We start from the raw sequence: 115,343 nt of genomic DNA on the forward strand, positions 1-115,343 counted from the left end.
CATCGCGGATCTGCGGGCCAGCCGTATGGCCAAAGCTGCTGATCTCGTCGAGCAGGCGGTTCACGAGACGCTCGCCTGCTATGCCTTTCGAACAATCCGCTCGAGCGCATCATGAAGGAGATCCGGCGGCGAACCGTGTCGTCGGCGCCTTCCCCGACGGTCAATCCTATCTCAACTTGGCGGCGGTCCGGCTGCGGCACATTGCCGGAACGGCGTGGTCGACCAAATGCTACATGAACATGCGACCGCTCTATCAGCCACAACTCTCTGAAACCGGAGCCGTCGCCTGATCAAAAGTGTGAAAGATTTCTGGACAGTACCCGCGGCTCTGGTGAGGACCCGATCATTTGCCCCGCAGCTATGTGCCTGACCGAATGCCGTCAGCCCTCTGGTTTCGCAAGGACAGCGTCGCCCACTCCTGCTTCACCGACGAACTACCCACACGTGGAGCCCATGAAGAAGCAGTTTGATTTCCACCGTCGAAATCGTTAGGTGGGCTCGAGAATCGAGTAGTATTCTCGATCCTAATACCACGCAGCCTGGCCAAGGCGACTTTCCATCATGAGAAATTCGCGTCGAAGGATTGGGTCCCTACTGGTCATACTTTCGATTTTTGGTGCAGTAGGCGGGATATGGGGCTGTAGACGATGGCATGCGGCACAAGAGCCACCGGATGCGCGGCTTGCGCTCGATGCGCACTACCCAGGCATGCCGCCGGATGCGCATCATCGATATCTTAATCTTCCAGTGGATTATACCGATGGAAGCAGCGGACGCTTTCGCGCGTTCTATGTGCTCAGCCCTAACTTCAATCCCAAAGGTCCTGTTGTTTTTTTTCTGACGGACGGGCAAATGGAATTGGTAGGCCCGGAGATGGATTTGTCCTTCTTTGATGAGCAGCTTCCCGGGGTGTCCTATGTGCTGATCGGCCACCGCGGCCATACCCCCACGCTTTTCCCCGAGGTCTATCCAAACGGGAAGCTGGATCTGCGCCGCGCAATGAACCTTTATGGCTCCTGGCAGCGCGTCGAGGATATCGAATGCGTAAGGCAGGACATGGTGGCAGCGAAACTGCTGCCCTCAGACGGGCGCATCATGGTTTTCGGAGCCTCAGGCGCGGGCGTGCTTGCGCAGCAGTATCTACACCGATATGGAGAACACGTGACCCGGACGTTGCTGGCCGCCACGGGGGCGCCGGACTTGGCCCGTCAGCACGGATGGACCTACGCCCGCAATTTCGTTGAGCTCGATCCGGAAGCCGCAGCCTCCCTGTCGGAGATTGCACGGCTTGAGAATGGCACGCGAGCAACCTTGGCTTATATGGTTTTTCAACTCGGGCGACAAGGACAGTCGGGCTTGGCAACGCTTCATAAGATCATTCACGGAGAGCTGAGCCACAACCCGTTGCCGTATGCTTGGTATCAGCTGCGCCCGAGCCTGAGCTGGGCGCTCCGCCGCACTCTGCTAAGCCTGCCCGCCGCTGATGCCGCGAAAGTGCGGATGTACGAGCTACTTGGAAGCGATCTACAGCGTGCGGCGTCCTTATATGGCTATGACATCCCGCTCTACCTCTGGTCCAGGGAAGTCCTGAGGAATTTTCTGCATCAGCATGCGCCCTTGCCGAATCTGCAGTTGGACCGGAGTCGTTATGGGGGGGAGGTTTTGGTCATCGCGGGAAAGGACGATGTCGTCTTCTCTCCGGCGATAGGTAAAGCCATCGCGCTGGCCTATTCTAGGGCTTTTTTCCTATTGGTTCGAGGTGGCCATCGACTGGAACTAGATCACGAGTACCAGCGTGCCGTTCGCCGAGCCTTCTTTCTGCATGGGCTACAGGCACGCGACACGGCGTCGCTTCTGGACTCTCCTCCCCCCGCCCCCGCAGAGGAGCGCGGGCAGCCACAATAAGGAAGCGATTTCGTGCGCTTGTTCCAGCCGAACGGATATCTTCAAGCATGTGACGCACTGACGACTCCGCCGCTTCCGATAATTCGCTCCAAACGCACCACCGTAGTTCCGCCGAGCTCCACAGCTAGTCCGCTCGCGCCCGCGGCAGCACTCGCGCGGCTGTAAGCAGAGATGGTTGGAAGACAGGTTGATCTGCATCAAAGACTCTCAATCTAAGGGTGAGTAAAGTTATTGCACGGAGTGGAATATTCTGATGGAGAGTAGAAATGAAGACGATCGAAGAGCGCGGGGGTATCAAGGGTGGAGACGCCGATCTCGGGACGCTGCTTAAGCAGTACGAGTCTGAGAAGTTGATCCAGGAGATGCAGACCCTGATCAAGAAGAAAGGTCTCAAAGTTGATCTCGTCCCTGGTCAAGGGGCGCGGGCGTTTGGCGAGCCCGTACTCGCGGCAGGCTGCGATAGCTGCACCGTCTGTCCCTGCATGATCTGCTGGTAGGCCGAGCCAATGGGGTGGGGCCATCCGGGTGCAATCGCATCCAGATGGTGCCCCGCCAGACTCCGGTCAGCTCCCCCGAGGGTGCGAGAGAGGAGTGATATGACAAAGCTATCCATTGAGCCAGATCAATTTGTCGCAGTGCGCCGGGACTTCATCTTCACACGAGATGGGAATCGGCCGATTCTCTACCCTCTCGACTACATCAATACGCACATCCATTTCCTAACTCCGGTCCAGGGGTTCGCCCTGTCACTACTGGACGGAGTCTCGCGATTTTGTGAGATTGAGTTCTTCTTCTATCGCCTATTCCCAAAGGCCGCGGCTGGGATCCTCGTCGAGACGCTCTCCAGTATCGACGCTTTGGTGCGCGCAAGCGTATCCCCCGTGGGCATCGGTGCTAACGGCATTCTGGAGATTGCCCATGCCCCGATTACCGAGGCGATCCGCTTCGACCCGCGCTGCTTCGTCATCGATCCGCAGGCATATTCGCGGGTGATGCATGGGGTGAAGACTCGATTTCGTCTAAAGGCGCCGATCAACCTCTACACGGTCTTCACCCACCGCTGTCAAACCGACTGCCTTTATTGCTACGCCGACCGACGCATTAAAGCGGGTAAGGAAATGCGTCTTGAACGTTGGCGCGAGCTGATCGAGGAGGCTGCCGCTATGGGGGTGCGCATGTGCTCACCTGACAATGGTGACACCTTCGTGCGGCGGGACGGGATCGACTTTCTCAATCTCCTGGTCGAGCACAAGATGCTGTTCCTCCTGTCGACGAAAGCGTTTCTGGACCGCAACGCGGTCGCGCGGTTAGTCGACGCCGGTTTCAAGGAGAAGATAAACGGTATAATCGAGCGGCCCGTGCAGCTTAGCTTCGATGCTGCCGACGAGGATGTGAATATGCGCGTGCTGAACGTCAAGAAACCCCGCACGCAACTAACGGCTCGAACCTTCGAGAGCTTCATGGCTTTCGGCATACAGCCCATCATCAAGGCAGTGATTACTGGATTAAATGTAAATCAACCAAAGAAAATCGTTGATTTCTTCTACCCTTGTGGCGCTCGAACTTTCAGTTTCGTGCGCTATGCGCGCTCGTTCCACCGCCACAGGGACGATCTGTTCGTTACCGGGGCACATCACGCAACGCTTGCTCGCGAGTTTGAGGCAATCCGAGCCAAGTATCCGGACATTAGGATAAACGAAAATCTATCGAGGGCCCCAACGTCTGCCGGAGAGCTGACGCCGCAGCGCAAGCGGCAGATCTGGAGCCAGCGGATCGGCTGTGGCGGAGGGTGGCACGCGCTCGGCATCGGTCCCGACGGCGGCGCCTTCCTCTGCGAGCAGATGGCCTACGAGGAGCCGTTCCTGGTCGGCGACGCCCGTCACCAATCGTTGCGCGAAATCTGGACGGGCTCCCGATTGCTCAACTTTATCCATCCTAGCCGCGAGCGGTTCGCCGGGTCCAGTTGCGAGACCTGTCCTTCCTTCGAGACCTGCATGTGGGAGAAGGGCCGCTGTTACCGGGACGCCTATTTCTCTTATGGATCCGTTCACACCACGCCGCCGTTGTGTCCTTTCAACGACAAGCCAGGCGTGCGGCTCAGCTAAGGGGAGCGCCACGAGCATGACTGCTACGCGGAAGTGGAAACCGTCGAGCTTCAACATCCCCCTCCGTGAGTCTGGTGACACGACTCTCCTGTTCAACGCGAGGAACGGCCAGACGCTTGAATTGGATAAGACCGGCTGGACCATTTTCCAAAGGTGTCTCGACAGCCTGGAGCACGAGGACGCCACCCCGGATCGCGAGCTTGTGAGATGTCTCACGACCCTTGGCTTCGTGGTGCCGGCCGAACTGGACGAGTTTGGAGAAGAGGAGGAGCGGCTGCGTCAAAGCAAGGCCGACGAATCACGCCTGTTTGTGACCATCGCGCCGACGATGTCTTGCAACCAGCACTGCAGCTACTGCTTTCAACGCAATACGCCCAAGACGAAGGTCATGTCGGAAGAGATGCAGCAGGCGACTGTCGAGTTCGTCCGTCGCAAGCTGGCCAACAGCCGTCAACTGGTGGTCCAGTGGTTCGGCGGCGAGCCACTGATCGCCTATGCCGCGATCACCTCGATGACACGCGCATTCAAGGCGATCTGCGCCGACGTCGGGATCGACTACTATGCGGAGATGCTGACCAATGGCGTCCTGTTGACGCCGGAAAGGGTGGTCGCCCTGCCCGAGCTCAGTATCAAGGCGCTGCAGATTTCCCTCGATGGCATGCCCGAGACCTATTCTGCGCGGCGCCAAGTCCCGATGGCGGCGGCGGCGGCCCATTACCGGTTCTTGGCCGAGCACTTGCCGGACATCGTCGAGGCCACCGGGTCCCTCACGATCCGCATCAACGTGGATCGGGAAAACATCAAAGAGGCCGAATATGTCGTCCGCTTCTTCAAAAGCCACGGCGTGGTCGATCACCGCATCGATTTCCGTCTCGGTTTCATCAACACCAGCCGAGGTCTGCTGGATTGCGTCCCGCACGACTGTTTCACCAACGCAGAGTTCGCCAAGGAGGAGCTGACGTTCCGTCGCTTCCTAGAGTCGGAGGGCTACATGGTGTTCGGCATGCCGCGGCCCAAGCGCTACCCTTGCACCGCAGTTGTGCGCAATTCGTTCACGATTGATCCACACGGCAACCTCGGCAAGTGCATTCCCGCTGTGGGCACTTCCCACTCGACATTCGCGCGCATTCTGACGGACGATATAGATAGAACAATGCGGGACGTGACAACCGCCGAGATGCCATATTGGCGCTTTAATCCCTTTCACAGCGAAGGGTGCAGTGGCTGCGGCATGATGCCAGCGTGCTTGGGCTCGTGCCCCAAGCACCATGCCGGGGGCCGCCGTGTGGTGGCCTGCAGCATGCGCGAGGCACTCGCCGATAAGATCACGTTTTATCACCGGTTTCATGAGCGGCGGCTCAAGACCCACGCGCAGGCCTAGATGTTTGAACGCTGGTTTTTCAGGCAGCGACTTTTTCTGGCTGAGCTCACTGCAGCCGTTTGTGTCGAGAACTGCCGCGAGCTCGCCGTGAACAAGCAGATTCAGCGGAAGTCTGTGCCCGAATGGCATGTCGCACCCTCTCGTATACTCGAGCCAACTTGGCACGATCTGTGGACATCTGATTCGCGTAAGATCGATTTCGATTCTAGAATCGCGAGTCGGTGCCGCATATGAAATACCCTATTTACTGTCAGAGATCATCGGAAGCTGAAGATCGGCAAGTCGCGTCAATTGAATCTCAGTTGGCAACGTTGCAGCGAACGTTCGTCGATAGATCTGACATCGAAATCGTCGGAATATACGAGGAGTCGTTCAGCGCCAAAGCCCCTGGTCACCCGCAATTCGGTGAAACGTAATCTCTTCTCTGTCATTTCTTTGTATATGCGACGAAACTCTTCGAGTCGTTTGGGTGAGACTTGGTGGCCGGTGTGTGGCATGCCGGTATCGTATCGAGGCCGCTCTTGATTCATAGACGCGTAAACTTGCCAGGCAAGCGCATTAAACACATTGCGCATTTTCCGCCAGCGCCGGCCGCGATGTTACTTGCAGAGGCCAGTAACCAAATAGCCACGGACTTCCTTGAGATCGCTCCGCAAAAAATGTTGGCAGTGCATTAGATCGCCAGCAGCCGGGTGCCAATGGAATTGGTTTGGATGCCAACCAATCCTGGTAGCTGCGTCGCGACTAGGAATTCCACGCCGCTGAAGTAGTCGCGATCGGCAACGGCCTCGACCACCACAATTAGCTCGCCGGCTTCCTCACTAAATCCTTTTCCTGCGCTGCAGCCTGCAAAAAACGCTCACTACGGACCATTCGCTGCAGTACTCGAGCTCGATAGTTGCGTGCTAGACAAGCGATCTCTCTCTCAGATCATGGGCCAGTTGGCTCAGCTGCCCGACTATCCTGGAAAATGCTAACGCTGCGGCCAGACTACTGCCGGATTTGGACGAAGGCATGGTCTTGAGGCAATGCGTAAACTTGTACTCGCGAAAAGGTTGCTAAGCAGGCAAGCGGCACGTAGGATGTAGAAATCGGCAATCCGAGGTAGTGCAGTTATCGCGATGAGCGGGAGTTCTGATAGCTTTCGTCTTCAAATTTGTTCGGCTGGCGCTGATGGCCGAATTGGGGGGCACGCCAAACCGCAGGCGGTGATTGAGGCGATTAATCTGTCGCGTCTGGTGTCGAGCCGCCTGACCTGGATGGACACTGAGGTGCTTTCGGTCGTCGGTCACGACGGGGTCTTCGCGGGGCAAATAGCCGCGCGCGCCGGTGATCTTATCCGCTTGCGCGTTCGCTGGCATCGTTCTCGCCTCGGTCCATCGCGGACTTTACGCCTGCCTTGTGATGGCCGTGCGCCGCATCCAGCTGTTGCGCTGTTTCGAATCGGTTTCAGGGCGATTGGGACATGCCGATATCAGCTGGTCAATATCGGCCGACCTCGCCCGATTTCAGAACCGGGCGTGTTGCTCTATTTCAGAAATGAGCGAACCGGCTTGGTTCAGCGGTCGGCAATTGGTGAGCATGGTGGGTTTGCCAAACCTCTGTTCATTGCGGCCCGGCCGGACGACCGAATCGTCGTAACACTGTTTAAGCGGTTCGAAGAGGCGCTTGGGACACTAGTTGTTCCGAGTTCCACCGGTGACCATCGCACCCGAAGGCGATTGTCGCAGGCTGTCTCAGGACACTCGGGCACCTTGTTCGACATCGGCTCGATCACTGGTCGGCTCTTTCAGGGAAAGCCTAAGGCAAGCGACGTTATACAAGGCGAAGTCCCGAACTGTCATCTAGCCGGCGCGGCCACGGCCGTCGCGGCAACCTGCGGCGATCGTCTTGCTAGGCTATTTCATCCGGTCGACACGCGCAGTTACTCCGTTTCGCTCTACTGCCACAATCAGATGTTCGGGCGGTTCGTGCGCAAGGAGATCGTTGTCAGCAAGGAATTTTACGTGCGACCTTCCGGGGAGCTCCTCTTTGGCGCCGCAACGCTTCTTAGTGCCGATCCGGCGCGAGCTGCGCTCTGGTGGCCGTTGTTGGAAAAGGCCGTCGCACTTCTTAATAAGGGGTATGGGCATTTCGCGACGGGGGGGACCGCCCACCACGCGTTATCGCTGCTGCTGGGTCTGCCGCCGTGCCATCGCAAGATTCGCGCTGCCGAGGCAGACAGGCTGTGGCGAGAAACAGTGGCGCATATCGCTGCCAGACGGCCGGTCGTGCTGAGTACGTTTCCCGCGACTTCGGCTCGCCTCTATCGCTATACCCAAGTGATCCCGGATCACTGCTATGCGATTGTCGGCCTCTGGGAAAGAAAGAGAAGCCAGCGGATGATACGTCTCCGCAATCCATGGGGCGAGGTAACACCGGTCCGCTACGCGGACGAGGGCCATGGTGTCTTTACAATGCCTTGGAATGAGGCCGTGAGTCTTTTCTCCATCTGGAGTTCAGTCTCAGATCCGCGATAAAGGCCATTGGATCTGGTCGAGAACGGATGTTGCGCGACGGAACGCGGTGTGCCAGTTGACCGAGAGCCAATGCTCGTAAGCTGGCCCCGACGCGTCCTCCAATACGGCGCAAACCGGGCGGAGCAACCGACTTGGGCCGCCATTCAGTGCGCCGTGCATCAGCATGATGTTGTGGCCAATCACGAAGTCGAGTTCCTTTGCTTGCAAGCACTGTTCGGTCAGCCCACGCACCACCTTCCAAGGGAATCCTGTTGTCTCTAGGATCATTTCCTCGAACAGCGCCTGTGCGGGACACAGCGCGCTGTTTTGGATCTCGGGGAATGCCGCAACCTCGGCGTCGCTAAAAGGAGTGTCGATGTTGTGCAGGTTGACGAGGATATGTTTGGGATTACGCGCGCCCAACGGGGCGCTAAGCTGCAGGTAGCCCCCTCCCTGAGATTGGAGGAGGGCGATGCAATGCCGCAGGTCCTTGGCGCACTTGTCTTGCAGCTCCAACACTGAAGTGCTCGTGACGCCTATCTGATGCCGGTAGGCCAGCATCAATATCGTTACGAGGTCGTAGTAAGGAGTGACGCTTTCGCCTTCGCCGACCTGCAGCACCAGGAACCCTTGGTAGAGCTTGTGTGTGCGGGTCGTCGAAGCCTGTGGTGAAAAGGTTCTCCTTAACTCCGCGGTCCAACTCGCAACATCGAACCGACTTGGCGTGAGGTAGGAACTATTTCCACCATCGTGGTGCGGAAGCAAGCTACGCGTTCGTCTGCCTAAAGCGACTTCAGTTATCTGATCTTCACCTATTTCCGTAGTCAAATTATCGAGGAACCATCGTTTTCGCCATGAAGACACGAGGTGGTCTGCGACTGCGCGCGCAGCATGGGTTGCGGCCGGTCGATCCGCGCACACTTGACCGAGCGGAATGATCACACCGTGTGGTGCGCGATCAATTACAGATGTAACGTACTCCGTCCACGTCACACACTCGTCGTCCGCTCGCCCCCCAACAAGCTTCTCCACCAGTGCGCTGGAAATCGGTATTCTGGCGCCTTCAGCGAGCCGCATCGCCGTCGCATTCCTCATGTCTCGCCCTCGACTATTCAAACGACGGCCCCGCCCAGTCGATTAAAAGCATTTCGTAAAGGAGTCTCGCTATGATAGCGCTGGTCCGGCCGATGTCGTCGCGGTGTGGGTTGACCTCGACGATGTCGACCGCGCGTACTGGATACTCCTGCAGGACCATCGCGGTCATCAGCAATTCATCTGCGGTAATACCGCCGATTGTCACATGACCAGTCCCCGGCGCTGCGGAGTTGTCGCAGACATCAATGTCAATGGAGACGTAGACGCCATCCGACGCTGTCGCGCACACCGCATCGAGGGTTTGACGGAGCGCTGTAGCGTAGCCAACCTCGCGGATGTGGCGTCGATGGCGAATCGTGCACCCGCTCTTGTTTAGCATGGCGAGCTGACGCGAGCCGGTGATGTCTCCTTGGCCAATGAACCCGATCTGATCCAGCCGCATGTCTGGCAGCTCGGAGATGCGGCGCGCGTTGGAGCCGTGGTAGTAGGCACCATGCAGAATCGAGTGCTCTCCAAAGTCAAAATGATGATCAATCTGGACATAGCCGAGGGACTTTCCGGCCTGTCGCATCGCTTCCCGCACTGCTGCAAAGCACGGAAAGCTAATCGTATGCTCCCCGCCCAGGATTATCAGGAGGCGGCCGCGATGAGCCATTTCGAACACCTCCGCCGCGGTGGCTTCCACCTGGCGCTGCGGACTGCTCGGAAACACGCGAAGATCGCCGAAGTCTGCCATGGATCGCGAGTGAGCTGCGCCAAGTCGTCCAGTCCGCAGGTTCGTCAATTCTGTGAGCTCGCGCGAACTTAGCTGAGTACTGAAGCCGAGGCTCGCTCTCCGTATCGACAGTGGCCCATCCCGCGCGCCTATGTGTGTCGACGCCGTACTATCGAAACAGACCGAGCATACGGCAACATCGAAATCCTCGTCATCGTCGGCCAAGGTGAGTGACTTGGCACCAAACAACCCTGGTCCGCTCGTGCACCAAGGTGGCGGCGCATAATTATGCCAACAGCGCCAGCTGTTCCGATTGAGGCTATAGAGCCAGTTCGTTCGCATGGTGCGTTCGTCTCTCATCTTTCGCTCTCGATACGGCGCGTCACCAGACGATCGCAATACTTTACGAGCTCGATAAACAGCGTCCAGAGTTCACCAGCTGTCTGATGAAATGGCAAAAATACTACCGGCCGATCCTCGCGCCAATTCGCGAAATTCCAATCCACGATCCGCGGCCGTAGCGACGGAAAGATCGGTGTCTTCGGATAGGGCACGAAATTGTACAGGTTGTAGAGCTTCACATGACGGGCGGTGTCCTCAAGGAATGAGATCGTCTGACGATGTGCTGCCATCGTCGCGTGAGGCAAGCCGCCGAGAAGATTGAGAACGACATGAATCCCGCGGACACTCAGCCGCTCGATCCATGTATAATAGCGCTCCGGATCATTTCTCTTCCTCACACTGCGAAGCACCTTCGAGTCGGCTGTCTCAAAGCCCATCTCGACCACCACCACGCCGAGCTCTTCCATGCGATCGATCAGCCACTCGGACATCGCCTGAACATGGGTTTGGACGACGAAGCGATAGCCGTCGGGTTTGGCGGCGATAAGATTGTTTACCGCATCTCTCGATTGACCAAATGTCTTGTCTCCGATGTAGGCCAAACGCACGTTGGGAAAATGGCGGCCGATGTCGTCAAATTCGTCCACCAGGCTCTGCAGCGGCACAAGATGTAGTTGACGGCTCCACGCGTCGCCGCAGAACGAGCAGTCGTAGAGGCAACCATGGCTTGCATTGATACGTACAAGCGGAACCCGGTTGGCGAAGCGCGCTAAATGTCGATAGTTGGGGCGATAACCAAAGTCTGCTGGCTGGTGCCCAAGACGTACATCGCTAGTCAGATCGCCGGAGGAGAGTTTCTTTAGAAGACCGTGCTGCGCGTGCCCTGCATAGACCATAGAGAAGGAACCGTGCGGCTCCACACCCACCATATTCCCTCCCATTACGGTTCGGTGTCCGCGGCGCATCAGCCGCATCGATACATCTGTCGCAAGGTCGAGGTTCTGGGCCAATGGCGAGAACAGAAAAAGCGCCGGCTCTTTAGCGCTGCGCGCGAGGTGCTCGCTCAAGGCTTCGCCATCGCTCTGCATTAAGCTGAGATCCTGAAATTCGGTATCTTCTTCTCCAATTGCCGCGTCCAGATGTGCGACCCAAAGCGGCGCCTCCCAGAGGTCTCCTGCACGTAAGCGAAAGTCGGGTACTATCGACGCGAAATACTCAGCGTAGGAGTGATAGTATCGATCGAGGACTGGATCCGGGGTCACCTGCGACGGAAACGGCAGTTGGACAATCACGCTTTTCATGGCCGGACCGTTGAGCCTCATCGTCGCGCCACATCGCCCCCGAAATCAGCTGTGGCCCGAGCGAACATAGTTTTAGTGGTGCGACAATACAATCTTAGGTGGGATCTGGTTTGATTGCAAGCGAAGTCTTACTTGATACGATGTTCTTCGAAATCATGCCGTATCGCGAATGGCCATGAACACGCTTTCGAACCTCCGATCCTTGCATTGCGGCAATATTGACCGTGCGGTTCGCCCGCCGATCGAAGTCGTGCTGGTGGATTTTGGCGGCGTACTGTGCAACTTTAAGGAGACGCCGGAGATCAACATATTGGCCGACCGGCATCCCCGCCTTCGAGGAGATCTCGCGGCGCTCTTGTTCGAGAACGAGGCATCGTATGCGGGTATCCTTGGACGAATTTCCGCAGACGAGGTTCTCGGCCAGATCGGCAAAAAGCTTGGGCTCTCTGAGGAGGCGATGCAGGAAATCTGGACGGCCTTCCTCGCAGCCAATGTCGCCGATCAATCGCTATTGGAGGCCCTAGATCGCGTTCGCGGGCGCAAGAAGATTGTCATCTTGAGCAATTACTGGTCTAACGGCCGCGAGGTCATCTTCAGTAAGGTGCCGGAGACCGCATTCGACGGCCTCTATCTGTCGGCGGAACTCGGTATTCGAAAACCGCAGAACGCGATGTGGGATTATCTGATCCGTACGTTCTCAGTGCCACCATATATGATCGCGCTGCTTGACGACGACGCGGCAAATGTGCGGGCAGCTTGGGAAGCTGGTCTAGACGCTTATCTCTGGATAGGTCGCTAGGTGTCGGGCAGTCTGGCGGACGAGCCAGGCATCTACGGTGTTCGGATTTGTTGCAGTCAGTGGATGAATTGCGCAAATGATGGGAATAGCGCCAAACCCATAAGCAAGCTTGATCGCGTAGGGAGACCGGCCCGCCTGGACTTCTTGAAGTCCGAGATTAGCAGCTCGCATGATCGCGTGCTGATAGAGAAAATCCGATGGATAGAACGGCTTTGCAAGATCTTTCCGGTTGCCGCCGAGCCAGAGGTAATAGGTATCGCGCCAGATGAAGTTCAGCGAAATGGCGGCGACCGTGTCATTCGGCGCGACCGCAAGCAGCACCTCCATGCCCGGCAAATCGGCCTTGAGCAAACCGCGAAGAAACGCGAGCGGCAGGATATCGTTTTGGCCGTCGAGCCGAGGAACCCCTGATCTGACAAGTTCGGCAAGCGGGAGAGCTTGCGATGGTTTGATGATCTGGAGCGTTAGGCCGGTTTCGCTGGCGCGCCGCATGATCCGCCTTCGTTCCGCTCGCTCCTTCCTCTTGAGGCTCGCGGTTGGATCAACGGCATGATGGGGAGCAAGCCGCAACACCATGTTGGTCTGCAGCCGGCCGAGACGATAGCCGGCGCCGGCAAGATCCTCGAGTAGAACACGGTCGCGCCCGTCAATCCCGAACAAGAATGACATTGCGCCGCTATCCCGGCACAGTCCGAGATGGACTTCGAGGACTTCGATCATCGCGGACCTCGTGCGCGCAAAAGGCCCGCCAAGCCAGCAAACGAGGGCGTGCGCGCCGATGATTGGACCGGTCAAGGGGGGGCTGACGTTATTGCGATAATAATCAAGGCGCGGACAGGCCTTGTAGAGAAAACCGGGAATTGCCGCTCGGCAAACCTCACCACTGTGCAGAGCTATGTGCTTTGGTTGATCTGCGCCGGGCCAATAACGCTGGACGACAGAGCAGAAAGCCATCGTGTGGAATGGGGACCCGAACTGCCGGCAAAGAGCGTCCCAGCTCCGGCGGCGCGCGGCAATACGTTCATCCATCATCACTAACAGCGCGTAGCTGCTCTAGCAGGTCCCTCAATCGCTTAACCTTGATCGTTGCTAAACTACGATCAGGCGCTTCTGATAGAAACACGATGGCGAGCATTGCAGCGGTATAGAGGCGACAGCAGAGTCCCAGCGGCCGCTGCAGTTCGGCTTGTAGCTCGGTCGAGCCATAACCTAAAGCGAAGCGATCAGTCAGCCCGCCATATTCCTCGACCCGCGCAAGCTCGAGCAAGGCATTGGCGGTCAAGGCATTGGACCAGTCGATCAATCCCAGGAGACGACCGCGACGGCTGAGAAAGTTCGCCGGCCGAAGATCCATGTGCAACAAAGAGGGGGAGCGATCAATTGGTCGAAGATAACGTGCGAGAAATTCTTCTGTTGGAAGCGTGCCCGGCAATTCGACAAATCTCGCGACCACGGCCATTCGGGCCGCAGTGAGCCGGGCCACGATTGTTGACGCCGACTGGCCCCGCTGCGCGACCGGATGTATTCCGCTCGACGGCAGTTCGTGCAGGCGCTTCACAATGCGCCCCAATTGAAAATCATCCACCGGTACCGCATCTGTTTCGATACCTTCGATCATCAATACATGGGGCCCTTCGTCAGGACAAAGATATCCCATGATATTCGGCGCTGGTATGCCGTACTTATGCGACCGCGAGAGCAACGCATATTCCTGATGAAGGATTTGGAAGCTATCGAGTCCCTGATCGTTGTCGTTGGAAATCCAGCGCTCTCTCGGAAATTTCAGGACGAATGGAGCTCGTCTCCTGATCCGAAGCACAAATACCTCAAACTCTATGCCGCCACCAAGCCTTTCCGCGCTGTCGATGCGGAGATCGGGATCCATCGCGCGAAGCTGACCCAGCGCGTCATCAAGAGACCATATATTTTGAGGTGGTTGTGAAATCATCTTGTCACAGAGACGAGGTTACATCTGCTCTATATTTGCACATCATCAGTCTGACCTCAATCTGACGTTAGAGGTGATAGGGTCCCGTGCGGATGAAAGGATTTTGGTTTGGCCGCGTCCGGGCCGCCCGAAAATCAGAGGGTTCTCGGAACTCCGTTTTGAGTTGGACCCGGCCCACGGCCTTGCGGCGAGCCCGCCGCTTGCGGACGTTGAGCCCTTCCTCGCGATAAAGCCGGTAGATCCGGTTGATGGCTCGCCCTCCCGCCGCAGCAAGACGAACAGCCGGCGGTAGCCGAAACGCCGCCGCTCGTTGGCGAGATCGCGCAACCGGCCGCGCAGAACTGCGTCCGGCGGGCGGCTGGAGCAATAGCGGATCATCTTCCGATCCGCGCCCACGATCGAGCAGGCCCGCCCGTTCCGACAGGCTCATGACGGCCTGAAGATGCGCGACCGCAGCGCGCTTGGCGGCGGGCCCTACCATTTTTTTGAAAGGAGCTCGCGAAGTGCGGCCGCATCGAGTGATAACGTACAGAGTCTTTCGCACTTTCGATGAGTGGATCGCTGCTTACAATGAGGCGCGCCCGCATCAGGGCGCTGGTGGTAGACGCCGATGCAAACCTTGCTTGACGCAAGTGCTCTGTCGAGAGAGGAATTGTTGCCGGCTGCGTGAGGTCGGACATGAAATCTTTGTCGGACACCTGCCGCGACAAAGCACCCAGTGTCAGCTCAAGTCCCTTCTTTTACAGTCAGCGAGGCACGCAACTCGATCGGCCGATATTTCGACTTCTGCAACGCAGCGAATAGACGTTCGCCCCCCGCTGATGCTGCTTCTAATCAAGGGCCAGCTGCCAGCGCCAGCATGTGTTCGAGGACACCAGTCGCAACAGCGTTCCGAAGAAAAGTGCTTCGTTAGCCAAATGAGCGGATGCTCAGTCGTGAGCACCGTCGTATCGTGGTCGGATCGAAATCGCGAGGTGTCCATTCCTCTCCGGGCTCTAGGTCAGCTAGGTCAACTACATGACCCGTGCCTTCAACCGGCCACCCTCCCATCTTGGCTGCGCCCTCGTAGGTTGCCATGCGTCGAGAGATAACCACTTCATCCGTCGCGATGTTGTAGAGCTTCACTTTGTAAACGGTGGTCCTGGCCATCTCTATTTCCATTTGCTCTTGATCTGCGTCGTGGGCATCTCCGGCCAGATGGATCAGCACTAAGTTGCCCCGCCTGGGCAGTCCCGCAAGGCGGTCGGGGATGTGCTGCGGGGCTCCTTCTTTGATTTCTACGCCGTATGCGTAAACCAGCCCATCGTCGTTGGCGATCTCATTTATCGTATACTCGATTTCGTTTAGTTCGTCGGGCGTGAGGTCAAGGGCCGCGGCAATCGCCTCGGCTTCCTCGCGGTCGTACTCATCGTCAAGCTGCCCGCTACTCATTGCGCACCCCTGATCCAAATGCCGTTTCCTAAAGATCAACTTCGTCTGCATCGACTGACAGCATATGCTTCAACGCCTTTACGTAATGAGGGAGCGGTGAGATTCGATCGAGTATCCTGGGCGGCGCTCGCGACTTGGGCATTTGGCAAAGCTCGGTATTCTCAGCGAGTGGGAATCAGTTCACGTCTCGAAGGTAATTCAGCATACTGTTGCACGCATTCTCGGCCTCAGCGAAGCTTTGGAGCGGCCAGCCGAGAATCCTGATCGAGCCACGGCTCTGGTCAAGCGGACGCCACGAGGCGACGTAGCCCGACCTTCCGCGGAAGCCACGACCGGTCGGGCTCTGGAAGCTGATCACGAACGAATAGCCGCCGCTGCTCGCACTCCATATTTCCAGGTCTTCGGAAGCGCGATGGAATTGCAGAGGCATCAGGCTCCGTTCGCCTGGTCAACCCAGGACGAAATGCTTCGGTCGAACGAAATGACGGGTCAATACACGGCAGCTCTCGTCGGAAAATTGCCTTTCCTCGTCAAGCCATGGCATAGATCTGGAATTCCTAGCAGCTCGGCTTATCCGGTCTAGCCAAGGTTTGTAGCGCCAAGAGGGGCATGCGGCGCCTACTAGGATTGGCGGCTGCCCAAACAATTAGCTGCGCCAGGGACACGGCCTCGTGCGAAGCAAATTGAGCTTCGAAAATGCACTTAACTTCGCGAGTTGTAACAGCAAGCGCGTGCTCACCTACCAGGACTAGTTGTTGATTACGGCGAAGGAGGCATGCCAACGTTGCTAACGAAGCTGACGCTGGTCAAAGCGCCGGCTTGCCAAAGGCAGGGGGCGTTCGCAAATAGTAGAGGAGAGATATCATGGATCGCTCTGTCGCCGCTATCGCACTAACGTGTTTGGGAATCGCCCTTTCCAGTGTTGCCGTCGCACAGACGGCTAGACAGGATAACAACACCCTTCCAGGGCAGGAGCGCGCTCTCAGTGTTGCGCCCGGCTCAGTGCAGCCGACCAGAGGAGTCGTGTTTTTAACAGCGGCAATCAACTCAGACGGCAGCATAGCGGGCTGCTTCGGTTGCAACACCGCGAACACCAAAAGGTTAGGGGCTGGCATATATCAGATCGATTTCGGGCACAACGTACAAGCAATCAAGGGTTGGAGTCGGTGGGTTCAGGCGGACACCTTGACGATCGGTGCGGAAAACGCTTGGTGTAACACTGCTGATCGGGCCGGCAACGACAATGCAGTTTGGGTGAACTGCCAGACTAGCAGTGCGCCGGTTGATGCATCCTTTTTCTTGTTCGTCGCAAGGTAAAGCGACCGAGCCGCACGACGTTTCATCTCGCGCCGGATGGAAGCCGTGACGCGGCGGACCAGCCCCGAGATCCAGACCCTGAACCGATGCGGGTGGTTGTGGCCGCGGTACCCTTTGTCGACATGGATGCGGTGAGCCTCCACGCCAGTGAGCTTCTCCATGTCGGCGACCACGGGGCCGAGCGTGTGCCCGTCGAAGGGATTGCCGTGCAGTGCCTTGGCATGGAGCACGAACTGTCCACCCTTCGGGAAGGTCACGGGGGTGGCGATACTTGCCTTGCATCCGAACTCGTAAGGCGCGCGGGCTTTGGCCTTGCCGATGCACTCGACCTCCGGGGCATGTGACGCATAAACCTTTGGACCGCGCTGATGCTGATACTGGCTGCGCACCCGCTGCGCCAGATCGAGCAGCGGGCCGAAGCGAGCTCCCAGCACCGCATCGCCACCAATCTTGCGGTGGATCATCATGATGGGTCAGTTAGGCGCCGGCCGCCTTGTGAGACGGCCGGCCTCTTGTGCATTCCGTATCAGGCCGCGAGTGGATCGCTCAGGAGAACGCCGCCCAGGGATGCCCAGCCGGACCACGGTCCGGAGTGCGGCTTATCCTGCCAGATGTGCCACAGCGCGTTGTCGGTCCCGCGCGCAAACGCTTCCAGCCGGCCGTCGCTGTTGGCGATCGCGGCGGGGTCGCTGGTGATCTGGCCGCCAAGCGAGGTCCAGGCTGACCACGGACCGGCGTGCGGCTTGTCCTGCCAGATGTGCCAGAGCGCGTTGTCGGTCCCGCGCGCAAAAACCTCGAGCCGACCGTCGGAATTGATCACGCCCGCCGGATCGCTGGTGATCTTGCCGCCAAGCGAGGCCCAACCGGACCACGGACCGGCATGCGGCTCCTCCTGCCAGATGTGCCACAGCGCATTGTCGGTACCACGGGCGAACACTTCGAGACGACCATCAGAATTGTCGACCACGGCCGGATCGCTGGTGACGGTGCCGCCGAGCGAGGCCCAGCCTGACCACGGTCCGGCATGCGGCTTGTCCTGCCAAATGTGCCAGAGCGCGTTATCGGTTCCGCGCGCAAAGACCTCCAGCCGACCATCGGAGTTATCGACGCTGGAGGGCGAGCTGGTGAGAACGCCACCAAGCGAGGCCCAACTCGACCATGGACCTGAATTCGGCTTTTCCTGCCAGATGTGCCAGAGCGCCCTGTCGATTCCGAGACTGAACACCTCCAATCGTCCATCGGAATTCTCTGTCACTGATACCGAGTGGGTAAGCGCCGCTGCTGCATTTGTCACGACAACCTCCAATTGTATGTTTGCAATGAGGAAGAGATCTACCGCACGCAATTTAAAGTAGCATTCTTGTTCTGTTGCCCACAAGACGGTCTCGCGCGAAAGTGATCTGCGGGCTCAACTTCCCCGCATTCTCATTCGCGTTTACTGCAGTGAACGAAGCAACACTTTGGTTGCGCTCACCCCACAGGTCCCTCCGCGGCGCGAGACCGCGTAGTGATTCCTCGGCCGGTTTTGATTGCCGGAGATCCGCCGCAAGGTCTGCTGCCAGAGATCGAAGTGATCTGCGAGGAATGCCGCGGAGGCTAGCTGGCGTGCCGTGACGCGTGCGTCGGGGCTTTGGCCAGCCAGTTCTCCTGCGCCGCCGTCCCCTGATCAAAAGTGCGAAAGATTCTGGACATTACCCGATCGAGCGCTACCAGATAAGGCAGGTATGACATGTTGAAGGTGGTGGTACCCTCTGAAGCTTGCTGATTGAAACTGAGCGGCGAGCCACTCAGCACGTAGAAATCCTTTCCGGGAGATATCGGATGACCGCGACTATACACGAAGACGAGAAACGCGAACGGCGAACACGTGGGCCCGAACTGGCTGAGGCGTCACCCCCTGGAGCAGGCGGCGCGACTGATCATCTTGGAGAAAAGGCCGCAGCTGCATCGCGCGTTTCATTTACGTTTCCGGAATGGCAAAAATCAATCGAAGCGACAAGGAACTTGTTCGCCGCGTCACTGAATGACACGTTAAAATTGGCTGCTTCCTCTCTGCACGACCAGGCTGCTTTTCTGAGAGCTCTTGCCGACTCGAAAACCCCGTCTGAGCTACTGAAGTGCCACCTGAATTTTGCGGAGCAATCTTGGTCGAAATCGTTCAGCGAAGGCTCAAAGATATTGGATCGTTTGAAACACGTCCATCGGCCTGCGGTAAGTTAAGTAATCGGCCACGCGTGAAATAGGGCCGACGGCGCGCTATTCCCTCCGGACCCCAATCCCGAACTGAAATCCCGACCCGGTCTCGTGGAAATTGTCGCCTTGCTCCATAAGTATCGCCGCCGACCCCCAACAACAACGGTATAGGAACCACCTGCTCGGGGAAGCGAAAATGATCGAACGGCGCGTGCTTTGGTTTTGTCTCGGTCTTGGCCTCTGTGTCGGCCTTGGCGTATGGTTCATTCTGCCAGGCGGGCTGGCCAGTAAGAGCGATGGTGTTCGTACGAGCGACAATCCGCTTGTCGACAAGGTCAAATCAACTTGGCGAGCGCAGGATGATGAGACAGCGGAGCAAATCTTCACTAAGGTCTCAAAGGTAGCACACTTCATCCCCAGGGGATGGGAGGTTGGTCAAAAGACCCACTCGGGCGAGCGAGTTATCTTTTCGTGGGCCAAACACCGGGCCGATAAAACAAACGAAGAATATACTGTGACCTGGGAGGTGGCGCCCGATGGCACCGTGAAAATTGTGGCGCCGTATGCAAAGCCGATGGAACTAGGCTGGCAGGCGTTCGCACTCTCGCTCATTGCGGACGAAGTGACAAACGGCGAAAGCGGCGTGAACCGTCACTTTCTGCATAATCCCGCCAACTTCAACTTCGTAACCACCGCGCAGGGCAAGTTGGGCGATCTTCTGCGGCGTGGCCGCTGTTCTATCGACGAGCCGGTCGGAGTGCATTATTCGCCGATGATAGATGAGCAGCAAACCGTGAAGGGCGGGCTGTGGCGCGTCGGGCTTTCGGTCGACTGCAATGTTCCCGGACCTAGTTATTTCACCCGCGACGGAGTCATCATTTTCGAGAAGCGCGAAGGGCAAGATTGGGAGCCACAATCGTTCTTTGCCAAGGTTATCGCCACGTCTGCACCCGGCTCTTGGTTTGAGCTTGCCGACCCGAAAGATCAGGAAGCGTTCGAGGCGGACAGGAAGGTGTTGTCAAAATGACGTTCGCTGTTGATCCGTCGAGCGGACGATGATAAAGGCAGCATCGCTGTTCAAAGTGTCTGCGCTTCGTGCCGCACGTCTCGATCTCGGCAACCAAGCGCAAGTGGAGTTTGTCGGTCGGTTGGGCGAGGCAAGGTTGCAGACCGACGCGGTTGCCGCGCTTTGACGTTCCGGACTGTTGTCATGTACGACGCATCGATTATCCAAGCCCGCTAGGCGATCGTCGCGCCGAGCCGCGATCGCTCCGTCTCCGTACCCCCGACCAGCTCCGACGGAGCAATCGCCACTGGCGTGCCACTTCAGAGAAAGAATGGCAGCTTGAAAACAGCCCGCAGTTAAAGGGCCGATTGACATCCATCGATCCTTTCGACCTTTCGCCGCTGGCATTGGTCAATCAGGGCTCACTTGCTCGGTCGCCAGTTCGGTCTCTTCAACGCAAAGGCCGCCATATGGCGGCTTTTACGTTATGCTTCATCACCTTTGCCGTATCGCCTTTGCTAATAATAACTGCGTGGTTGCCCACGGGTTGCCCAAAAAGTGATAAAGTCTGACTAATCCCGGCTAACTTGAGTACGATTGAACGCCTCCGATTCTTGGCTCTACTTCTAGTCTTTCCTTCTTTTTGGTCCATTTCCAAGCTCAAATCCAAGCTCGCAGATCAGGGTTCGATTCCCCGTAGGGTCACAAGACAGATGGTCTACGTTTCTCGCGCGATGTCATGATTTCGTCGCTAGAATCAAGCGTATTCTGTCGTAGAGGCTTTTTGACGTGCCTCGCTCCTTTGGACCTCTTGCCACCGGTTGCCCACGGGTTGCCCAGAATCGGTCGCCATCATTGTCTTTGGGTTCAGCATTTCGATGGCTGTCCGGAGCGTGGACGGCGCCACATGGGCGTATCTCATGGTTGTTGTTATGGTGGAATGTCCCATCAATTCCTTGATAGCCGGCAGTGGCACTCCGCGCATTGCTAGGTGAGAAGCAAACGTGTGGCGAAGCGTGTGCCAGCCGATGGTTCTAAACCCAGCCTTCCTACAGAGTTTGCGGATCGCGTAGTGCATTCGGTAATTGGTGAACGGGCGGCCCTCCCAGCTTCGGAACACGTACCCGGTGTCCTTCTTACGCCGGTAAAGCATCGTGTACACATCAATGTCGAGCGGGATATGCCGCGTGCGGTTATTCTTTGGCGCGACGAGCATCTTCCCACGATCATCGTATGAATGTCTCACCGCAACGGTGCCCGTGAGCCAATCGAGAGATGACCACTGAAGGCCCCTGAGCTCTCCTTGCCGCATACCTGTCCGTAGCGCCGTCAGAACCAATTCGTGCACTAGGCCATTCGCCTCGGAAAGGAGCAGCTCACACTCTTCGGGCGAAAGATAATCAATTTCCGGCAACGCTCTTTTTGGCCATTTGATCTTCGGCGGCGCCCCCTCAAGCTCAAGCCACTCATATGCGGTGAGCAAGCACTTGTTGAGCACCGTCAGGCGATTCGTGATCGTCTTGTTTGTGTACCCTTGCTGGACCTGCTGAGCTTTATAACGTTCGATGTCATACCCCTTAATTTGTCCCATCGGCTTGCGACCAAAGAACGGGAGCAGAGATGAAGACAGAATGTACTTCTTCGACAGTTGCTCAGAATACTTGTTGTTCGGTCTTACATAGTCCTCAAACCATTTCACCGCGAACTCGGCAAAGGTCAGGTCCTTCGGCCGCAGCGCTCCGATATCTATCGAATCGCCACGTGCTAGCTTTTGTCGCAAGGTAGCTTCGTACGCCTGCGCACCGGCCTTTGTGTTCTCAGGACTACGTTTTCTATATCGTGTGGAGTTGGCCGTGAAATCGACCCACCACGAGTTTTTTATGATTCGTACTGTCATATCCGTTATTTATCGACTGTGTCGGTCCGCTGCCTCGCCAAATACGAAAGGAGGTCGTGTTTGGCGAAGCGAATGCTGCCGCCCACTTTAAGGAAGGAGATGCGTCGCCGCTGTTGCAGGCGTCGCACGCTAGAAGTGGAAATTCTCAGTAGGTCGGCCACTTCAGCGGTGGTCAATAACTCAGCATCGGCTCCGAAACAGTCGGGAATTTTCAAAGAACCATACGGCGTCGGCGAATTATCATCGCCGGCTGGCATCTCGACTCTACCATTGTTGGGAGGTTTGTGCATGTGCACATGTTGCGCGCCGACTCGAACGAGGGCCAGGCGCGGAGCCGTGACCACAGGGGCCGTCCGTGAATTGGGCGGGCTTCCACTGGAAGCTGTCCAATTGATCCGCTTTCGTTCGTAAACGACTGTCTGGCCTGGGCCAGAGACATTCAATAAGCCAGAGGTGCCCGGAAAGGTTCGATTCCTGCATCGCGCCCAAAATGAAAATTCTGCACGTGTTCAGGCATATCGCTCAGTGGCACAGAGCGAGCCAATTCTTCGCTCGCGTGGACAATTCGACAATCTGTGCGATTTGTACTCGCAAAGAATCAGTGTCAATCGTGTTTCATCGTCATTCTAGGCAACCCGTGGGCAACCACGCAACATTGCTAGATGCGGTAATGGGGCCGGCTCCGAGCAAGGGGTCACAATGGTGGCTGTCCCCCGATAGATGATCAAACGGGTCACGACTTGGGTCGGCCCCAAGCATCTGGAGACGGAGACAGCCACCGCCATCACCCCTTGCTCGGAGCCGGCCCCATTACGGCATCTAGAGACGGTCCAGGAACCTTCTCATCGCACAGGTCGGCGCACCGCGGGTTCGCAAGGGACCTCAGCCTAGCTGATCCAGAGTTGCCGAAGCAGGACTTTGCGGGGGTATGCCGCAGTGCCCCTCGGGCGTTCTGCGACCTTTTGGCGATGCCACTGGTTTGCTGCGTATACCGCTGCCTCGTGGTCATCCGTTGGAGAGCATGCATCGGCCGTCGCATCGCGCGACGCACTTGTCACCGGCAGGCGCACTTGGCGCTTGCTCGTAAACGCCGACGCAAGTTGAACATGTTCGAGCAGCTGAAGAACGCATCGATGGAGCAGGCGTTTGAGCGGATCTGACCGAGCCCCCCGGGCGAAAAAGGGTGCCAGCCGGCGGTGACGTTTTCGGACGAGCGCGATAAGGCTCCCGCATGTGCGCAGATGACGCAGATCGTAGATAATGAGGCCGCGGGGCAAAGACCTTGCAACAGGGCCTTGTGAGGCGTATCGTATGCTAGTTAAGATTGCTTGGGGCCGACCGCGCAAATTGCGAGAGCCATTGAGATGCAGCGATGGTTTGTCCTAGCCGCTCTTGTAGCCGCATCGGCATCGCTAGCCGATCCGCGGAGTAATGCAATGGCAACACAACCCTCTAGTCTTACTGCCGTCTGGAGCGAGGTAGATAGCGCCGTGCAATCGCTTCGGCGCGAGGTCGTGCAACAGTCCCGAAACACGGATGTCATCACCGTGGCAGTCCAGCAGCTGGACCGTGCGCTGGCGACCATATGTACGTCTCAGCGTAATGCCAGCGAGGCAACCGCCGTAGCACCGTCCGGTCCCGTCACCGGATCGAACCACCGCCCCGATCAGAGCGAAAGGGTGCTGCGGGAGCGCTTGACCGCGCAGACTCATCGCCCGGCCGGTCCGATCGGTACCTCACAAGGCTCTCGTGACACGCCTGCCCAGCGCGGAGCGAAGGATGCTTGTGTGGAGGCCTTATCGGCCGCGGCTGCTGTCCGGGCCGCGGTAGATCGCGGGGATGCGTCGGGCGAGCAGGCCCTGACGCGGCTCGAAGCTATCCTTGGCAGCTTGCGGCAGGATCGACCTTGAGAGCCGCCGGTCGTAGGCGAGGAGAGCTCAACCAGGTTCTTGTTAGCCTCTGAGGCGCCCAGTTGCCAAAGAGGTGTTGCTTGGTGTTCCAGGACGATGGCACGCTTCGCGTGCCATCCTTGGTTATTTTGATCATAGGGAGGTTAGTCATGCAGATGCTACGCTCCTTTTTTTTCGCGTTAGCCGTATGGATTCTACTCGCCAACGTCGCTGGGGCACAGGTGGTCGAGACAACCCAAGCGGTCGCCTCGCCCCCAGCCGAAACCCGCATCAGCCCGCAAGCCGTCCTTCAGCCGTCGGCCGCTATGCGGCAAATCTTTCAGCAGCGCTCGCAAAACATTAGGCTGCATCATCGGCCGATTCCGCTCGAAGCAATATCCCCCCGGGCTTTGAGCCGGGCCATGGAGGAAGCGCCGCCTCCTCCCCCCCAGACTAACATTACTGGGACTCCGGATACGAAAGCAGCCGCGGCTCCGGCAGTTCAGCTAGTGACCAATCGAGAGTTGAGCGATGTCGAGACCAATAACTTCACCGCGCTCATCAGCGAGCCGTCGGTCGCCGTGCGCGGCAACGAGATCCTGTACACGGCCAACTGGTTCTCCTCTTTCTCAACCGATGGCGGTCAGACGTTCACATATGTCGATCCTGCTGCCTCCTTCCCCGAGCCGGTGGATGAGAACTTCTGCTGCGACCAGCTCGCCTACTATGACCGCGGCCGCGACCTCATGGTCTGGGTGCTGCAGTACATCCATCCGACGACCCAGGGCACGAACCGCCTTCGCGTAGCAGTCGCCCGCGGGAATGACATCACGGCGCGGAGCTGGCGCTTCTATGATTTCACTCCCCAAAACGTAGGCAACTGGACCGCGGAGTGGTTCGACTTCCCTGCAATGGCGGCAAGCCAGAACCATCTTTACCTGACAACCAACAGCTTTGGCTTCGGTGCGAGCGGCGGCTTCACCCGAGCTGTGCTCTTACGGCTGCCGCTCGATGCGCTGGCGAACTACCAGGGATTCAACTATCGGTTCCTGGCCACCAGCGACGTAGGCTCACTCCGGCCCGTGCATGGCGCCGATACGACCATGTACGTAGCCGCGCATACCAGCAGCGCCCAAATTAGAGTCTATGAATGGGGGGAGGCGCAGAATTCTCTGACCGTTCACAGCGTGAGCGTTGCGCCGTGGAATTCCGATGAGTACGCGAGCCGGCCGGGAACCGAATGGCTTGGGCGCGCCGACGGTCGGATCACGGCCGGCTGGTTTGCCGGCAATCGGATCGGGTTGGCCTGGACGGCTGGAAAGGACAGCACCTTCCCGTTTGCACACGTCAGGGTTGCGAGGATTGACCCCGCCAGTTGGAATACAGTCGACCAGCCGCACATCTGGAACTCGACCTTCCCGTTCGCCTACCCAGCCGCTGCGCCGAACATGGCAGGCGAAGTCGGTGTTGGGCTCGCCTATGGCACAGTCGCCGGGCTGTTCCCGAGCCATATCGTGGGCGCGCGCGACGATGCCGCAAACGTTTGGCGGCTGGTAATTACCGCGCAGGGGAACGCCGCACCGGGACGGCCTGTCTGGGGGGATTACTCCACCATTGGTCTGCACGGGCAAAATCCTAATGACTGGGTGACAGCAGGGTTCGCCCTAGATGGCGGCACCACGAACAGCGATGTAGTGCCGCGTTACGTGCGATTCCGACGGGGCATCGCCCTCGCCGGGATCACGCCTATCCCATCATCTGAGCCGCCCACGGCATTAACCGCGCAAGCGGCTACCCAGCGCCTCGACCGGGCGGCCGTTCTGCGCCGATTTGAGGAGCTCGAAGCGCAGGTCCGCGAGCTTAAGGCGATCTTGGGCCGTTGAGTTCGCCGGCTATCGAAAATGTGTTGGTTGTCTGATGTGACAGAGCTCTTCTGAAGATCTTTAGCCACAGGTCAGTGATAGCTGCCGGTCGAGCTGAGGCTCGTTGCGATGAGGGCCGACGCTAGAAAGGTCAAAGCAATGTCTTATCGCGCTGCATACCCGCTTGTTGTCGCGGCCGCTGCGATCAGCGCCGACCCGTCAGCCAACAAGGCTTGGAGCCAAGAACTAAGGGTCACGCATCGCATCATGGAGTCCATCCCGACGCAAATTGAAGAGAAAAGAAAGGCGAAGCGTAACAAGCTCCTTGACGCTATGAAGACCCTGCCCGGCAATGCGGCCGTTCACCCATACATGGTGATCGTCGAGGCCGCGAAATGGAAGCCAGGGCGCATCGTGACGGTCGCCTTCTTCGGCGGCGACAATGCCTTGCACTCCAATATCGAAAAGGTCGCGTTGGAATGGGGTGAATTCGCCAACATCAAGTTTGACTTCGGAAAGGACGCGGGCGGCAAATACCGTACTTGGTCCACATCGGACGCAAACTACAAGGCGGATATCAGAATATCATTCAACCAAGTCGGCTATTGGTCGACTGTTGGAATTGAAAGCCGCGATCCGGACATTGTGCGACCGAACCAAGCCTCAATGAACTATCAAGGTTTCAGCGAAAGCCTGCCGCAGGACTGGGAATCCGTCGTAAGGCACGAGTTTGGTCATGCACTGGGCCTTGAGCATGAGCATCAGCATCCAACCGGCGGCTGCGACTGGCGATGGGCGGACGAGGCCGGATACAAACCGACAACGGATCAGTTCGGTCAGGTTATCGTGGATAGCACGGGCAAGTTTCCCGGCATCTATCGCGTCCTTGGTGGACCTCCGAACAATTGGTCAAAGCAGGTCGTCGATAGAAACATCAAGCAACTCGCGAACTCGGCAGCCTATCGTTTCGGCGCGTTCGATCAGCAATCTATTATGAAGTATCAATTCGATGCGTGGATGTTTCTGAAAGGAACGCAAAGCGTCTGTTACTCCACGGAATCGAACGAAAAGCTCTCGCTGGAAGACAAAACGCGCATTGCGGAGTACTACCCCAAGGACCCGGCGGTCGCGGGCGTCCTGACCCAAAACAAGATTGATCAGGTCGCAACCATCACGCCTTATGTTGCCTCCTTGCCCATTCTTCGTAATCAACTTCTGCGCATTCAAACCGAGTTCTCACAATAACGGCGTCGAGCGCGCCGCGGCCCGGTGAGAGACCGCACAAGAGGAATGAGCGAATGAACGGCGCTTTGCGTTGGTGCGTAGCAATGTTGTCTATCGCTAGCATGCAGCTAGCGTCGGCGAATGCGCAGCCGACGTAGTTTCCGGAGCAAGCGACGGTCTTTATAGAGGTGCATGTGGAGACGCTCGACCCAGCCACGAATGAAGCTAGGCAGACCAAGGTTGGCGAGGGAACAGGCTTTCTTATCCATAAAAGCGGCTGGGTGATTACTGCGGCTCACGTTACAAAAGTCGAATTGCCAGCAAATGCAAAGCTAATCGTTCGCGGCTCGATGCGATCCAGGCATGCGACGAAGTTTCCGCTCGAAAGCCCACCTCGCGGCGTGGTGGCGTCGGACGCCGCACTGCTTCGTTTCCCACCAGACATCGGCATTGAATTCCCATACCTCTGCGTTGTGAAACATCCAAGCATCGAAACCGGACACAAGCTGATGGCGCTGGGATTTCCGTTGGGCTTTGATCTTTCCATTCGCCCCGGCGTCGTGACCTCCATCTCGGCGCCCAATGGTCTGATACAGACTAACCTTGGATTGGCCCGCGGCATGAGTGGCGGCCCGGTTCTTGACGATAAGCTCAATGTCGTGGGGATCGTGCATGGCGGGATTGAAAATCAAAGCAGCTTTGACTTTTTCACGCGCGTGAACCTTGCGCTGCCGCTCTTCGAGGTGCCTCCCGCAGCCTATGCTGGAGATTCCTGCTCAGCCGCGCAGAGAACATCGGCTCGCCCAACGACGATCGAGCGATCCTACCAAATTAGTGAAACTCTTGACGAACACCCCAATGTCGCGCCGACTTCGAGAGCGTATGTAATCAGGAAAAATGCCGACCCTGGACATATTATCGTGGAGGCAAGGCTTGTTCCGCAGTCTGACAGCCGCGTTAGCGATCTCACGACCACAATCTCAGAAGATCGGCGCAGCGTGGAGCTCAAGTTCAGGCTGACCGCGGGTCCGGTCTTCGACCGCTATCGCGGGTGGCTGCTTGGACAATTGATCCTGACGATGCAACCGCAAAACTAGTGTCCCGAGTCACAAGTTCGCAATCATAGATTGCGCAGTAGATTCGCGTCGCTGTGCCAAGGATGGAGGCAAGCCGCGACGGAGTCTCCAATGGCTGTCCAGCAACTTGCCTCCCTGGCATTGAGCGCTGATGAGCGTGCCGAACTGACGTCGCTGACGATGCGGCGGAAGACGGCGCAGGCGCTAGCTCTGAGAGCCCGGATCGTGCTGACCTGTGCGGAAGGCGGGCAGAACACGGAAGTGGCGGCCAAGCTGGGGCTGGACCGGCAGACCGTAGGCAAGTGGCGGCGGCGTTTTATTGAGCAGCGCGTTGCCGGGCTGCACGACGAGCCGCGCTCCGGGGCGCCGCGCACGATTGACGATGCCCGCTGGCAGATGCGGGTGCGATGTCGTCCGGGATCGAGCACCGGCATCGGCGTCTCGTCGCAAAACACGCGCTGCGCAGCCTGGATCATCCGCAGCTGCAGTTCGTAGAGGCTCTTGAGCCACCAGGCGGCACGCTTGACCCAACCGACGAGTGTCGCACGGTCACGCTCCAATCCTCCTCTTACCCAACAACGGCCCGCTGCTTCACAGGCTTGGGCGAGACGGGCGTCCACTCCAACCCGTCAAGCAGCATCGCAAGCTGCGTCGCACTTAGATGCACCACGCCGTCGCGGATCGGCGGCCAGGTGAAACGTCCTTGGTGCAACCACTTCGTTACTGGCGCCATGCCGCTGCCGTCCCACGCCAGAAGCTTCACTCGGTCCATGCGCTTGCCGCGGAACACGAAGACGTCGCCGCCATACGGGTTCGCGCGCAGGGCTTCGCTCACCAGCGCCGACAGCGTGTGCACCGATTTGCGAAAGTCGACCGGGTGTGCCGCCAGCACCACTTTGAGGTCGGACCTCACCGCAATCACCGGATACCCCGAGCGCCGACAGCACCATCGAAAGCGTCGCCAGTTCCACACCCGGCGCGATCCGGACGCGCGCCCCACTCAGCTCGATCTCGATCACCCCGCAGGCCCTGGTCGGCGGCGCGCTGAGCTCCTGTGCCGGCGAAATACGCTCGTCGGCTGTGCCGCTGCTCTCGGACCCAACTTGGATTGGCACAAAGCTCGGCGCCGTGCCCGCTACCGCCGCCGCAACCTGGCGTCGCCACACCGTGAGCAGCCCGCGGGCAACGCCATTGCGCCGCGCTACGTCGGAGATGTTCACGCCCTCCCCAAAGCTCTCCGCCACGATCCGGGCCTTCTCCTCGCCCGTCCATCGTCGCCACCGACGTTCCCCCGTGATCACATCGACACGACGATCGGAATCACCTTCCTGGCATGAAGTATGGCAATTGCCATCGTTCCACCTCCACCGATCCGCTCAGGCTGTATCGCGCTAGCCGAGGGACAACTAGGTGGGGCCTCACGCCGGTTACCATCAATCCTCTGTACCTGTCATCCGACGGCAAACTTTGGATTCAGTTTGACTCACTGGAGAACCACCGGCGTTCGGAACGCTGGAGAGGCGTCGGGAGTTGATGCAGAAGTACATGAGTATCATTGCAAGCGACCGATATGGCTTTCAGAAACTCGTCACTGCACTAACGTGGATGGAGGCAGCAGATCGAGCAATCCGGGTGACAAGTGAGGCGCCTGAACCTCCCCGAGCTGTCACGGCTTTCAGTAGCTTCCACTCGCGCAGGTCGGCGTTTTGTCGCTCGTGGCCCCGTCCCCGACGTCACCCTTCTGCCACCCCGGCTATTCGCATGCCCTCATAAACGCGTTCGCGTTTGATCAAGTAGGTTGGATTATCACTCGATGCGCCGTCACGAAAGCGGCGGATCGTAAAGCTTGGATCAAGCGAAAGTCCAGCCTTCGCGGCGGCCCTTGCATCATCGAGCGAACCGAGCAGCGCCATTACCGTGGCAAGCCCAAAGTGCGCTATCGGGTAATTCCGATTGGCTTCGATGCTGCGGTGGAACCAGTTGACTGCTTCGACCGGTGCGTCGATCTGCAGCTTGGCGAACGCGATCATCGTCAGCCAGCGGAAGGCCAACATATCGCAGGGAGAGAGGCGCAGGGCTTCGTTCATATGGGCTTCAGTCTCCGCCCCGCGACCCAGAAAGACTTTGGCGTCTCCGATGATCGCGTGCGCCTCTGCCGAGTTACGATCTAAGGCCAACGCTCGCTCACACTCCGATATGCCTTGAGCCACGTGGTTTGTGGCAACCAAAACGCCACCCAGCGCAACGTGGGCCGCGGCATAGTTCGGCGCGAGGGACAGCGCTTTCTCCAATCTCATCTGGGCCATCCCCAGATGGGCGGCCCTGTCGTCGGTCAAATAAGACGCTGCCATCGCTGTGTTGGCACCTGCGAGAGAGACCATCGCAGCGACATTCGCGGGGTCGAGTTCTAACGCCCGCTCAAAGCATCCGCGCGCCTCTGCCATATTTTCTGGCGTCCATCCCTTATTCCAGAAAGCTCTACCTTGGAAAAACAAGTCCATTGAATTGGGATGTGGCGATCGTTTCGCTCGGTTCGCCTCTGCCTCAGTGAGTTGAGCACTTAGGGCGTTAGCAAGCTGTGTTACGATCTCATCCTGCATCTCGAACAGATCGGTGACAGGTTTGTAAAAGCGATCGACCCATAAAAGCGCGCCGGTTTCGGCGTCTACGAGCTGAACGTTCACGCGAAATCGATCACTGCCACGCTGAACCGACCCCTCCAGCACATAGTTGACGTCTAACTCACGGCCGAGTTGCTTGAGATCGATCGCTTTGCCTTTGTATGTAAATGCGGTGTGTCGACCGATGACGAACGATCCGCTGATCCGTGACAAGTCCATGGTCAGGCTTTCGGTCACTGCGTCAGCGAAGTACTCTTGTTCCGGATCACGGCTGAGGTTAGCGAAGGGAAGCACAACGATAGAACGGCGAGACGCTGACAGGGCGCCCGGGCTCGCGTGCTCAGCATATGTGGCTGTGCTCGCTTTTTCTTGCACCACAGCATAGGCCCGGACTGGGCGGGCAATGTTTTTAAGGTTCTGTTCGCCCAAGTCGGCGAACTCAGCCCGGATCTTGCCCCGCACGTGATCGTAGGCAGAAGACGAGATGCAAATCCCGCCGGGTTCTGCGATGCTCTCAAGCCTTGCCGCAATATTCACGCCGTCTCCAAAAATGTCGTCCGTCTCGACAATCACGTCGTCTATATTGACGCCCACGCGGAAGGCAATGCGGCTCTCCTCCACCTCTCCTAGTGTAAGTTCCTTGATGCGGGCCTGGAATAACATCGCGGCGCGAACCGCCTCGACGGCGCTCGGAAACTCCGCCAAGAATCCGTCCCCCGTGTTCTTCACGATCCGGCCGCGGTGTTCAGAGATTGCCGGATTAACCGCGCCCCTCAGAAGCGCTGCCAGCCTAGAATGCGTAGCCTCTTCATCATTGTGCATGAGCCGCGAGTAGCCGAAAACGTCGGCAGCCAATATTGCCGACAATCTGCGCTCGACCCGGCTTGGAGGCTCTTGCGGCATGGCACGCAAATCCCGTCCACAAAATTAATGTACGACGGATCAGGGGACATCGCCAGCCGCGTTTCGGTGGATGCGGCTGGTAAATGCCGGCTATTGGCTTAAGTCTCGATAACGTCCCGGCCCGATGCTCCGACTGCCTTTCATTACTGAACTCAATCAAGGAAACGCCCGCGGGTGATCGCTCACCGAACGGAGTGATGCAGTGGATTCGAATGGAAGTCTGCGGTGATAGGGACGTTGGATTACGCCCAGGCCATGCCTGCTGCCCATTGACTAGGCTAGGCGCCCTTACGGATTTGCGTGTTCGCCGTCAGGGCCTGTGAGACAAACAGGGGGATTTTGCGGAGGGAGGATTTCTGGTTCATCGTAGCCACCAGGAGCGAAGATGAAGCAGAAATCCGGACCGGGCAAAGCGCCGGCAGACCAAGTGCTAAAGGACATTAGGCGCCAGACCCGCCGGCAGTATTCGGCGGAAGAGAAGATCCGCATAGTGCTGGAGGGATTGCGCGGCGAGGAGAACATCTCCGAGCTTTGCCGCCGAGAAGGCATTGCCGCCTCGATGTATTACGGCTGGTCCAAGGAGTTTCTCGAGGCCGGCAAGCGCCGCCTGGCCGGCGACACGGCGCGAGCTGCGACCACGGGCGAGGTGAAGGACCTCCGTCGGGAGGCCGCCGCCTTGAAGGAGGCCGTCGCCGATCCGACCCTGGAGAACCGTCTGCTCAAAAAAAGTATGAACGGAGATGGGGAGGACGAGGCATGAGGTATCCCGCCTCCGAGAAGGCCGAGATCATCCATTTGGTCGAGCAATCGCATCTTCCGGCCAAACGCACGCTGGACAAGCTCGGGATCCCGCGCGCCACATTCTATCGCTGGTATGATCGCTACCGCGAGGGAGGCGTTGAGGCGCTGGCCGATCATCGGTCTCGACCAGACCGGGTCTGGAACCGCATCCCGGACGATGTGCGGGGCCAGATCATCGACCTGGCGCTGGAGTTACCTGAGCTGTCGCCACGCGAGCTGGCCGTGCGGTTCACCGACGAACGAAAGTACTTTGTATCCGAGGCGTCGGTCTATCGGCTGCTGAAGGCGCATGACCTCATCACCAGCCCGGCCTATGTGGTGATCAAGGCCGCGAACGAGTTCAAGGACAAGACGACGGCCGTCAACCAACTCTGGCAGACCGACTTCACCTACCTCAAAATCACCGGATGGGGGTGGTACTATCTCTCGACCGTGCTTGACGACTTCTCGCGCTACATCGTGGCCTGGAGGCTTGGTCCCACCATGTGCGCTTCCGATGTCACAGCCACCCTCGACCAGGCACTCGCCGCCTCCGGTCTTGACCACATCGCCGTCGCGCACCGGCCAAGGCTTCTCAGCGACAATGGCTCGAGTTACGTGGCAGACGATCTGGCCAAGTGGCTCGACCAGAAGGGCATGCAGTATGTGCGCGGCGCTCCGTACCATCCTCAGACTCAGGGAAAGATCGAGCGCTGGCATCAGACGCTGAAGAACCGCATTCTGCTCGAAAATTACTACCCACCCGGTGATCTCGAACGTCAAGTACGGGCCTTCGTCGAACACTATAATCACCTCCGCTATCATGAGAGCATCGACAACCTCACGCCGGCCGATGTCTACTTCGGCAGGGCTGAGGCGATGCTCGCAGAGCGAAACCGCATCAAGCGCGACACCATCGCAAACCGCCGCTTGCAGCATCAACTGCAGGCTGCTTAAACTCTAACCCAGATGAGCCAGAGCCTCTCTTCGCGAAAAGCCTGATCAGTCTCAAATTATCTGACGACGGACAACGACAGCCGATCCCAAGAAGGGACTGGCCGGAGAGCCAAACAACAGGCGGAAAAGCCTTAATGAGAACGACACCCGTCTCGTAAAACGACAATCGAGCGCACAAAATAGAACTTCTTGGGCTCGATCTTCCCTTTCTACGACCCGAAGATCAGGTTCTTGAACTCCCGGACGCCCTTGAAAACCTCAAGATCGTTATCCTCCGCCGGCGTACTCTCGCGCGACGGGTCAAGCATCCTTTCGGTAATCGCTGGTAGCGGCCCGGCAGGGCCTGAGTTCAACCGGGTGAATAGCCAAAACCAAAAAAAGAACTCAGTTGCGATGCGTGACATGGCTCACTCCCGGCGGGCAGCTCTCTTCAGCAACCTGAAAGTCATTTCGAACGCCTCGAACGCAAGCTCCCACTGTTTAGTCGGCGCAAGTTCTGAGAACTCTGACTGGCGCTCGGGTCGATACCATCCGATAACCGTATCATGCACATTCTCAGGCATAACGTCCTTTACTACCGCAAGCGCAATCGGATCCGAATACATATCGGAAAGTCGGAGAATGGCGTTGTTATTGTAGTAACCTGCCATCCATTGCAACGTCGCTTTGTCCTGCGGAAAGCCAACAGCATTTGTTTCTAGTAATATCCTCAGAATATCGTGTCCGTGCTTCTGTATTTCCGATAGCTTCCGTTCAAGGCAATCCCAATGAGATATCCAAGGACCGGCCAGAGCATTTTGCGCTCCTGGTCGGTGAGCCTGCTGCTGAAGTTGTAGACGTCGAGTGTCAGTTGTTGGATTTTGCTCCTCATGGAGACGAGCCAGTCTAAATCTGACCTTGGCGCTGATCTTTCCTTGGGCATTGTCGCCTCTCTAAAAAAATCGCCCCGCGCGAGCGGGGCTTAAAGATCTGCTTAACTTGAGTGCCGATGAATCCATCGAGACCAGCTGTATGTTGACGTTTCCCGTCCACAGCCCGGGCATTCAGAAAGCTCACCCGGCACTGCATCTTCGGAGCTCCAGCACGTCTCGCAGAAGGCACACTGATACAAATTCCGAAAGCTTGCTTCTGTTTCCAAGGAGTCACCGTCAGAGACCGCGCTCGCATGTTGAAGCGCGCAACCTGCAGTTGGATCAATGTTCATGCCATCCTCCTTAAAATCGACACCCAGCGAGGTGCCGAAGCTCAAGGAGGATGGACGTCGCCTCCTAGCGCTTCACGTGGAAGGATATAATGGATTGATCGGCGTCGCAACTACAACGTTCAAACTCTGCTCAAGCATATCCTGAAGATTTCGCTCGTGGATACAAATAGCCCATCGGTCCCGCGCAACGTCACTGGCGGTATTATCTTAGCAACCAAGATGGCAATCGTCATAAATCTGCAATCAAAGCGCGCTACGTAGTTTGGTCCAACAAATTGCAGCTGCTCGGAGTGAAGCGCAATATTTTTTGCTTAGTGATTTGTCGAGATGGATATTCGCGCATGGCCTACGACACTGCTACGGTGCAGATGCTCCGCAACGTTCTTGACGAAGTACTTGCTAGCTCCACGTTCATCGAGCAGAGGCAACGCTCTGCGGCTGGAGATCGCGGAACGCATCCTTTGGCTTGCCTCACAGGGGGAGCGTGAGGCCGCAAGGATCAAACAGCACTTGCCGAACGAGTTTTTGGCGAGAGGTAGCTATAGCGTAAGAGCCGAGAAGGCCATCGATGATAAGCAAGGCTCCGCGTTTGTGTTCGGACATGCGATACCGGGGATACTAGGGTTCAGACTCAATTGATCCAATAGGCGACGATGGCGGCGAGGTGGACGGCGGCTATTGCGAACTTCTGGTTCAGGACACTAGGTGCGTTCTCATGGGACGAGCTTACCACGTCCCTGCGGGACGCGTGTACATAGGGATTCCATCCCCCCACTCGTTCGTCGCCAACGCCCTGAGCGCCGTGCGGCTCGCTCGCTGGTATAGAAAAAGGCGCCGGTTGTTCATCCGGCGCCCTTTGAAGAGCTCACTGCTTTCCCACAACAAGAAGTGCGTGAAAGGTCAACCGACAACAGGCAGCTCCCATCACCCCAAGGATTACCGCGGGAAACGGGTCATACCCGGACGTCGATGCACACAGAACCCCAAATGCGATAGAAAGCGCATTACTCGTAAGAGCACTTTTGGTCATTAATACCTCCTCGACCGGACTGCTGGCCACGACAATTCGTTTCCAGCACGCGGTCGACGAGAGAAACGACGTGTTGCATACTACCACTCAATGCAAAAAATGCAAATGATACCAACCACTCCCCCGTGATTCGGAAGATGAGGTATTTCAATGGCCGTGCTGTACTCGAGGTTGCCGCGAGTCGAATCGAGCTTGTCCTAGGGCAAAGGGAGACGACGCCCGATCATACGCCTGCGCATCGTCGGCCCGGATGAATGGCGACTATCTTGCTAGCCTGATTGCCCCGATGTCGAGCGAAACCACAGCGATTCGTGTGTCGTCTCTATTTCGCGGAGCCTGGAGCAAGCAATTTCAGATTCTGCACTTCCGTGGGAGTCGGCGCGCGGGGGGGCATATTTGCTTCCGTGATCGTCACGATCACGGAAAGAGCGTCGTCGTGGATCACATCCGGAGGAACGGGCAGCGAATAAGTGCCGGGGCTCTGGCGCTCGGCTCTGCCGAATGGCGAGATAGCGCCGAGCAGCTCGCCGGTTCGCGTGGTCACGCGGACGCGTTGCCCTGGCGCGAGAGGCCCGATCTGCACCTCAAGCCATGCGATCGCGCCTGGACCGATGGAATGCGGCAGCGTGAGTGTGCGCTTCATTCCCTCTTGCTCTGCGCCATGTGCAAGCGACGCTGCGAGCGTCAGAGCGATCGCCCAGCGGCGCACAGCCTACAACGCTCCGATCGAAACGGCCTTGAGCACGGGAGCGGTCTCCTCTCCGTTTATGGGCGTGACGCTGACAGCCAGATTTGCACTCGTCGCGTTGGTGGCAAGGGATGGGGCGAGAGAGCGCAGGGTGGTGGGAAATGGCACTGCAAAGGTTGCCTGGTCAGACATGTGCATGCCCGCCATTTGCGGCCCGAAGAACCCGACCGTTCCCGCATAGTGGGGGCTGTCGACCCCGAGATTGGTTGCATTCACCGGTGCCCCGACAAAGACGCGGAACTGGCGGACACCGGACGCGCCGTGGGGGCGCGCCAGCGTGACCTGCGCCATCAGCGGGCGCGGGTTACCGGTATTGCCACGCCCCAGCAGCGTGGTGACTGGAACCGCAACGGAGGCGGTGTTTGCGGACACGTGCGCTGCGACGACGGGCGCCTTTGCCGTGGTGAGCTTTGCGACCTCCTGCCTGATAAGGACTTCGCCAAACCCCTTGTCGTCGTAGTCGTAGTCGAAGCGGTCCGTGTCGAGATAGTCTCCGGCCTTGCCATTCAAAACATAGTTTCCGGCGCCATCCACAAAGAACAGGAACCGCTCGTCCGAGAAGCTCTTCAAGTCATTGCCCTTCGGCAAATAGGGCTGCCCCAGCAACTTCTGCTTGCGAGTCCACACGTCCCACAGCCGGTCCATATTGGCATGGTGAAGAAAGAAGACCGGATCGACCGGAGACAGGAAATTGGTCATGTTTCCATAGGGCCCCGGATCGAGGGGGCCCGCGCCGCCGATGCAGTTGTGGACGAGGTTGTGCGGCTGGCCCTCGAGCACGGAGAAGGCTGTCGGGGAGTTGGGCGGCGCGGTATTGTGCGAAGGGGTTTTGATGCTTGTGAAGCTAAGATAATTGATCGAATTGTTGAACTCGGGTGGCAGCAACCCTGACATCACGGTGAACCTGGATACGGCGTTCGCGGTGTCGGCGTCGAGGCGTGGATTGCTCTTCGACAGATAGCGAGCGCTGCATGTCGGCGCGAAGCCTTCATTGCCCGAAACGCCGTTGCCCGTCACGTCATTCCAGAGGTCCTTTACCTGCTTGTAACCGCGAGTATCCAGTTGGCTCTTCTGCGGGGAGGACAGGCTTTCCCAATATTGCGTCAGCGCCGGCTTGATGAACGAAGTGAAGACGGCGAGATTGTCGGTGTAGGGCTTGTATGCGCTGTCCGTCGGCGACAACACGCCGTCGAACATGGCGTTCGGTATCTGCGGCAGCTCGGTCCAGTCCCAGTAGGGAAGGGCGAAATCGGCGTCGCCGCTCAGCGCGCGGATCGTCTGCTCGAAATAGCCGAGATAGCCGCGATGCCACACGTAGAACCACCAATTGCCATGAGGGCAGTCCATCAGGTGGATGAAGGCATTGCGGAACCAATTGTGGGGATTCGCAGGAGGCAGATTCAGCATCGCTTCGACGCCCTTGGCGTAGCTTGCCAGCGCCTTCTGGCCTTCAGCGCTGGTGACGTTGCACCTTTTGTACTTCGCGGCCGCAAGGGCCGGCTTGATCGGAAGGGTCACAGCGGTGGCCGCCATTGCTCCCAAAAGCTCGCGGCGTGTGATCTGATCGATGCGCATCAGCTCCCTATGTTTCATCACTCGATGTCTCCTCCGTCGAACATTCAGGCCTCAGCGTGCGGGGGGTAGAAAATCGGCGCCTGTGGATCCCGATGCCAATCGTACTCCGCCGCCTTAGCAGCATTCTCGGCGACGGCGCGGCCGGCTAGCCTGGACACGAGGTAGAAGCCCAGGTCTGTACCGGCAGATACGCCCGCCCACGTCACGTAGCGGCCCGCGTCGATCCAGCGGGAGACGCTGTCCCAGAGCACCTTCGATCCCTGCTGTGTCACCCAGGCGAAGGCGCCATGGTTCGTCGCGGCCGGCAGGCCGTTCAGCAATCCGGCACGCGCGAGCACCGCCGCACCAGTGCAGACGGAGGTCATGAGCTTCACCTTGCCGTCCATCTGGCGGATCCAGTCGAGCAACGCGGCGACGCCGGCCGGATCCCCCTTGTCATCCAGCAGCGGCCAAGTCCCGCCGCCGCCGGGGATCATCAGGACATCCGGAGGATCGACCAGCGCCTGCTTCATATCCTGATCCGGCAGGACCGCAGGACCGTTGGTGCTCCTCACGCTTTCGACCTGACGCCCGACTAGCGTCACCGCGAAAGGATAGGGTGGCGGGTCCGCGTAGTCCTGGCCGAGAAAATGAGAGATAGTGAATGCCTCGGCGAAGCCCGATCGGCTCGAAGCCTTCAAAGACAAAGATGCTGATCTTCAGCGTAGGCGGAAGGGCCGTGCTGGGAGTGGCCGTGCTCATGATAGCTGCTTGAACGAGCCGTGGAACTGATCGAAGGTGAGATCAGGCTCTGTGATGTTGGTGACGATGGTCTGTCGGTTGTAGTTCTCGATGTGGACGACCGTCGTCTTGTCGGACTCCTGCCAACTCACCAGAAAGATTCCGTCGGTGATCGGCTCGACCTTGATGGTCACGGTTTCCGATCCGACCTTATTGCCATCTTTATCCAGATTGTAATAGGTCAGCGATGTTTCCGACACGAAATCGAGCTCGACCTGAAAGGCGATGAAATCGACGAAATACCGATGACCAACTCCGGGAAATCCGCTTGCCATGGTGCTCACCCTATCTCTGGCGTTTCCCGGCCCTTGAATGTCGTCTCTGCAATCGCAAGCTCGTGAAAGATCTGAAAGCGCATCCAGTCCAGAGAACATCGCGCCGGTCAACTGCAGGACTTTGTAGGTGACGGATCAATTTGATCCTGAAACGATCAAGGTGTTCGCCTACCCGATTTCAGCGAATAGACTTCGGTCCCCGCTGATGCTGCTTCTGAGTCCTCCGTGAAGAACGCGGGCGACTGCCGGTTTAAGCGATCTTTTGAGCCGGGACGGTTTCGGCGAGCGGCCGGATGAGGGCACGCAAGAGTGCTGCGAGCCATCGCACGAGGAGGCGGGCGCGAGCCAAAGGTTCTGGGGAGGCGCGTGGTGGGCATGATCCGGCGATTTGTGTGTGCCGGCGCACCAATGTCCGCCGCGTTCGCCACATTGAGCGCATCGCACTCCTTCAGCCCTATCTTCACTCACAGAATGGCCTCGCGCGGTCGACATTTCGGTCCCCCGCGATGAGGGGCGGAATGGGCGTATTGCAAGAAGCGTTCCGAATTTCCGGCGAGTTCCTAGTGCAACGGATCGAGGAAGGCGTTGCCCAATCCGATAAACCAATCCTGGATGTCGACCGCAGGGCCATCGCTTAGGCAAGTAATCGCCGAGAGAAACATCTTATCACCAATGTGCTCCCCCAAGGCCCGGTAAGCCTCGAATTGAACCTCAGTAAAGAACTGGTTGGCAGTCGAATGATGAGGAAAGGCCGGCTCATCCAACTTGTATCGTCTGATGAACTCGCCCTCATTGCCAGTCAGTGAAAGCTTCAGATAGGCGAGATAGCCAATCTCCTCTTGTTGGTCCAACTGACCCAAAGGATACTTGATGCGGCAGAAACGAAAATGAGATCGACTGAGACCTTCATTTCCTAGCCTTAGATCTTCGAGATTAGCTTCGATTGTGATGCCGAAATCGATGTAGGCTAGACGCTGCAGATTGGTTAGGCCATGAAATGTCATTTTTTCATCGTGCTCGCCGTCAACAGCGACGATAAACCGACATCTACGACGCAACAGTTCGTATATTCCGAGATTCTCTATGTGTCCTCCGTCCGAAATTTGGATATAGGTACCTTTCTCATCGGCCGTCGCCAGCATCTCCTGGAGCAGATTCTTAATCGTTGGTCGGGGAGCTTTTTGGCCAGTGGCTTTCGGATTTCTAAGCCAGGCACCCAGTCGCAGATTCAGAACGGTCAACCAAAAGCTATTGTACCGTTTGGTCTGTAAGCCCATTTGCGGTGACATCGCTGCTCCAGACAGCGCCATTGCGGTTGCGAGATCGAGAGAAGGATTAGCGTTCTCCCAATCCATGATGGGTGAATAGTCTATGAGAGAGGCGCCTGCGGCCACAGGGGTGAATGACATCACGTCAGCATGGCGACCGCGCATCCTCGGATCAAATGAACCAGGAACGTTCAAGGCGCAGTTCAAGATCGGGAACAGAGATCGGGAGCTGTCTACATCGCTCAGCTTGATGGGCCTTGCCGGGTGGCATTGTCCATCAATCAAAAATGACCTCGCCAACTTTGTACGGTAAAAGTTGTGCAACGAAGTCGTGTTAATATCGAGGACAAACCATAGCGCAGTCGAAATCAAGAGGGCTCCTGCTGTGAACAATGCGGCTGATCCAAAGCCGACTATCTGGAACGCCCTGTACGCTGACGCTTCCGCGACAGCGAGCGCCACCATACTGGTGGCGGACAGAATGATCGGCCGAGAGAGACTAATGCGCGCAAATGCGGCACCGATGATAATGAACGTTGAGCCGACGACGGTCCAAATGATGATCAATTGCTCAACGCCTGACCGCTCAAACAGGAGGAGATCAATCAGGCGGTGAATGCCACCTAGCCCGACCCATACTGGTGGCACCAAGAACAGCGCACCGAGAAGGGCCATCCAACTCGTTTCACCAGCCAGAGATTGCCCTGACCATCCGCGCAGCAGTGGTACGGCCAGGAAGAGCCCAATGAGTCCGATGGAGGAGTACAGCGCGATTTCGTTCCAAGTTCCATCCGAAATCTCCGAGCGAAGCAGATAATCACCGAAGGCGACGACGGAGATCAGAGACAAGACAATGATTAAGGTCAAGAAGATGCCTTGAGCCTGCGCCATTGCCAGCGTGAAACGTTCCCAGACTGAGCCAGAAAGATAGCTCGCACCCTGCCGGATTCGCCGCAGAAGCTCAGATTCCCCTTCCCTCCTTTTGAATGGCAGGTCGGTTTCTCGAAGACTCAAATTGATTTCAGGTGCAGCCGTCCCCAGCAACTGCGTCAAGAAAGATCCGGCATAGCCTCCGCCAGAAACGGTGGAAAGGTAATCAAATTGCGGAAGCAAACCTCGTTTTGAGAGAGCTACCATGATCCCTATCGCGAAGGTTGCGCTCCTTATTCCCCCGCCTGAAAGCGCCAAACCCGCGGCCCAGTCTCGTTCGGCAATTTTATAGAACTTTCGTCTCTCGCAAACCTTCTGTTCCTCCGCCTTGCTTAAGTTCGAGCGATTGCAGGTTGCGATTTCTCCCAAAGGACGCCAGCCGACTGGTCGTTCCATCTCAATCTTGACGGCCTGGTTGATTGATCGGTCCGCAATCGATGCTGACAACCCCTCGCGATCAGGGATTGAGTTCAACACGTCATCGAGTGCGACGAGACACCTTTGGATGATTTGAAGCTCGGCACGAAAAATGTCGCTACTGTCCAGCGCATTGAGCTCCCCCGACTCACTTCTTTCGTGCCATTTTGCGGTGAACGGCCTGACGTAAGTATTCAAGACGTGCCACACGATGGTCTCGAACGTCTGGCAGTTCGGTTCTTGCTGTGTGATGGCCCTTGCGCGACCAAAAAGCTCAAAAATGCTCGCTAGCGCTCGCTGCTCAACTCCGCTTGAATATCCAAGAGGTTGAGTTGCCACCCGTGAGATGAGTTCGACATGGAATGTGTGCGCGGCGACCTTGTCCGCATCACACGGATTCCACATGCGTTTGCCGAAGCGGTCGAGAAAGTCAGCATCAAAAATACTAGAAGGTCCAGGGTTTAGGGCGGCGAGATGCTGCCTCCAAGTGGTGCTCGAATTTGACGCGCTCAATCAAAACCCCCTGTCCAGCGTGCTGCACGTGCGCATGAGTGAACGACGGGGCGCCCCCAAAACTGCGGTCGCCGCGTTTGTCCAAAGCGCCTATGCTCGACTCAACTTCCCCTTGTGTAAATAAGAATCTGTGCCACACTCGAGCAATTGAACAGTGGAATTACTTGAGGAGGAAGCACGTATTGCCATGGCAAAGCTTACGAAAAACGTTTTCATAAGTCACATCCACGAAGACGATGCGGGCCTCGGTCAGCTAAAGGACTTGTTGGCCAAGAACGGCATGGATATTCGCGACTCGTCGATAAACTCCAGCAATCCGAACAACGCGAAGAGCGAGGATTACATTAAGAATCAGATCCTTGCGCCGCAGATCGAATGGGCCGGGACGTTGGTAGTTTATGTCTCTCCCCAGACCAAGAACAGCGAGTGGGTTAACTGGGAAATCGAATATGCGGCACAGCAAGGAAAGCATATCGTCGGTGTTTGGGAGCAAGGCGCTCAGGAATGCGAATTACCTGAGGCGTTGATCGAATACGGTGACGCCGTGGTCGGCTGGCACGGCAATTCAATTGTCGACGCCATCGTCTCCCGAAAGGATGGGTGGGAAAAGCCGGACGGTAGTCCGACGGCCGCTGTTTCACTAAAGCGGCATCCTTGTTGAGCGGAATCGATGTCTCTCTACACTTATGTAGTCCGGTATGACAGCGGTTTTGCGCCGAATCCATTTTATGGATTTTGTACGCTTGCAACCTGCAAGCCGAAAATTCGCAGATACGCAAAGGTCGGTGACTGGCTGCTTGGGAGCGGCAGCGGCGACAAGAAAATCGGAAGAGCTGGATATCTCGTTTACGCCATGCGAGTATCCGAAGCCTTGTCATTCGACGACTATGATGTCGATCCACGATTCCGTCAGAAGAAGCCCTACCGAACAGGTAGCCGCAAGCAGAGCTGTGGAGACAGCATATATTTTCGCGAGATCTCGCCAGGGTCATGGAGCCAGCGTGACTCTTTTCACAGCTTGCCTGACGGCAGCGCCAACCTCAAACACATCGGTCGTGACACAAGCGTAAATCGAGTTCTGGTTAGCGACCACTTTATCTATTTCGGGGGCACAGGTCCAAGCGTGCCGACTAGTCTTAAGGATGAGCTTGGCAGGCGTATCGTGCATTCGAGCTTGGGGCAGTCTCGCTTCGACGATGCTCACCTTCTGGAAGAATTTGAGTGTTGGGTCCGGTCTCTCGGCGATATGGGGTATCGCGGCCCTCCATATGAGTGGCTTCATCTTAGAAGAAGTAACGTCACCACTTAGGGAGCGGCTGGGATATGGGAACGACCGGCCCAATGGGTCTCAACGAGTACCAGCTTCGTGCCGCGGAGACTGACAGATTTGCGGGGAAAGGATTGACGTTACCCACGCTCGGACTTGTCGGGGAGATCGGCAGCTTGCTCAGCGAGGTTAAGAAGAAGCAGCGCGACACGGCTGCATACGTCAACTACGAAAGTGCGGTTTTAGAGGAATTCGGAGACACGCTCTGGTACCTTGCGACAGTTGCTCGAATTGCTGACGTGCCGTTAGCCTCCCTATTCGAAGAGGCTCGGGTCGGAAGTCAGGCCGGCGATGATGTCACATTCTCAGCATTGCAGCCTCAGCATGTGCTGAAGTTGAATACCCCTGTCGCGCAGTTTGAAAGAACATTGCTCAGTCTTGCAGCGGCTGGCGGAACCCTAGCTAGTGGGATTGTAGGCCGTTCGTATGACAGCGATAGGCAGTCGATTGCGGCTCAACTCCGCAAAATTTTCGATCTGCTGATTCTTGCATCGAACGAAGCAAGTGTAACGCTTGAGTCGGCCGCGCGGATGAGTTTAGAAAAGGCCGCTGATCGATGGCCGCGAGAACGGAAGTATCCAGCACTCTTTGATGATGCGTTCCCAGAGGAGGAGCGGCTTCCGCGGTCGCTTTCCATCGAAATTTATGAGCGAGAGGCGGCGAACGGCAAACGATACGTGCTTCAGCGCTGCAATGACCTATTCATCGGAGACAGATTGACCGACAACATTATGTTGGCCGATGATTATCGGTTCCACGATGTATTTCATTACGCTTATGCCGCCGTCCTGGGTTGGTCGCCGGTAACGCGCGCTTTGTTGCGGCGAAAGCGAAAGAGCGAGGCACGTATCGACGAAGGTCAGGATGGTGCGCGAGCCGTTCTCATTGAGGAAGGAGTAGCTACGTATGTTTTTGGCGTTGCAAAAGATCTTGATTTTTTCGATGGTCAGAAGCCCGGCGATTTGAGCCTCACTTTCTTGAAGAACGTCCGACAGTTCGTGTGCGGCTATGAAGTCGATCGGTCGCCCCTCTGGCTATGGGAGGAGGCTATCCTCCAAGGGAATCAAGCGTTTAGATTCCTGCGTATGCACCGTCGCGGAACATTAAAAGTTGATTTGGTAAAGCGTTCTATGACCATCGATGGTGTATCTGCATGAATTCCTCGGTGTTTGTGAAAAAGCTCGCCAGCTTGCATTTCAAAGATGCGTTCAACCCCTATTCCGATGGCTGCAAGGAATTTGACCGCCATGATGCGCCGCGGATTAGACGAGAAAACCTTCAGCTTGTTATCGATGCAGCCCTTAAGATCTCCGTTGATTCGTTGTGGATTGCTCGGGATCTCGGATATCGTGGAGGGCGCCGAACGGGCCTTGCTCTAACAGATGAAGCTCATCTTTATGACCATTCCCATCTTTATGGTGACCTGCCTCTAAAGAGAGCTACAAGAGGGCCCGTTGTCGTTGAAAGAACGGCAAAGGTGGTTTGGCAAACCTTGAAGCTGATCGACAGGCCCGTCTTTTTGTGGAATGTGTTTCCCCTTCATCCCCACGAGCCAAATGATCCTCAGTCGAATCGATGCCATACTCGCGCGGAGCGAGAAGCCTGTCGGCCGCTGCTAAGGTGGCTCATCGCGAGCTTGCAGCCGAAAGTCGTAGTGGCGATTGGTCGCGATGCCGAGCTGGCCTTGGCCGATATGGGAATTGCCACATCCGGGGTTCGTCACCCCAGCTATGGTGGCCAGGCGGATTTTGTTCATGGCATGTGCTCCACTTATGGCTTGTCTTCAGCGCGTTGCAGCAAAGGGCAGCTCTCGATGTTTTCCGAGGAGACGCTATGAAATTGGCCCCCATTGAGCCACGCGTGCTACGCTGGCCGTGGGCACGTGCATGACCGCCAGCCTCCTGGGCAACTCCGTACGGCGAAGGCGTTTCCCTTCGCGCTTGCACTTCACGCCAAGCAACAAAAACCCTCGCCATGAGCGAGGGTGTGGACACGAGGTCCAAGGAAATCCGCACAGATCGGCGCCCAGCCGCATAAGCTAGCCGGCTGGCCTTCCGATGTTCCCCGCAACGGTGCTCTGCTGGAGCATTCTTCCGCAGCGTCTGGACGGGAGGCGGTCAATTCTTGTTCTGTTCAGTACTCGCTTGCCAGCATCAGCGTAAGGACACGCAATGTCCTTTCCGAGTCGCTTGGATCTTCGGAGCCGTGCTGCATCTTCCTGTCGTAGTAGTCGATCTTCCAGAAGAACTTTCGCCCCACCAGGTCGAAGCTTCCGAAGTCGTGCTCGCCATGAGGATCGTTCTCCTCTGTAAACCCGGAGAAATCCGCCACCTGACGGAGCGCCTCGGCCTTTACGCAGTCGGGTAGCTCGGCGACTCCGATTGTCATCATTACCTTGCCGCCACAGAACGTGCGCCGGAAGGCATCGTTGAGAAGGGCGATACTATTCATCATCGCACTCCTCCGCGTCCTCGCTCCTGTAGGGCGTCATGTGACAAGCGCCGCAGTACGGACAGTCATCGTCACATTGTGCGGACCACACGTCGCTCCACTCGCGACTGCAATCCTCGCGGTGGTAGTAGTTGCGTACTAGCATCGTCGCCCTCCTAGATCAGGCCGGCGAGCACAAGTGCCGAGACGATCGTCTTGCCACCACATGCTTCGCAAAAGCCCTGGTCTTGATCGGGCTCCATGTCGGCGGTGTTGTTGCACCCCGCCGTCATGCAGATCGCGGGGCTCGCATCATTCAGGAGAGCTGCCAGCAAAAGATCGTCCAGGTCTTGGAAGCCTCTCTGGTCGCAGAGCGTCACCAGCTTTTGAACTCTCTCGGCAAGAGAAATGTTGGACATCGTGTCCTCCTCGCTACGAGCACCCGACCCATTCGGGTGCTCGTTCGCGAGGCGGAGCGAGCGTCCACTACTGAGCGAAATTAGAAGAAATGCTCAATCGACCGTATGGACGCTCGTCGCGATGCCTCCGCCTCGCCGCCGGGGCCCGGACATGCATGGCAGGTCCCGGATCGCGCGGCGGAACGTCGAAAGATCAAGTCTGCAACGATTCTCGCCGCTGACGCGAATTGAGTGGAGAGGCGAAATCGTGCTCGTGGGTCACGAGCCCGACGTGACCTGGGAAGGCGTTACATTCTCTCTGTAGGTGCGCGGGGAGTGAGAAAATGTGGCTCATGTCACCCGGAGTAACATGCTTCGCTCGCACCGATTATCGCAACGACAATTGCACCTTTGGGATGAAGGACGAAGACCGTTTCTCACACATCTACATCATCGGCAAGACAGGTACCGGCAAGTCGACCTTGATCGAGACGATGGCGCTCCAGGACATCGAGCGCGGATGTGGAATCGCTCTTATTGATCCTCACGGCGACTTGGTGGAGCGCATCGCGGCTCAGGTTTCCCCGAGACGCACATCAGACGTGATCTACTTAAATGCGTGCGATCCCTCCCAGCCGTATGGGTACAATCCCCTGCGGCATGTCCGTGAAGATCGGATTGCGCTCGCAGCTTCGGGCTTCATCGAAGTATTCAAGAAGATGTGGCCGGATGCATGGGGTGTGCGCATGGAGCACATTTTGCGCAATGTTTTGATGGCGCTGCTGGAGCAACCGCATGCCACGATGCACGACATGCTGCGCATCCTGTCGGATCGGAAGTTCCGCGCCGAGATCGCGCGACACTTGAAGAATGAGACGGTCAGGACGTTCTTCATAAAAGAGTTTGAGCGATTCTCGTTTGGCTACCGTGCCGACAGCACAGCGCCAATCCAGAACAAGGTGGGCGCCTTCCTTTCAGATCCGATACTCAACAGACTGCTAACTGCTCCCGAGCATGATCTCCACGTGCGGCAAATCATGGATGAGCGCAAAGTACTGCTGGTGAACCTGGCCAAAGGACAAATCGGTGAGGACAGCTCGTCGCTCCTGGGCGGATTGCTCGTCACTACGCTCGGGCTTGCTGCGTTTAGCCGCGCCGACCTACCGGAGTATGAACGGCGTCCCTTTTTTGTCTACGTTGACGAGTTTCAAAACTTTACGACGCTCGCCATGGCGAATATGTTCTCAGAACTTCGCAAGTATCGGGTCGGCTTTACAGTCGCCCATCAGTATCTTCACCAGCTTGAGCCGGAGGTGCGTCACGCGGTGTTAGGGAATGCAGGGACAATCATTTCGTTCAGAGTTGGCTCGGAGGATGCGCCATATCTTGCTCGGGAGTTTCAGGGACGATTTGATGAGATTGATCTATTGCAGCTGCCCAACTACCGCATCTACTTAAAGCTTATGATCGATGGAGTCCCTTCGGCGGCATTCAGTGCGACGACGCTGGCTCCGATGAGGCGGTGAGCCTCAGAGGACGGCGACGAGCTAGCTCGTAGACGGTCGTGTTGGAAATGGCCCGGGGGAAGATGGATGTAAAGCCTTGGCATCGTTGTTAATCCTGCGCCTTATCCCCTGGATCACCGGCATGGATAGAGAGTCAGGGGGTGTCTCCAGCGGCGTCTTGAGGGCTTCTGAGGCAATGAATGCGTCGCCAGGCACCTGCAAACGCATGGTGATCAAACCGGCGCGGCGCGTACGGCAGGACGCTTCGCCAGGGCCCGCGAATCGGGCGCTACAATCAAGCCGACCGGTTCATGCTTGCGCGCTTTTTTCCGTAGATGCCCGGATTGCCAATTTCGGAACACAGCGTTCTACTCGCGGAACGCCGGGAGATGATTTCATACTTAAACTTTTTTCACAAATTCCGGTGGCGAGGCCGCGGGACGGTATCCCGCGGCCTCATTCATTTCCGTCAGTTGAGAGCCCCTGATAGTCCCCTTCCGGCCAATGTTTTGTCCCAGACTTTGATGGTGCATCCTTATCGCACGATTCGAAGGAAGCACTATAGGACAAGTTTTACACGGCTGCGCCACCACGACTGAGGCAGTCCGTCCAGCAATACAAAATAGTCAAGAGAGCCTGAGAGCCCCAGGCGCTACGGGATCAACCAGAAGACTGTGGCGAAGGGGAAGCAGCGCGGGACTGTCATCGATCTGCCGACAGGCCCTAAGGAAGCCAAGTCGACTATCCTCGTACGCGAGGCAATCCCTAACCCCCGGAGGCTTCTTCGCATATTCAACTCTGAAGCAAGGGTATCGGCTTCGTGCTTACGAATGAGTTGTGGTTTGTCCTTGATCCATCTAGCTTAGGTGCTCGCACAGGAACATATATATTATTTGCACAACTGATTTGATAAGCCCCGCGTGCTTGGGCGGACTTGCGGAAGCTGCTGCGGCGCAAACCTCTAATACAAAGCTGGGGGACGAAATGCAGATATCGCTAAGCGAAGCAAAGGCCCAGTTGCTGAGGGGAACGCCTCTTTCCTGGACGAAGTTCGACACCCACAAGGCGGGCTCGATAACGCTTAATACGCCCGGCCTAAGACGGCTATTCAGATTTCTTGTCGAACAAAACCCTTCCAAGGTCGCTGAGGCGAGCGAGGCACTCTTCCCTGGTCTCATAGCAGCATGGGAGGCCACAGATGATCCCGCATCATCGACCGCAACCAAAACGGATGTCGCCGCTGGTGGCACTTGGAGGCTCGCTCGCATCGAAGCCAAGAATTTCGCAGGCCTGACGACTTGGGACGGTCCATCTTTCGACATGATCATCGGCGGCGAAAACTGGTGCTTAGAAGGGCAGAACGGATGTGGGAAGACTTCTCTAAGCAACGCCATCCTATGGGCGCTGACAGGAAAGCGCGTTCGTGAGCAGGATGGACTTATCGATGAATTAGGAGAACGAGCACCAGTCAACAGTACCGGAGGAAAAGAGGTCGGCTCCTGGCCCTCTATCGTGTCCTACCCCAAGACCGCCGCAGAGCTCGCAAAAGAGGCCGTCGCTAGGGTACGGCTCACCTTTGAAAACGAAAAAGGCGAGAAAGCGCTGGCGGAACGCAAACTCACGTCGCCTAAAGACGGCGCAGCCTCAATTGAAGTATCAGTAGATGCGAGGCTGACGACAATTCCCCAACTGCTTGAGACCGGGCTCTTAATGCCCGCACGAATCCCTCGCATAGGTTTTGGCGACAAAAGCCAGTCGCTCTATGAGGGCGTAAAGCTTCTCACGGGCCTCGACCAACTTGGAGATATCGCCGATGGCGCAGCGAAGCTGGGAAACAAAGCCCAACGCTTTTACAAATATGCTAAGGATCAAGGCATTGACGCAATTGTAGGCTCGTTCACAACGAACATAGGCAAGGCAGAGATCCACGCCAAAGCCTTAGCGATCGACCTTTCCAGTCTCCGAACACTCGGCGAGAAAGACCATCATAGATCACTTCTTGACGCTGCGAAGTCGGCCTCCGCTCAAGCTGCCGAACACATCGCAACTCTCAAGACCGAGATTGCAGACACCCTGGACACAAGCGTTGCGGCCGTTCGAGCCCGGGTAAAGCAAGCTGCAGAGAGCGCTCGCGCTATTACGAAGTTAGGAGGAAATGGAATCGTACAGTTCGAAGCCTGGGTAGCTCTGAAAACCGCTTTTAAGGATGAGAATTTTAGGTCTCTTCCCAACGCTATAGTGGCGTCAAAAAAGCAACTCGACGAAGCCGTGCATTGGCACGAGCGCCAGAGGGAAGACGCAAGATTGAGACTCAAGGCGCTAGCGGCGCAATACTTCGTTGAGCCTGAAGGCGACACTCTCGCGATATGCCCGCTCTGCGAAGGACAGCTTACAAATGAACAGCAAAAGAGCCTTGCAGCCCAACTTGTGGAATTGCGGGCGCACGCGTCCGCGGCAGAACGGAAGATTGACGACGCTTGCGGCGCCATAGATCGGGAATTGCAGGCACTATTGACGTCCGACGTCCGAAAGCACTTCGACCTTCTTCGCACGATGGTTCCGAAGAGCGCGTATTCGGAGGCTGCGCGTTCTCGCTTTGCGACGAATGAAGCCTTCAGCGATGTGCTCACCGGTATCGCCAAACTCACTAACGAGATTGTCGATGAACAGGCGGCTGCCCTCCCGGATTTTACGGGACCGACCATGGAGGCCTTGTCGCCAGGTGCTCCTCAGTCCGTGATCGACCTCTGCCAAACCATGCATTCACTCAAGGTCGTATCTGACCTCGCGCTGTGGTGGGAAAGCAATGCAAGTGCCTTTCGTGACGCGTGGTCGCAACTCATCGGCAAGACGACGGAAAAAGATGATCCCCCCACGCGATCCATCGCGGGCCAACTGCATACTCTTGAACAAGCGATCGAGAAAGCAGAACCTCTAGATCAGCTTGCTGTCAATCTGCTTGCTGCGGCGGACGCCGTCGAAAAATGGGAGGCTATAAAAAAGCATCAGCGCGTTCGCGAAGCAATCATTGAGGCCTTAGAACCGCTCAAAGAATTAAGGCACCTAGTCGGGGCAGAAACGGCAAGGTCGATAACGACTCTTTCCGGTCGCATACGCGCGGTCCTCGACAGGATTCGCTTAAAGGAACGCTTCCTGTTTCGGGACGCATCCTTGGGGCGCAAGTCAATCAATGTGCAGGGCGGCTTCGAACCCGGTCTTCAGATCGATGCATTATTGGTCGCAAACACATCGTGGCTGCGTGCAATCCTATGGGCATTTGTCTTTGCACTGCGCGAAGAGACAATCGAGGCGGCAGGCTCCAACCCGATGCCGCTTGTCCTTATGGACGACCCCCAAGTTACTTTTGACCCCCGTAACAAGCGAAAATGGGCGCAAGAAATCGCTCGCCTCGCCAACGCGGATTCGCCCGACCAACTCGGAATGCACTTGATCATTACGACGCATGAACGCCAGTTCCTTCAATTTCTCGTTGACGAGCATCTGTTGAGCGGGCAACAAGGTCTAGTTGCTCCTCTCAACAAAACGTCACCCGTTGTGACAATAGTAAACGGTACCAACGTCGATCGGCTGTACTACAAAGCCGAAGCCGATAACGATGACTCCGTCGCTAGGCAGTTTATTGCCGCTGTAAGAGTCTACAGCGAAGATTTGCTGAAGTGCATGATGCGGGCCGAAAGCCCGGAGATTGCGGATATGAGCCTCGATTCATTGCGAAACGAGTTGAAGCGCTTGCGCGAGACGCACGTGGCTCCATTCAACCGCCAGCCCTTTAAAGAGCTCGTTGACATGCTCATGGGTGGCGGCGGCAAAGAAATGAACATAATCAATGATCCTCACCACAAAGATAACGAAACCCTGGGATTGGCGCAGGCAGCCGATATAAAGAAGTTCTGGGATAACCAACTTCGGCCCAAGTTGCATCAAGCGTTCCATGTATGCGCGCAATTCGAAGCGTTTGCTGGCGAGCCGCGAATGTTTGCGTGGCGGGACAATGTTGTTGCGTTCCCGAACGGTCACAGGGACACGCTAAAGGCACTTACGCTGATGAAGACCGGCGTGGCCGCTGCGGCGAAGACGGACGGGAAAGCGGGCGATGGAATCGTCACCCTCAAGGAATGGGATTCAGCCCAACCTGTAAAACTCTTCAATCACGATATCTACCAGCTAGCGGCCGCTACACTCGATCCGGTCGCAGGAATCGGAGACTTTCTGATCGTTTCGAATTTTGCCCCCGTGACCAAGCACAGCTTGGTGGTCGCAACTTTTGGCGAACAGCTGTTGGCCCGCCGACACAGCGAAACAGATCTTCACCCAACGATGGCGGTCTTAACAGGGCAAACGCTCGAACCTCATCAACTCCCTCAGCCAGTGATCGCACCAAAAGAAATGGTGCAGCAAAAAAAGATCGTTGGGACATTGTTCGTCTCCCACATTGCATCCCCACCGCCCTATAACGTCAACCAGGAGGTACGGGCGGTAAGCGACTTTCATTTGGTCGAAAAAGCTTTAGCGAATGCGCGTCTGTTCGAAGTACACGGTCGAAGCGCCGAGCCTATCGCGCTCGACGGGCAATTTCTTGTCACTCATCCCACGACATTTAGTCCAGACACATTAATGCGGCTCGAAGGGCGGCTTGTCGTGGCGATAGACGACACGGGCGAAAGGTACTTCAAGCGTCTGCGCGTCCACAACAAGATCGTCGTCTTGGAAAGCCTCAACCCTGACGGTACCACTCCAGCCCAGTTGCTTAGTTTGGACAAATCGCAAGGCTTATCTGTGCTGACCGATTTACTGGAAGTGGTCGGCGTTCTCTTTGAGCTCCCGGGCCAAGGCCCCAAAGCATCCTAGAGCCGACCCGGTTGGTTAGGTCATTAACGAATGCCGTCTCCACTCTCCTTGTCGATCGTGTGCCAGCAAAAACGATGTTGTGGCAGCTGGCAGTCCGGTGAGGAGGTATGAATGACCAAGTTCGCTCGTGCGAACAGCATGTTGTCCATCGTTATTGTGTCGTACCATTCTCTAGAATTTTACGCAAGCAATGCCTATTTACTCTCCGCGGGGGCCGAGAATCCTAAGCGAGAATGGTTCGAGTTCACCCTGCGCTGCGGCTGTGTCGGAATTCGTGCAGCGACGCGCGCGATAAGATCGCAGTGTGGACCCGAGGAAGACGGGTCATTCCCCTGCTCCGCATCCTGTAGCGCCGTAGTTTCGATAAGGGTCGATTTGCCGGCGCCTGTCTCGCCGACGAACATACACGAACCAATCTTCTGTTTTGATCCCGGAGATGCGCTGGTGGTTGCGACAATCACGCGTGCAGAATGAATGACCTCACCAGCGTCCATCGCGGCGCATCGTGTCTTTGATCGTATTCGGTCGCTACACCTGCGGGTGTGACGAAACTTGTGCAGAGATAGCTTCGACGCGAAATCGATACGAAAACAGCGTGGAAAGAAAGAAGTACGCTCGACGCGCGCCAGCGAGCACACGGTCTTCCGCCATTTAACTCATTTTCGTCTTCGGGTTGCGGATATTTGCCAGCGGCGCATATTTTTCCCGTTATCGCCACCGTCACTTCAGTAGTCATAATCTGGCTTGTATGAGTAATCGAAGTCAGGTTTTTGGCCATTCGGCTATTCTGCACGAAATGTTCAGGCATTCGTCGCACTGTTTGCGGAGCTGCAGCAACTGCGCTACCGTGTGCGAAAGGCCGAGGCGAGGATAATCCCCGGAAGGCCGTGTGTCTCACTAACGCGTCAGTGGAAGACGACATCTTTGACGAAGCTAAGAGTGAAGGACTCGCAGTACCCGCACGACACGATCAAGTGCAATTCAGAGCGGATTGCTACTGATGCCATCCGACGCTGTAGTCGCGCTACGAGCCGGCGTCGCACCCAGGTACGATGCTCCTTCCGGGGTGTGGTGGCCGCGCTCGTGCCAAACAGGTGCCACGCTCAAGAGGCCTCCTCGACTATGATCTTGAAATACTTGGCGATCCCGGGAAGACTCGAACTTCCGACCTACGGTTTAGGAAACCGTCGCTCTATCCGGCTGAGCTACGGGACCGCGGAACCCGCAAGTCAGGCGGGTTGCCTGGAGGTGTACATATCAAAGCGGAGACGGGATCGGAAGCCCTCCACGTTGCCCAATACGAAGGGCTGCCGCTCGGCCTCACGCCTTGATATTGTTGTCCTTCACCACCTTGCCCCAATAGGCGACCTGCTTGTCGAAGAAGGTCTTGAAGGCCGCGCCGTCCTGGAGCAGCAGCGTCATGTGCTGGGTGTCCTTGAGCTGGGCGGCGGTCGCGGGCTCGCTGAGGATTTCCTTGGACGCCGTCGCCATGGCTGCGACGATATCGGGCGGCGTGCCTGCGGGCGCGAAGATGCCCCACCAGGCCAGCGTCTCGAAATCGGGAAAGCCCGCCTCGATCGCGGTCAGCGTATCCGGCAGGGCCGGCAGCCGCTCGCGACCGAGCTGCAGGATCGGATGCAGCATGTTGGTGCCGAGCTGGGCGGCGACCAGCGCCGCCGATCCCGCGATGAGATCGACATGGCCGCCGAGCACGTCGTTCATGGCCGGACCGCCGCCGCGATAAGGCACGTGCATGATCTCGACCCCGGCCTTGCTGCCGAGCACGGTCATGGCGAGATGGCCGAGCGTGCCGATGCCGACGGAGGCATATTTCACCGCGCCCGGGGTCGCCTTGCAGGCGGCCACCACGTCGGCAAAGCTCTTGTAGGGGCGGCCGGCGCCGGCCGCGATCACATAGGGTGCGGTGCCGATCAGCAGCACCGGCATCAGCTCACGCTCGACATCGACCGGCGGCTTGTCGAGGATCGACGGAATCACCGCGTGGGAATCGAAGGTGACCAGGAACGAGGTGCCGTCGGCCGGGCTCTTGGCGACTTGCGCCGCGCCGAGCGCGCCGGCGGCGCCGGACTTGTTCTCGACCACGACGATGCGACCGAGCTTGGTTTGCAGGCTGGCCTGCAACAGCCGCGCCATCGCATCGGTCGAGCCGCCCGGCGGAAACGGCACGACCAGCGTGATCTTGCCAGCCTGCGCCGCCGCCGGTGCCATTGCGAGAATGGCCGGTGCAGCCAGCAGCGTACGTCGTGTGATCGTCATGGTCCCCTCCCTTTTTGCTTCAGCGCCCGGCTTTTGCTCTTTGGCGCTACAGCATGATCCGGAAAAGTGTGCAGCGGTTTTCCGATAAGATCATGCTCAAGAAGATACCCTAAGCGCGAAGCGCTTAAGTCGTCCCGAAGCCCGACCCCGCTTTTCTGTATTCTGGCCGAGGCGGACTGAAGATGTCCAGCACCCGGGCCCCATTGGGGCCGGCGCGCATGGTGTGCGGCACATTGCCCGGCGTGCGCCAGAAATCGCCCTTCTTCACGGCAATCTCCTCATCGCCCTGGACGCGGATGGCCGAGCCGTCGAGCAGCACGCCCCATTGCTCCTCGGGATGATGGTGCAGCGTGCCCTGCGCATGCGGCGCCAGCGTCACCACCGACAGCATCGCCTGCTCGCCGGAGAAGATGCGCGTAGTCACCCCTGCCGCGAGCTCGCGGAACAGCCCGTCGCTGGTGTCGTCGATATTGTGGAATTCTTCCCTCTGACTCACGCCATCCTCCCCTTCGTTCTCGCCTGATCAGGACTTGCCATACGAGCCCTGGTAGCGGCCCTCGCGGATCGCCTTCATGGTCTCCTCCTCGCGCGCGACCTGGGCGCGGACGGCTTCGAGCAGCGCCGCGGCGCCGGCGGCGGGAAACGACACCACGCCATCCTCGTCGCCGACCACGATGTCGCCGGGCGAGATCACGCTGCCGCCGATCGTGACAGGCACGTTGATCTCGCCGGGGCCGTTCTTGTAGGGACCGCGATGGATCACGGCACGGGCGTAGCAGGGAAAGTCGTCGGCCGCGAACGCCGCGACATCGCGGATCGCGCCGTCGATCACATAGCCCTCGGCTTTGCGCCACTGCGCGATGTTCTTCATGATCTCGCCGACCAGCGCGCGGGTCTCGTCGCCGCCGCCATCGACCACGATGACGTCGCCGGGGCCGACCAGCTCGAGCGCGCGGTGGATGGCGAGATTGTCGCCGGGGCGGGTGCGCACCGTGAAGGCCGTGCCCACCAGCTTAGCCCCGCGGTGATAGGGTTTTAGCCCGACCGCGCCGGGCAGCCGCGCGAGATTGTCCGAGATGACCGAGGTCGGCGCACCGCGAAAGCCCTCGATGATCTCGGCCGGCGGCTTCGGCACGCTGTTGGCTGCGATGGTAATGGTCATGTCCTGGAGTCCTTCCGTCAATCAATCGGCATGCGCCCGCGCCTTTGCCGGCCAAATCCGGAAGGCGCGCCCTTCCTTCATCCACGTTGCGCGCTCGTCGCGCAACAGCGTGCGGCGGACTTTTCCGGAATCATCGCGCGGCGGGGCGCCGACGATCTCGAAGCTTTCCGGATGCTTGTAGCGGCTGAGCCTGTCCTTCAAGAACTCCGCCATGGCGTCGGCGATCGCCTGGCCGTCGGCGTCGCCCTCCGGCTCGATGATGGCATGCACGCGCTGGCCCAATTCCGGATCGGGCAACCCGACCACCACGCAGGAGCGCACGCCGGGAGCCTCGGACACGGCAGCCTCGACCTCGGCCGGATAGATGTTGGCGCCGCCGCGCAGCACCATGTCGGCGAGGCGGTCGCCGAGATAGAGATAGCCTTCCGCATCCAGCCTGCCGATATCGCCGAGCGATTCCCAACCATCGCTGCGGCGCTTCGGCTCGGCGCCGAGATAGTGATAGGTCGCGTCCCTGCCGTCGTTGTTGAGGAAATAAATCTCGCCGGTCTCGCCGGGCGCGACGTCGTTGCCGTCCTCGCCGATGATGCGCAGCTTCGCCATCTCGCCGATCTTGCCGACCGAGCCCTTGTGCGTCAGCCATTCCGTGCCGGAGATGATGCATGAGCCTTGCCGCTCGGTACCGCCATAGAGCTCCCAGACCCGCTCCGGCCCGAGCCAGGCGATCCAGTTCTCCTTCAGCCAGGGCGGCATCGGAGCTGCCATGTGGAAGACGGTCTGTAGGCTCGACAGATCGTAGGCGTTGCGCACCTGCTCCGGCAGCGCCCAGATCCGGTGCATCATGGTCGGCACGAAATTGACCCATTGCACGCGCTCGCGTTCGATCTGCCGCAGCGTCTCCTCGGCGTCGAATTTGACGAGACCGGTGAGCTGGCCGCCGGTGAACAGCGCGTAGTGCGACACGATGAACGGCGCATTGTGGTAGAGCGGACCCGGATTGAGCAGCGAGACCCCGAAGGGGATATTGAGCGGCGGCGCGGCGACCGTGTCGGTCACGGCCGGCTGATGATCGAGGATCACCTTCGGCCGGCCGGTCGAGCCGCCCGAGGTCATGGCCTTCCAGTAGCGCGCCACCGGCGGATTGAGCGGCTCGTCCGAAAATCCTGCCGGTACGAAATCCGCCGGGAGGCGGTTCGGGGCGTTCCAGTCGGCCTCGCCGCCGACCACCAGCGACGGCCTGAGAATGTCGAGCACGGCCGCGGCCTCGCCGCGCGGCAGCCGCCATGACAGCGAGGTCGGCGTCGCACCACACTTCCACACCGCAAAGGAGGTCTCGAAGAACGTATTGCCGTTGGGCAGTCCGATTGCGACGAAATCGCCGGGCTTGACGCCTTTGGCCATAAATGCCCGCGCGCGCCGGTTGGCGCCGCGCTCGAGCTCGTCCCAGGTCAGCGTGTCCTGCCCGTGACGGACGGCGATCGTGCCATGTGGTTTGCGTTCAGCGTACCAGCGCGGCACGTCGGACAGGGGCAGCAGCATCGGGCGTTTCCATTTCGTTTTCTTGGCGTCTTTTTTGGCGTCGCCTCAGATGAGGCGCTCGCAAGGCGAAGTGTAGCAGCCCGCCGAGGCGGCGCTGTGACTCATGCGCCACGTCAAGCACAAAATGTCAGCATCCCAGCCATGAAATTCCCGGGTTCCATGGGTGACAAGCCGGCGATAAAGAGGCAAAAATCTGGCTCGACTCAGTTCGGGTTGAGTTTTGCAAGGAATGCTCTCGTAGAATGTCGTCCGTGATAGCATTGCGTCGTGCGGCGCTGGTTCTTTTTGCCGCGGCAGGATTTTTCCTGCTGACGCACGCGCATGCCCAGGCGCAATGGTGGAAACGCGCGCCGGTCGATTTCGAGGAATGCGCCGACGCCGCCGAGAAGGCCGCCACCAAGTCCGAGAAGACATCCGCACTTGCCGATTGCAACGCCAAGTTCGCCGGCCGCCGCAAGGCAGGCGGCGGATACTCCTATTACGACTTCCTGCAGGATCGCACCTTCGACATCGCCGGACCCAATCCGACGCCGGAGGAGCAGAAGAAGATCGACGCAGCCTATACCGCCTATCTCGCCAAAGAGCGCCGCAGCAACGAAGCGGCCGAGGCCGCCGCCCGTCAACAGCGCGAGCAGCAGGAACTGCAAGCGCGGCAACTCCAGCAGGTCGCGCTGCGAACCGACGTCGCGCGCGTGCCCGTCCCGGTCGAGCGGCCAAAGGTGCAGCAGACCGTCGGTCAGCGCTCGAAGGGCGCGTGCACCAAAGGCTCATTCTCCTGCGAATGGCCGCGGCTGTCGGAAAGCTTGAACGATCTGAAGAAGCTGTTCAATCCGACCCCGAGCAAGCCGGCGAAGAAGGGCTGAGCTACAGCCGTCATTGCGCGATGATCGTAGGGTGGGCAAAGGCGCAAAGCGCCGTGCCCACCACCCCTGGCAAGACAAAGAAGTTGGTGGGCACGCTCCGCTTTGCCCACCCTGCGACAGCGGGTGCGGAGCGTCAGTTCGGTTGCTTCTTCTTGCCGCGCTTCGATTTGACCGTTGGCACATCCACCGGCGCAGTCGTCGGCGAACTGCCCAACTGCGACCTGCTCTCCTGCAACCGCCTATCATAGCCGGGCGAGTTCACGACCGTCGGCGGTCTCGCAAGAGCGAGCGTCGATGCGCCGCAAAGCGCGGCAAGCGCGAGCCCGATCATCAAGCTACGTTTCATCGATCCCTCCTTGCACTCAAACCACCGCGCGAATCTGCTGCGGCGTCAGACGCGGCGGACCGTTGCCGGCTGCCTCGGCCTGATTGATCAGCGCAACAATGCGGCGCATCAGCGGCACCTCGACATGGTTTTGCTCGGCGAGCGCGATGACGGCGCCCTGGAGATAGTCGATCTCGGTCTTGCGTCCCTGCTTCAAATCCTGCCACATCGAGGAGCGCGCCTCGGGATCGATCTTCATGGTCCGCCCCAGGATCGCGTTGAAGATCGTGTCGGGCAGCCGCAGCAAGGCCGGCGTCCAGTTCATCGGGATCGGCGTTGCCGAGACCGGCGCGATGCCGGCGGCCTTCAGCGCGGCGAGCCCCTCGGCCATCTGGTCGGCGAACAGCCTGCGCCAGTCGCGGTTTGCCAGTTGCGCGGCGAGCGGCAAGTCGGACAATGCGCTGAGCGCATTGTTGAGATTGATGATCAGCTTGCCCCATTGCACGCCGGTGATGTCACCGCTCGCGCGCACCGTGAGGCCGGGCACCGAGAGCGCCGCGGCCGTGTTCCCAGCGTCCTCTCCGACATGGATGTCGCCGGAGGTCGAGCGGTGGAAACGGCCCTCGCCCATCGCGATCACATTGAACGGCACCATGCCCGCGAGCACGTGGCGGCCACCGAGGCGGTCGCGCAGCACCGCGATATTGCCGATGCCGTTCTGCAGCGAAACGATGACGGCATCCTCAGGCGCATGCTGCGCGATCTGATCCGCGACATCGGCGGTGTCGGCGCTCTTGACCGTGACCAGCACGATGCCGGCGCTGTGGAAGATCGCGGGGTCCTCCGACAGCGCGAGCTGCCCTGCGCCAAGCTTCGTCTCGGAGCCGTCGAAATCCGTCAATCGCAGGCCGAACCGCTCGATCTCGGTCTTCACCCGCGGCCGCACCAGCAGCGCGACACGGCGGCCCGAGGCCGCCAGCATGCCGCCGACGAAACAGCCGATGGCGCCCGCGCCGGCCACCACGATCGGTCGATCCGTCATCACCTCGCCTTGCTCCCTGAACGACCCGCCCTCGATAGCAGAGGCGAGGCCGGCAACCAATCGCGGCGCATCCGCCTTGTAACCGTCATGAGAGCCCCATATGTTTTCGGCCCGGGGGCAGCCAGCGGCGAGCGCTCGCCGAACGAGACGCCAAAGGAGAGCACCATGGGTCTACTCGACGTCCTCAACGGCATGCAGAACGGCCCCCGCGGCCCCTCCACACCCAGCTCCGAGAAATCCTCCGGCGGCATGTCGCCGATGACCATGGCGATCATTGCCCTGCTTGGGTGGAAGGCCTTCAAGCATTTGACGGCAGGCCAGCCCGGCGCGGCGCCTGCCCCGCAGCAGCGCTCTCCGCTGCCGCCTCCGACGCCCGTGAACACCGGCAGCAGCGGCGGCCTCAGCGATTTGCTCAAGGGCGGGCTCGGCGGCTTGCTCGCCGGCGGCGCGGCCGGAACCGTGCTGAGCGGCGGCCTCGGCGATCTCCTCAACCAGCTCCAGCAGGGCGGCCACGGCGAGGCTGCGAACTCCTGGGTCGGCAAGGGCGAGAACAAGCCGATCGCGCCCGGCGACCTTGCCAGCGCACTCGGCGCCGACCAGATCGAGAGTCTGTCCGCCCAGAGCGGCCTGCCGCGCGACGAATTGCTCAACGGCCTCAGCCAGTATCTGCCGCAGGTGATCGACCATCTGACGCCGGACGGACGGCTGCCGACCGAGACCGAGCTCTCCGGCAAACTTTAATCGGACGTTGATCGACGCGCTTTCGGGAAGGGGAGCACACTCATGAGCATGGGCGGCCTGTTGTGGATCATCGTCGTCGGCTTCATCGCCGGCCTCATCGCGCGCTGGCTGGCGCCGGGACCGAACAACCCGAGCGGCTTCATCCTCACGACCATCCTCGGCATCGCCGGCGCGTTTCTCGCGACCTTCATCGGTCAGGCCATCGGCCATTACAGCCCCGACCAGGGCGCTGGCTTCATCATGGCCACGCTCGGTGCGGTGGTGGTGCTGTTCATCTGGCACCGGCTGGTGGCGAGCGGCGTGATCAAGGGGTAGGCACTGTCACGAAGCGCTGATCTCGCCCCTCAAACTCCCTGTCGTCCCGGACAAGCGAAGCGCAGATCCGGGACCCATAACCCCAGGGAGTGGTTTGGCGAAGACTCGGAGTGACCAGAGTCGCGCGGCAACTTCTCCCTGTGGTTATGGATCCCCGCGTTCGCGGGGATGACAGCGGAGATTGGAGCGCGATCTCACGTAATCAAATGCATCCCCGCATCCATGCGCACGACCTCGCCGGTCATGTTGCTGGAGGCCGGCATCGCCAGGAAGCAGACGAGTTGCGCGATGTCCTCGGCGGTCGACGCGACCCTGAGCGGCACCTTCGCCACCACGCTGTCGCGCACCTGCTTGGCGCCGGCTTCGCCGCGGCCCTTGGTGAACCAGGGCGTGTCGATATAGCCGGGGCAGACCGTGTTGACGCGGATCAGCGGCGCCAGCGCGCGCGACAGCGAGAGCGTCATGGTGTTGAGCGCGCCCTTGCTCGCGGCGTAGGCGATCGACGAGCCGACGCCGCTGATGCCGGCGACCGAGGACACGTTGACCACGGCGGAGGGCCGCTCCGAGGCCTTGGCGCCGGCTTCGAGCAGGCTGCGCGCGGCGCGCACCATCTGGAACGGGCCGATGGTGTTGACGCCATACACGCGCTGGAAATCTTCAGCCGACAATCCGTCGAGATCGGCATGGGCGACATGCTTGGTGGTGCCGGCATTGTTGACGAGGATGTCGAGCCGGCCCCAGGCGCTGGCTGCCGCGACGATCTTGCGGCAATCGTCGTCCTTTGAAACGTCGCCCTGCGCGACCAGGACTTCCGGAGAGCCCGCCTTGCGGCAGACGTCCGCGGTGGCCTCGGCTTCTTTCTGGCTAGAGGAATAGTTGATGACGAGCCGCGCCCCGCTTCGCGCGAGGATTTCCGCGGTTGCTGCGCCAAGTCCGGATGCGGACCCCGTCACGATTGCGCACAGACTATCTTTGGCCATCCGGATTTCCTTCCCCTGTATCTGATGCGAGCCTTAAGTCGCTGGCCTTGTTTAGCGAGTTTGCCGCGCCCTGCAAATCAAGCAAACTCCGCTAAGCGGAATTAGCCTCCTATTGATCCTTGCCCCCATGCCCGCGCCGCAGGTTGACCTGCGATCAACGCTTGTCAGGGCCATGGCTTTTTCGGATCATCGGGCGCAAGAAGACCTGCGCGGTTCGCTCCACCAGGCGGGACGCGCCAACGGCAAAACACGGGGAACGCTGTGGCGGAGAGTGATAACATCGTCGTCGAGACCGCGGAGAAGATCTTCGCCGATCTCGCCGATCCGCAAACCATCAACAACGACAAGAAGGATTCCTGGCAGGCGCCGCTGTGGCGGGCGCTGAGCGAAGCCGGCCTGCCATTGTCCTGGGTGCCCGATGATCTCGGCGGCTCCGGCGCGAGCCTTGCCGACGGCTTTGCGCTGCTGAACGCCGCCGGCCGTTTCGCCGTCGCGGTGCCGCTGGCCGAGACCATGCTGGCCGGCTGGCTGCTGGCGCAGGCGAAGATCGCATCCCCCGAGGGCGAGATGACGGTGCTGCCGGCCTCGCCGAAGGACCGCATCACCCTCGATGCCGATGGCTCGCTTTCCGGCCGCGCCCGCGGCGTGCCCTTTGCGAAAGCGGCAAAGCATTTTGCGGTGCTGGCGCACGGCAAGGATGGCGTCTCGATCGCGCTGGTCGATGCCGGCAAGGTCCGGATCGAGTCCGGCCTCAATGTCGGCTACGACCACAGCGACACCGTGACGCTCGACAAGGTCCAGCCCGTCGCGCGCAAGGCCGCGCCCAGGGAGTTTGACCAGACCACGATGATGCTGATGGGCGGCGTTGCGCGCAGCCTGCAGATCGCCGGTGCGCTGGAATCGATGCTCGACATCTCCGTGCGCTATTCCAACGAGCGCGTCGCCTTCGAGAAGAAGATCTCGAAATTCCAGGCCGTGCAGCACAATCTGGCGCGTCTCGCCGGCGAATCCGCCGCGGCTCTTGCGGCTGCGACCTCGGCCGCCGACGCCATCGCGAATGCGACGCGCTTCGACGACGAGGTCTATCTCGAAGCTGCCTCGGCAAAGATCCGCTGCGCGGAAGCCGCGGAAAAGGGCGGCGCCATCGCGCATCAAGTGCACGGCGCCATTGGCTTCACCCTCGAGCACATCCTGTACCGCTATTCGCTGCGGGCGCTGGCCTGGCGCGACGACTTCGGCTCGGAGAGCCACTGGGCCGTCGAACTCGGCAAGCTGGTCGCGACCAGAGGCGCCGACGAATTGTGGCCGCTCGTGGCGTCGCGCTGATCAGGGAGAGAAACACATGACCGCTGCACTCCGTTTCGATCCGATCCGCCTGCCCGAGAAGTGCGAGCAGCTGCGCAAGGAAGTGCGCGCCTTCCTCGCCGAAGAGATCGCCGCCGGCACCTTCGATCCGCACAAGCCCAATCGCGAGGACACCGACGCGCCCGAATTTTCCCGACGGGTCGGCGCCAAGGGCTGGCTGGGGATGACCTGGCCGAAGAAATATGGCGGCCAGGAGCGTTCCTTCCTCGAACGCTACGTGGTGACCGAGGAGATGCGCGTCGCCAACGCGCCGACGCGGCGCTTCTTCGTGGCCGACCGCCAGAGCGGACCGGTGCTGCTGAAATACGCGCCCGAGCACATCAAGATGGACATCCTGCCGCGGATCTGTCGCGGCGAGATCTGCTTTGCGATCGGCATGAGCGAGCCGAATTCCGGCTCCGACCTGTTCGCGGCAAAGACGCGCGCGACCAAGACCGATGGCGGCTATCTGATCAACGGCACCAAGATCTGGACCTCGTCGGCGCACATCGCCGACTACATGATCGCGATCTTCCGGACGTCGCAGCCGACCAAGGAAAACCGCCGTCACGGCCTGACGCAATTCCTGGTGAAGATGAAGCAGCCGGGCATCAAGGTGAACCCGATCGGCCAGATCACCGGCCAGTACGAGTTCAACGAGGTCGTCTTCACCGACTTCTTCGTGCCCGATGACCACGTGCTCGGCGAAGTCGACGGCGCCTGGAAGCAGGCGACGAGCGAACTCGCCTATGAGCGTTCGGGCCCCGAGCGTTTCCTCGAGACCTATTACGTGCTGACCGAGCTCGTTCGCGCGGTCGGCCCGAACCCGGATACGCGCAGCGCCGAGGGCATCGGGCGCCTGGTCGCGCAGCTCCACACCATGCGGCGCATGTCGGTCTCGGTCGCCGGCATGCTGCAGGCCGGCAAGGAGCCGGTGGTCGAGGCCTCCATCGTCAAGGACATCGGCACGGTCTGGGAACAGCAGCTTCCTCACCGCGTGCGCGACCTTGCTGCTTTCGTCGAGGAGACCGCGACCAACCGCGACACCTTGGAGCGGCAGCTCGACTTCGCCATCAAGACCGCGCCGAAGCTCACCATCCAGGGCGGCACCACCGAGGTGCTGCGCGGCATCATCGCCCGCGGACTTGGTTTGCGCTAATCATCAAAGGATCATCATGACCACATACAAGGACATCGGCGTCGAGAAGGTCGGGCACGTCGGCACCATCGAGATCCGCCGCCCGCCGCTGAACTTCTTCGACATCTCGCTGATCAACCAGATCGCGGATGCGCTCGACGAATTCGACCGCGACATCGAGATCCGCGCCTCGGTGCTCTCGGCCCAGGGCAAGGCGTTCTGCGCCGGCGCAAACTTTGGCGATCCGGCGCGGCAGGCGCAGGAGGCGCGCGAAGCCGAGAAGAAGGGCGATCCGGCCGATAATCTCGGCCCGATCAACCATCTCTACATCCAGGCCGTGCGCATCTTCCGCGCCAAGAAGCCGATTGTTGCCGCCGTGCAGGGCGCCGCCATCGGCGGCGGATTGGGCCTCGCGGTCTCCGCCGATTTCCGCGTCACCTGCCCCGAAGCGCGTTTCTCCGCGAATTTTACGAAACTCGGCTTCCATCCCGGCTTCGGCCTGACGACGACGCTGCCGGAGCTGATCGGCAAGAACAACGCCGAGCTGATGTTCTACACCAGCCGCCGCGTCACCGGCGAGGAAGCCGTGAAATGGGGCCTCGCCAACGAGCTGGTGCCGCAGGACCAGGTCAAGGCGGCCGCGATGAAGCTCGCCGGCGAAATCGCCGAATGCTCGCCGCTCGGCCTGCTCTCCACCCGCGCGACGATGCGCGCCGGATTGGCCGATCGCGTCATGGCCGCGACCAATCACGAGCTCGCCGAGCAGACCCGGCTGCGCGCGACGGAGGATTTCAAGGAAGGCGTGAAGGCCACGGAAGAACGTCGCGCGGCGAATTTCAGGGGGCGATGATCACGGCGGCGCTAGCCGTATCACTCCACAGCGACCACAACCTCCCCTGTCATCCCCGCGAACGCGGGGATCCATAACCACAGGGAGAAGTTGTGGCGCAAGCTGGTCACTCCGCGTCTTGGCCAAACCGCTCCCTGTGGCTATGGGTCCCGGATCTGCGCGCGCTTAGGGCGCGCTTGTCCGGGACGACAGCGGCGGCTTTAGCGGCTTACTTCCTTCCCACCACCAGCGCATCGACGATCGTCACGCCCTGCCCCTCGGCGTGCACCAGCACCGGGTTGAGCTCGATCTCCGCGATCTCCTTTCCATGCCGCGCGGCGAGCGTGGAGATATCGGCGATCAACTGTGCCAGAGCCGCAACGTCCGCCTTCGCCGCCCCGCGAAATCCACTCAGCAGCGGCGCCGCCTTCAGGCTCGCCAGCATCGCGCCCGCCGCCTCCGCGTCGACCGGCACGGGGCGGTAGACGACGTCGCGGAACAGCTCGGTGGTGATGCCGCCGAGACCCACCATCACCATGGGACCGAACGTCTCATCCAGCATCGTGCCGACGATGATCTCGACACCGCGCTTCGCCATCGGGCCCACCAGCACGCCTTGAATGGTCGCCTCAGGCCGGTGCCGGCGCGCATTGTCCAGCAGCGCCTCGAATGCCAGAAACACCTCGCCCTTGGTGGTGATGTTGACGCGCACGCCGCCAACTTCGCTCTTATGGGCGATATCAGGCGACTGGATCTTCATCGCCAGGGGAAAGCCGACGCGGGCGACCGCCTCGTCGAGCTCGCTCTTGTCTCTCACCAGCACCTCATCCGGCAGTGCAATGCCGGCGGCGCGGAGCAACGACTTGCTGTCTGCTTCGGACAGGACCGCCGATTTCAGATGTACAGAAAGGTCGCGTGCCGGCAGCCGGGTTTCGTCCACGGGCTTCGGCAGACTGAACTTCGCGAAGTCGACGAGCCGACGCATCGCGACGCCGACATGGGTGAGGCCCGAGAGTACCACGACGCCGGATTTGGCGAGCTCACGGCGCGCGAAGTCGGACGGCACCGTGTAGGAATAGAACACCACCGGCTTGTGCTGTGCCGATAGCACCGGCGTCAGTTCCTCTTCCTTGAAGGGCTTGCGCACCTCGCTCGACAGCGACAGCACCACCAGGATCGCATCGACCTCGTCCGAGGCGGCGAGGACGTCGACGCTCTTCTGCAAGCCGCCGGAGGTGACGCCTTGCGCGGTGACGTCGATCGGGTTGCGCGCCGTGCCATAGGACGGCATCAACTGCTTGATCCCAACCTGGACCTTTTCGGACAGCTCCGGCACCTGCAAGCCTTGCAGCGCCACCGTATCGGCACCCCAGATGCCGGCACCGCCGGAAACGGTGACGACGGCAACGCGATCGCCCTTCGGCAGCGGATTGCTGGCAAGCACCGCGGCGATCGTCAGCGCTTCGTCCAGGTCGTTGGAGACGATGAAGCCGTATTTCGCGAACACCGCGTCATAGGCGGCCGACCAGCCGGCCATGCTCGCGGTATGCGAGGCCGCCGCGCGCTGGCCTGCGCCGGAGCGTCCGACCTTTGTCACGATCACCGGCTTCTTCATCTCCGCAGCGCGCCGGGCGGCGACCAGAAATTTGTCGACGTCGCGGATGCCTTCGATGAACAGCAGGATCACCTCGGTCGAGGAATCCTGCACCATGTAATCCAGGAACTCGCCGGCGCCGAGATCGGATTCATTGCCGGCGCTGACGACATAGCTGACAGCGATTCCGAGGGCCCGCGCCCGATGATAATAGGCAAAGCCGATGCCGCCGCTCTGCGCGACGATGCCGATCCGCTTTTTGGTGGCGACAAGCGGCACTACACCTGGCTTGACATCGACCGCCGGACTGAACGTCGCCGCCACGCGCTGCACCTGGCTGAAGAAGCCCTCGGCATTCGGCCCGGATATCCGCATGCCGGTGCGCCTCGCCAGCGCCGCGATCGCATCCTGCATCGCCGCGCTGTCGCCGCCCTCCTCGGCGAAGCCGGAGGAGATGATCACGGCATTCTTGACGCCGGCGGCGGCGCATTGCTCGAGCGCGGACAGGACGGCACGGGCCGGGATGATGATGACGGCGAGGTCGATGGGTGCGCCGATGTCGCCGATCGATCTGTAGCAGGCCAGCCCGTCGATATCCGCGTAGTTCGGGTTCACCGGATAGATCTTTCCGGGATACTCGTTCTTGCGCAGCATGGACAAGAGCCGCCCCGGGATCTTCTCGTGATCGCGCGAGGCGCCGATCAGCGCGATGCTGGCGGGCGCGAAGAAGCTGTCGAGCGGATGCGGCATGGCGGATGTGTCCTTCTTCGCAGAGACCTGCTCTCTCTCGCCGTCATCCTTGAGGTGCGAGGCATGGGATGCAACGCGTCCCATGAGAAGCCTCGAAGGATGAACGGCCCCGCCGGTGGCCGTCGCCCTTCGGGGCTCGCCGAAGAGGCGAGCACCTCAGGGTGGCGGACAACGAGAAGACCATCAACCGACGCGGAACGTCACCCCACCCACCAGGAACTCGCTCCCGGCAACCGCAAGCCCCCTCGCCTTCGCGGCATGCAGCACGCTCGCCCGATCCGCTACCCGAAACTCGAGCGCGCTCATGATCTCGCTGGCGCCTTTCACGAAGCGGAAGGTCGCATTGGGCAGCTTCAGCTCGGCACCTTCAGGCGCAACGCCGATGATCTTGCCCCAGTGCTCGGCCAGGCCTTGCGGATCAGGGCTCTGCATCTCCACGCCCGTCAGCGCCTGCGTCACGTCCTTGCGGATGAACTTTTGCCAGTCCGGTCCTGCCGGCGGATAGGCGCCAAGAATGTCGTCGCTGCCTTCGGTGTGGTTGAACTCGATGAAGGCGGCACGGCAGTCGCGGGGGTGGAGCTGGACGCCGTGATAGGGCGCATGGTCGATGACGTTGGCGGTGCGCACGCCAAGCGCGTTGGCGTTGCGGCCACGCTCGTCGGGATCATTGCAGCAGAAGATCGCCATGTAGCCACCGCGGCCACCGGTCTTCTCGATGAAGCGGCCGGCCGTGGTACCGCCCTTGAAGGGTGCCACCACCTCCAGCATGATCGTGTCGACCGGGAGCAGCGCATTCTCCAGGCCGTATTTGGCGACATTGCCGTCGCGATAGCACACGGCGAGGCCCATGATGTCCGCGATGTCGGAGATGACGGGCGCGAGCTGCGGCGCAACCAGGCAGATCTGCCGCAATCGCATATAGGGCGCCATGGTCAGGCGCCCCTGAAGGTCGGCTTGCGCTTCTCGACGAAGGCCTTGGCGGCCTCCTTGTGGTCCTCGGTGTCGCCGCAGCGGGTGTGGTGGATCGCCTCGCCGTCGAAGCAATCCTCCAGCGCCAGGTGCTCGGCATTGTTGATGTTGCGCTTGATGAAGCCGAGCGCGATCGACGGCCCTTGCGCCAGCGACAGTGCCAGCTCGTGGGCCGCGGCGTCGATCTCGGCGTCGGGCACGACCTTGGTCACCATGCCGATCGCATGCGCTTCCCTCGCCGTGAGCACCGGCGACATCAGATAGAGCTCGCGCGCCCGCGCGCTGCCGAGCAGCTGGGTGAGAAAATAGGTGCCGCCGTAGTCGCCGGAGAAGCCGACCTTGGCAAAGGCCGTGGTGATCTTGCAGGATTCCGAGGCGATACGGAGATCGCAGGACAGCGCCATCGACAGACCCGCTCCGGCCGCGGCGCCGTCGAGTTGCGCCACCACAGGCTTCGGCATCTGGTGCAGGATGCGCGAGACCTCCATGCCGCGGCGCAGATTCGCAAGCTTCTGCTCGAACGGCAGCGGCGCGCGGCCCGCGGCCATCGACTTGACGTCGCCGCCGACGCAGAACGAGCCACCAGCGCCCTTGAGCAGCACCGCGCGCACCTCCGCATCGTCAGCCGCCCGCCGCGCCGCTTCGACCAGCCCGGCCACCATCTCGGGGTTGAGCGCGTTCTTCCGCTCCGGGCGGTTCATCGTGATGGTGAGCAGCCCGCCTTCGAGCTTTTGCAGGACCATGTCGTTCATGGGGCGCCTCCCTCGTTGTTTCCTTCGTCATTCCGGGGCGCGCGAAGCGCGAGCCCGGAATCCATTTGTCGACGATCACTGCGGCCCGATGGATCCCGGGTTCGCGCTCATGCGCGCCCCGGGATGACGCTTCGCGTCATTTCTTCACCAGCGGGCAGCGCGACTGCTCCAGCGACTGGAACGCCTCGCTGCCGGACACGGTGGCGAGCAGCTTGTAGTCGTCCCAGCGGGCCTTCGATTCCGACGGTTTCTTCACCTCGAACAGGTACATGTCGTGGATCATGCGGCCGTCCTCGCGGATCTTGCCACCCTTGGCGAAGAAGTCGTTGATCGGCGTCTCCTTCATCACCTTCATGACAGTCGCTGCATCGGTCGTGCCGGCCGCCTTCACCGCCTTCAGGTAATGCGTGACGGAGGAGTAGACGCCGGCCTGTGCCGAGGTCGGCGGCCGCTTCACGCGCTCCTGAAAGCGCTTCGAGAATGCGCGCGTGTCGTCGTTGAGGTCCCAGTAGAAGGCTTCCGCCAGCAGCAGGCCCTGCGCGGTCTCCAGACCGATCGAGTCGATGTCGGTGACGAAGGCGAGCAGCGGCGAGACCTTCTGGCCGCCCTTGGTGATGCCGAACTCGGCCGCCTGCTTGATCGCGTTGACGGTGTCGCCGCCGGCATTCGCAAGCCCGATCACCTTGGCCTTGGAGGCCTGGGCCTGGAGCAGGAACGAGGAGAAATCCGACGTGTTGAGCGGGTGGCGCACGCTGCCCAGCACCTTGCCGCCCGTCTTGATGACGACGGCACTGGTGTCCTTCTCCAGGTCCTGGCCGAAGGCGTAATCGGCGGTGAGGAAGAACCAGCTGTCGAGGCCAGACTTCACGGCCGCAAGGCCGGTCACATTGGCCTGGCCGTAGGTGTCGAACACGTAGTGGATGGTATAGGGACCGCAGGCCTCGTTGGTGAGACGGATCGAGCCCGGGCCGTTGAAGATGATGATCTTGTTGCGCGCTTTGGCGATCTCGCCGGCCGCAAGCGCAGTGGCGGAAGCCGCGACGTCGTAGATCATCTCGACGCCCTGGTTGTCGAGCATATCGCGGGCGATGTTGGCGGAAAGATCGGCCTTGTTTTGATGGTCGGCCGCCAGCACCTGGATCTTGCGCCCCAGCACCTCGCCGCCGAAATCCTCCACCGCCATCTTGGCCGCGGTCTCGCTGCCGGGTCCGGTGATGTCGGCATAGAGGCTCGACATGTCGAGGATGCCGCCGATCTTGAGAGGTGGCTTGTCCTGGGCCTGCGCGGTGGCGCTCGCACTGAGGGCAAACGCGGCGGCAAAAATGCCCGACAAAACAGTCTTCATGGAAAACGATCTCCCTTATCGCGCCGTACTCTGATGGCGGCTTGGTTATTGCTCTTGGCAATCGTTATTGGCAATCGCTGTTGCCGCAATCATGCCGCATGCGCAAGAGCGCAGCAAGCGCGGGCTGCGATGCGCGTCTTGCGATTGCGTCATGTTTTCCGCAAAGCGGAATGGTGGAATGACGCAAGATCTTTCCGCGTCATTGCGAGCGTGTGACGTAACAGCAAATCCCCACACGCGCTGCCGTAGGGCGGGCAAAGGCGCGCTCTTCGCGCCGTGCCCACGACTTCGATTACGGCCACGAAGAGATCGTGGGCACGGCGCGTTGCGCCTTTGCCCACCCTACGAAGGCCCCTTCGTCGTTGGCATCGTTTGAGTTAAGATCGACGCACAACACAACCTTTCCGGGTCACGTGGCGCAACGGCTTCACCTCATCGTCGCATTCCTTCTCATCGCGGGTCGCACCGCGTTCGCGACGCCGTGCCAATTCGAAGCACAGGGCGAAGGCCGTGTCGCTGCCATCGTCGATGCCCGCAGCGTGCGTCTCGACGATGGCCGCGAAATCCGCCTCGCAGGCATCGAGACGACGGCGACGACGAAGCAGGCGCTGGCTTCGCTGCTCGCCGGCCGCGACGTGACGCTTCGCGGCAGCGACGACACACCCGACCGCTACGGCCGCCAGGGCGCGCTGGTGTTCATCGGCGAAAGCGACACCCCGGTGCAGGCCGTGCTGCTCGCCCAGGGCGACGCCATGGTCTCCGCCGAAATCACGGACAAGGACTGCGCGGCGGCCCTGATGACGTCGGAGGCCGAGGCGCGGCGCCAAAAAAAGGGCAGCTGGGCTGACCCGTCGGCCATAAAAAACGCGGAAAGTCCGGACGATATTTTGGCGGGGATCGGGCGCTTTGTGGTGGTCGAGGGTAAAGTCCTGTCGGTCCGGCAAGCTGGGGCAATGACCTACCTCAACTTCGGACGGAACTGGACACGTGGCTTTGCCGTGACTATTTCAAAGCGCACGCTGCCAGCGCTCGAAAGCGCTGGAATCACCCTTAAGTCATTGGAAAGTAAGCGTATTCGAGTCCGGGGCTGGGTCGAGGGAAGTACGGGGCCGCGGATTGATGTGCGGCTCGTGGGGCAGGTCGAGTTGCTGGGCGCAAACGAGCCGACAGGGGTAAGGCCTTAAATCAGGCCAGGCACGGGTTAAGCGACGTGAATGGGGTGCTAGAACGGCACGTACGGAATGAAGGCCGCCGCCTGCGGGCTGCGCCGGCCGCGCTTTGCCTCGTGCTGGGTACGGCCCTCGCCGGCTGTGGCGACATGGGCCGGTTCCAGGCCGCCGCGACCCCGCCGACCGTTGCGATGCCCAAGCCCAAGCCGGCCGTCGCGCAGACACCCGCCACCGAGAAGGAGCACGAGCGCATCCTGGCGAGCTATGGCGGCACCTATGACGATCCCAGGCTCGAATCACTCGTCAGCAAGACCGTCGACCGGCTGGTCGCTGCGTCCGACCGTCCCGATCAGGGCTACAAGGTCACCATCCTCAATTCCGGCGCCGTGAACGCCTTCGCGCTGCCGAACGGCCAGCTCTATGTCACGCGCGGACTTCTCGCGCTCGCCAGCGACACCTCGGAATTGTCCTCCGTGCTCAGCCACGAGATGGCCCATGTGCTGTCCAAGCACGCCGCGATGCGCGAGGACCAGGCGCGCCAGGCCGCGATCGTCACCCGCGTCGTCACCGACATGAGCAACGATCCTGACCTCACCGCGCTCGCGCTGGCCAAGACCAAGCTCACCATGGCGAGCTTCTCGCGCAAGCAGGAGTTCGAGGCCGACGGCATCGGCGTCGGCATTTCGGCCAAGGCGCATTTCGACCCCTACGGCGCGGCGCGTTTCCTCTCGGCGATGGAACGCAATGCCGAGCTGAAGGCCGGCAAGAGCTCGCTCGATCCGCGCGCGCAGGATTTCACCTCGTCGCATCCGGCGACCCCGGAGCGCGTGCAGAACGCGCAGACCATTGCGCGGCAATATACTGCGCCTGAAGGCGCCGAGCGCGACCGCGAGACCTATCTCGCGGCGATCGACAATCTCGTTTACGGCGAAGACCCCAGCGAAGGTTTCGTCCGCGGCCGCCGCTTCCTGCATCCGAAGCTGGGCTTCACCTTCCAGGCGCCGGACAATTTCACGCTCGACAACACCGCCCAGGCCGTGATCGGCGTGCGCGAGGGCGGCGCACAGGCGATGCGTTTCGACGTGGTGCGGGTGCCGGCCGAGCAGTCGCTCGGCGACTACCTCAATTCCGGCTGGATGGAGGGCGTCGAGAAGGCGTCCACCGAAGACATCACCATCAACGGCTTCCCGGCCGCGTCCGCCGCCGCCAAGGGCGACCAGTGGCAGTTCAAGGTCTATGCGCTGCGCTTCGGCAGCGACGTCTATCGCTTCATCTTCGCGGCCCGGCAGAAGTCGACCGAGAGCGAGCGCAATGCGCGCGAGACCGTCAATTCGTTCCGCCGCCTGACGCTGGACGAGATCCAGGCCGCGCGACCGCTGCGCATCAAGGTCATCACCGTGCAGCCCGGCGACACCGTGGAATCGCTCTCCCACCGCATGGCCGGCGTCGATCATCCCGCCGAGCGTTTTCGCGTGCTGAACGGCCTCGATCGCACCGCGCAGGTGAAGGTGCGCGATCGCGTGAAGATCGTGGCGGATTGACGTGCGCTAAGCGCGCGTCATCCCGGGGCACGCTTAGCGTGAACCCGGGATCTAGAGCCACAAGCTTCGCTGCCGTAGGGTGGGCAAAGCGCAAGCGTGCCCACGCATCTTTTGCGATCGAGAGAGATGGTGGGCACGGCGCTTATGCGCCTTTGCCCACCCTACGACAGCTGTTGTGTGGCGACCGCTTGAGCCTCAGCGCCCCGCGTCCATGTCGCCCGCCTCGCGCTGGCCACTGAGCCAGAGCGCCAGCAGGGTCCAGAACGCGCCGGACAGCAGGTACGCACCCGAGGCGATGACACCGAGATTGGTGGCGAGCAGCAATGCGACCAGCGGAGCGAAGCCGGCACCGAACAGCCAGGCCATGTCCGAGGTCAGCGCGGACGCCGTGTAGCGGTACGCCTGCTTGAAGTTCGAGGCGATCGCGCCGGAGGACTGGCCGAAGGACAGGCCGAGCAGGATGAAGCCGATCACCATGTAGATGGTCTCGCCGAACGCGCCGGCATCGAGCAGCTGTGGGGCAAAGCCGCTGTAGATCGCGATCGCGATCGCCGACCCCATCAGCAGCGACTTGCGGCCGACGCGGTCGGCGATGACGCCGGACAGCACGATCGCACCGACACCGAACACGGCGGCGACGATCTCGATGATCAGGAAGCGCACCGGGCTTTCGCGGGTGAACAGGAACACCCAGGACAGCGGAAACACCGTGACCATGTGGAACAGCGCGAAGCTCGCCAGCGGCGCGAACGCCCCCAACATGATGTTCTGACCTTCGCTTGCGACGGTGTCGGCGATGCGCGCGGGCTGCAATTCGCGGGTCTCGAACAGCGAGGCATATTCCTCCGTCGTCACCATGCGCAGGCGCGCGAACAGCGCCACGACGTTGATGGCAAACGCGACGAAGAACGGATAGCGCCAGCCCCAGTCGAAGAAATCGTCGGCCGAGAGGTTGCCGGCGAAATAGGCGAACAGCGCGCTCGCCACGATCAGCCCGAGCGGAGCGCCGAGCTGCGGCACCATCGCGTACCAGCCGCGCTTGGAGGGCGGCGCGTTCAGCGCCAGCAGCGAAGCCATGCCATCCCAGGCGCCGCCCCAGGCCAGACCCTGCGCGATGCGCGCCAGTGCCAGCAGCCAGATCGCGGCAACGCCGATGTCGTGATAGCCGGGCAGGAACGCCAGCGCGACCGTGGCGGTGCCGAGCAGGAACAGCGCCGAGATCAGCTTGGCGGTCTTGCCGTAGGCACGGTCAACCGTCATGAAAATGACGGTGCCGATCGGCCGGGCCATGAAGGCCAGCGCGAAGATCATGAAAGAATAGAGCGTGCCGGTCAGTTCGCTCGCGAACGGGAACACCAGGCGCGGGAACACGATCACCGAGGCGATCGCGAAGACGAAGAAGTCGAAGAATTCCGAGGTGCGGCCGATGATGACGCCGATGGCGATCTCGCCGGGACTGGCCTGGTCGTGGCCGTGCTCGCCCGTGTGGAGGTCTGCCATTGCGGGGGTCTGTGCCGTCGCCATTCGTGCGCCCTTAACGTCCTGAAAACCAAAGCCGACCGCCCGGCGGGCGCCGGGCAATCTGGCCTTCTCTGGCCCAACATTCCGCACTGCAACATTGGACAAATTGTCCAATGTCCGGATTGTTGCGCCGCAGCTACCCGTTGGCCCCACAAAAGAAACTCATTCTCAAAGGCTCGGCCCGTGTCTCGTCTCAAGATCCTGGCGCTACTACCTCTGGCTGCTGCGCTCAGCGGCTGCGACTACGTCGTGCTGGCGCCAGCCGGCGATATCGCTGCCCAGCAGCGCGACCTCGTCATCATCTCCACCATCCTGATGCTCCTGATCGTCGTCCCCGTGATGGCGCTGACGGTGCTGTTCGCCTGGCGCTATCGCCAGTCCAACACGGCCGCTCGCTACGAGCCGGAATGGGACCACTCGACCAAGCTTGAGCTGGTGATCTGGTCCGCACCGCTGCTGATCATCGTCTGCCTGGGCGCGCTGACCTGGATGGGCACCCATCTGCTCGACCCCTATCGCACGCTCGGCCGCATCCATGCCGACCGCGCCGTGGACCAGTCCAAGGCTCCGCTCGAGGTCGACGTCGTCGCGCTCGATTGGAAGTGGCTCTTTATCTATCCCGACTACGGCATCGCCACCGTCAACGAGCTCGCAGCTCCGGTCGACCGTCCGATCAAATTCCGCATCACCGCGTCCTCGGTGATGAACTCGTTCTACATCCCCGCGCTCGCCGGCCAGATCTACGCGATGCCGGGCATGGAGACGAAGCTCCACGCCGTCGTCAACCACGCCGGCACGTATAAGGGCTTCTCGGCGAACTACAGCGGCGCCGGCTTCTCCGGCATGCACTTCAACTTTCGGGGACTCGACGACAAGGGTTTTGACGCCTGGATCGCCAGCGCCAAATCCGCCGGCGGCTCGCTCGGCCGCGCCGAATATCTCCAGCTCGAAAAGCCCAGCCAGAACGAGCCGGTGCGCCGCTACGGCACGATCGACTCCGATCTCTACCGTCTGATCCTCAACATGTGCGTCGAGACCGGCAAGATGTGCCAGAGCGAGATGATGGCGATCGACGCCAAGGGCGGCAACGGTCATCAGGGCCTGAACAACACCCTGCCGCTCACTTACGACAAGTACGCCCGCCGCGGCACCCCGCTCGGGCCGGAGCCGACTTTCGTGGCCGGCACCTGCACGCCCGATGCGCCGCAGGGCAAGACCACGGCGTCCATCACGGCTCCCGTCGACACGGCGCCGTTGCTCGGCGCCGGCCTGAAGCGGCCGAGCTTCGCGCCGCTCAAGTCCTCGTCCTTCTTCCTCGGACTGCGTCCGAAGTCAGACTCCTAAAGAGATCCCCGCATGTCTCCTGATTTTCTCAAGCTCATCTTCGGCCGGCTCGGCTTCGAATCGCTGCCGCTGCACGAGCCGATCGTCGTCGGCACCTTCGCGGTGGTCGCGCTCGGCGGCGCCGCGCTGCTCGGCGGTCTCACCTATTTCCGCCTCTGGGGTTATCTCTGGCGCGAATGGTTCACCACGGTCGACCACAAGCGCATCGGCATCATGTACATGATCCTCGGCATCGTGATGCTGCTGCGGGGCTTCGCCGATGCGCTGATGATGCGCGGCCAGCAGATGCTCGCCTTTGGCGGCTCCGAAGGCTATCTCAACGCCCATCACTACGATCAGGTCTTCACCGCCCACGGGGTGATCATGATCTTCTTCGTGGCGATGCCGCTGGTGACCGGCCTGATGAACTACGTCGTGCCGCTCCAGATCGGCGCGCGCGACGTGTCGTTCCCGTTCCTGAACAATTTCAGCTTCTGGATGACGGTCGGCGGCGCAGTGCTGGTGATGGCTTCGCTGTTCATCGGCGAATTCGCCCGCACCGGCTGGCTGGCTTATCCACCACTGTCGAACATCGGCTACAGTCCCGATGTCGGCGTCGACTATTACATCTGGGCGCTGCAGGTCGCGGGCGTCGGCACGACGTTGTCAGGCATCAACCTGATCTGCACCATCGTCAAGCTGCGCTGTCCCGGCATGACCATGATGAAGATGCCGGTCTTCACCTGGACCTCGCTCTGCACCAACGTCCTGATCGTCGCCTCCTTCCCCGTCCTGACCGTCGTGCTCGCGCTGCTCTCGCTCGACCGCTACGTCGGCACCAACTTCTTCACGAACGATTTCGGCGGCAGCCCGATGATGTACGTGAACCTGATCTGGATCTGGGGCCATCCCGAGGTCTACATCCTGGTTCTCCCGGCGTTCGGCATCTTCTCGGAGGTGACCTCGACCTTCTCCGGCAAGCGGCTGTTCGGCTACACCTCGATGGTCTACGCCACGGTCGTCATCACCATCCTGTCGTACCTGGTCTGGCTGCACCACTTCTTCACGATGGGCTCGGGCGCCAGCGTCAACTCGTTCTTCGGCATCACCACGATGATCATCTCGATCCCGACGGGCGCGAAGATGTTCAACTGGCTGTTCACGATGTATCGCGGCCGTATCCGCTACGAGCTGCCCATGATGTGGACGATCGCCTTCATGCTGACCTTCGTGATCGGCGGCATGACCGGCGTGCTGCTGGCGGTGCCGCCGGCCGACTTCGTCCTGCACAACAGCCTGTTCCTGATCGCACACTTCCACAACGTGATCATCGGCGGCGTGGTGTTCGGCGCCTTCGCCGGCATCTCCTACTGGTTCCCGAAAGCGTTCGGCTTCAAGCTCGATCCGTTCTGGGGCAAGATGTCGTTCTGGTTCTGGGTCACCGGGTTCTACCTCGCCTTCATGCCGCTCTACGTGCTCGGCCTGATGGGCGTGACCCGTCGCCTGCGCGTGTTCGACGATCCGTCCTTGCAGATCTGGTTCGTCATCGCCGCGATCGGGGCCTTCCTCGTCCTCCTCGGTATCCTCAGCATGCTGATGCAGTTCGCGGTCAGCTTCCTCAGGCGCGAGCAGCTCAAGGACGTCACCGGCGATCCCTGGGACGCGCGCACGCTGGAATGGGCGACCTCCTCGCCCCCTCCCGACTACAACTTCGCCTTCACCCCCGTCGTTCACGACAATGACGCGTGGTGGGACATGAAGAAGCGCGGCTACCAGCGTCCGCTCACCGGGTTCAAGCCGATCCACATGCCCAGCAGCACCGGCACCGGCATCATCCTCGCCGGCCTCGCCACCGCGATGGGATTCGGCTTGATCTGGTACATCTGGTGGCTCGCCGCCGTGAGCTTCGCCGCGCTGCTCGTCGTCGGCATCGGCCACACCTTCAACTATCACCGCGACTTCGACATTCCGGCTGAAGACGTCATCCGGACCGAGGACGCGCGCACCAAACTGCTCGCCGGAGCCAAGTAAATGACTGTCGCTGTCAATCCCTCCCAAACCGGCGAGCCGGTCTTCTATCTCGCCGACGAACACCCGCATCCGGAAGGCTGGAGCACCTCGCTCGGCTTCTGGATCTACCTGATGAGCGACTGTCTCATCTTCGCGATCCTGTTCGCCACCTTCGGCGTGCTCGGCGGCAACTACGCCGCAGGTCCCGCGCCGAAGGACCTGTTCGACCTGAACCTGGTCGCGGTGAACACCTCGATGCTGCTGCTGTCATCGATCACGTATGGTTTTGCCATGCTGACGATGCAGCAGAACCGGGTCGCACAGACGCAGGTCTGGCTGGCGATCACCGGCTTGTTCGGCCTCGCCTTCATCGGCATCGAACTCACCGAGTTCGCTCACATGATCCATGAAGGCGCCACGCCCCAGCGCAGCGCTTTCCTTTCGGCGTTCTTCACCCTGGTCGGCACCCACGGCCTGCACGTTTCCTGCGGCCTGATCTGGCTGGTGACGCTGATGGTGCAGGTCCAGAAGTTCGGCCTGATCGAAGCCAACCGCCGCCGTCTGATGTGCCTCTCGATGTTCTGGCACTTCCTCGACGTGGTCTGGATCGGCGTCTTCACCTTCGTCTATCTCCTGGGAGTTCTGCGATGAACACCGATACTCATGCCGCCCATGCGGGCGATCATCACCACGAAGGCGGCCACGCCCACGGCTCGTTCTCGACCTATATGCTCGGTTTCGTGCTCTCGGTCGTGCTGACCGCGATCCCGTTCTGGCTGGTGATGAGCGGCGCACTGCCGAGCAAGCAGATCACGGCGCTCGTGATCATGGCCTTCGCGGTCGTGCAGATCGTCGTGCACATGATCTACTTCCTGCACATGAACACGACGTCCGAGAACGGCTGGAGCATGATGGCGCTGATCTTCACCATCGTGATGGTGGTGATCGCGCTGTCGGGTTCGCTGTGGGTGATGAGCCACCTCAACAGCAACATGATGCCGATGCACCAGATGAGCGGAATGAAGTGAGCGAGTCAGGGACCGAGACAAGCAGGGCGAACGGAGCGCGCAGCGAGGCTGCGCGGTCCCCGTCCTTGTGGCTCACGGTCCTCTCGCTGACGGCCTTTGTTCTTCTGATCGCACTCGGCGTCTGGCAGATCGAGCGCCGCGCCTGGAAGCTGGCGCTGATCGACCGCGTCGAGCAGCGCGTCCATGCCCCGGCCCAGCCGGTCCCCTCGCCCGATTCATGGCCTGCGGTTTCCACGGCAAATGACGAATACAGGCATGTCATCGTCGCCGGCCGCTTCCTGCATGACCGCGAGACGCTGGTCCAGGCGGTCACCGAGGAAGGCCCGGGCTATTGGGTGCTGACACCGCTCCAGCGCAGCGACGGCACACAGGTCCTGGTCAACCGCGGCTTCGTGCCGTCCGAGCGGCGCGACGCATCGACGCGCCGGGACGGCAATCCGGACGGCCAGGTCGAGATCACCGGCCTGCTCCGCATCACAGAGCCGAAAGGCGGATTCCTCCGGAACAACGTGCCCCAGCACAACCGCTGGTATTCGCGCGATGTCGCCGCGATCGCGACGGCCCGCGGTCTGCACGATGTCGCGCCGTTCTTCGTCGATGCCGATGCCGGATCACAATCCGGCGGCGGGCCGATCGGCGGATTGACCGTGGTCAGCTTTCCCAATAACCACCTGATCTACGCGCTGACGTGGTTCGCCCTGGCTTTCATGCTGGCAGGTAAACTCTTCGTCACATTCGGCGGCGGGCTGTTCCGCCGCAAACGCTTCGTCCACGAACCGGCCGGCGGCTCCGATGCCGTCGCCCGCAGGACGGGATCAGATGCTGGAACGATCGTCGAACAGGCCTGACGACGGGAAGACGCTTTCCCAACCATTTGCGCATGACGGGCTGGCCGTCACGCTGCAATCGCAGGCCGACGCGCGCAGCGAGCTGATCGGCACGACTCCGACCGACGACGAGACCAACCGCAAGAACATGGCGCTGCTGATCCAGCTGCGCTGGACCGCGGTGGTCGGCCAGATCGTGACCATCGGCGGCGTGCATTTCGGGCTCGGCATTCCCCTGCCGCTGGAGCGGATGGGCGCGGTGATCGGCGCGCTGGTGCTGCTCAACGTCTCCAGCCTCGTCTGGGTGCGCCATCGCGCTGCGATCACCAACAACGAGCTGCTGGTCGCCTTGATGCTGGACGTCGCCGCGCTGACCGCGCAGCTCTACCTCTCTGGCGGCGCCACCAATCCCTTCACCTCGCTGTTCCTGCTCCAGGTGACGCTCGGCGCGGTGCTGCTCGATGCCCGCTCAACCTGGTCGCTGGTCGCGCTGACCTGCGCGAGTTTTGTCTGGCTGACGCTGGCATACCGCCCGCTGGACCTGCCGCCCAACCCATTGAGCGAGACCTACACGCTCACGGTCGCCGGCATGCTGCTGGGCTTCGTGCTCAACGCCGTGCTGCTGGTCGTGTTCGTCACGCGCATCAATCGAAACCTGAGGGAGCGCGACGCGCATCTGGCGGCCTTGCGCCAGCATGCCGCCGAGCAGGATCACATCGTCCGCATGGGCCTGCTCGCCTCCGGCGCGGCCCATGAGCTCGGCACGCCGCTCGCCTCGCTCTCGGTGATCCTCAGCGATTGGCGCCGCATGCCCGATCTTGCCGCCGATCAGGAGCTCGCCGAGGACCTCGCGGAGATGGAGACCTCGCTGCAACGCTGCAAGTCGATCGTGACGGGGATCCTGGTCTCGGCAGGCGAAGCACGCGGCGAAGGCTCATCGCCGACGACGGTGACGGCCTTCGTCACCGCCCTGGTCGACGAATGGCGCGACGCGCGCTCGGCGCGGACGCTCTACTTCGTCAATACGTTCGGCGCGGACGTCGCCATCGTCTCCGACATCGCGTTGAAGCAGGTCATCTTCAACGTGCTCGACAACGCCTACGAGGTCTCGCGGGAATGGGTCGAGCTCGTCGCCGAGCGCGAGGGCGACAATCTCGTGCTGTCGATCAGCGATCGCGGCCCGGGCTTTGCGCCGGAGATGTTGGCGCAGCTCGGAAAGCCCTATCACTCGAGCAAGGGCCGCGCTGGCGGCGGGCTCGGGCTGTTCCTGGTGGTGAACGTCGTGCGCAAGCTCGGAGGCAGCGTGACCGCCGAGAACCACAGGAAGCGCGGCGCCACGGTCCGCCTCACGCTGCCGCTCGCAACGCTGGCGATCGGAGGCAATTTTGACGCCTGACCGTTCGCTCATCGTCGTCGAGGACGATGCCGGCTTTGCGCGCACGCTGAAGCGCTCGTTCGAGCGCCGCGGCTATGATGTCGTGCTCGCCGCCTCGATCGAGGACGTGCGGAACGTGCTGGAGGAACGCTCCTTCGGCCACGCCGTCGTCGACCTCAAGCTCGGCGGCGCCTCCGGCCTTGCCTGCGTCGAGCTCCTGCACACGCATGATCCTGACATGCTGATCGTGGTGCTCACAGGCTTTGCCAGCATTTCGACCGCCGTCGAGGCGATCAAGCTGGGCGCCTGCCACTATCTCGCAAAGCCCTCGAACACCGACGACATCGAAGCCGCCTTCAACAAGGCCGAAGGCAACGCCGAGGTCGCGCTCGATGCACGGCCGACCTCGATCAAGACGCTGGAATGGGAGCGCATCCACCAGACCCTGATCGAGACGGATTTCAACATCTCGGAAGCGGCGCGAAGGCTCGGCATGCACCGGCGCACGCTGGCGCGCAAGCTCGAGAAGCGGCCGGTGAAGTAGGCCTTCACCAAGGTCTCACCGCCGTCATTCCGGGGCGTGCGGAGCACGAGCCCGGAATCCATCAGGCGGCAAAGACGGTGGTTGAATGGATTCCGGGCTCTCGCTTCGCGAGCCCCGGAATGACGGCTACGACCCCAAACAAAAAGCCCGGCGCGAGGCCGGGCTTTTGATTGCTTGCGCAGAACGAAGTTGCTTACGCGGCCTCGTCGGCGACCGTGGTGTCGTCGCCATCGGTATCGTCGGCATCGCCCTCGGCATCCGCCTCGCCCTCGGCGGCTTCCGCCTTGGCGTTGCGGCGCGGGCTCTTGGCGAGCTGGGCCTCGATCTCCTTGACCGCTTCGGTCTCGGTCGAGTGCTGCACCACCGCGATCTCGCGGGATAGACGATCGAGCGCCGCTTCATAGAGCTGGCGTTCGCTGTAGGACTGCTCCGGCTGCGACTCCGAGCGATAGAGGTCGCGCACGACTTCCGCGATCGCGACGATGTCGCCCGAATTGATCTTCGCTTCGTATTCCTGGGCACGGCGCGACCACATGGTGCGCTTGACGCGGGCGCGGCCCTTGAGCGTCTCCAGCGCCTTCTTTACCAGCGCCGGCTCGGACAGCTTGCGCATGCCGACATTGGCGACCTTGGCGGTCGGCACGCGCAGCGTCATCTTGTCCTTGATGAAGTTGATGACGAACAGCTCGAGCTTCGCGCCGGCGATCTCCTGCTCCTCGATGGCCAGGATCTGGCCGACGCCGTGAGCGGGATAGACGACGAATTCATTGGCCTTGAAGCCCTGACGCTGGGTCACGACCTTCTTTTCCTCGACCTTCGGCGCAGCGGCCGCCGGCTTCACGGCGGGCTTGGCGGCAGCAACCGGAGCCTTGGCAGGAGCAGCAACGGGAGCCTTCGACGCGGCGGGCTTGGCAGCGGGAGCCTTGGCGGCAACGGGCTTGACAGCAGGCTTGGCAGCGGTCGCTTTCGCGGCCGGTTTGGCAGTCTTGTTAGGCATTGCGCTTCTTTTGTTCTTCGAGGACTTTGCAGCCGGTGCCTTCGTCGCGGTCCGACCCTTGGATGCGCTACGGCTGGCCGCGGCGACTTTTTTGGCCTCCTTATGGGAAGCCCTCGCTGAAGTACTCTTTTTACGCGTTTTCTGTGACACAGCCTGCGCGCGGAAACTGCCACGCCCCTGTTCGACATTTGGTTTCACGGGAACCCAGCGGGGCCAACGGGGCTGACGGGTTCGGCTTAATGTGCCCAATATAGCACATTTCCCGCAAAAATCAATGATTTAGGGGTATTGAGGGCTGGTTTTCGGCGGCAGCGCCGCTATTAGGGTTAAGTTTGAGCCCGATTCAGTCGCCGGAGCCGGGGTTCGGAGAAAAATATTTCTCGAACTTGCCTTCCATGCCGTCGAATTCCTTGGCGTCGGCAGGTGATTCTTTCTTCTGGGTGATGTTCGGCCAGCTCTTGGCGTAGTCGGCGTTGACCGAAAGCCACTTTTCCAGGCCCGGTTCCGTGTCCGGCTTGATGGCGTCGGCGGGGCATTCCGGCTCGCACACGCCGCAATCGATGCACTCGTCCGGGTGGATGACGAGCATGTTGTCACCCTCGTAGAAGCAATCGACCGGGCAGACCTCGACGCAGTCGGTGTACTTGCACTTGATGCAGTTTTCAGTGACGACGTAAGTCATCCAACGCTCCGAAAAGCTCTTTTAAAAGTCGCGGCTTGCGTAGCGCGGATGGCCGGGCGCCGCAAGGTCGGGAAGGCCCGATCATGACCGCTTTGTGTGTTTGATCGACCAAGAAGTGAATTCGAAACGCAATTAATTGCGTTTCGCTTCGCTTAGCTCCTCAAAGAGCACCCGCGCCGCGGCAGCATCGCCACGGCGCTCGCTGAAGCCGGTGACCTTCAACACCCGCACGGTGCGATCGAGCGCGACGGTGATGACGTCGCCGATCTTGATCGCATGCCCCGGCGACTTTTCGCGCTCACCATTGACGCGAACGTGGCCCGACCCGACGAGCTCGGCCGCGGAGGTGCGCGCCTTCACCACCCGCGCGTGCCACAACCATTTGTCGAGGCGCTGCCGCTCGGTCGTGGGATTACTCCTTCCGACCAGACAGCTGCTCTTTCAGCGCGGCGAGCTTGGCGAAGGGCGAGTTCGGATCGGCCGGACGATCGCGCTCGCGCGGGTTTGCGCTCGAGGCGTAGGGACGCAGCGACGGTCCGCCCTGGCGGTCGCGGCCCTTGTCGCGGTCACGGCCGCGGTTGTCACGGCCCTTGTCGCGATCTCCGCCGAACTTGCCCTTGTCGCGATCGCGTCCCTTGTTGTCGCGATCCTTGCCCTCGAAGCGGCGATTCCTGTCGTCGCGCCCCTCGGGACGCGGCGCGCCTTCGCCACCTTCGCGCGGCTTGCGGAAGTCTCTGCCGCCGTCCCTGCGATGGCCGCCATGACGCTGGCCCGGCTTCGCGCCGTCGGCGGCTTGCGCGGCCCCGCCTTCCGCGGGCGCGGCACCTGCCTCGGCGCCTCCTTGCGGACGCGGCTGATGGTGGTGCCGCTGGTGGCGATGGCGCTCGTGGCGCGGCTTGCGGTCCTCGTGACGGCCGCCGGGACGCCAGACCTCGATCAGCTCGGGCTCGGCGGGCGTCGCCGCAGCTTCAGGCGCGGCGGCGTGGGGGGGGGGGGGGGCGCGGCAGCTTCGGTTGCGGCGGTCTCGGCCGGAGCGGCTTCGAGGCCGGCAGCCTCGACGGGCGCAGCGGGCTCTTCCGCCGGCGGCGCGATGCCGGGGGCGTCTTCGGGCGTGACGGGGGCCTCGGGAGAGGCTTCGAGCGCAGGCTCGGCCTGCTGAGCCTGCTCGTCCTGCAGCTCCATGCCGGGCGCATCTTCGACGGTGACAGGCTCGGCGGCCGCTTCGGTGGATGGCTCCGCCGGCAGGCCGGCAACGGCCTCCGCCGCGGTCTCGGTCGAGGTTTCCGCGGTGCCTTCAGCCGGCGGGGTTTCTGCCGTGACGGTCGCGGCCACGACAGGCTTTTGCGGCAGCGGCGGACGCTTCTCCATGCGATAGCCGAGCGCACGCAGCACCGAGGCGAAATCCTCGCCTGCGGAGCCGGTGAGCGAGGTCATCGCCTGCGTCACCACGAAACCGCGGCCGTCGAAGGCGCCCGCCGGCTTTTCGCCGGACGCGTTCTCGCGCCAGGCCAGCGCCGGGCGGATCAGGTCGGCAAGACGCTCCAGGATGTCGACGCGCACGGCGCGTTCGCCGGCCTGCTTGTAGCCGAGCACGCGATAGGCATCGCGCGGCAGCGCCTTGTCGACCGGGAACGAGGTACGGCCCGAGCTCGCCAGATGCTGCGCGCCCGACAGCGAGGACAGATCGACATTGTCCTGCTTCAGCGCCCACAACAGCGCTGCGAGCGCACGCGCGGCGGGCTTCAAAAGGCCGGGGAAATAGATGTGATAGGCGCCGAAACGGACGCCGTATTTGCGCAGCACCGCGCGCGAGGGCTGGTCGAGATCCTTCAGCTCGTTCGCGATCTTCGGCCGCTCCAGCACGCCGAGCGCCTCGACGAGCTGATAGGCGATGCCGCGGGCGATGCCGGTGACGTCCTCGGCCTTGGAGAGCTCGAACATCGGCCCGAGCAGCTTCTCGACATGGGTCTTGAGCCAGAGCTCGAGCCGGGCCTGCACTTTTTCGCGCGGCGCCCCGGTGAGACGCTCGTCCGAGATGATGCGGATGCGCGGATGCAGCGCCTCCTCTGCGGCAGACAGCCGCGCCACGGCGTCGCCGGTCCAGCGGATGGTGCCTTCCGAGGTCAGCACGAACTGATCGTCCGGCGCGTTGCCGAGCTTTTCGGCGCGCGTGTTGATCTCGCCGGCGAGCACTGCTTGCGCTGCAGCCTGCAAGGCTTTCGCATCCGAACCAGCTTCCGCCGCATCCGGTGCAAAGGTGAAGCCGTCGAGGCGGCCGATGACATGGCCTTCGACGATGACTTCGCCGGTCTTGCCGATTTCAGTATTCAAGCTCGTGTTCTCCCGCAGGCGGCGCATCAATACACTGGTCCGGCGATCAACGAAACGCTCAGTCAAGCGTTCATGGAGCGCATCCGATAATTTATTTTCGACCTCGCGGGCGATCCCCTGCCAGCGTTCGGGGTCTTTCAGCCAGTCCGGGCGGTTGGCGACGAAGGTCCAGGTGCGGATCTGCGCGATCCGGGCCGACAGCGTGTCGATGTCGCCGTCGACGCGGTCGGCCTGGGTGATCTGGGCCTCGAACCAGGCGTCGGGGATGCAGCCCTTCCGCATCAGGAAGCCGTACAACGTGGTCACCAGCTCGGCATGGGCGGCCGGCGACAGTTTCCGGTAATCGGGGACCTGGCAGGCCTCCCACAGCCGCTCCACCGCCGCCTTGCCATGCGCGATATCGCGCACCTCGACGTCGCGGGCGGCATGGTCGAGCACGCGCATGTCCTCGGCGACAGGGGCGCGCGTCAGCGCCTCGTGGCCTGGGGCGAGGTTCAGGGACACCTGGAGCGCGCCGAGCGAGGCGAAATCCAGCCTGGCGTTGCGCCATTGCAGCATCTTCACGGGGTCGAAAGTGTGGTTCTGCAGCGCGTTGACGAGCTCGGGCTCGAACGGCGCGCAGCGGCCGGTGGTGCCGAAGGTGCCGTTGCGCGTGGCGCGGCCGGCGCGCCCCGCGATCTGCGCGAATTCGGACGGCGTCAGCCGGCGGAACTGGTAGCCGTCGAACTTGCGGTCGGAGGCGAACGCGACGTGGTCGACGTCGAGATTGAGGCCCATGCCGACGGCGTCGGTGGCGACGAGATAATCGACATCGCCGTTCTGGAACATCGCCACCTGCGCATTGCGGGTGCGCGGTGAGAGCGAGCCCAGCACCACGGCGGCGCCGCCATGCTGGCGGCGGATCAGCTCGGCGATGGCGTAGACTTCATCGGCCGAGAACGCGACGATCGCGGTGCGGCGCGGCTGGCGCGTGATCTTGCGGTCGCCGGCGAATTCCAGCTGCGACAGGCGCGGCCGCGTGATCATGGACACGCCCGGCAACAGCCGCTCGATGATCGGGCGCATCGTGGCAGCGCCGAGCAGCAGCGTCTCGTCGCGGCCGCGGCGGTTGAGGAGCCGATCGGTGAAGACGTGGCCGCGTTCGAGATCGCTGGCGATCTGGACCTCGTCGACGGCAAGGAAGGAGACGTCGAGGTCGCGCGGCATCGCCTCGACGGTCGACACCCAATAGCGCGGGCTCTTCGGCTTGATCTTCTCCTCGCCGGTGACGAGCGCGACCGCCTCGGCTCCGACCCGCGCGGCGATCTTGTTGTAGACCTCGCGCGCGAGCAGGCGCAGCGGCAGCCCGATCATCCCGGAAGGGTGCGCCAGCATACGCTCGATGGCGAGATGGGTCTTGCCGGTGTTGGTCGGCCCGAGCACCGCAGTGACGCCGGCGCCAGGCACGCGATCGGACGGCGCGCGCTCGGAAGCGAAGGGGGAGGAGGAAAAGGGCATCTGGGGGATTAGGTAGTGGCGATTTGGGCGAATGTCAGTGCTGTTGTGGGCGGGGGCGGGCAGCGCTTGGAGGTCACCTCGCCCCGCTTGCGGGGAGAGGTCGGCGCAAAGCGCCGGGTGAGGGGAACTCTCCGCGAGTCCATCTGTCACCGCATCTGTGGAGACTCCCCCTCACCCCGACCCTCTCCCCGCAAGCGGGGCGAGGGAGAAAAACCTCGCGCAACTGTCTCACTTTGCGACGCTTTTCCCGTTGGTTTTAAGCTTCGGAACGACTCTAGAACGAATCGCGGCCGAATCGCTGACTCCCCCTGGAGTCATGTTCCGTTCACGCAACATGTCGCGGGAGTCTTGTTGGCTGCAACTAGATGGAGTTTCGGGCTGCCGTACAAGTGACGTTTCGATGGCGCAAAGCCTTAAGTTGGGGACGGCGCGGAGTCGAATCAGAATCGGGGAGGAGTCAAATGGATTCCAGGACCGGAGCCGCCGGGACCAATTTTTGCGAAAACAACCCCATGCACAGTAGGTAAGTGGTTGATTTTGCAAAACCTTCACGCAGCCAAAAACTCTGCTCGTCATTCCGGGGCGCGCCTCTTGGCGCGAGCCCGGAATCCATCGTGCAGCGGAGACTGTCTCACGATGGATTCCGGGTTCGCGACTGCGTCGCGCCCCGGAATGACGGCCGAGAGAGAGGGTAGAGAGAGAACGCGCTACGGCAGCCGCCGCTTACTGCGTCTTCGCCACCCTTGGCGGCTGGGCCGTGGTGATGAAGCTGGTCGCTTCCAGCATGGCCGGCCCCAACGGCGTCGGCACTTTCAGCCAGAACGGGACCAGGACGCGGGTGCCGGCGACGGGGGCAAACGCGATCTCGATGTTGCGCTGGGCGGCGAGATATTTGATCACGGGGCGGTCGGGGATGTAGCCGGCGACGGGCACGAAATAGAGCGAACAGACCACCACCGGGCCGTGATAGCCCTTCTCCGCCTTCACGTTCTCCATGCGCTTGAAATCGAGCTTCAGATCGTAGCGCATGCGGCCGTCGAACACGGGGGCCGAGTTGTGGCAGGCGTCCGGCGAGACTGGGTCGCCATTGCCGGGCACGCGCAGCAGCGAGGCCGTCATGGGGTCCCAGACGCCGCGGCGGTGCGCGTCGGTGACGACGATGCGGTCCGGATCGACCGGCGGCTCCGGCAGGATCGCAAAATCCTTCACATTGCCCTTGTCGAGCGTGATGCGGATCTCTTCGGTCTTCTTCGAGGTGGTGGTGGAGGCCTGGTAGCCGGTCGCAACCAGCGCGCCGTTGATGATGCGCCCTTGGCTGGCGCCGGTGCCGGAGCCGCCGGTGAACGACTTCAGCAGCCCCGAGGTGCCGCCGGCGGCCGCCGCCGAGAACACGTCGTCCTGGATGTCGATATTCCATGCGCCCTTGCCGACGGGAATGCCGGCGAGCGAGGCCTCATATTGCGCCTCGAGCTTGCCCTGCGCCGCCGCCGGCACCGCGCCCCAGGCCACGGCCAGGCCGCAAAGCGCCGCCAGCCAGCCGGCAAAGCGCGGGCGGACTGAGCGCTGTTCTGGCGCAAAAGGCGACGTTGTGAGCACGAAACAATCCAATCGGGGCGCGACGGTTGTTACTTAAGCCAAAAACCGCGGCGAGCAATGTGTCGGAGCGCATGAGGCCGGGAACTCCACCGGAGTCTTCAGGCGCGAATACGCCCTTTATGTGATGGTAAGGCGCGACAAACATTGCCGTTTTGGTGATCGGCTTCGCCTCTCCCGCTACCTTTTCCCCCCTCGCCCCGCTTGCGGGGAGAGGGTCGGGGTGAGGGGGGCTCTCCGCGAGGGCGGTGATAGTTGAGGTCATAGGCGGCCCCCTCCCCCGCGGAGACGCCCCCTCACCCGGAATCCGCGCTATTCGCGCGCATTCCGGCCTCTCCCCGCAGGCGGGGAGAGGCGAAAAGACCGTCCAAAACCTTGACTGCCCGCCCCTTCCCCCCTATACGTCCGCCCGCTCCCTGCAAGGACGAAAGAATTAGCCCCCGTGGCGCCCAGAATGGCGGCCGCACTCGTTAGGGGTTCGAAACTTAAGGATTTCTACCATGTCTCGCCGCTGCGAACTGACGGCCAAGGGCCCCCTCGTCGGCCACAAGGTCAGCCACTCCAACATCAAGACCAAGCGCCGCTTCCTGCCGAACCTGGTCAACGTGACCTTCATCAGCGAAGCCCTGGAGCGCAACGTGCGCCTGCGCGTCTCCACCAACGCGGTGAAGAGCGTCGACCACAATGGCGGCCTCGACGCCTTCCTGCTCAAGGCCAAGGCCGACTTGCTGTCGCCCCGCGCCCTCGAGCTGAAGCGCGCCATCCAGAAGAAGGTCGGCCCGTCGGCTGCACCGGCCAAGAAGGCCAGCTAAGTTTTTCGGAAATTGGGCGGGGGCTAGGTTGCGTCGCGTGGCGTAGGTCTAGCCAGTGTGAGTTTGCGTTGCGGCCGGGTCGGAAGATCCGGCCGTTTTTGTTTTTGGGGAGCATTCGGCTTCCTCGTTGCGAGACAAATTGAATCCTCCTAGAACGGAGAGAGAACGTACGGCGATTCCAATGGCAGAATACGATGGACGAGCAATTGCTAACTTCGTTCTCGACTATTGCGATAGCCGGGGCCGGCCCGTCACCAATCTGTCGCTACAGAAGATTGTGTACTTTTGTCACGTCTGGTCGTTGATCGAACTCGGGCGCCCCTTAGTTCGGCACAAGTTTGAAGCGTGGGAGTTCGGACCGGTCCTCCCCTACTTGTACAGAGAATTTAGAGCTTTCGATCGATCGCCAATTACCGGAAGATCGACTCAGCTTAGCCGCATCGACGGCAGACAGGCCGTTGTCGAGTATCTATTCGATTCTCAAACCGATGCGCTTCTGCAGAAAATTATTGGATTTTACAGCCAGCTGCGCACTAGCGAATTGGTAAAGCTTACCCATGCGGATGATGGGCCTTGGCACAAGGTGTGGAATCACGGTGGAATAGTAAACCCAGGGATGAGAATCGACGACTCGGAAATTGTGAGGTTCTACGCGAAGGCAAGGCGGCCGTTCTTAATCCAATGATGGTGTAGGCAAATGGCGGACTTACGCATTCCCAGTGTTCAACATCTCGCTCGCAATTGGCGAAGCAATCCAATCTTGATCGCGAGAATGCTAGTTCGGCTCGCTGAGAACCCGCCGATCTTTAATTACAATCCTCTCTTCGGCGCCGTCCGCGACCTACTCGTCTTGGGGGTTCCTTACGAGCAGGTTGTCGAAGGCATCAAGAAGATAAAACGCGCAGACGTTCGAGAAAACTTGCTTGGCGTACTCCCGCTGATCCGAGATCACTTTGCGGGCGTGACGCCCGACTTCTTCCAAGCCATTGAAAGACGATACTATCCGGTTGGACGCGGATTGATGGTGCCCTTTGAACCGCCCATGATCTACGGCGTCGGAGGACAATTATATTTTCCTTGGTTTAGCTTCTGGCGCCAGAACCCACTTGCCGACGAGCGACTTTCGCTATTCGCGGCCATTGTCGATGACGTCATGATGCAAGATCCTGATCTCGACAGTGCGCGGTTCGAGATTCTTGATTTTAGTTGCCTAGGGCCGAAGCAGCCGCGCGTTCTTCGAGTAATCGATGCGAGAGAGATTCCTCGGATCCGCGAAGGCCGTAAGACTGAAATGCTGGAGGCATTTGCTGAAGGCTATTTCCTAGCTGTTGAGACACTGAAGGGACAACCTAAGGCCTCAAGAGACGAGCGGGACTCGAATGAGTCGGGAAGAGATGAAGACCAACTTCGACTTTTCGACTAGCGCTCTGAGCAACCGGATGAGGCATTCACAGGGCAAGCTTGTACGGCTTCCCGTCTCGAACTTTTTCTAACAGCACAACAGCCTCTTTTGAATACTTATGAAACACGGTTTTTGCGCCGCCCTTCACAGCACAATGGTATCTATTGTCAGTCTCAGTGATATTAACGCTTGTCTCGGCCTGGATTCGCTCAATCAATTGCCGCGCGCGGTGCCAACCAGCAAAGCCGAGCTGTTGACCGACCTGGGTTAGCACATATGGATGGGCGAGGTTTGCATTATTCGCCTCAACGAGCCCCAATAGATGCGGCAACTCCTTTTCGGATTCTGCCAACCCCTCAAGGGTGTCGTAGTTGACCTCGAATTGCTTTCGCGGAATGTCTGTCCGCACAATCTTGTACATACGAGAGGCAATTGCCCGCAATGTGCGAACGTTGATTGAACCAATCTCGCGCTCCTGCGCAATCGCCTTAAAAATCCAAGAAAATTCATCGGCCAAGATTGCGCGAACGCGGTACTGTCGCGCCCCCGATCCCACGACGTACTCCTCGCGGTACGAGGACAACGATTGCGCGTCCGATTTCCACTGCACGTAGAATATATTCGAAATCAGGCGTTCATCACCCCCGATGATCTCACCGACGTCTTCAATGATTTCCGTGACATTTGGATCACCAAACCCATATCCAAATACGAAAACCGGATGTTCGGCGAGGTAAGTAAGTAATTTGGCAGAGATGTACTTCTTCTTCTGCCTGTAATTATCGTAATCGTCTGCAGTTAGCACGATCGACGGCGGATCATCAGTGCTTCCATGAATCTTGAATATCTCACCGATCATATTCAGATCATAACGAATGACCTGTTCTCCAACGATGGGCTCGTACCCTTCGAATATCTGCTCCATGAAGTTGTCGTAGTTGGTGGTAATGATCGCGTGAGGATTAGTAGCTTTGAGCAGCTCTATCTCTGCCGCCAGGGGCAATTTAGATATCTGAGATGGCTTGGGCTGAAAGGCTGCAATCTCTCTACAAGCTAAATGTTTCAAGAAGCAACTGCGATGAACTTCCGTTTCGAAGTACTCCTTCGGAAATTGTGCCTTTCCTTTCTTCCAAGCCCACTCAAATACTCTGTCCTGCAGTAACTGACCGAGCGCGATCGCTTCTCCATTGCATTTTTGAAGCAAGTAGTTGAACTCGGACTCGTCGATGGCAATACGTTGCGCCACGATACGGAGCAATTCGATCCATCCCGGCGACTTAAAATATCGTTTCGGCACGCCCGAACCGATAAAGAATATGGGCTGACACTGCAGATTGTCGAGCGTATCCCTTATCAGCGCTGTGTTGCGCTCCATGTACCGAAGATACTCAGCATTTATCTGCGGCTTCTCGGGCGGCGGGGTCATGGCGTCGCCCCGATGGCTACAGCAGAAAGCGCTTTATCGAGAGAAAAGCGATCTGTCGCGCCGTCTTGAAACCGAACACCAAAACACTTCGTCGTATATCCTGGACCACTCTCATGCTTAGGAAAGAACGCCACCGGAGGCGAACTCACCTGCCAGTTTGTCTTCGCGCAGTAGGCTTCGTACAACGCGCTTAACTCGCGGAATTCGTCATCGGACACATCCGAGTTAAGCACAGTCGATTGCAGAATTTGATCGAAGAACTTACGCGCTTCGGCGATCGTCTCGAAGCAACGACCACTATTCAGCTCAATGCGTTTTCGCACCATGGCCCCCTCAATGCATTGATACAAAATCTTCGCCAGATTTCCGCCCATTCTACGACCTGCGGAAAGACAGCCTTCTTTGCTATTGCTTATCTCTCACCCCGCTCTTTCATTTCAACGAGCTAAGCAAGATCGGCAATGTCATCCAGCATCTGTTGCGATTCAGGCGAACGGATCAACTTGTCCGCAAAAATTTCGAGCTCTCTAATATTCTGCTCGGATGAATCATCCAAATCGTCGCTCCCAAGGTTTTTCAATAGCGGGCCGTCCACGCGCCTATATCGATCCTTGAGCAACATAGGCATCAAGTCGTCGGTTACTACCGTCTGGCTTTGGAGCAACATTGATATTATGGGGACACCGCGGTTAGCCAATATCCAACTAATATTGCCCCACTTCTTCACTTCGTTGTAGAGGTACGGCCTCGCCTCCCTACCAGTACCCAGCGAGAGCATCGTGATATCCTTTAGCTCCCACCCTAGCCGCATCGCATGCATCAGCGTCACAATACTAGGATTGGCGGCGAATAGACCTCCGTCCACTAAACTCTCAAAGTTGTTCTTCTGATGGAGCTTCTCCACGCGTGCCGGCTCGAAGAAAGTCGGCGCAGCAGAGGTAGCTCTCGCGAGATCCTTTACGAAATATTGCCGCTTCTTCCCATCCGTAGAAAGACTCGAAAATACTTTAGGCCGACGCTCCTCTATCTCGTAGGCAGTAATCAAAAAGTCGCTCAGCACCTCGTCCGAAATTGAATCGCCTAGCAACTCTTGAAGTATCTGCTCGAGCGGACTTACACTGTACTTGTCGTCGAACATGATCCCGAACACCTGCATACTTTGCTGCACGCCAAATATCTCTTTTGACCTATTCCTGTACAAGTTCACCAGATCAGTACTCGTACACGCAGGCTTCGTTCGATCTTTGACGCCAGGTGCGCAGAGACCTAATGCAATGATGCCTCCGGTGGAGGTGCCCGCCACCAAATCAAAATAGGAGGCCACAGGCCTATTCTTTTTTCTCTTCTTCAGTTTCTCTTCCAGCTCGCGCAATATGAGCGCCGGAATGATGCCACGAACTCCGCCGCCATCGATCGTTAGGATGAGCTTCTTATCTGCCATTCCGGACCTTCAAATGCTGAAATCAATTATGCCAAGCCAGTACAATTACAAACATAGGCTCTTCCGTAAACTCTACTTATAGACGAGAGACGTGGACCGATCTACATAGGTCCAGCGTCGGCTAAAGAAGTCCCAGCGGATTGCTTCATCTGATTTTTGGCGATCGGGTTTCAGCAGAGGTTGGTCAACCACCATTTCCAGAATTCCGCTATACTCGCCCCGGCAGCATCAGCCGGAGGCGCAGCCCGTGGAGCACGACCGCAACCCCTCCCCCGAAAAACCTCGTCATCTGCTGTGACGGCACCGGCAACGAGATTTCGGAGAACATCTCCAACGTCCTGAAGCTCTATCGCTGCCTGCGCAAGACGGACAGGATGTAGCCGCAGCAGATGGTGCTCTGCGATGCCCAGGGTCGGCTCGGTGGCGGGCACCCGTAAACGCCCCCCGCGCCCGTTAACCGTCCATTAACCAACGCACCCTAGCCTGCTGTAATCGTCCAGCCATCATTAGCTCGAAATGCCTTCCCGGTTCGCTCCAGGAGAAGCGCCGATGTGCGTTGCGTTGTTGACGTATGCCGATCTCAGTGCCCGCCTCAACATCTCGCGCGAGGCCGCGCGGTCGCTGGCGCGACGACGCCGGCTGCCGCGCTCGCGTTCGGATGACGGCAAGGCCCTGGTGAGCGTTGATCTCGCCGAGCTCCGGTACACACCCCGCCCGCGACGTGCCCGCCCGGCAGACCCCATCGCCGCCTCCATGGCAAGGATCGAGGCAATCAAGATCGAGTCCTTCAAGGCGGAGATCGCGCGGCTCGAAGACGTCGCAACCGCCTACAGGGCCGTGTTCGAACGCGAGCGGGAGCGCGCCGATCGCCTCGCCGTCGAGCTGCAGCAGGCGACCGCCGAGACCATGGCAGCCAATTCGTGGGCGTCGCGACTGGAAGACGAAGTGACGGCGCTGCGGAGCGATCGCCGGGACGGCTCGATCGCGGGACACGCCGCGCGTCGATTGGGACATCTGGCCGCCGCCATCGTCAAAGCAGACCGCGCGGCTAGCAGGTAGCGCTCGAGACTTTCTCTAATCCCCGGCTTGCCGGACCAATCGCGAGGGAAAAATGGCTGGCAATATCGATATTCATGAAATGAAGGCCCGCATCGTCGTGTTCGGTGTCGGCGGCGCAGGCGGCAATGCCGTCAACAACATGATCACGGCCGGGCTGCAAGGGGTCGAGTTCGTGGTCGCCAACACCGACGCGCAGGCGCTGGCGATGTCGAAGGCGAAGCACCTCATCCAGCTCGGCACGCATGTCACCGCAGGCCTCGGCGCCGGCTCGCAGCCGGAACTGGGCCGCGCCGCAGCCGAGGAGGCCATCGATGCGATCCGCAATCAGTTGACCGGCGCGCACATGGTGTTCGTGACTTCAGGCATGGGCGGCGGCACCGGCACCGGAGCCGCACCCGTCGTCGCCAGGACCGCGCGCGAGCTCGGCATTCTCACGATCGGCGTGGTCACCAAGCCGTTCTACTTCGAGGGCCAGCGCCGCATGCGCTTTGCCGAGGCCGGCATCGAGGAGCTGCTGAAGACGGTCGACACCCTCCTGATCATCCCGAACCAGAACCTGTTCCGGGTGGCCAGCGACAAGACCACATTCGCCGATGCCTTCGCCCTTGCCGACCAGGTGCTTTATTCGGGCGTGGCCTGCATCAGCGACCTCATCGTCAAGGAAGGCCTGATCAATCTCGATTTTGCCGACGTCCTCTCCGTCATGAAGGAGAAGGGCAAGGCCATGATGGGACGGGGCGAGGCCTCCGGCGAGAAGCGCGTGCTCGCCGCCGCCGTCGCCGCGATCTCCAATCCGTTGATCGAGAACCCCTCGATCAAGCGCGCCAGTGGTCTCATCATCTCCATTACCGGCGGCAAGGATCTCATGCTGTACGAGGTCGACGAAGCGGCCAGCCGCATTCGCGACGAGGCCGACCCGGACGCCAACATCATCGTCGGCGCGTCGTTCGACGAAAGCCTCGAAGGCATCGTCCGCGTCTCGGTGGTGGCGACCGGCATCGACAATCTCGACCCGGCGCAGGCGCTGCCGGTGGAAACCGCCCTCACGCAGCTCGCCGGCAGGCTGCGCAACGACAGCCGCCGCATCGCCGATCGCATCGAGCGCAGCGCACCGATTCCGCAAGCGGGCAGCCCGCCGCTCCGCCCGCAGCCGCACCACCCCGTGGGGCCACCGGCCCGGCCGGGTCTGGACCATGCGCGCCAGGCGGCCGACCGGCCGCTCGATCCTTACGGCCGCGCCTCTCTGCGCAATGCGCCCGACGAGGCCGTTCTCGATATCCCGGCCTTCCTGCGCCGCGCCGCCAACTGAGGGGTCGAGAGAGCCGCGGTTGCTTGCATGGCGACTACGGAGTCCAACAACAGGTCGTCATCCCGGGGCGCGACGAAGTCGCGAGCCCGGGATCCATAACCACCATCGTGAGTATGGATTCCGGGCTCGCGCCAAGAGGCGCGCCCCGGAATGACGGAGTAAAACAACAACTCTCCCGCTTTGGCGGGCGCCTCACCATGAATGTTTGATATCTCGCCGCGGAAACGAGTCCTCATCCTGAGGAGCCCGCCTCGATCGGGCGTCTCGAAGGATACGCCGCAACGAAACCAGCCGCCGATGCTTCACGCTGCCGTGCTGCGCGGGCTCTCCGCGGTTTCCTTCTTGTCCGGTTCCTTGTCGCGCGACAGCCAGGCCGGAAAGCGAAGCAGGCGTTCGTTGGTGTCTTTCGGCAGCTCGATGGGCGGCGCTTCAACGGCCGAACTCGGCAAGTCCAGCGCTGCCTGTCCGGATCGCACCGCATCCGCACGCTGATCCAGTTCGCGCAAGAGGGGATCGAGCACGCTGTCGATCTCGGTCGCCACCGACACGAGGAAACTATTGAGCTCGCGCGCCTCGGGCACGACGGCCGCAGCCTGCTCGATCGCGCTGGAGAGACCGTCGACGACGGGCGCAAACGCGCCAGCGGCTTGCTTGACTCGCGTCTTGATCAATTCGATCTCGCTCAGGACGCGCTCACGCTCCCGCCTTTTCTTCTCTTCCGAAAGGCGGGCTTCGATTTCGGCGATCTGGGCCGTCAGGGTCGTGGCTTCGGATGCGAGCGCATCGCGTCGTCCGCGCGCGCGATCGAGATCGCGGCTGAGATTGTCCACTAAGTCGTCCTTTCCGAACATGGCTTTGCTCCGTAGGACAGGCGCTTTGCCCTGTAGGACGGCCTTGGCGCGAACCGCCAGCCTCGCCACCGACCGGATGGCCGGATCGGCCGAAACAGGCATCAACCTCGGTCGCGTCACATGGGCCGACATGGTGATCCCCCCATCGTCAACATTAGGCGACCGCATGGTTAACAAGAGGTTAATATCAACAGATGATGGGGCAATGGGGCCGTCCGTGTCCCCTACCCCCGAAAATCGATGCTCCGCAGCACGATCCCCGGCGGAGTGCCTTCGAACTCCGTCGCCTGGTACTTCCGTCCCGCGCAGGCTTCGATGCGCTCGCGCAGGCGGGTGAACTGGGCTTCGCGCTCATTGGGTCTGGCGCGCGGGCCGCGCTCGAGATCGTCCATGGCGGAGGTCGAGATCGCGCAGGCGAATTCCTTCGCGCCGTCCTGCATCGAGAACTGGACGATGCCGCGGTCCTGGTCGTGGCCGATGAAACGGCCGCTGGTGAGGGTCATGGGGTTACTCCTGTACTGCGTGCGTCCCGGCCTGGTGCGCCACTGCGCACGGGGGGCCGGGACCTGTGACCCGGTCGGCTTGATTCAAGCACGCCGTGGCACGAGCATCTGCAACAACTCAATTCCGTGGCTATGGGTCCTGGATCTGCGCTTCGCTTGTCCGGGACGACACCTGTGGAGCGGCCGCCTTCAGCCGTCGCCGTTGAGCCTTGCGAAATCGTCGAACAGGGCGGCCACCAGCGCGCGGTGGCGGGTGTCCTCGGCGGGCAGGCTCGCGGCATAGAGGTTGAGCAGATAGCGGGCCTTCACCGCGGCTTCCGGCCACGACATCGCCGGCACCGTCAGCATGCGGCTTTCGAGATCGGCCTCGCGCTCGCGCAGCTCGCGGACATTGTTCTCGACCTCGGACAGCGCGCGGCGCAGATCGGTGGCCTTTTGCGCGGCCATGCCGCGGTGCTTGTCGAGCTCGACCGGAACATCAGTCATGGGCGGTCGCATCGATGCGTTGAGCGTCCGCGAGGTCGACCGAGCCGATCGCATGCACTTCCGTGGTGCCGCCGCGCGCGCCCTCGGTGGGCACCGTGATCATGGTGGCGACGCGGCGCCAGGCGGCGAACGACAGGCCCTCGATCATCTCCTCGTCGGTGACGACCTCGTAGCGGCCCGCCGGCAATTCGCGCGCGATGCCGCGGATGTGGAACGGATGCTTGAACGTCACGGATTCGTGCCGCGAGCGGATGGTCATGCGCGCCTGCCTTTCAAAAAGAGGGGCCCCACCGGACGCTGGCGAGCGCGAGCATGCGCGCGTTGCGCGGCAATAGCCAGCGTTATTGTCGGCGGCGCGCGCGGCGTTTTAGCCCTCGCTATCGGCGCGGTGCAGGCGTAGAGTCATCGCATCACCGCACATCTCGCAACGGCTTCGACCGGTGACTGAGGGTCACGTGCGCTCCCGCCGCAAGTTCGAGCAGGAGCAAGCATGTCGCAGTTTCGCCTTTCCGAATGGATCGTGCCGCCGGTGGTGGTTCCGCTGTTCCTTCTGCTGCTGGTGTGCGCGGCGGCCATCTTCAATGGCTAGGGCCATTCGCGTGCCCTATCTCGTCAGCGCCACCAACGAATATGGCTGCGCCAATCTCGGCCGCGGCAGCGCCAGCCTGGCGTTGCGGCTGGCGCGAAAATTCCTGCGCGACGGCGCCATCGACGTGAAGGTCTGCACGCCGCGCGGACGCGTGCTGCAATCGGACGAACTGGACGAACTCGCACCCCCAGATAAATCTCAGAAGGAGACCGACATGGCCAAGGGACAGCAACGCGGCAATCGCGAGACCAAGAAGCCGAAGAAGGACAAGGCCAAGGTGATCGCGGCAGCGCCGAGCCGCAAGGATGTGGCCTGGCAGCCGGATTTCGGACCGGGGAAGAAGAAGTAGCGGCTTCCTTCGCCTCTCCCCCCGCCTGCGGCCCGCGAGCGGGGCGAGGGAGCGCAGCGTCGCCGGCTCCTCGCCGTCGCGCTTTTTTGCTATACTCGTCCCGGTAGCATTACCGGGAGGGGATGACCCGTGGAGCACGACCGCACGACCGCGCCGAAGAACCTCGTCATCTGCTGTGACGGCACCGGCAACGAGATCTCGGAGAACATCTCCAACGTCCTGAAGCTCTATCGCTGCCTGCGCAAGACCGACAGGACGCAGCCGCGGCAGATGGTGTTTTACGACCCCGGCGTCGGCACGGTGACGGAGCCGACGACGTGGCACCGCTTGAAAGCCAATATCAATCTGGTGCTGGGGCTCGCCACCGGCTACGGGCTCGACGACAACGTGCTGTCGGCCTATTGCTTCCTGGTCGAGCATTACGCGCCGGGCGACCGCATCTACCTGTTCGGCTTTTCGCGCGGGGCCTACACGGTTCGCGTGCTGGCGGGGCTGATCCACAAGGTCGGGCTGATCAGGCCGGAGCAGGCGAACCTCGCAGGCTCGGGCCTCGTCGCCTACAAGCAATATTCCGGCACCGGGCGCGGCAACGACCTCGAGGATCTCTCGGACGTCGCCTTCGACGACCAGGGGCCGCTGCCGAAGGACGAGTTCGATCTCGCCGCCCAGTTCGCGCGCATCACCTCGACGCGCTGGCCGACCATCCACTTCATCGGCGTGTGGGACACCGTGGCGAGCGTGATCGTGCCGCGCGCCGACCGGCTGTTCTGGCCGAGCCTGGAGGAGCTCGCCTTCACGTTGCGCAACCCCAGCGTCAAGATCTTCCGGCAGGCGATCGCGATCGACGAGCGGCGCTGCATGTTCCGCCTCAAGAAGTACTGCGAGCCGCAGGAGTTCTGGAGCAACCGGTATGTCCCCGACGAGAAGAAGGTGCCGCAGGACATTCTGCAGGTGTGGTTCGCCGGCGTGCACAGTGACGTCGGCGGCGGCTATCCGGAGGCGCACAGCGGGGACTCGAAATATCCGCTGATCTGGATGATCGCGGAGGCGGAGAAGGCGGGGCTGAACTTCAACCCCGCGACCATCAAGCAGCTCGCCTGGGGCATCCAGCGCAAGAACTCACCGTTTCAATACGTCGAGCCGGCCTACACTGGGAAGACGGGCGTGCTGCACGATTCGATGACGCCGGGCTGGCGGGTTCTGGAATATCTGCCGAAGAGCGCGAAGTACCGGGAGTGGCCGGAGCGGAAAGTGTTTCTCGGCTTCTACATCCCCGATTGCGAGCCGCGCCCCATTCCCGAAGGCGCGCATGTGCATGAGAGCGTGTTGAAGCGGATGGCCGTGGAGCCGGACTACCGGCCGGTGAATTTGCCGAAGGAGTACGTGACGGTGCCGATGCCGGTGGGGCCGCAGCATGCGGAGATGGAGACGGCGGAGATGTGAGGAGGGCGGCGCTCTCATTAACGGGTGTGGAGGCAGGTGCGCCAACATCACCGCGGTCGTCCCTGCGAAAGCAGGGACCCATAACCACAGGAAGTGGTTTGGCGAAGACTCGTTGTTCGGGACTGCTTTCGGGCGCAACCGAGACATCACGCGGTATGGGTCCCTGCTTTCGCAGGGACGACGACGGAGTTTGAGGCGGCCCCACCCCGCTACCGCCGCTTTCTTCCTTCGCCGCTACTTTTCATTAAAATTCTCCCGCCCGCCTTAGCCGGATCGCATCAACTCATCCGCATCATCCTGCACAGGATCCGCCGCTAGACCTGCGGAATTGGAGGAGAGTGCCAATGTATCCGCGTAAATATGCCCGCGTGAAGCCTGCCGGGCTGGTGTCGCGCCAGGCCAAGATCATCACCGACCCGCGCGCACCTGTGATCAACTGCACGCTGATCGACTATTCGCCCGGCGGCGCCTGCGTCGATCTCGGCGGCCAGGTGAACATCCCCGACAGATTCGAGCTGCTGCACGTCAACACCAAGAAGCGCTGCCGCATCGCCTGGAAGCGCGGCACGCGGGTGGGCGTGGTGTTCTGAGGGACATCTTGCTTGCCCTCCCCTTGCGGGGGAGGGTCAAGAGGAAGCTACTTCCGCATCCTCGCTTTCGCGCCGCCGACGATCTGCATGGCGACGCCGGCGATCCAGCCGAGCAGAGCGAGCCAGGTCCAGGCCATGTGCGGGTCGAGACGGAGCACGATGACGGCGACGGAGGCGAGCGCGGTGAGCGTGGCGCAGAGCGTGCCGGCCGCGCTGAGGAATTCGGCGGCGTCGATCGCGCTATGCGCCTCGTCGAACGGCAATTGCGGCGTGTCGATGCCGAGATAGAAGCCGACGAAGCCCAGCAGCATCATCACCATCAGAAACCCCTGCGTGGTGAGCGCCGATATCGCCGATCCCACATAGGCGCCGACGAACAGCCCGCACGCCGCGCCGGCCATCGCAAGCCCCACGCGCTCGAACACATGGGCGGTTTGGCGAACACGAAAACGCATGGCGGGCCTCCGCGAGGAGTGGGGTCGCGCAAGGTTAGGCCAGTTTTGCGGGGGGTGGAAGCTGGGGAGATTTACGGAGGGGGAGGGGTGGGCGAAAGCGCCGCGCGACATTCTCCGCTGTCGTCCCTGCGCACGCAGGGACCCATAACCACAGGAAGTGGTGAGGCGAAGACTCTTAGTTAAGTTGTCAACCGGCACCGCGCGCCATCGATGGATCACGCGGTATGGGTCCCTGCATGCGCATTGCATGCGCAGGGACGACAGCAGAGTTTGTGGTGCGGATATCGCGCCACACGTGCAGCACGCACACGCGGCCCCTACCGCGCCCCGAACGTGGTCTTGCCGAACAGCGCCTTCTGCGTCGAGGGCTGCGAGCGCCAGTATTGCGGCGGGGCTTCGACCTCGCCGCCGACATCGGCTGCGGCGTGCCAGGCCCAGCGCGGGTCGTAGAGCATGCCGCGGGCGAGCGCGACCATGTCGGCCTTGCCGGATGCGACGATCTCTTCGGCCTGCCTGCCGTCGGTGATCAGGCCGACGGCGATCGTCGGCAGTCCGGTCTCGCGCCTGATCGCCTCCGCGAACTGCACCTGATAGCCGGGGCCGAGCGGGATCTTCTGCAGCGGCGAGACGCCGCCGGAGGAGGCATCGATCCAGTCGACGCCGCGCGCCTTCAGCGCGTTGGCGAACTCGATCGTCTGCGCCAGATCCCAGCCGCCCTCGACCCAGTCGGTCGACGACACCCGCATGCCGACCGGCTTGTCGTGCGGGAAGACGGCGCGCACCGCATCAAAGATCTCGAGCGGAAAGCGCATGCGGTTCTGCAAACACCCGCCATATTCGTCGGTGCGCCTGTTGGAGATCGGCGACAGGAACTGATGCAAGAGATAGCCGTGCGCGCCGTGCAGCTCGATGGCGTCGATGCCGATGCGCTCGGCGCGGCGAGCTGCGTCGACGAAGGCCTCGCGGATGCGCTTGAGGCCCGCTGCGTCCAGCGCGAGCGGCGCGGCTTCGCCTTCCTTGTGCGGCAGCGCCGATGGCGCCACCGTCTGCCAGCCGCCCTGCTCCACCGGGATCAGCTGGCCGCCGTCCCAGGGCCGCGCGCTCGACGCTTTCCGGCCCGCATGGGCGAGCTGCATCGCGATCGCGGTGGAGGAATGCTTGCGCACCGAGGCGAGCACCTGCTTCAGCGCGGCCTCGGCGGCATCGCTGTAGAGCCCGAGGCAGCCCGGCGTGATGCGGCCGATCGCCTCGACATGGGTCGCCTCGATGCAGAACATCGCCGCGCCCGACAGGCTGAGATTGTTGATGTGGGTGAAGTGCCAGTCATTGGCGACGCCGTCGTCGGCCGAATATTGGCACATCGGCGACACCACGATGCGGTTCTTCAACGTCAGGCCGCGCAGCTTGATCGGGGAAAACAGGACGCTCATGCGGGGGAGTTCCGGGGGATGAGAGGGGCAGTGGAAAGAGTGTAGTATGCGGACAGACGATTGCTAGGCGCGCTGGGGAATGGCGGCTCGCCTCGGCGTGCATTCCCGCAATGTGGTCGCGAGATGACGCGGCAAATTCCGCTGTCATCCCGGACAAGCGTCAGCGCAGATCCGGGATCCATAGCCACAGGACAAAGTCGTCGAGCGAACTGCCACTCCGGGTCATCGTCAAATCACGCCCTGTGGGTATGGGTCCCGGGCTCGCGACTTCGTCGCGCCCCGGGACGACAGCAGTGGCCTACTCCGCCAGCGTGAATTGCAGCAGCAGGGTCCGCTGCAGCATCGAAAAATTGTCGTCGGAGATCAGCGTCAGCACGGTCTCGCCTTCGGCCGTGACGTGGGCGTCGATGCCTTCCATGTTGTCGACCTCGTGGCCGAGATCGGCGGCGAACAGCGCGGGGCCGTCGACCACCGCGCCAGGGGCGATCGACTTCAGCGGGATCGAGCGGATGCGGATGTTGACGCCGGTGAACCAGGAGAATTTGCGCTCGAGGATCAGAAGCTCGCCGGAGGGCAGCAGCACGGCGTCGCTGATGTCGTATTTCTCGGTGCGGCGCACGCTGAACTGGCCGGGCGAGGGGCCGCCGATCAGGAAGGCTGTGAGGTTGCCGTCGGCATCCAGCCCGCGCTCGGAGAAGGCGATCAGGGTGCCCGCCAGCGGCATGTTCTGGTCTTTGCCCTTGTCCTTTTCTTTGGGCACGACGACCAGCGCCTCCAGCCCCTTGTTGGAGGGCAGCTTGCGGATCCCCGCCGGCACCGGCACCACCTCGCCGCGCGCCCGCGTGCCGCCCTTGGAGAAATCGTAGCGCAGGATCTGGTTGACGCGCTCGAGCCCGACATAGACGAAATTGCCGTCGCGCGCGATCGATTCCGAGTCCCACCACAGGCGTTTTTCCGTGATCGGCCGCCCCTCGGCGCCGAGCAGCGGCGCGGCCTCGACGTCGTCGAGCCCGGTCATCTTGCCATTGGCGTAGCGGATGCGACCGGTGAACCAGCCGCCCTGGTCGGAGACCGCGAGGAAGCCCTCGCCCTTGGCGTCGAGCCGGATGCCGGACAGGCCGCCAAAGCCGCGATAGCGCGAGGTCAGCACCAGGCCGCTGCGATAGTCCAGCGAGCCGAAGCGCGTGCGCGTGCGGTCGCGCGGCTCGAAATTCGGAATGGCGCGCGCGTTGACCTCGACGCTGACAGGCTCGACGACGGCGTTCTCGACCTGAAGCGCGCGCGGCGGCGGCTCGGCCGCGGCTTGCGCCAGCGCGAAGCGAGAGACTGCGAGTGTGGAAAATCCCGCCGCTGCAAAGCCGATAAAGCTGCGGCGGGATCGATGCGTGCTCACGAATGCAATTTGCGTCGCGGGCGACCGGCCGGCTGGGTGGGTGCGGTGTTGGTCTCGCTGAAGAGTTCAGCGAGCTTCTCGGTGATGGCGCCGCCGAGCTCCTCGGCATCCACGATCGTCACCGCGCGGCGATAATAGCGCGTCACGTCGTGGCCGATGCCGATCGCGATCAGCTCGACCGGCGAGCGGGTCTCGATCTCCTCGATGATGTGGCGCAGATGCCGCTCGAGATAATTGCCGGGATTGACCGACAGCGTGGAATCGTCGACCGGCGCACCGTCCGAGATCATCATCAGGATCTTGCGCTGCTCGGGCCGGCCCAGGAGGCGCTTATGCGCCCAGTCCAGCGCCTCGCCGTCGATGTTCTCCTTGAGGAGACCCTCGCGCATCATCAGGCCGAGATTTTTTCGCGCACGACGCCACGGAGCATCCGCCGACTTGTAGATGATGTGGCGGAGATCGTTGAGGCGGCCGGGATTGGCCGGCTTGCCGGCGGCAAGCCACGCTTCGCGGGACTGGCCACCTTTCCAGGCGCGCGTGGTAAATCCCAAAATCTCGACCTTGACGCCGCAACGCTCCAGCGTGCGCGCGAGGATGTCGGCGCAGGTCGCCGCGACCGTAATGGGCCGTCCGCGCATGGAGCCGGAATTGTCGAGCAGCAGCGTCACCACGGTGTCGCGGAACGTGGCCTCCTTCTCGTGCATGAAGGACAGCGGATGATAGGGATCGGTGACGACGCGCGACAGGCGCGCGGGGTCCAGAATGCCCTCTTCGAGATCGAACTCCCAGGCGCGGTTCTGCTGCGCCATCAGGCGGCGCTGCAGGCGGTTCGCGAGGCGGGCGACGATGCCCTGAAGATGCGCGAGCTGCTTGTCGAGATAGGCGCGCAGGCGCTCCAGCTCGTCATGGTCGCAGAGGTCTTCGGCGGCGATGATCTCGTCGAATTTCGGCGCGAAGGCGTGATATTCCGGCCCGCGCGGCTCGTTTTTGCCGTGCGAATTCGGACGCGTCGCCTCGCCCGGCGTCTCGTCGTCACCGAGCTCACCGTCGTCGAACGTGTCCGAGGTCGAGGCCTGCGCGCTTTCCATCGCGCTCTCGCTCATCTCTTCCGAGCTCGCCTGCGCCTGGTCGGCGCTCATCTCCTGCGCGGCGTCGGAATCGGGCGAGCCTTCGGCGCCGGACTGGTCGTTGTCGCCGTCCTGGTTCTCGTCGTTCTCGTCATTGTCTTCGCTGTCGGCGTTGCGCTCGTCGCCGATATCGAGCGCGGTCAGGAGATCGTGCACGGCGTCGCCGAACCGGGTCTGGTCCTCGACCAGGGTGTCGAGCCGGTCGAGCCGCTTGCCGATCTTGTCTTCGAGAATGGGACGCCAGAGATCGACCATCTTCTTCGCGGCCGTCGGCGGCGCCATGCCGGTCAGGCGCTCGCGCACCAGCATCGCCAGCGCGTCGGCCAGCGGCGCGTCGGCACGGTCGGTGATCTCGTCGAACTTGCCGCGGTGGAAATGGTCGTCGAGCATCGCGGTGAGGTTTTTCGCAACGCCCGCCATGCGCCGCGCGCCGATCGCCTCCACCCTCGCCTGCTCCACCGCCTCGAACACGCCGCGCGCCTGCGGATTGCCGGGCATCAGCTTGCGATGCAGTTTGGCATCGTGACAGGCGATCTTGAGCGCGATGGAATCGGCGTGACCGCGCACGATGGCGGCATCACGCTTGGTCATTTTGCGCGCGGGCTCTGGCAGCCGCGCCTTGCCGGGCGCGAGGCCCGGCCGCTCGGCCGCGAAACTGACGTCGAGCTCCGGCGTCTTGGCAATCGCCTTGAGGCAGGAGGCCACCGAGCGCTTGAACGGCTCGGTCGGCGCTTCCTTGGTGCTGCGGAATTTGGAGTTGGAGGTGGTCATCTGACCCTATCTGTCGTCCCGGCGAACGCCGGGACCCATAACCACCGGCCGCTCTCGTGTCAGGAAACTATCAGCGTCGTTTCAATCGAAACATCACGCGGTATGGGTCCCGGCGTTCGCCGGGACGACACACCGTGAGAGATCAGCTCAGCGCCACATTCACCGCCGATTCCGGCAGCTCCGCGTTGAAGCAGCGCTGGTAGAACTCGGCGACCAGGGGACGTTCGAGCTCGTCGCACTTGTTGAGGAAGGTGACGCGGAACGCGAAGCCGATATCGCCGAAGATGTCGGCGTTCTCGGCCCAGGTGATCACCGTGCGCGGGCTCATCACCGTCGACAGATCGCCATTGGCGAAAGCGTTACGGGTGAGATCGGCGAGGCGCACCATCTTGTTGACGATGTCGCGGCCTTCCTGCGTGCGATAATGCTTGGCCTTGGCCAGCACGATCTCCACTTCCTCGTCATGGCTGAGATAGTTCAGCGTGGTGACGATCGACCAGCGGTCCATCTGGCCCTGGTTGATCTGCTGGGTGCCGTGATAGAGGCCCGAGGTGTCGCCGAGGCCAACCGTATTCGCCGTGGCGAAAAGCCGGAACGCCGGATGCGGCTTGATCACCTTGTTCTGGTCGAGCAGCGTCAGGCGGCCCGAGACTTCCAGCACGCGCTGGATCACGAACATCACGTCGGGGCGGCCGGCGTCGTATTCGTCGAACACCAGCGCGACGTTGTTCTGCAGCGCCCAGGGCAAAATGCCATCGCGGAATTCGGTGACCTGCTTGCCGTCACGGACCACGATCGAGTCCTTGCCGACGAGGTCGATACGGCTGATGTGGCTGTCAAGGTTGACGCGGACGCAGGGCCAGTTCAGCCGTGCCGCGACCTGCTCGATATGGGTGGATTTGCCGGTGCCGTGATAGCCGGTCACCATCACGCGGCGGTTGCGGGCGAAGCCGGCGAGAATGGCGAGCGTGGTGGCGCGGTCGAAGCGATAGTCGGAATCGACTTCGGGCACGTGAGGATCGACTTCGGAATAGGCAGGGACTTCGAGATCGCTGTCGATCCCGAACACCTGCCGCACCGACACCTTCATGTCGGGCAGACCGGAAACTTCCTCAACTTTGGACAGGGCGGCGGTCGTCATCAATCCTCCGAGGTCCCGGGCGGTCCCGAAACCGGTTATTTGCACGTTGGCTGCGGCTGGGTGCTGAAAATCAACCTATCAGAGACCAGTGGCCGGCAGAAGCCCGTGCCACAATCAAAGTTCCATTGTCTTTTCATTTAGATAGGCAAGGAACGCAGTTTTTGGAGGGCTGCCTTGCGAATCACGCGCGAATTTCGCGCCGGGGCGGGCGGTCCTGTCGACGCGAATGGCACTTTCGCCGCACGCCCTTACTTATGTAGGGTCGAACGGCCGTCATTCCGGGGCGCGCACAGCGCGAACCCGGAATCTCGAGATTCCGGGTTCGATGCTTCGCATCGCCCCGGAATGACAGCGCCTCTGGAGACGACGTGACGTCCTTCCTCGATCCCCTCATCTCGTTCGTCTCGGCCCATCCGTGGCTGGCCTATCTGACCCTGTTCCTGGCCGCCCTGCTCGAAGCGGTCCCGGTGGTGGGATCGGTCATCCCCGGCTCGACCATCATTCTGGCGCTCAGCGCCCTGGTTCCGGGCGGCGAGCTGAAACTGCAATGGGTGCTGCTGGCAGCGGCGGTCGGCGCCGTGCTCGGTGACGGCTCGGCCTACTGGATCGGGCACCGGCAGCAGCGCGAGATCCTCAACACCTGGCCGCTGACCAATTATCCCCGCGTGGTCGCCGAGAGCGAAAGCTTCTTCCACCGCTTCGGCACCTGGGCCGTGTTCTTCGCCCGTTTCGTGCCGCCGATCCGGGCCTTCGTGCCGGTCACGGCGGGCGCGCTGGGCATGGCGCCGGCAAAATTCTACGCGGTGAACATCCCGGCGATCCTGGTCTGGGCGCCCGCCCATGTGCTGCCGGGCGTGCTGGCGGTGTCGGCCCTGCACGAATATGCCGGGCTGCATCACCACGGGCATGTCGGCAAGCACATCTGGATGCTGACCGTGGTGGCGGTGGCGATCATGGGCGGTCTTGGCGTGTGGGTCTATCGGAGGCGGAACGGCGGCGGTGTCGTGGAAGCGAAGCCGCGGGTGTAGGAAGTCGCCACACCAAAAGTGTCGTCCCTGCGCACGCAGGGACCCATACCGCGTGATCTATCTATAAGACGGCGGTGCTTGTACCCCGGGAGGACTCTTCCACAACCAGTCTTCGCCAAACTGCTTCCTGGGCTTATGGGTCCCTGCGTTCGCAGGGACGACAGCGGAATATAACGCGCTCGCAGTGCCGCTAACCCGCAGCCCCCACTCTTCTCCCCGGCGCAGGTCCCACATACCTTGCCCTCGGCCTGATCAGCTTCCCGAACTGCAATTGCTCGCTGGCGTGTGCGATCCAGCCGACGCTGCGGGCCATCGCGAACAGAGCGAGCTCGCCGCCGGCGGGCAGGCGCAGCGCGTGCACGAGCACAGCGAGGGCATAGTCGATATTGACGAATTCGCCGGTCGCCTCCGCGATCCGCTCCGGCACCTCGCGCGTGAATTTTCGCGGCGCGCCGGCGCGGGAGAGCGCATTCAGCAGCGATTGCGCGCGGGGATCGCCGCGCTTGTAGACGCCATGGCCGAAGCCGGCAAACCGCTCGCCGAGCGCGACGCGCTCGCGCACCATCGGGGCGACGTCGCGATCGATCAGGGTCTTGACGAGCTGCGAGGCCAGCACGCTGGCGCCGCCGTGCTTCGGCCCCTTCAACGAGGCGAGACCGGCGATCACGGCATCATAGAGGTTGAGGCCGGTCGAAGCCGCGCAGCGCGCCGTGAAGGTCGAAGCATTCAGCTCATGATCGGCGAGCAGAACGAGGGCGCGGCGGATCAGATCGGGCGCGTGCTTGTTGTCCGCCGCCCAGGCTTTTGCGATCTGCTGATGCAGCGGCTCGGCCGAGGGTTCGGCATTGAGCATGGTCGCGACCAGCAGCCGGACGATCCGTCCGCCGACCATGGCACGGCCGTCGGGCGCACGGGTGAACGCACGAGGATCGACGCTCGCGGCCAGCGCGAGCACGGCGATGGCGCGGTCGATCGGCGCGGCCCGGCGTGCAGCTTCTGCGATCGTGCGCATCTCTTCGGAGAGCGCGGGCTGATTGTCCGGAGCGAACGGGTCGACCTCGGAGACATCCCATAGCAGCGTCGCGGTGTGCTCCAGCGTGTCGTTCTCGGCGAGATCGACGCAATTGACGCCCCGATAGATCGCGCCCTCTTCGGTGATGGTCGAGATCTCCGTGTCCATGACAGGCAGGTCGGCGTCGAAGCTGCGCAGGCCGCGCGGCTCCGGGGACGGCACCCGGCGCTCCTTCAGTGCGCGAACGTCCTCGGCGCGGTAGCGGTTTTTGCGCGAGTCCGGCGTCGGCTCGGAGCGGATCAGGCCGCGGCTGACATAGGCGTAGAGCGTGGCCGGCGAGATCGCGAGCTCGGCGGCGGCTTCCCGGGCGGAGAGATAGAGCCCCTCGGAATTTTTCATATTGATTTATGTAATCAAGATTGATCAATCTGTCGAGAGGCCCGAATTTCCCTTGGTGCAACGCAAAGGGAGATTTGGGCCATGAACATCCACCTCACCAAAAGCCAGATCGGGCTGGACGGCGTTCCCGCGGCCGAGACCGTGCTGAGCCATGTCGACGGCGAGCGCGGCGAATTGATCATCGCCGGCGAGCATGTCGGTCGACTGGCGAGCCAGTCGAGCTTCGAGGGCGTCACCGCCCGGCTCTGGAACGGCGCCAGCAAGACCACCCTCACCGAAGCCAATGTGCGGGCGAGCCTCGGCCTTGCGCGCGAGCGCGCCTTCGCGCGGCTGCCGGACCTGCTGCCGGCAACGCGCGGCATGGGCGTCATCGACGGGTTTCGCGCGGCGGTCGCGGGACTTCGCGCCGAGCACGGGCTCGAGCACGAAGCGACGATCGTCGGCGCGTTTCCGGTGATCGCAGGCGCGCTGGTCCGGCGCGCAAAAGGACTCGACCCGGTCGCACCCGATCCCAATGTCAGCCATGCCGCCGATACGCTTCGGATGTTGCACGGGCGCGCGCCTGAGACCGGCGAGGTCACCGCGCTCGATGCCTATCTCGTCACCGCCAGCGACCACGGCATGAACGCCTCGACCTTCACCGCGCGCGTGGTGGCCTCGACGCAAGCCGATCTGTTTGCCGCGGTGACTGCGGGCTATTGCGCGCTCACGGGCCCGCTGCATGGCGGCGCGCCGGAGCCGGTGCTGGAGATGCTGGACGCGATCGGCTCGCGCGAACGCATCCAGCCCTGGGTCGATGCGGCGCTGGCCCGCGGCGAGCGGATGATGGGCTTCGGTCACCGCGTCTATCGCGTGCGCGATCCGCGCGCCGACGTGCTCAAGACCGCGGTCGAGGCGCTGGCGTCCAACGGCACCGATTTGCCCTTTGCCGGCGAGGTCGAGGCCTATATCCGGAGCGCGCTGCGCAAGAAGAATCCGGAGCGGCCGCTGGAGACCAATGTCGAGTTCTTCACCGCGATCCTGCTCGATGCGCTGGCGATCCCGAGGCAGGCGTTCACGCCGATCTTCGCGGTCGCGCGCGCCGCAGGCTGGACCGCGCATGCGCTCGAGCAGCGGCGGACCGGGCGGCTGATCAGGCCGAGTTCGTCGTATGTGGGGGCGATGCCGGAGGCGTAGGCGACCAGCGCGCGGAAAGAGGCGCAACAGCGGAGTCAATCACTCCGCTGTCGTCCCTGCGAAAGCAATGCGAAAGCAGGGACCCATACCGCGTGATTTATCGGTGAGAGACAGGTGTGAGGACCACGGGAAGACCATTTCACTATGAGTCTTCGCCAAACGTCTCCCTGGGGTTATGGGTCCCGGATCTGCGCTCCGCTTGTCCGGGACGACACCGAGGGTTTGGCGCCGAGGTGCCTCGCACCTACACAGCGCCCGCGAGGCCCTACGCCTCCCGCACCACGGTCTTCAGATAATTATACGCCTTGATGATCTCGATCAGGCGGTCTTCGGTGGAGCGGTCGCCGCCGTTGGCGTCGGGGTGGTGCTGCTTCACCAGCGCCTTGTACTTGGTCTTGACGTCGGCGAGCGTGGAATCGGGGCCGAGGCCCATGACCTGGAGCGCCTTGCGCTCGGCGTTCATCACCTTGCGCGTCTCGGCCTTGGGCGCGGCTTCGGGGCCCTTCCGCCAGCCCGCGCGGCCGTTGATCTCGCTAAACATGCTGAACGGGTCGGCCGCCATGTCGATCTCGGCTTCCGCACCCTTCTTGCCGCCATTGGCGCCCATCTTCCAGGTCGGACGGTGGCCGGTCAGCGCATCCTTCTGGTAGCGCGCGACGGCATCGGCATTCATGCCGGAGAAGAAATTGTAGTTCTGGTTGTACTCGCGCACATGGTTCAGGCAGAAGTGCCAGTACTCGCGCTGGTTCTCACGGCCCTTCGGCGCGCGATGCGCGCCCTTGTTCTGGCACCCGGCCCATTCGCAACCGACCGCGGTGTCGCGCGGCTTCACTTCCGGCTGCTTGCCCCGCGGCTTCACGCGGATGGAGTCGAAGAACTTTGATGAATCGATCGGCATGGCTGACTTTGACTACGCAATGCAAAAACCTTCAAGTCTTGACATTGCAATTAGCTGCGAACCCCGGCAATTGACGGGTGTGATCTCTGCACCCGGATGGCACAACATGGCTATGCGCGACACTATCAGCAACAAGTTGCAGGAAGCTTTCACGCCGGAAAGCCTCGATGTCGTCGACGAGTCACATCTGCATGAAGGCCACGCCGGCCATCGGCCAGGCGGTGAGACGCACTTCCGTGTGTATATCGTGTCTGATGCCTTCAAAGGGAAGAGCCGGGTCGAGCGCCACCGCATGATAAATTCGGCGCTGGCCGCGGAACTCTCCGGCAGCGTGCACGCGCTGGCGATCCAGGCGAAGGCGCCGGGGGAAAACTAGCTTCGTCATTCCGGGGCGGCTCGAAGAGCCGAACCCGGAATCTCGAGATTCTCGGGTGCGCAAGGGCGCACCCTAGTTCGATGCTCCGCATCGCCCCGGAATGACTGGGGGCTTAGAACGACGTCCCCGCCCGTCTCGGCTTCGCCTCTTCCAGCTCCGCCTCGCGCGGCACCGGTGAAATACGGAGCGCGGTGATGCGGTTGCGCTCGCGGCGCAGCACGCGGAAGCGGAAGCCGTGGAACGTAAAGCTCTGGCCGCGGTCGGGGATCGAGCGCGCCTCGTGGATGACGAGGCCGGCGACGGTGGTTGCCTCTTCATCGGGCAGGTGCCAGTCCATGGCGCGGTTGAGATCGCGGATCGGCACCGAGCCGTCGACCACGACCGAGCCGTCCGGCTGGGCGCGCACGCCGGCGACCACGACGTCGTGCTCGTCGGAGATGTCGCCGACGATCTCCTCCAAAATGTCTTCCAGCGTCACCAGACCTTCGACTTCGCCATACTCGTCGACGACGAGCGCGAAATGGGTCTTGCGGCGGCGGAAGGCCTTGAGCTGCTCGGCGAGCGGCCGCATCTCCGGCACGAACCAGGGCGGCAGCGCGATGGTGGAGACGTCGATGCGCGAGGTGTCGCCGTCCGCAGCACGGATCGCGCGCAGGAGGTCCTTGGCATGGAGCACGCCGATGATGTTCTCCGGCTTCTCGCGCCAGAGCGGGATGCGGGTGTATTCGGTCGCCAGCACCTCGCGCACCAGCTCCTCCGGCGGCAAATCGGCGTTGATCATCATCATTTCGGTGCGATGGATCATGACGTCGGAGACCTGGAGCTCGCGCAGGTCCAAGAGGCCGCCGAGCATGTCGCGGTCCTGCTTCTCGAACTTGCCCTCGTGGTGCAACAGGTCGACCGCGCCGCGCAGGCGCTCGGTCGGCGACAGGATCGCCTGGTGCTCGCCGGCGAGGCCGAACAGGCGCATGAGCAGGCGCACGATGACCTCGACGATGCGCAGCAGCGGCCCCAGCACGTACATCGTCAGCCGCATCGGGCGCGCGACCGCAAGCGCGACGCGGTCGGGCGCATTGATCGCGATGGTCTTGGGCAGCACCTCCGCGAAGATCACGACCAGCGCGGTCATCACGCCGGTCGCATAGAGCACGCCGACATCGCCGAACCAGGCCGTGAAGATGGCGGTGGCGATCGCCGAGGAGCCGATATTGGCGATGTTGTTGCCGAGCAGCAGCGCCCCGATCAGGCGCTCGCGCATGTCGAGCAGATCGGAGACGACATCGGCGTCGTGATTACCCTGCTTGGAGAGGCGGAGCATGCTGGCGCGCGAGGCGCCGGTCAGCGCGGTCTCGCTCGCGGCGAAGAACGCCGAGACCAGGAGGCAGAGGACGACGATGGTGAATCCGAGCCAGTCCATGCATCACTCGACAGCAAGTATCACGCCCTGAGGGCGAGCTTGTCCTTCAGGAAGTCCCGCACCGGGGCCGGCTCGACATCCTTCGCGATCACCGCGCGCCCGACGGCCTCCAGCAGGATGAAGGTGAGCTTGCCGCGCGTGACCTTCTTGTCCTGCGCCATCAAGGCCATCAGCGCGTCGGCATCGGCAAGCCCTTCCTGCGCAAAGCCCGCGATGTCCTGCAGGCGCGTCGGCAGGCCGGCTTCGATCAGATGCCGCTCGACGCGCGACGCATCGGCTTCGCCGATCATGCCGAGCTTTGCCGAGAACTGCGCCGCCAGCGTCATGCCGATGGCAACGCCTTCGCCGTGGAACAGGCGGTCGGAGAAGCCGGTCGCAGCTTCCAGCGCGTGACCGAAGGTATGGCCGAGATTGAGCAGCGCGCGCTCGCCGGTCTCGCGCTCGTCGCGGGAGACGATTCCGGCCTTGGCGCGGCAGGAGGTCGCGATCGCATGCTCGCGCGCCGAGCCGCCCTTGAAGATGTCGGAATGGTTCTTCTCCAGCCAGGTGAAGAAGGCTTCGTCGCCGAGCACGCCGTATTTGGCGACCTCGGCATAGCCGGCGCGGAACTGCCGCGGCGACAGCGTGTCGAGCACGGCGGTGTCGGCGACCACCAGCACCGGCTGGTGGAACGCGCCGAGCAAATTCTTGCCCTGCGGCGAGTTGATGCCGGTCTTGCCGCCGACGGATGAATCGACCTGCGCCAGCAGCGAGGTCGGCACCTGCACGAAATCGACGCCGCGGCGCAGGATCGCCGCGGCAAAGCCGGCGAGATCGCCGACCACGCCGCCGCCGAGCGCGATGACGAGATCGTTGCGCTCGATCTTGGCGGCGATCAGGGCCTCGCTGACCTTTTCGAGGCCGGCATAGGTCTTGGAGATTTCGCCTTCCTCGACGACGACGCGCGAGGTCGGGATGCCGCTGGCGGCAAGCGAAGCCTCGGTGGGCTCGAGCCAGTGTTTTGCAACGGTTCGATCCGTCACGATCGCCGTGCGCACGCCGGGACGCAAGGCCGCGACCCGTTCGCCGAGCGAGGCCAGCACCCCGCGGCCGATGACGATGTCATAGGCACGGTTCCCGAGCGCGACCTCGACGTTGACGGGATCGGAATGTTTCAGCGGCGCAGTCATCGTATGGCACTCGCAACGTCGGCAGGTGGTTGGGTGGCTTGCTCACCACAGAGATGCGCGCGCAGCGCCTCGATGGTCTCCTCGACGATTCTGTCGTGCGGCACGTCGCGCGAGGCGATGGTGAGATCGGCATGGCCGTAGACCGGCTCGCGCTCGGTGAGCAGGCGCGTCACGGTTCCCTCGGGGTCGGCGGTCTGGAGCAGCGGGCGGTCGGCACGGCGCCGCACGCGGCGCATGATGACGTCGTGGTCCGCCTTGAGCCAGATCGACACCGCCTTCGCCGCGATGCGCGCGCGCGTCTCCTCGCGCATGAATGCGCCGCCGCCGGTTGCCAGTACCACCGGCCCGCTGTCGAGCAGCCGCGCGATCACCCT

98 protein-coding genes, 1 tRNA gene and 7 pseudogenes (1 of these 106 running past the window's edge) are annotated in these 115,343 nt (G+C 61.1%); 47 read left to right on the forward strand and 59 right to left on the reverse strand.

What is annotated here, in order from left to right; genetic code table 11:
* Window positions 1-561: 561 nt before the first annotated feature.
* From XI03_RS12735 to XI03_RS12755, 5 genes are all read left to right on the forward strand, one after another.
* Complete coding sequence (locus XI03_RS12735) at window positions 562-1,905, forward strand: hypothetical protein (RefSeq protein WP_271592320.1); 1,344 nt, start codon at window positions 562-564, stop codon at window positions 1,903-1,905.
* Between the two features lie 266 nt (window positions 1,906-2,171).
* Window positions 2,172-2,402 (forward strand): hypothetical protein, encoded by a 231-nt coding sequence (locus tag XI03_RS12740; protein ID WP_271592321.1) that lies wholly within the window; start codon window positions 2,172-2,174, stop codon window positions 2,400-2,402.
* Window positions 2,403-2,501: 99 nt separating this feature from the next.
* Complete coding sequence (locus tag XI03_RS12745) at window positions 2,502-4,010, forward strand: radical SAM/SPASM domain-containing protein (protein WP_271592322.1); 1,509 nt, start codon at window positions 2,502-2,504, stop codon at window positions 4,008-4,010.
* Between the two features lie 16 nt (window positions 4,011-4,026).
* Complete coding sequence (locus tag XI03_RS12750) at window positions 4,027-5,391, forward strand: radical SAM/SPASM domain-containing protein (RefSeq protein WP_271592323.1); 1,365 nt, start codon at window positions 4,027-4,029, stop codon at window positions 5,389-5,391.
* Between the two features lie 1,121 nt (window positions 5,392-6,512).
* Window positions 6,513-7,910: a C2 family cysteine protease gene (locus tag XI03_RS12755; RefSeq protein ID WP_271592324.1), complete on the forward strand. Its 1,398-nt coding sequence runs from the start codon at window positions 6,513-6,515 to the stop codon at window positions 7,908-7,910.
* Here the strand turns inward: XI03_RS12755 and XI03_RS12760 are convergent.
* The 3 genes from XI03_RS12760 to XI03_RS12770 are packed head-to-tail and all read right to left on the reverse strand — an operon-like array spanning window position 7,896 to window position 11,342.
* Window positions 7,896-8,984, reverse strand: coding sequence for a hypothetical protein (locus tag XI03_RS12760; protein WP_271592325.1), 1,089 nt, complete (start codon window positions 8,982-8,984; stop codon window positions 7,896-7,898). The genes XI03_RS12755 and XI03_RS12760 overlap by 15 nt on opposite strands.
* 13 nt (window positions 8,985-8,997) lie before the next feature.
* A complete protein-coding gene (locus XI03_RS12765) occupies window positions 8,998-10,059 on the reverse strand; it encodes an arginase family protein (protein WP_333935724.1) in 1,062 nt (353 codons plus the stop codon).
* Complete coding sequence (locus XI03_RS12770; protein ID WP_271592326.1) at window positions 10,056-11,342, reverse strand: B12-binding domain-containing radical SAM protein; 1,287 nt, start codon at window positions 11,340-11,342, stop codon at window positions 10,056-10,058. Before XI03_RS12770 ends, XI03_RS12765 begins: the two co-directional genes overlap by 4 nt.
* 175 nt (window positions 11,343-11,517) lie before the next feature.
* On the opposite strand from XI03_RS12770, the gene XI03_RS12775 reads away from it, so the two are divergent.
* On the forward strand, window positions 11,518-12,141 hold the full coding sequence (locus XI03_RS12775) for a hypothetical protein (RefSeq protein WP_271592327.1): 624 nt from the start codon (window positions 11,518-11,520) through the stop codon (window positions 12,139-12,141).
* On the opposite strand, the gene XI03_RS12780 is transcribed toward XI03_RS12775, so the two are convergent.
* The 6 genes and pseudogenes from XI03_RS12780 to XI03_RS12810 all read right to left on the reverse strand — a co-directional run bounded on the left by XI03_RS12780 (window position 12,112) and on the right by XI03_RS12810 (window position 18,062).
* A complete protein-coding gene (locus XI03_RS12780) occupies window positions 12,112-12,861 on the reverse strand; it encodes a GNAT family N-acetyltransferase (RefSeq protein WP_271592328.1) in 750 nt (249 codons plus the stop codon). The genes XI03_RS12775 and XI03_RS12780 overlap by 30 nt on opposite strands.
* A 301-nt stretch (window positions 12,862-13,162) precedes the next feature.
* On the reverse strand, window positions 13,163-14,026 hold the full coding sequence (locus tag XI03_RS12785) for a phosphotransferase family protein (RefSeq protein WP_271592329.1): 864 nt from the start codon (window positions 14,024-14,026) through the stop codon (window positions 13,163-13,165).
* Window positions 14,027-14,219: 193 nt separating this feature from the next.
* Window positions 14,220-14,608: pseudogene (locus tag XI03_RS12790) on the reverse strand (IS3 family transposase); the annotation flags it as partial.
* A 390-nt stretch (window positions 14,609-14,998) separates the two neighbouring features.
* On the reverse strand, window positions 14,999-15,520 hold the full coding sequence (locus tag XI03_RS12795; protein WP_271592330.1) for a hypothetical protein: 522 nt from the start codon (window positions 15,518-15,520) through the stop codon (window positions 14,999-15,001).
* 1,325 nt (window positions 15,521-16,845) lie between these two features.
* Window positions 16,846-17,298, reverse strand: a pseudogene (locus tag XI03_RS12805) (IS5/IS1182 family transposase); the annotation flags it as partial.
* Window positions 17,299-17,363: 65 nt separating this feature from the next.
* Window positions 17,364-18,062: a hypothetical protein gene (locus XI03_RS12810; protein WP_271592331.1), complete on the reverse strand. Its 699-nt coding sequence runs from the start codon at window positions 18,060-18,062 to the stop codon at window positions 17,364-17,366.
* Between the two features lie 596 nt (window positions 18,063-18,658).
* Here XI03_RS12810 and XI03_RS12815 point away from each other — a divergent pair.
* Window positions 18,659-19,057 carry a phasin family protein gene (locus XI03_RS12815; RefSeq protein WP_271592332.1) on the forward strand — a complete coding sequence of 133 codons (399 nt, stop codon included), beginning with the start codon at window positions 18,659-18,661 and terminating at the stop codon, window positions 19,055-19,057.
* Window positions 19,058-19,226: 169 nt separating this feature from the next.
* A complete protein-coding gene (locus XI03_RS12820; protein WP_271592333.1) occupies window positions 19,227-20,057 on the forward strand; it encodes a nodulate formation efficiency C protein in 831 nt (276 codons plus the stop codon).
* A gap of 736 nt (window positions 20,058-20,793) precedes the next feature.
* Here XI03_RS12820 and XI03_RS12825 read toward each other — a convergent pair.
* Together XI03_RS12825 and XI03_RS12830 are read right to left on the reverse strand one after the other, a co-directional pair.
* Window positions 20,794-21,933, reverse strand: a complete 1,140-nt coding sequence (locus XI03_RS12825; RefSeq protein ID WP_271592334.1) for a tyrosine-type recombinase/integrase — start codon at window positions 21,931-21,933, stop codon at window positions 20,794-20,796.
* A gap of 5 nt (window positions 21,934-21,938) precedes the next feature.
* Window positions 21,939-22,190 carry a helix-turn-helix domain-containing protein gene (locus XI03_RS12830; RefSeq protein ID WP_271592335.1) on the reverse strand — a complete coding sequence of 84 codons (252 nt, stop codon included), beginning with the start codon at window positions 22,188-22,190 and terminating at the stop codon, window positions 21,939-21,941.
* A gap of 2,141 nt (window positions 22,191-24,331) precedes the next feature.
* Here XI03_RS12830 and XI03_RS12835 point away from each other — a divergent pair.
* From XI03_RS12835 to XI03_RS12850, 4 genes are all read left to right on the forward strand, one after another.
* Window positions 24,332-25,705: a hypothetical protein gene (locus tag XI03_RS12835; protein ID WP_271592336.1), complete on the forward strand. Its 1,374-nt coding sequence runs from the start codon at window positions 24,332-24,334 to the stop codon at window positions 25,703-25,705.
* A 138-nt stretch (window positions 25,706-25,843) separates the two neighbouring features.
* Complete coding sequence (locus XI03_RS12840) at window positions 25,844-26,929, forward strand: hypothetical protein (RefSeq protein WP_271592337.1); 1,086 nt, start codon at window positions 25,844-25,846, stop codon at window positions 26,927-26,929.
* 173 nt (window positions 26,930-27,102) lie between these two features.
* On the forward strand, window positions 27,103-28,005 hold the full coding sequence (locus XI03_RS12845; RefSeq protein ID WP_271592338.1) for a S1 family peptidase: 903 nt from the start codon (window positions 27,103-27,105) through the stop codon (window positions 28,003-28,005).
* 159 nt (window positions 28,006-28,164) lie between these two features.
* Window positions 28,165-28,479 carry a helix-turn-helix domain-containing protein gene (locus XI03_RS12850; RefSeq protein ID WP_442869715.1) on the forward strand — a complete coding sequence of 105 codons (315 nt, stop codon included), beginning with the start codon at window positions 28,165-28,167 and terminating at the stop codon, window positions 28,477-28,479.
* Here the strand turns inward: XI03_RS12850 and XI03_RS12855 are convergent.
* The 4 genes and pseudogenes from XI03_RS12855 to XI03_RS12870 form a co-directional block, all read right to left on the reverse strand.
* Window positions 28,443-28,604: pseudogene (locus XI03_RS12855) on the reverse strand (hypothetical protein); the annotation flags it as partial. The gene XI03_RS12850 and the pseudogene XI03_RS12855 sit on opposite strands and share 37 nt — an antisense overlap.
* Complete coding sequence (gene tnpB / locus XI03_RS12860; protein ID WP_271592339.1) at window positions 28,553-28,906, reverse strand: IS66 family insertion sequence element accessory protein TnpB; 354 nt, start codon at window positions 28,904-28,906, stop codon at window positions 28,553-28,555. The gene tnpB and the pseudogene XI03_RS12855, both read right to left, overlap by 52 nt.
* Before the next feature lie 22 nt (window positions 28,907-28,928).
* A pseudogene (gene tnpA, locus XI03_RS40520) lies at window positions 28,929-29,285 on the reverse strand (IS66-like element accessory protein TnpA); the annotation flags it as partial.
* A gap of 432 nt (window positions 29,286-29,717) precedes the next feature.
* Window positions 29,718-31,472 (reverse strand): adenylate/guanylate cyclase domain-containing protein, encoded by a 1,755-nt coding sequence (locus XI03_RS12870; RefSeq protein WP_442869714.1) that lies wholly within the window; start codon window positions 31,470-31,472, stop codon window positions 29,718-29,720.
* Between the two features lie 421 nt (window positions 31,473-31,893).
* Here XI03_RS12870 and XI03_RS12875 point away from each other — a divergent pair.
* Window positions 31,894-33,245, forward strand: a protein-coding gene (locus XI03_RS12875; protein WP_271592341.1) for an IS3 family transposase whose coding sequence is annotated in 2 segments (ribosomal slippage) — window positions 31,894-32,230 and window positions 32,230-33,245 — 1,353 coding nt in all. Because the reading frame shifts where the segments join, the coding sequence is not laid out codon by codon here.
* A gap of 209 nt (window positions 33,246-33,454) precedes the next feature.
* On the opposite strand, the gene XI03_RS12880 is transcribed toward XI03_RS12875, so the two are convergent.
* The 6 genes from XI03_RS12880 to XI03_RS12905 all read right to left on the reverse strand — a co-directional run bounded on the left by XI03_RS12880 (window position 33,455) and on the right by XI03_RS12905 (window position 41,985).
* Window positions 33,455-33,649: a hypothetical protein gene (locus XI03_RS12880; RefSeq protein WP_271592342.1), complete on the reverse strand. Its 195-nt coding sequence runs from the start codon at window positions 33,647-33,649 to the stop codon at window positions 33,455-33,457.
* Between the two features lie 2,152 nt (window positions 33,650-35,801).
* Complete coding sequence (locus tag XI03_RS12885; protein ID WP_271592343.1) at window positions 35,802-36,122, reverse strand: hypothetical protein; 321 nt, start codon at window positions 36,120-36,122, stop codon at window positions 35,802-35,804.
* A 69-nt stretch (window positions 36,123-36,191) separates the two neighbouring features.
* Window positions 36,192-37,820, reverse strand: a complete 1,629-nt coding sequence (locus XI03_RS12890; protein ID WP_271592374.1) for a tyrosinase family protein — start codon at window positions 37,818-37,820, stop codon at window positions 36,192-36,194.
* Window positions 37,821-37,846: 26 nt separating this feature from the next.
* Window positions 37,847-38,488 (reverse strand): DJ-1/PfpI family protein, encoded by a 642-nt coding sequence (locus XI03_RS12895; RefSeq protein ID WP_271592344.1) that lies wholly within the window; start codon window positions 38,486-38,488, stop codon window positions 37,847-37,849.
* Between the two features lie 51 nt (window positions 38,489-38,539).
* A complete protein-coding gene (locus XI03_RS12900) occupies window positions 38,540-38,857 on the reverse strand; it encodes a MoaF-related domain-containing protein (RefSeq protein WP_271592345.1) in 318 nt (105 codons plus the stop codon).
* A gap of 560 nt (window positions 38,858-39,417) precedes the next feature.
* Window positions 39,418-41,985 carry a patatin-like phospholipase family protein gene (locus tag XI03_RS12905; protein ID WP_271592346.1) on the reverse strand — a complete coding sequence of 856 codons (2,568 nt, stop codon included), beginning with the start codon at window positions 41,983-41,985 and terminating at the stop codon, window positions 39,418-39,420.
* Between the two features lie 154 nt (window positions 41,986-42,139).
* Here XI03_RS12905 and XI03_RS12910 point away from each other — a divergent pair, with 154 nt between their 5' ends.
* From XI03_RS12910 to XI03_RS12925, 4 genes are read left to right on the forward strand one after another with little or no spacing between them, the layout of a single operon-like run.
* Window positions 42,140-42,646: a TIR domain-containing protein gene (locus XI03_RS12910; protein WP_271592347.1), complete on the forward strand. Its 507-nt coding sequence runs from the start codon at window positions 42,140-42,142 to the stop codon at window positions 42,644-42,646.
* A gap of 9 nt (window positions 42,647-42,655) precedes the next feature.
* The gene (locus XI03_RS12915; protein ID WP_271592348.1) at window positions 42,656-43,294 is read left to right on the forward strand and encodes a hypothetical protein; all 639 of its coding nucleotides are present in this window, start codon (window positions 42,656-42,658) and stop codon (window positions 43,292-43,294) included.
* A 14-nt stretch (window positions 43,295-43,308) separates the two neighbouring features.
* Window positions 43,309-44,469 (forward strand): nucleoside triphosphate pyrophosphohydrolase family protein, encoded by a 1,161-nt coding sequence (locus tag XI03_RS12920; protein ID WP_271592349.1) that lies wholly within the window; start codon window positions 43,309-43,311, stop codon window positions 44,467-44,469.
* A complete protein-coding gene (locus tag XI03_RS12925) occupies window positions 44,466-45,149 on the forward strand; it encodes a uracil-DNA glycosylase (RefSeq protein WP_271592350.1) in 684 nt (227 codons plus the stop codon). Before XI03_RS12920 ends, XI03_RS12925 begins: the two co-directional genes overlap by 4 nt.
* Window positions 45,150-45,445: 296 nt before the next feature.
* Here the strand turns inward: XI03_RS12925 and XI03_RS12930 are convergent, their stop codons facing one another.
* Window positions 45,446-45,766, reverse strand: a complete 321-nt coding sequence (locus XI03_RS12930) for a DUF3768 domain-containing protein (protein ID WP_333935734.1) — start codon at window positions 45,764-45,766, stop codon at window positions 45,446-45,448.
* 152 nt (window positions 45,767-45,918) lie between these two features.
* Window positions 45,919-46,161 carry a hypothetical protein gene (locus tag XI03_RS12935; protein ID WP_271592351.1) on the reverse strand — a complete coding sequence of 81 codons (243 nt, stop codon included), beginning with the start codon at window positions 46,159-46,161 and terminating at the stop codon, window positions 45,919-45,921.
* A 323-nt stretch (window positions 46,162-46,484) separates the two neighbouring features.
* On the opposite strand from XI03_RS12935, the gene XI03_RS12940 reads away from it, so the two are divergent.
* From XI03_RS12940 to XI03_RS12950, 3 genes and pseudogenes are all read left to right on the forward strand, one after another.
* Complete coding sequence (locus XI03_RS12940) at window positions 46,485-47,666, forward strand: type IV secretory system conjugative DNA transfer family protein (RefSeq protein ID WP_271592352.1); 1,182 nt, start codon at window positions 46,485-46,487, stop codon at window positions 47,664-47,666.
* 540 nt (window positions 47,667-48,206) lie between these two features.
* Window positions 48,207-48,403 (forward strand): annotated as a pseudogene (locus tag XI03_RS12945) (IS481 family transposase); the annotation flags it as partial.
* Between the two features lie 226 nt (window positions 48,404-48,629).
* The gene (locus XI03_RS12950; RefSeq protein ID WP_271592353.1) at window positions 48,630-52,514 is read left to right on the forward strand and encodes an AAA family ATPase; all 3,885 of its coding nucleotides are present in this window, start codon (window positions 48,630-48,632) and stop codon (window positions 52,512-52,514) included.
* 457 nt (window positions 52,515-52,971) lie between these two features.
* Here XI03_RS12950 and XI03_RS12955 read toward each other — a convergent pair whose 3' ends face one another.
* The 6 genes from XI03_RS12955 to XI03_RS12980 all read right to left on the reverse strand — a co-directional run bounded on the left by XI03_RS12955 (window position 52,972) and on the right by XI03_RS12980 (window position 57,492).
* Window positions 52,972-53,292 carry a hypothetical protein gene (locus XI03_RS12955; protein ID WP_271592354.1) on the reverse strand — a complete coding sequence of 107 codons (321 nt, stop codon included), beginning with the start codon at window positions 53,290-53,292 and terminating at the stop codon, window positions 52,972-52,974.
* A gap of 360 nt (window positions 53,293-53,652) precedes the next feature.
* Window positions 53,653-53,729, reverse strand: a tRNA-Arg gene (locus tag XI03_RS12960).
* A gap of 105 nt (window positions 53,730-53,834) precedes the next feature.
* Window positions 53,835-54,791 (reverse strand): tripartite tricarboxylate transporter substrate-binding protein, encoded by a 957-nt coding sequence (locus tag XI03_RS12965; protein WP_152102046.1) that lies wholly within the window; start codon window positions 54,789-54,791, stop codon window positions 53,835-53,837.
* A gap of 124 nt (window positions 54,792-54,915) precedes the next feature.
* On the reverse strand, window positions 54,916-55,287 hold the full coding sequence (locus XI03_RS12970; RefSeq protein WP_038947388.1) for a dimethylsulfonioproprionate lyase family protein: 372 nt from the start codon (window positions 55,285-55,287) through the stop codon (window positions 54,916-54,918).
* Between the two features lie 27 nt (window positions 55,288-55,314).
* Window positions 55,315-55,953 carry an RraA family protein gene (locus XI03_RS12975; RefSeq protein WP_038973561.1) on the reverse strand — a complete coding sequence of 213 codons (639 nt, stop codon included), beginning with the start codon at window positions 55,951-55,953 and terminating at the stop codon, window positions 55,315-55,317.
* A 21-nt stretch (window positions 55,954-55,974) separates the two neighbouring features.
* On the reverse strand, window positions 55,975-57,492 hold the full coding sequence (locus XI03_RS12980; RefSeq protein WP_028141818.1) for an AMP-binding protein: 1,518 nt from the start codon (window positions 57,490-57,492) through the stop codon (window positions 55,975-55,977).
* Window positions 57,493-57,734: 242 nt separating this feature from the next.
* On the opposite strand from XI03_RS12980, the gene XI03_RS12985 reads away from it, so the two are divergent.
* Window positions 57,735-58,355 (forward strand): hypothetical protein, encoded by a 621-nt coding sequence (locus tag XI03_RS12985; RefSeq protein ID WP_038947386.1) that lies wholly within the window; start codon window positions 57,735-57,737, stop codon window positions 58,353-58,355.
* 133 nt (window positions 58,356-58,488) lie between these two features.
* Here XI03_RS12985 and XI03_RS12990 read toward each other — a convergent pair whose 3' ends face one another.
* Entirely contained in the window at window positions 58,489-58,701 is a 213-nt protein-coding gene (locus tag XI03_RS12990) for a hypothetical protein (protein WP_038947385.1), read from the reverse strand.
* A gap of 16 nt (window positions 58,702-58,717) precedes the next feature.
* The gene (locus XI03_RS12995) at window positions 58,718-59,725 is read right to left on the reverse strand and encodes a 2-dehydropantoate 2-reductase (RefSeq protein WP_028141821.1); all 1,008 of its coding nucleotides are present in this window, start codon (window positions 59,723-59,725) and stop codon (window positions 58,718-58,720) included.
* 162 nt (window positions 59,726-59,887) lie between these two features.
* Between XI03_RS12995 and XI03_RS13000 the strand changes: the two genes are divergently transcribed.
* Window positions 59,888-60,463, forward strand: coding sequence for a YidB family protein (locus tag XI03_RS13000; RefSeq protein ID WP_038947383.1), 576 nt, complete (start codon window positions 59,888-59,890; stop codon window positions 60,461-60,463).
* Between the two features lie 42 nt (window positions 60,464-60,505).
* The gene (locus tag XI03_RS13005) at window positions 60,506-60,778 is read left to right on the forward strand and encodes a GlsB/YeaQ/YmgE family stress response membrane protein (protein WP_080670147.1); all 273 of its coding nucleotides are present in this window, start codon (window positions 60,506-60,508) and stop codon (window positions 60,776-60,778) included.
* A 194-nt stretch (window positions 60,779-60,972) separates the two neighbouring features.
* Here XI03_RS13005 and XI03_RS13010 read toward each other — a convergent pair whose 3' ends face one another.
* Window positions 60,973-61,758, reverse strand: coding sequence for an SDR family NAD(P)-dependent oxidoreductase (locus XI03_RS13010; protein WP_028141824.1), 786 nt, complete (start codon window positions 61,756-61,758; stop codon window positions 60,973-60,975).
* Window positions 61,759-62,019: 261 nt separating this feature from the next.
* Between XI03_RS13010 and XI03_RS13015 the strand changes: the two genes are divergently transcribed.
* The 3 genes from XI03_RS13015 to XI03_RS13025 are packed head-to-tail and all read left to right on the forward strand — an operon-like array spanning window position 62,020 to window position 65,090.
* The gene (locus tag XI03_RS13015; RefSeq protein WP_271592355.1) at window positions 62,020-63,084 is read left to right on the forward strand and encodes an acyl-CoA dehydrogenase family protein; all 1,065 of its coding nucleotides are present in this window, start codon (window positions 62,020-62,022) and stop codon (window positions 63,082-63,084) included.
* A gap of 16 nt (window positions 63,085-63,100) precedes the next feature.
* Complete coding sequence (locus XI03_RS13020; RefSeq protein WP_271592356.1) at window positions 63,101-64,261, forward strand: acyl-CoA dehydrogenase family protein; 1,161 nt, start codon at window positions 63,101-63,103, stop codon at window positions 64,259-64,261.
* 16 nt (window positions 64,262-64,277) lie between these two features.
* Complete coding sequence (locus XI03_RS13025; RefSeq protein WP_271592357.1) at window positions 64,278-65,090, forward strand: enoyl-CoA hydratase/isomerase family protein; 813 nt, start codon at window positions 64,278-64,280, stop codon at window positions 65,088-65,090.
* A gap of 208 nt (window positions 65,091-65,298) precedes the next feature.
* Here the strand turns inward: XI03_RS13025 and XI03_RS13030 are convergent, their stop codons facing one another.
* The 4 genes from XI03_RS13030 to XI03_RS13045 all read right to left on the reverse strand — a co-directional run bounded on the left by XI03_RS13030 (window position 65,299) and on the right by XI03_RS13045 (window position 70,479).
* Complete coding sequence (locus XI03_RS13030) at window positions 65,299-67,413, reverse strand: acetate--CoA ligase family protein (RefSeq protein WP_271592376.1); 2,115 nt, start codon at window positions 67,411-67,413, stop codon at window positions 65,299-65,301.
* 183 nt (window positions 67,414-67,596) lie between these two features.
* On the reverse strand, window positions 67,597-68,343 hold the full coding sequence (locus XI03_RS13035; protein ID WP_271592358.1) for a hypothetical protein: 747 nt from the start codon (window positions 68,341-68,343) through the stop codon (window positions 67,597-67,599).
* A gap of 2 nt (window positions 68,344-68,345) precedes the next feature.
* A complete protein-coding gene (locus XI03_RS13040; protein WP_028141830.1) occupies window positions 68,346-69,134 on the reverse strand; it encodes an enoyl-CoA hydratase in 789 nt (262 codons plus the stop codon).
* Window positions 69,135-69,270: 136 nt separating this feature from the next.
* Window positions 69,271-70,479 (reverse strand): ABC transporter substrate-binding protein, encoded by a 1,209-nt coding sequence (locus tag XI03_RS13045; RefSeq protein WP_038951152.1) that lies wholly within the window; start codon window positions 70,477-70,479, stop codon window positions 69,271-69,273.
* A 413-nt stretch (window positions 70,480-70,892) separates the two neighbouring features.
* On the opposite strand from XI03_RS13045, the gene XI03_RS13050 reads away from it, so the two are divergent.
* Window positions 70,893-71,663 carry a thermonuclease family protein gene (locus tag XI03_RS13050; RefSeq protein ID WP_442869716.1) on the forward strand — a complete coding sequence of 257 codons (771 nt, stop codon included), beginning with the start codon at window positions 70,893-70,895 and terminating at the stop codon, window positions 71,661-71,663.
* 134 nt (window positions 71,664-71,797) lie between these two features.
* Window positions 71,798-73,189, forward strand: a complete 1,392-nt coding sequence (locus tag XI03_RS13055) for a M48 family metalloprotease (RefSeq protein WP_240536542.1) — start codon at window positions 71,798-71,800, stop codon at window positions 73,187-73,189.
* 195 nt (window positions 73,190-73,384) lie between these two features.
* Here the strand turns inward: XI03_RS13055 and XI03_RS13060 are convergent, their stop codons facing one another.
* Window positions 73,385-74,713, reverse strand: a complete 1,329-nt coding sequence (locus XI03_RS13060; RefSeq protein WP_271592360.1) for an MFS transporter — start codon at window positions 74,711-74,713, stop codon at window positions 73,385-73,387.
* A gap of 180 nt (window positions 74,714-74,893) precedes the next feature.
* On the opposite strand from XI03_RS13060, the gene cyoA reads away from it, so the two are divergent.
* From cyoA to XI03_RS13095, 7 genes are read left to right on the forward strand one after another with little or no spacing between them, the layout of a single operon-like run.
* Window positions 74,894-76,054 (forward strand): ubiquinol oxidase subunit II, encoded by a 1,161-nt coding sequence (cyoA, locus tag XI03_RS13065; RefSeq protein WP_271592361.1) that lies wholly within the window; start codon window positions 74,894-74,896, stop codon window positions 76,052-76,054.
* 12 nt (window positions 76,055-76,066) lie between these two features.
* Window positions 76,067-78,064 (forward strand): cytochrome o ubiquinol oxidase subunit I, encoded by a 1,998-nt coding sequence (gene cyoB / locus XI03_RS13070; RefSeq protein WP_271592362.1) that lies wholly within the window; start codon window positions 76,067-76,069, stop codon window positions 78,062-78,064.
* Entirely contained in the window at window positions 78,065-78,694 is a 630-nt protein-coding gene (cyoC, locus tag XI03_RS13075; RefSeq protein ID WP_028141836.1) for a cytochrome o ubiquinol oxidase subunit III, read from the forward strand.
* On the forward strand, window positions 78,691-79,071 hold the full coding sequence (gene cyoD, locus XI03_RS13080; protein WP_028141837.1) for a cytochrome o ubiquinol oxidase subunit IV: 381 nt from the start codon (window positions 78,691-78,693) through the stop codon (window positions 79,069-79,071). The genes cyoC and cyoD overlap by 4 nt, the downstream gene beginning before the upstream one ends.
* Window positions 79,068-79,919 carry an SURF1 family protein gene (locus XI03_RS13085; RefSeq protein ID WP_271592363.1) on the forward strand — a complete coding sequence of 284 codons (852 nt, stop codon included), beginning with the start codon at window positions 79,068-79,070 and terminating at the stop codon, window positions 79,917-79,919. Before cyoD ends, XI03_RS13085 begins: the two co-directional genes overlap by 4 nt.
* Window positions 79,891-81,294 carry an ATP-binding protein gene (locus XI03_RS13090; RefSeq protein WP_028141839.1) on the forward strand — a complete coding sequence of 468 codons (1,404 nt, stop codon included), beginning with the start codon at window positions 79,891-79,893 and terminating at the stop codon, window positions 81,292-81,294. Before XI03_RS13085 ends, XI03_RS13090 begins: the two co-directional genes overlap by 29 nt.
* Entirely contained in the window at window positions 81,284-81,817 is a 534-nt protein-coding gene (locus XI03_RS13095; protein WP_018316482.1) for a response regulator transcription factor, read from the forward strand. The genes XI03_RS13090 and XI03_RS13095 overlap by 11 nt, the downstream gene beginning before the upstream one ends.
* A gap of 193 nt (window positions 81,818-82,010) precedes the next feature.
* Here XI03_RS13095 and XI03_RS13100 read toward each other — a convergent pair whose 3' ends face one another.
* The 5 genes and pseudogenes from XI03_RS13100 to XI03_RS13120 form a co-directional block, all read right to left on the reverse strand.
* Window positions 82,011-82,814, reverse strand: coding sequence for a CarD family transcriptional regulator (locus XI03_RS13100; protein ID WP_080670149.1), 804 nt, complete (start codon window positions 82,812-82,814; stop codon window positions 82,011-82,013).
* A gap of 343 nt (window positions 82,815-83,157) precedes the next feature.
* Window positions 83,158-83,496 (reverse strand): ferredoxin FdxA, encoded by a 339-nt coding sequence (gene fdxA / locus XI03_RS13105; RefSeq protein WP_011082989.1) that lies wholly within the window; start codon window positions 83,494-83,496, stop codon window positions 83,158-83,160.
* A 132-nt stretch (window positions 83,497-83,628) separates the two neighbouring features.
* Window positions 83,629-83,925: an RNA-binding S4 domain-containing protein gene (locus tag XI03_RS13110; RefSeq protein ID WP_080670150.1), complete on the reverse strand. Its 297-nt coding sequence runs from the start codon at window positions 83,923-83,925 to the stop codon at window positions 83,629-83,631.
* Window positions 83,909-87,324: pseudogene (locus XI03_RS13115) on the reverse strand (helicase-related protein). The gene XI03_RS13110 and the pseudogene XI03_RS13115 overlap by 17 nt, the downstream one beginning before the upstream one ends.
* A 723-nt stretch (window positions 87,325-88,047) precedes the next feature.
* Window positions 88,048-88,857 carry a DUF3108 domain-containing protein gene (locus tag XI03_RS13120; protein ID WP_271592377.1) on the reverse strand — a complete coding sequence of 270 codons (810 nt, stop codon included), beginning with the start codon at window positions 88,855-88,857 and terminating at the stop codon, window positions 88,048-88,050.
* A 560-nt stretch (window positions 88,858-89,417) separates the two neighbouring features.
* Between XI03_RS13120 and rpmB the strand changes: the two genes are divergently transcribed.
* The 3 genes from rpmB to XI03_RS13135 all read left to right on the forward strand — a co-directional run bounded on the left by rpmB (window position 89,418) and on the right by XI03_RS13135 (window position 91,152).
* A complete protein-coding gene (gene rpmB, locus XI03_RS13125; RefSeq protein WP_183232060.1) occupies window positions 89,418-89,729 on the forward strand; it encodes a 50S ribosomal protein L28 in 312 nt (103 codons plus the stop codon).
* A gap of 181 nt (window positions 89,730-89,910) precedes the next feature.
* A complete protein-coding gene (locus XI03_RS13130) occupies window positions 89,911-90,414 on the forward strand; it encodes a Panacea domain-containing protein (protein WP_038974707.1) in 504 nt (167 codons plus the stop codon).
* 87 nt (window positions 90,415-90,501) lie between these two features.
* Window positions 90,502-91,152: a hypothetical protein gene (locus XI03_RS13135; protein WP_271592364.1), complete on the forward strand. Its 651-nt coding sequence runs from the start codon at window positions 90,502-90,504 to the stop codon at window positions 91,150-91,152.
* Window positions 91,153-91,177: 25 nt separating this feature from the next.
* Here the strand turns inward: XI03_RS13135 and XI03_RS13140 are convergent, their stop codons facing one another.
* From XI03_RS13140 to XI03_RS13150, 3 genes are all read right to left on the reverse strand, one after another.
* Entirely contained in the window at window positions 91,178-92,557 is a 1,380-nt protein-coding gene (locus tag XI03_RS13140) for an SIR2 family NAD-dependent protein deacylase (protein ID WP_049801886.1), read from the reverse strand.
* Window positions 92,554-92,931, reverse strand: coding sequence for a hypothetical protein (locus XI03_RS13145; RefSeq protein ID WP_271592365.1), 378 nt, complete (start codon window positions 92,929-92,931; stop codon window positions 92,554-92,556). Before XI03_RS13145 ends, XI03_RS13140 begins: the two co-directional genes overlap by 4 nt.
* 71 nt (window positions 92,932-93,002) lie before the next feature.
* Window positions 93,003-93,998 (reverse strand): patatin-like phospholipase family protein, encoded by a 996-nt coding sequence (locus XI03_RS13150; protein ID WP_028141847.1) that lies wholly within the window; start codon window positions 93,996-93,998, stop codon window positions 93,003-93,005.
* 227 nt (window positions 93,999-94,225) lie between these two features.
* Here XI03_RS13150 and XI03_RS13155 point away from each other — a divergent pair.
* The 3 genes and pseudogenes from XI03_RS13155 to ftsZ all read left to right on the forward strand — a co-directional run.
* Window positions 94,226-94,375, forward strand: a pseudogene (locus XI03_RS13155) (phospholipase effector Tle1 domain-containing protein); the annotation flags it as partial.
* Window positions 94,376-94,547: 172 nt separating this feature from the next.
* Complete coding sequence (locus XI03_RS13160; protein WP_271592366.1) at window positions 94,548-95,057, forward strand: hypothetical protein; 510 nt, start codon at window positions 94,548-94,550, stop codon at window positions 95,055-95,057.
* Between the two features lie 52 nt (window positions 95,058-95,109).
* Window positions 95,110-96,366 carry a cell division protein FtsZ gene (ftsZ, locus tag XI03_RS13165; RefSeq protein ID WP_152102052.1) on the forward strand — a complete coding sequence of 419 codons (1,257 nt, stop codon included), beginning with the start codon at window positions 95,110-95,112 and terminating at the stop codon, window positions 96,364-96,366.
* Window positions 96,367-96,668: 302 nt separating this feature from the next.
* On the opposite strand, the gene XI03_RS13170 is transcribed toward ftsZ, so the two are convergent.
* The 4 genes from XI03_RS13170 to XI03_RS13185 all read right to left on the reverse strand — a co-directional run bounded on the left by XI03_RS13170 (window position 96,669) and on the right by XI03_RS13185 (window position 98,465).
* Complete coding sequence (locus XI03_RS13170) at window positions 96,669-97,217, reverse strand: hypothetical protein (RefSeq protein WP_244439191.1); 549 nt, start codon at window positions 97,215-97,217, stop codon at window positions 96,669-96,671.
* A gap of 224 nt (window positions 97,218-97,441) precedes the next feature.
* Complete coding sequence (locus XI03_RS13175) at window positions 97,442-97,720, reverse strand: DUF1488 family protein (protein ID WP_028141851.1); 279 nt, start codon at window positions 97,718-97,720, stop codon at window positions 97,442-97,444.
* 189 nt (window positions 97,721-97,909) lie between these two features.
* On the reverse strand, window positions 97,910-98,206 hold the full coding sequence (locus XI03_RS13180; RefSeq protein ID WP_271592367.1) for a hypothetical protein: 297 nt from the start codon (window positions 98,204-98,206) through the stop codon (window positions 97,910-97,912).
* Window positions 98,199-98,465 (reverse strand): hypothetical protein, encoded by a 267-nt coding sequence (locus XI03_RS13185; RefSeq protein WP_271592368.1) that lies wholly within the window; start codon window positions 98,463-98,465, stop codon window positions 98,199-98,201. The genes XI03_RS13180 and XI03_RS13185 overlap by 8 nt, the downstream gene beginning before the upstream one ends.
* A gap of 322 nt (window positions 98,466-98,787) precedes the next feature.
* Between XI03_RS13185 and XI03_RS13190 the strand changes: the two genes are divergently transcribed.
* The 3 genes from XI03_RS13190 to XI03_RS13200 all read left to right on the forward strand — a co-directional run bounded on the left by XI03_RS13190 (window position 98,788) and on the right by XI03_RS13200 (window position 101,177).
* The gene (locus XI03_RS13190) at window positions 98,788-99,144 is read left to right on the forward strand and encodes a hypothetical protein (RefSeq protein WP_131233096.1); all 357 of its coding nucleotides are present in this window, start codon (window positions 98,788-98,790) and stop codon (window positions 99,142-99,144) included.
* Between the two features lie 129 nt (window positions 99,145-99,273).
* Window positions 99,274-100,587: a DUF2235 domain-containing protein gene (locus XI03_RS13195; RefSeq protein ID WP_271592369.1), complete on the forward strand. Its 1,314-nt coding sequence runs from the start codon at window positions 99,274-99,276 to the stop codon at window positions 100,585-100,587.
* Between the two features lie 344 nt (window positions 100,588-100,931).
* Complete coding sequence (locus XI03_RS13200) at window positions 100,932-101,177, forward strand: PilZ domain-containing protein (protein ID WP_026201681.1); 246 nt, start codon at window positions 100,932-100,934, stop codon at window positions 101,175-101,177.
* 47 nt (window positions 101,178-101,224) lie between these two features.
* On the opposite strand, the gene XI03_RS13205 is transcribed toward XI03_RS13200, so the two are convergent.
* From XI03_RS13205 to cobS, 5 genes are all read right to left on the reverse strand, one after another.
* Complete coding sequence (locus XI03_RS13205) at window positions 101,225-101,632, reverse strand: hypothetical protein (protein ID WP_028141855.1); 408 nt, start codon at window positions 101,630-101,632, stop codon at window positions 101,225-101,227.
* 317 nt (window positions 101,633-101,949) lie between these two features.
* Complete coding sequence (locus XI03_RS13210) at window positions 101,950-103,062, reverse strand: NADH:flavin oxidoreductase/NADH oxidase (protein ID WP_271592370.1); 1,113 nt, start codon at window positions 103,060-103,062, stop codon at window positions 101,950-101,952.
* Between the two features lie 298 nt (window positions 103,063-103,360).
* Window positions 103,361-104,455, reverse strand: a complete 1,095-nt coding sequence (locus XI03_RS13215) for an esterase-like activity of phytase family protein (protein ID WP_271592371.1) — start codon at window positions 104,453-104,455, stop codon at window positions 103,361-103,363.
* Window positions 104,452-106,353, reverse strand: a complete 1,902-nt coding sequence (cobT, locus tag XI03_RS13220) for a cobaltochelatase subunit CobT (RefSeq protein WP_028141858.1) — start codon at window positions 106,351-106,353, stop codon at window positions 104,452-104,454. Before cobT ends, XI03_RS13215 begins: the two co-directional genes overlap by 4 nt.
* 142 nt (window positions 106,354-106,495) lie before the next feature.
* Window positions 106,496-107,494: a cobaltochelatase subunit CobS gene (gene cobS / locus XI03_RS13225; RefSeq protein ID WP_028141859.1), complete on the reverse strand. Its 999-nt coding sequence runs from the start codon at window positions 107,492-107,494 to the stop codon at window positions 106,496-106,498.
* Between the two features lie 368 nt (window positions 107,495-107,862).
* Between cobS and XI03_RS13230 the strand changes: the two genes are divergently transcribed.
* Window positions 107,863-108,522, forward strand: coding sequence for a DedA family protein (locus tag XI03_RS13230; RefSeq protein WP_271592372.1), 660 nt, complete (start codon window positions 107,863-107,865; stop codon window positions 108,520-108,522).
* 190 nt (window positions 108,523-108,712) lie between these two features.
* On the opposite strand, the gene XI03_RS13235 is transcribed toward XI03_RS13230, so the two are convergent.
* Complete coding sequence (locus tag XI03_RS13235; RefSeq protein ID WP_038972785.1) at window positions 108,713-109,933, reverse strand: citrate/2-methylcitrate synthase; 1,221 nt, start codon at window positions 109,931-109,933, stop codon at window positions 108,713-108,715.
* A gap of 81 nt (window positions 109,934-110,014) precedes the next feature.
* On the opposite strand from XI03_RS13235, the gene XI03_RS13240 reads away from it, so the two are divergent.
* Entirely contained in the window at window positions 110,015-111,109 is a 1,095-nt protein-coding gene (locus XI03_RS13240) for a citrate synthase/methylcitrate synthase (protein WP_028141862.1), read from the forward strand.
* A gap of 265 nt (window positions 111,110-111,374) precedes the next feature.
* Here XI03_RS13240 and XI03_RS13245 read toward each other — a convergent pair whose 3' ends face one another.
* A complete protein-coding gene (locus XI03_RS13245; protein WP_028141863.1) occupies window positions 111,375-112,007 on the reverse strand; it encodes a J domain-containing protein in 633 nt (210 codons plus the stop codon).
* A 106-nt stretch (window positions 112,008-112,113) separates the two neighbouring features.
* On the opposite strand from XI03_RS13245, the gene XI03_RS13250 reads away from it, so the two are divergent.
* Window positions 112,114-112,383: a BolA family protein gene (locus XI03_RS13250; protein ID WP_028141864.1), complete on the forward strand. Its 270-nt coding sequence runs from the start codon at window positions 112,114-112,116 to the stop codon at window positions 112,381-112,383.
* Between the two features lie 112 nt (window positions 112,384-112,495).
* On the opposite strand, the gene XI03_RS13255 is transcribed toward XI03_RS13250, so the two are convergent.
* The 3 genes in view from XI03_RS13255 to XI03_RS13265 are tightly spaced (at most 20 nt apart) and all read right to left on the reverse strand, a layout consistent with a single transcriptional unit that may run on beyond the window.
* Window positions 112,496-113,800, reverse strand: a complete 1,305-nt coding sequence (locus XI03_RS13255; RefSeq protein ID WP_028141865.1) for an HlyC/CorC family transporter — start codon at window positions 113,798-113,800, stop codon at window positions 112,496-112,498.
* A 20-nt stretch (window positions 113,801-113,820) separates the two neighbouring features.
* The gene (aroB, locus tag XI03_RS13260; RefSeq protein ID WP_028141866.1) at window positions 113,821-114,969 is read right to left on the reverse strand and encodes a 3-dehydroquinate synthase; all 1,149 of its coding nucleotides are present in this window, start codon (window positions 114,967-114,969) and stop codon (window positions 113,821-113,823) included.
* On the reverse strand, window positions 114,966-115,343 hold the 3' portion of the coding sequence (locus XI03_RS13265) for a shikimate kinase (protein ID WP_028141867.1). 246 nt of this gene lie beyond the right edge of the window; the window shows 378 of its 624 coding nt (coding positions 247-624); its start codon lies beyond the right edge, outside the window — the gene reads right to left on this strand; the stop codon is at window positions 114,966-114,968. The genes aroB and XI03_RS13265 overlap by 4 nt, the downstream gene beginning before the upstream one ends.

This window comes from Bradyrhizobium sp. CCBAU 65884, assembly GCF_028128835.1.
Lineage (GTDB): Bacteria > Pseudomonadota > Alphaproteobacteria > Rhizobiales > Xanthobacteraceae > Bradyrhizobium > Bradyrhizobium ottawaense.

Coding starts and splice junctions, on each gene's coding strand:
- XI03_RS12735 (WP_271592320.1), top strand. CDS start 562: ATGAGAAATTCGCGTCGAAGGATTGGGTCCCTACTGGTCATACTTTCG.
- XI03_RS12740 (WP_271592321.1), top strand. CDS start 2,172: ATGAAGACGATCGAAGAGCGCGGGGGTATCAAGGGTGGAGACGCCGAT.
- XI03_RS12745 (WP_271592322.1), top strand. CDS start 2,502: ATGACAAAGCTATCCATTGAGCCAGATCAATTTGTCGCAGTGCGCCGG.
- XI03_RS12750 (WP_271592323.1), top strand. CDS start 4,027: ATGACTGCTACGCGGAAGTGGAAACCGTCGAGCTTCAACATCCCCCTC.
- XI03_RS12755 (WP_271592324.1), top strand. CDS start 6,513: ATGAGCGGGAGTTCTGATAGCTTTCGTCTTCAAATTTGTTCGGCTGGC.
- XI03_RS12760 (WP_271592325.1), bottom strand. CDS start 8,984: ATGAGGAATGCGACGGCGATGCGGCTCGCTGAAGGCGCCAGAATACCG.
- XI03_RS12765 (WP_333935724.1), bottom strand. CDS start 10,059: ATGAGAGACGAACGCACCATGCGAACGAACTGGCTCTATAGCCTCAAT.
- XI03_RS12770 (WP_271592326.1), bottom strand. CDS start 11,342: ATGAAAAGCGTGATTGTCCAACTGCCGTTTCCGTCGCAGGTGACCCCG.
- XI03_RS12775 (WP_271592327.1), top strand. CDS start 11,518: ATGAACACGCTTTCGAACCTCCGATCCTTGCATTGCGGCAATATTGAC.
- XI03_RS12780 (WP_271592328.1), bottom strand. CDS start 12,861: ATGATCGAAGTCCTCGAAGTCCATCTCGGACTGTGCCGGGATAGCGGC.
- XI03_RS12785 (WP_271592329.1), bottom strand. CDS start 14,026: ATGGATCCCGATCTCCGCATCGACAGCGCGGAAAGGCTTGGTGGCGGC.
- XI03_RS12795 (WP_271592330.1), bottom strand. CDS start 15,520: ATGAGTAGCGGGCAGCTTGACGATGAGTACGACCGCGAGGAAGCCGAG.
- XI03_RS12815 (WP_271592332.1), top strand. CDS start 18,659: ATGACCGCGACTATACACGAAGACGAGAAACGCGAACGGCGAACACGT.
- XI03_RS12820 (WP_271592333.1), top strand. CDS start 19,227: ATGATCGAACGGCGCGTGCTTTGGTTTTGTCTCGGTCTTGGCCTCTGT.
- XI03_RS12825 (WP_271592334.1), bottom strand. CDS start 21,933: ATGACAGTACGAATCATAAAAAACTCGTGGTGGGTCGATTTCACGGCC.
- XI03_RS12830 (WP_271592335.1), bottom strand. CDS start 22,190: ATGCCAGCCGGCGATGATAATTCGCCGACGCCGTATGGTTCTTTGAAA.
- XI03_RS12840 (WP_271592337.1), top strand. CDS start 25,844: ATGTCTTATCGCGCTGCATACCCGCTTGTTGTCGCGGCCGCTGCGATC.
- XI03_RS12850 (WP_442869715.1), top strand. CDS start 28,165: ATGCGGCGGAAGACGGCGCAGGCGCTAGCTCTGAGAGCCCGGATCGTG.
- XI03_RS12880 (WP_271592342.1), bottom strand. CDS start 33,649: ATGTCACGCATCGCAACTGAGTTCTTTTTTTGGTTTTGGCTATTCACC.
- XI03_RS12885 (WP_271592343.1), bottom strand. CDS start 36,122: ATGAAGCGCACACTCACGCTGCCGCATTCCATCGGTCCAGGCGCGATC.
- XI03_RS12890 (WP_271592374.1), bottom strand. CDS start 37,820: ATGAAACATAGGGAGCTGATGCGCATCGATCAGATCACACGCCGCGAG.
- XI03_RS12900 (WP_271592345.1), bottom strand. CDS start 38,857: ATGGCAAGCGGATTTCCCGGAGTTGGTCATCGGTATTTCGTCGATTTC.
- XI03_RS12915 (WP_271592348.1), top strand. CDS start 42,656: ATGTCTCTCTACACTTATGTAGTCCGGTATGACAGCGGTTTTGCGCCG.
- XI03_RS12920 (WP_271592349.1), top strand. CDS start 43,309: ATGGGAACGACCGGCCCAATGGGTCTCAACGAGTACCAGCTTCGTGCC.
- XI03_RS12925 (WP_271592350.1), top strand. CDS start 44,466: ATGAATTCCTCGGTGTTTGTGAAAAAGCTCGCCAGCTTGCATTTCAAA.
- XI03_RS12930 (WP_333935734.1), bottom strand. CDS start 45,766: ATGATGAATAGTATCGCCCTTCTCAACGATGCCTTCCGGCGCACGTTC.
- XI03_RS12935 (WP_271592351.1), bottom strand. CDS start 46,161: ATGTCCAACATTTCTCTTGCCGAGAGAGTTCAAAAGCTGGTGACGCTC.
- XI03_RS12940 (WP_271592352.1), top strand. CDS start 46,485: ATGTGGCTCATGTCACCCGGAGTAACATGCTTCGCTCGCACCGATTAT.
- XI03_RS12950 (WP_271592353.1), top strand. CDS start 48,630: ATGCAGATATCGCTAAGCGAAGCAAAGGCCCAGTTGCTGAGGGGAACG.
- XI03_RS12955 (WP_271592354.1), bottom strand. CDS start 53,292: ATGGCCAAAAACCTGACTTCGATTACTCATACAAGCCAGATTATGACT.
- XI03_RS12965 (WP_152102046.1), bottom strand. CDS start 54,791: ATGACGATCACACGACGTACGCTGCTGGCTGCACCGGCCATTCTCGCA.
- XI03_RS12975 (WP_038973561.1), bottom strand. CDS start 55,953: ATGACCATTACCATCGCAGCCAACAGCGTGCCGAAGCCGCCGGCCGAG.
- XI03_RS12980 (WP_028141818.1), bottom strand. CDS start 57,492: ATGCTGCTGCCCCTGTCCGACGTGCCGCGCTGGTACGCTGAACGCAAA.
- XI03_RS12985 (WP_038947386.1), top strand. CDS start 57,735: ATGTCGTCCGTGATAGCATTGCGTCGTGCGGCGCTGGTTCTTTTTGCC.
- XI03_RS12990 (WP_038947385.1), bottom strand. CDS start 58,701: ATGAAACGTAGCTTGATGATCGGGCTCGCGCTTGCCGCGCTTTGCGGC.
- XI03_RS13000 (WP_038947383.1), top strand. CDS start 59,888: ATGGGTCTACTCGACGTCCTCAACGGCATGCAGAACGGCCCCCGCGGC.
- XI03_RS13005 (WP_080670147.1), top strand. CDS start 60,506: ATGAGCATGGGCGGCCTGTTGTGGATCATCGTCGTCGGCTTCATCGCC.
- XI03_RS13010 (WP_028141824.1), bottom strand. CDS start 61,758: ATGGCCAAAGATAGTCTGTGCGCAATCGTGACGGGGTCCGCATCCGGA.
- XI03_RS13020 (WP_271592356.1), top strand. CDS start 63,101: ATGACCGCTGCACTCCGTTTCGATCCGATCCGCCTGCCCGAGAAGTGC.
- XI03_RS13025 (WP_271592357.1), top strand. CDS start 64,278: ATGACCACATACAAGGACATCGGCGTCGAGAAGGTCGGGCACGTCGGC.
- XI03_RS13030 (WP_271592376.1), bottom strand. CDS start 67,413: ATGCCGCATCCGCTCGACAGCTTCTTCGCGCCCGCCAGCATCGCGCTG.
- XI03_RS13035 (WP_271592358.1), bottom strand. CDS start 68,343: ATGGCGCCCTATATGCGATTGCGGCAGATCTGCCTGGTTGCGCCGCAG.
- XI03_RS13040 (WP_028141830.1), bottom strand. CDS start 69,134: ATGAACGACATGGTCCTGCAAAAGCTCGAAGGCGGGCTGCTCACCATC.
- XI03_RS13045 (WP_038951152.1), bottom strand. CDS start 70,479: ATGAAGACTGTTTTGTCGGGCATTTTTGCCGCCGCGTTTGCCCTCAGT.
- XI03_RS13055 (WP_240536542.1), top strand. CDS start 71,798: ATGGGCCGGTTCCAGGCCGCCGCGACCCCGCCGACCGTTGCGATGCCC.
- XI03_RS13060 (WP_271592360.1), bottom strand. CDS start 74,713: ATGGCGACGGCACAGACCCCCGCAATGGCAGACCTCCACACGGGCGAG.
- cyoB (WP_271592362.1), top strand. CDS start 76,067: ATGTCTCCTGATTTTCTCAAGCTCATCTTCGGCCGGCTCGGCTTCGAA.
- cyoC (WP_028141836.1), top strand. CDS start 78,065: ATGACTGTCGCTGTCAATCCCTCCCAAACCGGCGAGCCGGTCTTCTAT.
- cyoD (WP_028141837.1), top strand. CDS start 78,691: ATGAACACCGATACTCATGCCGCCCATGCGGGCGATCATCACCACGAA.
- XI03_RS13090 (WP_028141839.1), top strand. CDS start 79,891: ATGCTGGAACGATCGTCGAACAGGCCTGACGACGGGAAGACGCTTTCC.
- XI03_RS13100 (WP_080670149.1), bottom strand. CDS start 82,814: ATGCCTAACAAGACTGCCAAACCGGCCGCGAAAGCGACCGCTGCCAAG.
- fdxA (WP_011082989.1), bottom strand. CDS start 83,496: ATGACTTACGTCGTCACTGAAAACTGCATCAAGTGCAAGTACACCGAC.
- rpmB (WP_183232060.1), top strand. CDS start 89,418: ATGTCTCGCCGCTGCGAACTGACGGCCAAGGGCCCCCTCGTCGGCCAC.
- XI03_RS13130 (WP_038974707.1), top strand. CDS start 89,911: ATGGCAGAATACGATGGACGAGCAATTGCTAACTTCGTTCTCGACTAT.
- XI03_RS13135 (WP_271592364.1), top strand. CDS start 90,502: ATGCTAGTTCGGCTCGCTGAGAACCCGCCGATCTTTAATTACAATCCT.
- XI03_RS13140 (WP_049801886.1), bottom strand. CDS start 92,557: ATGACCCCGCCGCCCGAGAAGCCGCAGATAAATGCTGAGTATCTTCGG.
- XI03_RS13145 (WP_271592365.1), bottom strand. CDS start 92,931: ATGGGCGGAAATCTGGCGAAGATTTTGTATCAATGCATTGAGGGGGCC.
- XI03_RS13150 (WP_028141847.1), bottom strand. CDS start 93,998: ATGGCAGATAAGAAGCTCATCCTAACGATCGATGGCGGCGGAGTTCGT.
- XI03_RS13160 (WP_271592366.1), top strand. CDS start 94,548: ATGTGCGTTGCGTTGTTGACGTATGCCGATCTCAGTGCCCGCCTCAAC.
- ftsZ (WP_152102052.1), top strand. CDS start 95,110: ATGGCTGGCAATATCGATATTCATGAAATGAAGGCCCGCATCGTCGTG.
- XI03_RS13170 (WP_244439191.1), bottom strand. CDS start 97,217: ATGTTCGGAAAGGACGACTTAGTGGACAATCTCAGCCGCGATCTCGAT.
- XI03_RS13175 (WP_028141851.1), bottom strand. CDS start 97,720: ATGACCCTCACCAGCGGCCGTTTCATCGGCCACGACCAGGACCGCGGC.
- XI03_RS13180 (WP_271592367.1), bottom strand. CDS start 98,206: ATGACTGATGTTCCGGTCGAGCTCGACAAGCACCGCGGCATGGCCGCG.
- XI03_RS13185 (WP_271592368.1), bottom strand. CDS start 98,465: ATGACCATCCGCTCGCGGCACGAATCCGTGACGTTCAAGCATCCGTTC.
- XI03_RS13190 (WP_131233096.1), top strand. CDS start 98,788: ATGGCTAGGGCCATTCGCGTGCCCTATCTCGTCAGCGCCACCAACGAA.
- XI03_RS13200 (WP_026201681.1), top strand. CDS start 100,932: ATGTATCCGCGTAAATATGCCCGCGTGAAGCCTGCCGGGCTGGTGTCG.
- XI03_RS13205 (WP_028141855.1), bottom strand. CDS start 101,632: ATGCGTTTTCGTGTTCGCCAAACCGCCCATGTGTTCGAGCGCGTGGGG.
- XI03_RS13210 (WP_271592370.1), bottom strand. CDS start 103,062: ATGAGCGTCCTGTTTTCCCCGATCAAGCTGCGCGGCCTGACGTTGAAG.
- cobT (WP_028141858.1), bottom strand. CDS start 106,353: ATGACCACCTCCAACTCCAAATTCCGCAGCACCAAGGAAGCGCCGACC.
- cobS (WP_028141859.1), bottom strand. CDS start 107,494: ATGACGACCGCCGCCCTGTCCAAAGTTGAGGAAGTTTCCGGTCTGCCC.
- XI03_RS13235 (WP_038972785.1), bottom strand. CDS start 109,933: ATGAAAAATTCCGAGGGGCTCTATCTCTCCGCCCGGGAAGCCGCCGCC.
- XI03_RS13240 (WP_028141862.1), top strand. CDS start 110,015: ATGAACATCCACCTCACCAAAAGCCAGATCGGGCTGGACGGCGTTCCC.
- XI03_RS13245 (WP_028141863.1), bottom strand. CDS start 112,007: ATGCCGATCGATTCATCAAAGTTCTTCGACTCCATCCGCGTGAAGCCG.
- XI03_RS13250 (WP_028141864.1), top strand. CDS start 112,114: ATGGCTATGCGCGACACTATCAGCAACAAGTTGCAGGAAGCTTTCACG.
- XI03_RS13255 (WP_028141865.1), bottom strand. CDS start 113,800: ATGGACTGGCTCGGATTCACCATCGTCGTCCTCTGCCTCCTGGTCTCG.
- aroB (WP_028141866.1), bottom strand. CDS start 114,969: ATGACTGCGCCGCTGAAACATTCCGATCCCGTCAACGTCGAGGTCGCG.